Annotated in this window: 100 protein-coding genes, 1 tRNA gene, 5 pseudogenes and 1 riboswitch; of the genes and pseudogenes, 49 read left to right on the top strand and 57 right to left on the bottom strand. The window is 68.7% G+C overall.

Annotation, left to right across the window (positions count from 1 at the left end; translation table 11 throughout):
* The first annotated feature begins 153 nt into the window (after positions 1-153).
* From ABEA43_RS58855 to ABEA43_RS58875, 5 genes are all read left to right on the top strand, one after another.
* On the top strand, positions 154-693 hold the full coding sequence (locus ABEA43_RS58855; RefSeq protein ID WP_345576682.1) for a DUF1707 SHOCT-like domain-containing protein: 540 nt from the start codon (positions 154-156) through the stop codon (positions 691-693).
* 7 nt (positions 694-700) lie between these two features.
* Positions 701-1,636 (top strand): squalene cyclase, encoded by a 936-nt coding sequence (locus ABEA43_RS58860; protein ID WP_345576684.1) that lies wholly within the window; start codon positions 701-703, stop codon positions 1,634-1,636.
* 217 nt (positions 1,637-1,853) lie between these two features.
* On the top strand, positions 1,854-2,327 hold the full coding sequence (locus tag ABEA43_RS58865) for a hypothetical protein (RefSeq protein ID WP_345576686.1): 474 nt from the start codon (positions 1,854-1,856) through the stop codon (positions 2,325-2,327).
* Positions 2,328-2,445: 118 nt separating this feature from the next.
* Positions 2,446-4,596, top strand: a complete 2,151-nt coding sequence (locus ABEA43_RS58870) for an NACHT domain-containing protein (protein ID WP_345576688.1) — start codon at positions 2,446-2,448, stop codon at positions 4,594-4,596.
* A 302-nt stretch (positions 4,597-4,898) separates the two neighbouring features.
* Positions 4,899-5,672, top strand: a complete 774-nt coding sequence (locus tag ABEA43_RS58875) for a maleylpyruvate isomerase N-terminal domain-containing protein (RefSeq protein ID WP_345576690.1) — start codon at positions 4,899-4,901, stop codon at positions 5,670-5,672.
* Positions 5,673-6,598: 926 nt separating this feature from the next.
* Here ABEA43_RS58875 and ABEA43_RS58880 read toward each other — a convergent pair.
* The 6 genes from ABEA43_RS58880 to ABEA43_RS58905 all read right to left on the bottom strand — a co-directional run bounded on the left by ABEA43_RS58880 (position 6,599) and on the right by ABEA43_RS58905 (position 11,887).
* Positions 6,599-7,126 carry a GNAT family N-acetyltransferase gene (locus tag ABEA43_RS58880; RefSeq protein ID WP_345576692.1) on the bottom strand — a complete coding sequence of 176 codons (528 nt, stop codon included), beginning with the start codon at positions 7,124-7,126 and terminating at the stop codon, positions 6,599-6,601.
* Positions 7,127-7,406: 280 nt separating this feature from the next.
* Positions 7,407-8,186, bottom strand: coding sequence for a hypothetical protein (locus ABEA43_RS58885; protein WP_345576694.1), 780 nt, complete (start codon positions 8,184-8,186; stop codon positions 7,407-7,409).
* Positions 8,187-8,384: 198 nt separating this feature from the next.
* Positions 8,385-8,846: a S26 family signal peptidase gene (locus ABEA43_RS58890; protein WP_345576696.1), complete on the bottom strand. Its 462-nt coding sequence runs from the start codon at positions 8,844-8,846 to the stop codon at positions 8,385-8,387.
* Positions 8,843-10,714, bottom strand: a complete 1,872-nt coding sequence (locus tag ABEA43_RS58895) for an ABC transporter ATP-binding protein (RefSeq protein WP_345576866.1) — start codon at positions 10,712-10,714, stop codon at positions 8,843-8,845. Before ABEA43_RS58895 ends, ABEA43_RS58890 begins: the two co-directional genes overlap by 4 nt.
* Positions 10,714-11,292 (bottom strand): TlpA family protein disulfide reductase, encoded by a 579-nt coding sequence (locus ABEA43_RS58900; RefSeq protein ID WP_345576699.1) that lies wholly within the window; start codon positions 11,290-11,292, stop codon positions 10,714-10,716. The genes ABEA43_RS58895 and ABEA43_RS58900 overlap by 1 nt, the downstream gene beginning before the upstream one ends.
* Positions 11,293-11,353: 61 nt before the next feature.
* On the bottom strand, positions 11,354-11,887 hold the full coding sequence (locus ABEA43_RS58905; RefSeq protein WP_345576701.1) for a MauE/DoxX family redox-associated membrane protein: 534 nt from the start codon (positions 11,885-11,887) through the stop codon (positions 11,354-11,356).
* Between the two features lie 660 nt (positions 11,888-12,547).
* On the opposite strand from ABEA43_RS58905, the gene ABEA43_RS58910 reads away from it, so the two are divergent.
* Positions 12,548-13,390 carry a spermidine synthase gene (locus ABEA43_RS58910; RefSeq protein ID WP_345576703.1) on the top strand — a complete coding sequence of 281 codons (843 nt, stop codon included), beginning with the start codon at positions 12,548-12,550 and terminating at the stop codon, positions 13,388-13,390.
* Positions 13,391-13,569: 179 nt separating this feature from the next.
* Here ABEA43_RS58910 and ABEA43_RS58915 read toward each other — a convergent pair whose 3' ends face one another.
* Entirely contained in the window at positions 13,570-14,220 is a 651-nt protein-coding gene (locus tag ABEA43_RS58915; RefSeq protein WP_345576705.1) for a TetR/AcrR family transcriptional regulator, read from the bottom strand.
* Between the two features lie 94 nt (positions 14,221-14,314).
* Here ABEA43_RS58915 and ABEA43_RS58920 point away from each other — a divergent pair, with 94 nt between their 5' ends.
* Positions 14,315-14,710, top strand: a complete 396-nt coding sequence (locus ABEA43_RS58920) for a PPOX class F420-dependent oxidoreductase (RefSeq protein WP_345576707.1) — start codon at positions 14,315-14,317, stop codon at positions 14,708-14,710.
* A 34-nt stretch (positions 14,711-14,744) separates the two neighbouring features.
* Here ABEA43_RS58920 and ABEA43_RS58925 read toward each other — a convergent pair whose 3' ends face one another.
* Positions 14,745-14,978 (bottom strand): hypothetical protein, encoded by a 234-nt coding sequence (locus ABEA43_RS58925; RefSeq protein ID WP_345576709.1) that lies wholly within the window; start codon positions 14,976-14,978, stop codon positions 14,745-14,747.
* A gap of 281 nt (positions 14,979-15,259) precedes the next feature.
* Positions 15,260-16,426, bottom strand: coding sequence for a DUF6493 family protein (locus ABEA43_RS58930; protein WP_345576711.1), 1,167 nt, complete (start codon positions 16,424-16,426; stop codon positions 15,260-15,262).
* 103 nt (positions 16,427-16,529) lie between these two features.
* On the opposite strand from ABEA43_RS58930, the gene ABEA43_RS58935 reads away from it, so the two are divergent.
* The 6 genes from ABEA43_RS58935 to ABEA43_RS58960 all read left to right on the top strand — a co-directional run bounded on the left by ABEA43_RS58935 (position 16,530) and on the right by ABEA43_RS58960 (position 22,165).
* Positions 16,530-17,177, top strand: a complete 648-nt coding sequence (locus tag ABEA43_RS58935; protein WP_345576713.1) for an ABC transporter permease — start codon at positions 16,530-16,532, stop codon at positions 17,175-17,177.
* Positions 17,170-18,339, top strand: a complete 1,170-nt coding sequence (locus tag ABEA43_RS58940; protein WP_345576715.1) for an ABC transporter ATP-binding protein — start codon at positions 17,170-17,172, stop codon at positions 18,337-18,339. Before ABEA43_RS58935 ends, ABEA43_RS58940 begins: the two co-directional genes overlap by 8 nt.
* Positions 18,336-19,112 carry an ABC transporter permease gene (locus ABEA43_RS58945; protein WP_345576717.1) on the top strand — a complete coding sequence of 259 codons (777 nt, stop codon included), beginning with the start codon at positions 18,336-18,338 and terminating at the stop codon, positions 19,110-19,112. Before ABEA43_RS58940 ends, ABEA43_RS58945 begins: the two co-directional genes overlap by 4 nt.
* Positions 19,109-20,065, top strand: a complete 957-nt coding sequence (locus ABEA43_RS58950) for a glycine betaine ABC transporter substrate-binding protein (protein ID WP_345576719.1) — start codon at positions 19,109-19,111, stop codon at positions 20,063-20,065. Before ABEA43_RS58945 ends, ABEA43_RS58950 begins: the two co-directional genes overlap by 4 nt.
* A 67-nt stretch (positions 20,066-20,132) precedes the next feature.
* Positions 20,133-21,134 carry an NADP-dependent oxidoreductase gene (locus ABEA43_RS58955; RefSeq protein ID WP_345576721.1) on the top strand — a complete coding sequence of 334 codons (1,002 nt, stop codon included), beginning with the start codon at positions 20,133-20,135 and terminating at the stop codon, positions 21,132-21,134.
* Between the two features lie 179 nt (positions 21,135-21,313).
* The gene (locus ABEA43_RS58960; protein ID WP_345576723.1) at positions 21,314-22,165 is read left to right on the top strand and encodes an SDR family oxidoreductase; all 852 of its coding nucleotides are present in this window, start codon (positions 21,314-21,316) and stop codon (positions 22,163-22,165) included.
* Here the strand turns inward: ABEA43_RS58960 and thiC are convergent, their stop codons facing one another.
* Entirely contained in the window at positions 22,166-23,722 is a 1,557-nt protein-coding gene (thiC, locus tag ABEA43_RS58965) for a phosphomethylpyrimidine synthase ThiC (protein ID WP_345576725.1), read from the bottom strand.
* A riboswitch (TPP riboswitch) is annotated at positions 23,715-23,827 on the bottom strand. Its footprint overlaps the gene before it by 8 nt.
* 108 nt (positions 23,828-23,935) lie before the next feature.
* Here thiC and ABEA43_RS58970 point away from each other — a divergent pair.
* The 3 genes from ABEA43_RS58970 (at position 23,936) to ABEA43_RS58980 (ending at position 26,309) form a co-directional block, all read left to right on the top strand.
* Positions 23,936-24,289, top strand: coding sequence for a hypothetical protein (locus ABEA43_RS58970; protein ID WP_345576727.1), 354 nt, complete (start codon positions 23,936-23,938; stop codon positions 24,287-24,289).
* A 4-nt stretch (positions 24,290-24,293) separates the two neighbouring features.
* Positions 24,294-25,136 (top strand): universal stress protein, encoded by an 843-nt coding sequence (locus ABEA43_RS58975; RefSeq protein WP_345576729.1) that lies wholly within the window; start codon positions 24,294-24,296, stop codon positions 25,134-25,136.
* Between the two features lie 117 nt (positions 25,137-25,253).
* A complete protein-coding gene (locus ABEA43_RS58980; RefSeq protein ID WP_345576731.1) occupies positions 25,254-26,309 on the top strand; it encodes a cellulose binding domain-containing protein in 1,056 nt (351 codons plus the stop codon).
* Here ABEA43_RS58980 and ABEA43_RS58985 read toward each other — a convergent pair.
* The 5 genes from ABEA43_RS58985 to ABEA43_RS59005 form a co-directional block, all read right to left on the bottom strand.
* A complete protein-coding gene (locus ABEA43_RS58985) occupies positions 26,296-26,790 on the bottom strand; it encodes a YbaK/prolyl-tRNA synthetase associated domain-containing protein (protein WP_345576733.1) in 495 nt (164 codons plus the stop codon). The genes ABEA43_RS58980 and ABEA43_RS58985 overlap by 14 nt on opposite strands.
* On the bottom strand, positions 26,780-27,082 hold the full coding sequence (locus ABEA43_RS58990) for an ArsR/SmtB family transcription factor (protein WP_345576735.1): 303 nt from the start codon (positions 27,080-27,082) through the stop codon (positions 26,780-26,782). The genes ABEA43_RS58985 and ABEA43_RS58990 overlap by 11 nt, the downstream gene beginning before the upstream one ends.
* A gap of 129 nt (positions 27,083-27,211) precedes the next feature.
* Positions 27,212-27,883, bottom strand: coding sequence for an AIM24 family protein (locus ABEA43_RS58995; RefSeq protein WP_345576737.1), 672 nt, complete (start codon positions 27,881-27,883; stop codon positions 27,212-27,214).
* Positions 27,884-27,987: 104 nt separating this feature from the next.
* Entirely contained in the window at positions 27,988-29,214 is a 1,227-nt protein-coding gene (locus ABEA43_RS59000; RefSeq protein WP_345576739.1) for an MFS transporter, read from the bottom strand.
* Between the two features lie 647 nt (positions 29,215-29,861).
* On the bottom strand, positions 29,862-30,272 hold the full coding sequence (locus ABEA43_RS59005) for a response regulator transcription factor (protein ID WP_345576741.1): 411 nt from the start codon (positions 30,270-30,272) through the stop codon (positions 29,862-29,864).
* A gap of 115 nt (positions 30,273-30,387) precedes the next feature.
* On the opposite strand from ABEA43_RS59005, the gene ABEA43_RS59010 reads away from it, so the two are divergent.
* From ABEA43_RS59010 to ABEA43_RS68465, 3 genes are all read left to right on the top strand, one after another.
* Positions 30,388-30,459, top strand: a tRNA-Arg gene (locus ABEA43_RS59010).
* A 798-nt stretch (positions 30,460-31,257) separates the two neighbouring features.
* Positions 31,258-32,352 carry a hypothetical protein gene (locus tag ABEA43_RS59015; RefSeq protein ID WP_345576743.1) on the top strand — a complete coding sequence of 365 codons (1,095 nt, stop codon included), beginning with the start codon at positions 31,258-31,260 and terminating at the stop codon, positions 32,350-32,352.
* 848 nt (positions 32,353-33,200) lie between these two features.
* Positions 33,201-33,407 carry an endonuclease domain-containing protein gene (locus tag ABEA43_RS68465; RefSeq protein ID WP_425570645.1) on the top strand — a complete coding sequence of 69 codons (207 nt, stop codon included), beginning with the start codon at positions 33,201-33,203 and terminating at the stop codon, positions 33,405-33,407.
* A 236-nt stretch (positions 33,408-33,643) separates the two neighbouring features.
* Here ABEA43_RS68465 and ABEA43_RS59025 read toward each other — a convergent pair whose 3' ends face one another.
* From ABEA43_RS59025 to ABEA43_RS59055, 7 genes are all read right to left on the bottom strand, one after another.
* A complete protein-coding gene (locus ABEA43_RS59025) occupies positions 33,644-33,973 on the bottom strand; it encodes a hypothetical protein (protein ID WP_345576747.1) in 330 nt (109 codons plus the stop codon).
* 518 nt (positions 33,974-34,491) lie between these two features.
* Positions 34,492-35,856: a tyrosine-type recombinase/integrase gene (locus ABEA43_RS59030; RefSeq protein ID WP_345576749.1), complete on the bottom strand. Its 1,365-nt coding sequence runs from the start codon at positions 35,854-35,856 to the stop codon at positions 34,492-34,494.
* Positions 35,857-35,867: 11 nt separating this feature from the next.
* On the bottom strand, positions 35,868-36,062 hold the full coding sequence (locus tag ABEA43_RS59035; RefSeq protein ID WP_345576751.1) for a helix-turn-helix transcriptional regulator: 195 nt from the start codon (positions 36,060-36,062) through the stop codon (positions 35,868-35,870).
* Between the two features lie 175 nt (positions 36,063-36,237).
* The gene (locus ABEA43_RS59040; RefSeq protein WP_345576753.1) at positions 36,238-36,738 is read right to left on the bottom strand and encodes a DUF3631 domain-containing protein; all 501 of its coding nucleotides are present in this window, start codon (positions 36,736-36,738) and stop codon (positions 36,238-36,240) included.
* 41 nt (positions 36,739-36,779) lie between these two features.
* The gene (locus tag ABEA43_RS59045) at positions 36,780-37,841 is read right to left on the bottom strand and encodes an integrase core domain-containing protein (RefSeq protein ID WP_345576755.1); all 1,062 of its coding nucleotides are present in this window, start codon (positions 37,839-37,841) and stop codon (positions 36,780-36,782) included.
* Positions 37,842-37,883: 42 nt separating this feature from the next.
* A complete protein-coding gene (locus ABEA43_RS59050; RefSeq protein WP_345576868.1) occupies positions 37,884-38,399 on the bottom strand; it encodes an MFS transporter in 516 nt (171 codons plus the stop codon).
* 24 nt (positions 38,400-38,423) lie between these two features.
* Complete coding sequence (locus ABEA43_RS59055) at positions 38,424-39,401, bottom strand: saccharopine dehydrogenase family protein (RefSeq protein ID WP_345576757.1); 978 nt, start codon at positions 39,399-39,401, stop codon at positions 38,424-38,426.
* Positions 39,402-39,485: 84 nt separating this feature from the next.
* On the opposite strand from ABEA43_RS59055, the gene ABEA43_RS59060 reads away from it, so the two are divergent.
* Positions 39,486-40,175, top strand: a complete 690-nt coding sequence (locus tag ABEA43_RS59060) for a TetR/AcrR family transcriptional regulator (RefSeq protein ID WP_345576759.1) — start codon at positions 39,486-39,488, stop codon at positions 40,173-40,175.
* On the opposite strand, the gene ABEA43_RS59065 is transcribed toward ABEA43_RS59060, so the two are convergent.
* Positions 40,157-40,933 (bottom strand): methyltransferase domain-containing protein, encoded by a 777-nt coding sequence (locus ABEA43_RS59065; protein ID WP_345576761.1) that lies wholly within the window; start codon positions 40,931-40,933, stop codon positions 40,157-40,159. The two genes, ABEA43_RS59060 and ABEA43_RS59065, sit on opposite strands and share 19 nt — an antisense overlap.
* Positions 40,934-40,979: 46 nt before the next feature.
* Here ABEA43_RS59065 and ABEA43_RS59070 point away from each other — a divergent pair, with 46 nt between their 5' ends.
* The 4 genes from ABEA43_RS59070 (at position 40,980) to ABEA43_RS59085 (ending at position 44,654) form a co-directional block, all read left to right on the top strand.
* Positions 40,980-41,387, top strand: coding sequence for a MerR family transcriptional regulator (locus ABEA43_RS59070; protein WP_345576763.1), 408 nt, complete (start codon positions 40,980-40,982; stop codon positions 41,385-41,387).
* A gap of 884 nt (positions 41,388-42,271) precedes the next feature.
* Positions 42,272-42,979 carry a DUF998 domain-containing protein gene (locus ABEA43_RS59075; RefSeq protein WP_345576765.1) on the top strand — a complete coding sequence of 236 codons (708 nt, stop codon included), beginning with the start codon at positions 42,272-42,274 and terminating at the stop codon, positions 42,977-42,979.
* A 71-nt stretch (positions 42,980-43,050) separates the two neighbouring features.
* Positions 43,051-43,410, top strand: coding sequence for a YciI family protein (locus tag ABEA43_RS59080; protein WP_345576767.1), 360 nt, complete (start codon positions 43,051-43,053; stop codon positions 43,408-43,410).
* Entirely contained in the window at positions 43,407-44,654 is a 1,248-nt protein-coding gene (locus ABEA43_RS59085; protein ID WP_345576769.1) for an RNA polymerase sigma factor, read from the top strand. Before ABEA43_RS59080 ends, ABEA43_RS59085 begins: the two co-directional genes overlap by 4 nt.
* Positions 44,655-44,747: 93 nt before the next feature.
* On the opposite strand, the gene ABEA43_RS59090 is transcribed toward ABEA43_RS59085, so the two are convergent.
* The 3 genes from ABEA43_RS59090 to ABEA43_RS59100 form a co-directional block, all read right to left on the bottom strand.
* Positions 44,748-44,963 (bottom strand): acyl carrier protein, encoded by a 216-nt coding sequence (locus tag ABEA43_RS59090; RefSeq protein WP_345576870.1) that lies wholly within the window; start codon positions 44,961-44,963, stop codon positions 44,748-44,750.
* 3 nt (positions 44,964-44,966) lie between these two features.
* Positions 44,967-45,089: a hypothetical protein gene (locus ABEA43_RS59095; RefSeq protein WP_345576771.1), complete on the bottom strand. Its 123-nt coding sequence runs from the start codon at positions 45,087-45,089 to the stop codon at positions 44,967-44,969.
* A 733-nt stretch (positions 45,090-45,822) separates the two neighbouring features.
* Positions 45,823-46,773, bottom strand: a complete 951-nt coding sequence (locus ABEA43_RS59100; protein WP_345576773.1) for a helix-turn-helix transcriptional regulator — start codon at positions 46,771-46,773, stop codon at positions 45,823-45,825.
* 141 nt (positions 46,774-46,914) lie between these two features.
* Between ABEA43_RS59100 and ABEA43_RS59105 the strand changes: the two genes are divergently transcribed.
* Positions 46,915-47,397 carry a carboxymuconolactone decarboxylase family protein gene (locus tag ABEA43_RS59105; protein ID WP_345576775.1) on the top strand — a complete coding sequence of 161 codons (483 nt, stop codon included), beginning with the start codon at positions 46,915-46,917 and terminating at the stop codon, positions 47,395-47,397.
* A gap of 128 nt (positions 47,398-47,525) precedes the next feature.
* A complete protein-coding gene (locus ABEA43_RS59110; RefSeq protein WP_345576777.1) occupies positions 47,526-48,173 on the top strand; it encodes a YdeI/OmpD-associated family protein in 648 nt (215 codons plus the stop codon).
* A 102-nt stretch (positions 48,174-48,275) separates the two neighbouring features.
* On the opposite strand, the gene ABEA43_RS59115 is transcribed toward ABEA43_RS59110, so the two are convergent.
* The 3 genes from ABEA43_RS59115 to ABEA43_RS59125 are packed head-to-tail and all read right to left on the bottom strand — an operon-like array spanning position 48,276 to position 51,161.
* Complete coding sequence (locus ABEA43_RS59115) at positions 48,276-48,752, bottom strand: recombinase family protein (RefSeq protein ID WP_345576872.1); 477 nt, start codon at positions 48,750-48,752, stop codon at positions 48,276-48,278.
* 6 nt (positions 48,753-48,758) lie between these two features.
* Positions 48,759-49,925 carry a serine hydrolase domain-containing protein gene (locus tag ABEA43_RS59120; RefSeq protein ID WP_345576779.1) on the bottom strand — a complete coding sequence of 389 codons (1,167 nt, stop codon included), beginning with the start codon at positions 49,923-49,925 and terminating at the stop codon, positions 48,759-48,761.
* Positions 49,926-49,964: 39 nt separating this feature from the next.
* A complete protein-coding gene (locus ABEA43_RS59125; protein WP_345576781.1) occupies positions 49,965-51,161 on the bottom strand; it encodes a serine hydrolase domain-containing protein in 1,197 nt (398 codons plus the stop codon).
* Positions 51,162-51,362: 201 nt separating this feature from the next.
* Here ABEA43_RS59125 and ABEA43_RS59130 point away from each other — a divergent pair, with 201 nt between their 5' ends.
* Complete coding sequence (locus ABEA43_RS59130; RefSeq protein WP_345576783.1) at positions 51,363-52,094, top strand: GbsR/MarR family transcriptional regulator; 732 nt, start codon at positions 51,363-51,365, stop codon at positions 52,092-52,094.
* 281 nt (positions 52,095-52,375) lie between these two features.
* Here ABEA43_RS59130 and ABEA43_RS59135 read toward each other — a convergent pair whose 3' ends face one another.
* Positions 52,376-52,642: a MerR family transcriptional regulator gene (locus tag ABEA43_RS59135; protein WP_345576785.1), complete on the bottom strand. Its 267-nt coding sequence runs from the start codon at positions 52,640-52,642 to the stop codon at positions 52,376-52,378.
* A 206-nt stretch (positions 52,643-52,848) separates the two neighbouring features.
* Here ABEA43_RS59135 and ABEA43_RS59140 point away from each other — a divergent pair.
* Both ABEA43_RS59140 and ABEA43_RS59145 read left to right on the top strand, forming a co-directional pair.
* Positions 52,849-53,385, top strand: a pseudogene (locus tag ABEA43_RS59140) (hypothetical protein); the annotation flags it as partial.
* Positions 53,386-53,459: 74 nt separating this feature from the next.
* Positions 53,460-53,756: a hypothetical protein gene (locus ABEA43_RS59145; protein WP_345576787.1), complete on the top strand. Its 297-nt coding sequence runs from the start codon at positions 53,460-53,462 to the stop codon at positions 53,754-53,756.
* 18 nt (positions 53,757-53,774) lie between these two features.
* Here the strand turns inward: ABEA43_RS59145 and ABEA43_RS59150 are convergent, their stop codons facing one another.
* From ABEA43_RS59150 to ABEA43_RS59160, 3 genes and pseudogenes are all read right to left on the bottom strand, one after another.
* Positions 53,775-54,332 carry a DUF1707 SHOCT-like domain-containing protein gene (locus ABEA43_RS59150; RefSeq protein WP_345576789.1) on the bottom strand — a complete coding sequence of 186 codons (558 nt, stop codon included), beginning with the start codon at positions 54,330-54,332 and terminating at the stop codon, positions 53,775-53,777.
* A gap of 13 nt (positions 54,333-54,345) precedes the next feature.
* Positions 54,346-55,551: a serine hydrolase domain-containing protein gene (locus ABEA43_RS59155; protein WP_345576874.1), complete on the bottom strand. Its 1,206-nt coding sequence runs from the start codon at positions 55,549-55,551 to the stop codon at positions 54,346-54,348.
* A pseudogene (locus ABEA43_RS59160) lies at positions 55,543-55,716 on the bottom strand (PadR family transcriptional regulator); the annotation flags it as partial. The pseudogene ABEA43_RS59160 and the gene ABEA43_RS59155, both read right to left, overlap by 9 nt.
* 481 nt (positions 55,717-56,197) lie before the next feature.
* Here ABEA43_RS59160 and ABEA43_RS59165 point away from each other — a divergent pair.
* Positions 56,198-56,518: pseudogene (locus ABEA43_RS59165) on the top strand (STAS domain-containing protein); the annotation flags it as partial.
* Between the two features lie 320 nt (positions 56,519-56,838).
* Here the strand turns inward: ABEA43_RS59165 and ABEA43_RS59170 are convergent.
* Positions 56,839-57,282: a YdeI/OmpD-associated family protein gene (locus ABEA43_RS59170; RefSeq protein ID WP_345576791.1), complete on the bottom strand. Its 444-nt coding sequence runs from the start codon at positions 57,280-57,282 to the stop codon at positions 56,839-56,841.
* 123 nt (positions 57,283-57,405) lie between these two features.
* A complete protein-coding gene (locus ABEA43_RS59175) occupies positions 57,406-57,930 on the bottom strand; it encodes a PadR family transcriptional regulator (protein WP_345576794.1) in 525 nt (174 codons plus the stop codon).
* 90 nt (positions 57,931-58,020) lie between these two features.
* Between ABEA43_RS59175 and ABEA43_RS59180 the strand changes: the two genes are divergently transcribed.
* From ABEA43_RS59180 to ABEA43_RS59190, 3 genes are all read left to right on the top strand, one after another.
* The gene (locus ABEA43_RS59180) at positions 58,021-59,289 is read left to right on the top strand and encodes a serine hydrolase domain-containing protein (protein WP_345576796.1); all 1,269 of its coding nucleotides are present in this window, start codon (positions 58,021-58,023) and stop codon (positions 59,287-59,289) included.
* A gap of 295 nt (positions 59,290-59,584) precedes the next feature.
* Positions 59,585-60,070, top strand: coding sequence for a hypothetical protein (locus ABEA43_RS59185; protein WP_345576798.1), 486 nt, complete (start codon positions 59,585-59,587; stop codon positions 60,068-60,070).
* 94 nt (positions 60,071-60,164) lie between these two features.
* On the top strand, positions 60,165-60,392 hold the full coding sequence (locus ABEA43_RS59190) for a hypothetical protein (protein WP_345576800.1): 228 nt from the start codon (positions 60,165-60,167) through the stop codon (positions 60,390-60,392).
* Here ABEA43_RS59190 and ABEA43_RS59195 read toward each other — a convergent pair.
* The 8 genes from ABEA43_RS59195 to ABEA43_RS59230 form a co-directional block, all read right to left on the bottom strand.
* Positions 60,361-60,663: a hypothetical protein gene (locus tag ABEA43_RS59195; RefSeq protein ID WP_345576802.1), complete on the bottom strand. Its 303-nt coding sequence runs from the start codon at positions 60,661-60,663 to the stop codon at positions 60,361-60,363. The two genes, ABEA43_RS59190 and ABEA43_RS59195, sit on opposite strands and share 32 nt — an antisense overlap.
* A 268-nt stretch (positions 60,664-60,931) precedes the next feature.
* Positions 60,932-61,057 carry a hypothetical protein gene (locus tag ABEA43_RS59200; protein WP_345576804.1) on the bottom strand — a complete coding sequence of 42 codons (126 nt, stop codon included), beginning with the start codon at positions 61,055-61,057 and terminating at the stop codon, positions 60,932-60,934.
* Between the two features lie 84 nt (positions 61,058-61,141).
* A complete protein-coding gene (locus ABEA43_RS59205; protein WP_345576806.1) occupies positions 61,142-61,801 on the bottom strand; it encodes a nucleoside/nucleotide kinase family protein in 660 nt (219 codons plus the stop codon).
* A complete protein-coding gene (locus ABEA43_RS59210) occupies positions 61,798-62,679 on the bottom strand; it encodes a sugar phosphate isomerase/epimerase family protein (protein ID WP_345576808.1) in 882 nt (293 codons plus the stop codon). The genes ABEA43_RS59205 and ABEA43_RS59210 overlap by 4 nt, the downstream gene beginning before the upstream one ends.
* A gap of 31 nt (positions 62,680-62,710) precedes the next feature.
* A complete protein-coding gene (locus tag ABEA43_RS59215; protein WP_345576810.1) occupies positions 62,711-63,688 on the bottom strand; it encodes a nucleoside hydrolase in 978 nt (325 codons plus the stop codon).
* A complete protein-coding gene (locus tag ABEA43_RS59220) occupies positions 63,685-64,473 on the bottom strand; it encodes an ATP-binding cassette domain-containing protein (RefSeq protein WP_345576812.1) in 789 nt (262 codons plus the stop codon). Before ABEA43_RS59220 ends, ABEA43_RS59215 begins: the two co-directional genes overlap by 4 nt.
* Complete coding sequence (locus tag ABEA43_RS59225; RefSeq protein WP_345576814.1) at positions 64,470-65,507, bottom strand: ABC transporter permease; 1,038 nt, start codon at positions 65,505-65,507, stop codon at positions 64,470-64,472. Before ABEA43_RS59225 ends, ABEA43_RS59220 begins: the two co-directional genes overlap by 4 nt.
* Positions 65,508-65,538: 31 nt before the next feature.
* Positions 65,539-66,606, bottom strand: coding sequence for a substrate-binding domain-containing protein (locus tag ABEA43_RS59230; RefSeq protein ID WP_345576816.1), 1,068 nt, complete (start codon positions 66,604-66,606; stop codon positions 65,539-65,541).
* A gap of 187 nt (positions 66,607-66,793) precedes the next feature.
* Between ABEA43_RS59230 and ABEA43_RS59235 the strand changes: the two genes are divergently transcribed.
* Together ABEA43_RS59235 and ABEA43_RS68470 are read left to right on the top strand one after the other, a co-directional pair.
* Positions 66,794-67,972 (top strand): ROK family protein, encoded by a 1,179-nt coding sequence (locus tag ABEA43_RS59235; RefSeq protein ID WP_345576818.1) that lies wholly within the window; start codon positions 66,794-66,796, stop codon positions 67,970-67,972.
* 253 nt (positions 67,973-68,225) lie between these two features.
* Positions 68,226-68,567 (top strand): annotated as a pseudogene (locus ABEA43_RS68470) (transposase domain-containing protein); the annotation flags it as partial.
* 108 nt (positions 68,568-68,675) lie between these two features.
* On the opposite strand, the gene ABEA43_RS59240 reads toward ABEA43_RS68470, so the two are convergent.
* Positions 68,676-70,157 carry an NF041680 family putative transposase gene (locus tag ABEA43_RS59240; RefSeq protein ID WP_345576820.1) on the bottom strand — a complete coding sequence of 494 codons (1,482 nt, stop codon included), beginning with the start codon at positions 70,155-70,157 and terminating at the stop codon, positions 68,676-68,678.
* Between the two features lie 670 nt (positions 70,158-70,827).
* Between ABEA43_RS59240 and ABEA43_RS59245 the strand changes: the two genes are divergently transcribed.
* Positions 70,828-72,435: an outer membrane protein assembly factor BamB family protein gene (locus tag ABEA43_RS59245; RefSeq protein WP_345576822.1), complete on the top strand. Its 1,608-nt coding sequence runs from the start codon at positions 70,828-70,830 to the stop codon at positions 72,433-72,435.
* A 500-nt stretch (positions 72,436-72,935) separates the two neighbouring features.
* Here the strand turns inward: ABEA43_RS59245 and ABEA43_RS59250 are convergent, their stop codons facing one another.
* From ABEA43_RS59250 to ABEA43_RS59260, 3 genes are all read right to left on the bottom strand, one after another.
* Entirely contained in the window at positions 72,936-73,337 is a 402-nt protein-coding gene (locus ABEA43_RS59250) for a DUF6262 family protein (protein ID WP_345576876.1), read from the bottom strand.
* 176 nt (positions 73,338-73,513) lie between these two features.
* Positions 73,514-76,063, bottom strand: coding sequence for an ATP-binding protein (locus ABEA43_RS59255; RefSeq protein WP_345576824.1), 2,550 nt, complete (start codon positions 76,061-76,063; stop codon positions 73,514-73,516).
* 313 nt (positions 76,064-76,376) lie between these two features.
* Positions 76,377-76,622 (bottom strand): hypothetical protein, encoded by a 246-nt coding sequence (locus ABEA43_RS59260; protein WP_345576826.1) that lies wholly within the window; start codon positions 76,620-76,622, stop codon positions 76,377-76,379.
* 242 nt (positions 76,623-76,864) lie between these two features.
* Between ABEA43_RS59260 and ABEA43_RS59265 the strand changes: the two genes are divergently transcribed.
* From ABEA43_RS59265 to ABEA43_RS59285, 5 genes are read left to right on the top strand one after another with little or no spacing between them, the layout of a single operon-like run.
* Positions 76,865-78,430: an amino acid adenylation domain-containing protein gene (locus ABEA43_RS59265; protein WP_345576828.1), complete on the top strand. Its 1,566-nt coding sequence runs from the start codon at positions 76,865-76,867 to the stop codon at positions 78,428-78,430.
* Positions 78,427-79,695 (top strand): ferredoxin reductase domain-containing protein, encoded by a 1,269-nt coding sequence (locus ABEA43_RS59270; protein ID WP_345576830.1) that lies wholly within the window; start codon positions 78,427-78,429, stop codon positions 79,693-79,695. The genes ABEA43_RS59265 and ABEA43_RS59270 overlap by 4 nt, the downstream gene beginning before the upstream one ends.
* 32 nt (positions 79,696-79,727) lie before the next feature.
* Entirely contained in the window at positions 79,728-80,504 is a 777-nt protein-coding gene (locus ABEA43_RS59275) for an enoyl-CoA hydratase/isomerase family protein (RefSeq protein ID WP_345576832.1), read from the top strand.
* A gap of 24 nt (positions 80,505-80,528) precedes the next feature.
* Positions 80,529-81,038, top strand: coding sequence for a sigma-70 family RNA polymerase sigma factor (locus ABEA43_RS59280; RefSeq protein ID WP_345576834.1), 510 nt, complete (start codon positions 80,529-80,531; stop codon positions 81,036-81,038).
* A complete protein-coding gene (locus tag ABEA43_RS59285) occupies positions 81,038-81,709 on the top strand; it encodes a zf-HC2 domain-containing protein (protein ID WP_345576836.1) in 672 nt (223 codons plus the stop codon). Before ABEA43_RS59280 ends, ABEA43_RS59285 begins: the two co-directional genes overlap by 1 nt.
* 327 nt (positions 81,710-82,036) lie before the next feature.
* Here the strand turns inward: ABEA43_RS59285 and ABEA43_RS59290 are convergent, their stop codons facing one another.
* The 8 genes from ABEA43_RS59290 to ABEA43_RS59325 form a co-directional block, all read right to left on the bottom strand.
* The gene (locus ABEA43_RS59290; RefSeq protein WP_345576838.1) at positions 82,037-83,290 is read right to left on the bottom strand and encodes an alpha/beta fold hydrolase; all 1,254 of its coding nucleotides are present in this window, start codon (positions 83,288-83,290) and stop codon (positions 82,037-82,039) included.
* Complete coding sequence (locus tag ABEA43_RS59295) at positions 83,287-85,056, bottom strand: FAD-dependent monooxygenase (RefSeq protein WP_345576840.1); 1,770 nt, start codon at positions 85,054-85,056, stop codon at positions 83,287-83,289. Before ABEA43_RS59295 ends, ABEA43_RS59290 begins: the two co-directional genes overlap by 4 nt.
* Positions 85,049-85,960 (bottom strand): amidohydrolase family protein, encoded by a 912-nt coding sequence (locus ABEA43_RS59300; protein ID WP_345576842.1) that lies wholly within the window; start codon positions 85,958-85,960, stop codon positions 85,049-85,051. Before ABEA43_RS59300 ends, ABEA43_RS59295 begins: the two co-directional genes overlap by 8 nt.
* Entirely contained in the window at positions 85,957-86,370 is a 414-nt protein-coding gene (locus tag ABEA43_RS59305) for a TIGR03618 family F420-dependent PPOX class oxidoreductase (protein WP_345576844.1), read from the bottom strand. The genes ABEA43_RS59300 and ABEA43_RS59305 overlap by 4 nt, the downstream gene beginning before the upstream one ends.
* On the bottom strand, positions 86,367-88,262 hold the full coding sequence (locus tag ABEA43_RS59310; protein ID WP_345576846.1) for an acyl-CoA synthetase: 1,896 nt from the start codon (positions 88,260-88,262) through the stop codon (positions 86,367-86,369). The genes ABEA43_RS59305 and ABEA43_RS59310 overlap by 4 nt, the downstream gene beginning before the upstream one ends.
* Positions 88,259-89,170 (bottom strand): VOC family protein, encoded by a 912-nt coding sequence (locus ABEA43_RS59315; RefSeq protein WP_345576848.1) that lies wholly within the window; start codon positions 89,168-89,170, stop codon positions 88,259-88,261. Before ABEA43_RS59315 ends, ABEA43_RS59310 begins: the two co-directional genes overlap by 4 nt.
* A gap of 2 nt (positions 89,171-89,172) precedes the next feature.
* Complete coding sequence (locus tag ABEA43_RS59320) at positions 89,173-90,009, bottom strand: fumarylacetoacetate hydrolase family protein (RefSeq protein WP_345576850.1); 837 nt, start codon at positions 90,007-90,009, stop codon at positions 89,173-89,175.
* 117 nt (positions 90,010-90,126) lie between these two features.
* The gene (locus ABEA43_RS59325; protein ID WP_345576878.1) at positions 90,127-91,365 is read right to left on the bottom strand and encodes a PucR family transcriptional regulator; all 1,239 of its coding nucleotides are present in this window, start codon (positions 91,363-91,365) and stop codon (positions 90,127-90,129) included.
* 577 nt (positions 91,366-91,942) lie between these two features.
* Between ABEA43_RS59325 and ABEA43_RS59330 the strand changes: the two genes are divergently transcribed.
* Complete coding sequence (locus tag ABEA43_RS59330; RefSeq protein WP_345576852.1) at positions 91,943-93,547, top strand: UbiD family decarboxylase; 1,605 nt, start codon at positions 91,943-91,945, stop codon at positions 93,545-93,547.
* 95 nt (positions 93,548-93,642) lie between these two features.
* On the top strand, positions 93,643-94,014 hold the full coding sequence (locus tag ABEA43_RS59335) for a UbiX family flavin prenyltransferase (RefSeq protein ID WP_345576854.1): 372 nt from the start codon (positions 93,643-93,645) through the stop codon (positions 94,012-94,014).
* A 340-nt stretch (positions 94,015-94,354) separates the two neighbouring features.
* Here the strand turns inward: ABEA43_RS59335 and ABEA43_RS59340 are convergent, their stop codons facing one another.
* On the bottom strand, positions 94,355-95,128 hold the full coding sequence (locus ABEA43_RS59340; protein WP_345576856.1) for a TetR/AcrR family transcriptional regulator: 774 nt from the start codon (positions 95,126-95,128) through the stop codon (positions 94,355-94,357).
* 89 nt (positions 95,129-95,217) lie between these two features.
* Here ABEA43_RS59340 and ABEA43_RS59345 point away from each other — a divergent pair, with 89 nt between their 5' ends.
* From ABEA43_RS59345 to ABEA43_RS59370, 6 genes and pseudogenes are all read left to right on the top strand, one after another.
* Positions 95,218-95,865, top strand: coding sequence for a sulfotransferase family protein (locus ABEA43_RS59345; RefSeq protein WP_345576858.1), 648 nt, complete (start codon positions 95,218-95,220; stop codon positions 95,863-95,865).
* On the top strand, positions 95,862-96,233 hold the full coding sequence (locus ABEA43_RS59350) for a hypothetical protein (protein ID WP_345576860.1): 372 nt from the start codon (positions 95,862-95,864) through the stop codon (positions 96,231-96,233). Before ABEA43_RS59345 ends, ABEA43_RS59350 begins: the two co-directional genes overlap by 4 nt.
* A complete protein-coding gene (locus ABEA43_RS59355; RefSeq protein ID WP_345576862.1) occupies positions 96,230-97,468 on the top strand; it encodes an FAD-dependent oxidoreductase in 1,239 nt (412 codons plus the stop codon). Before ABEA43_RS59350 ends, ABEA43_RS59355 begins: the two co-directional genes overlap by 4 nt.
* A 273-nt stretch (positions 97,469-97,741) precedes the next feature.
* Positions 97,742-98,164 (top strand): annotated as a pseudogene (locus ABEA43_RS59360) (FAD-dependent monooxygenase); the annotation flags it as partial.
* Between the two features lie 283 nt (positions 98,165-98,447).
* Positions 98,448-98,924 (top strand): FAD-dependent monooxygenase, encoded by a 477-nt coding sequence (locus tag ABEA43_RS59365; RefSeq protein WP_345576879.1) that lies wholly within the window; start codon positions 98,448-98,450, stop codon positions 98,922-98,924.
* A 167-nt stretch (positions 98,925-99,091) separates the two neighbouring features.
* Entirely contained in the window at positions 99,092-100,048 is a 957-nt protein-coding gene (locus tag ABEA43_RS59370) for a CocE/NonD family hydrolase C-terminal non-catalytic domain-containing protein (RefSeq protein ID WP_345576881.1), read from the top strand.
* A 437-nt stretch (positions 100,049-100,485) separates the two neighbouring features.
* Here ABEA43_RS59370 and ABEA43_RS59375 read toward each other — a convergent pair.
* Positions 100,486-100,815: ABC transporter permease (locus ABEA43_RS59375; protein WP_345576864.1), on the bottom strand; the 330-nt coding region annotated here is incomplete at its 5' end.

Here is a 100,815-nt window from a genome sequence, read left to right on the forward strand (position 1 = left end):
AGCGGCAAGTACGAGAACCAGATCCTGCCTTCCGGCATGTCGGCGGGCACGCCCCAAGAAGCCCTCGACTGCGCCTGCGGTCTCTACCTCAGCCACTGACCCCGAAGGACTTACGGGCAGGACCACTAAGTCCCGCAGTCCCCTGAGTCGCGGATGTCCGACGCGGACCGCGAGCGCCTTGCCGCCCGTCTCCATGCGGCCGTCGGCGAAGGGCGGCTGACGCTGGAGGAGTTCGAGCAGCGGTTGAGCGGGGTTCTCGGTGCGCGGACGTTCGGCGAGGTGGAGCCGTACGTGGCCGATCTGCCCGGCGGGCCGGTGACGGCGCACGCGGCCGAACGTACCGAGTTGCGCACCGTAGCCTCTTCGCTGAAGCGGCACGGTCACTGGGTGGTGCCGCGGGTGCTGCGGGTGTCGGCCAAGGTCGGGTCGGTGAAGCTGGATTTCACCGATGCCGTCATCCCCCACCAGGTCGTGGAGATCGAGCTGGATGTCTACGCGGGCTCCACGACGATCGTGCTGCCGCCCGGCTCCTCGGTGAACATCGACGACGTCGAGCTGATCGCCAGCCCGGCCGGGGTGAAGGACGTCGCGACGTCGCCGGGGTATGGGCGACATTTCGTGGTACGAGGGAAGCAGCGGGCCGGGCGGTTGCTGGTACGGCAGCAGCGGCGGTTCTGGAAATGGCGGTGGTGAGCCCGCGATGAATGTGATCGGATGGCTGCTCGACTCCGACCCCGCCCTGCGCTGGCAGGTCCTGCGCGATCTGACGGACGCCGCGCCCGGCGAGGTGGCGGCTGAGCGAGCACGCGTGGAGCATGAGGGCTGGGGCGCTCGTCTGCTGGCGCTCCAGGGTGCCGACGGGTTGTGGGACGGCGGTGCCTGCTTCCCGGCGTCGTACACCGGCGACGAGCCTGGGCAGCCCTGGACGGCGACGATGCACACCCTGCAGACCTTGCAGATCTTCGGGCTCGACCCGGCGTCAGAGGCGGCGCGCCGCGCGGTCGCGCTCGTCGCCGAGCACGGGCGATGGGAGCACGAGGGGCAGCGGTACTTCGACGGCGAGGTCGAGCCGTGCATCAACGGCAGGACGATCGAGGCCGGCGCCTACTTCGGGATGGACGTCTCGGCGATCGTGCAGCGGGTCCTCGGCGAGCGGCTCACCGACGGCGGATGGAACTGCGAGGTCGAGAACGGGTCCGTGCGCTCCTCGTTCCACACGACGATCAATGTGCTGGACGGGCTGCTCGAATTCGAGCGCGCGACCGGCGGGTCCGACGCGGTGCGCCAGGCGCGACGCGGCGGGGAGGAGTACCTGCTCGAACGCGGTCTGTTCCGGCGCAAGAGCACGGGTGAGGTCGCCGATCCGGCGTATCTCGGCTTCGCCTTCCCGTACTACTGGCACCACGACGTGCTGCGCGCGCTCGACTACTTCAGGCGGTCGGGGGCCGAACCGGATCCCCGGGTGACGGAGGCCGTGGAGGTCGTCCGCTCGAAGCGGCAGCCGGACGGTCGCTGGTTGCTCGACCGCGTCCACCCGGGTCGCGTCCACTTCGCCGTTGAGGAGGCGGGCGTGGGGAGGCCGAGCCGCTGGAACACCCTGCGCGCGCTCCGAGTGCTCGACTGGTCGAAAGGCTGACCCCCTGCAGGGGTTACGGGCGGGGGGCGAGGGCGGCCGTGCGGTGCTTGAGCGCCAGTTGCGCGGCCCGCCCCTGGATGTCGTAGGACTCGTGGGCGAATGCCGTGGCCGGCGTGGGCGCCAGGTCGTCGGCCACCGCGAGCGAGTCGCGTACGAGCTGGTTGAGCCAAGTCAGCAGCGCACGCTGACCGTGACTTCGCCGCTGTAGGTCTCGCGGGTGTTGACAATCGGTGGCGGCAGTTGCCCGGCCGCTGCTCGCATCCCGTTCATGCCGTCAAGGAAGGCTTGCTGTGAGGTCCAGTGCTGGGTCACGACGACTGTCTCCTGGTCTGGGGCCATCACGTCGAACGAGACGAAGCCACTCTGTGGGCGCAGCATCGCTCCGGTTGCCGATACTCCCTTTGGGAAACCGATATGTACGCTCACCCAGCGCCACACCGACCTGAAGAACGAGTTCTACGAACTGGTCAAGGCACGCGGCGCGACCCCAAACGTCGAGGTCCGACTCCGCGCCGAGATCGCGAAGCTGAAGAAGACGATCGCGAACAAGAACAAGGAGCTCAAGCAGGTCAGGGAGGATGTTCCCGCGCTGGTCCGGGCCGTCCACCAGCTCACGCTGGAGAATCAGGAACTGCGAGCGCAGCTGGACCTGCCCGAACTCAACGTCACCCCGCTGCGCCGTCGGCGCTGAGAGGGGGCAGGGCGTCGGTCATGATCGCGGCCGGCACCGGCTGCCGATGGTCACGATTCGGCACCGGGATGGGCCCTGATGCATTCCGCGGATGCTGGACGGCGGCGATCATGTCGGTGTGAGCCGACGTCCCATCCACTGGTGGAATCCGGCCGCGCTGCTGGCCATCGTCGCGCTGGTCGCGACGGTGGTGTTGGTGGGGCGCGCTCTGGACCGGACCGACAAGGTCAATGTGGCTGATCTGGCCGCGGTCGCGATCGCCGCAGCGGTCGCCGCGGCCGCCGTCGTGACCTGGGCCAGGCGCCGCAACACCGCCGCCGGCCATCCCGCCGACGTGACACAAGCCCTCGATGTGCTGGCCGATCTGGTGCGCCGCCAATGGCAGGACGAGGCCCGCAACCGGCTGCTCGACGACCCCGAACCCATCCCGGTCCGCTGGAACCTCACCGCCAACGAGGCGGTGATGAGCACCCCTCGGCTGATCAGCGCCGCGACCGCATTCACCTTCACCGGCCGCAGCGACGACATCGCCACCCTCGCGCGCGACTTTCGCACCCTGACCCGGCGGCGGCTGATCATCACCGGCGGCGCGGGCATGGGCAAGACCACCTTGGCGATCCAGCTGCTGCTGCAGTTGCTGTCCACCCGCGCGACCGACCAGACCAGCGCCTCCGAAGGCGAGATCGTGCCGGTGCCGGTGCTGCTGCCGGTCTCCGGCTGGGACACCGACGCCCATCCCCGCCTGCAGGACTGGCTCGCCGTCCGCCTGACCACCGACTACCCGGCGCTGGCCGCCCCGCAGCTCGGCGCCGGCGCCGCCGCCGCGCTCGCCGAACGCGGCCACATCCTGCCCGTTCTGGACGGCCTGGACGAAATCCCCGCACCCACGCGCGCCCAGGTGATCGCCGCGCTCAACGCCTCGCTGACCGCCCGCGACCAGCTCATCCTCACCAGCCGCCGCGCCGAGTTCGCCACCGCCGTCCACGAGGCCGGCCGGCCGCTGACCGCAGCGGCGGTCATCGTCCCCAAGCCCCTCACCCCGCAGGCCGCTGCGGACTACCTGACCGCCTGCCTCCCCGCCTCCCCGACCGAGGCCTGGACCCACACTCTGGCCGCACTGCGCTCCCGCACCGCCCCCGGCCTGACCCAGCTCGCCGCCACCCCGCTGGGCCTGTGGCTGATCCGCACCGTCTACGTCACCCCCGGCACCGACCCCGCCCCCCTGACCGGCCCTCTCGGTGCCGACGCCGACGCGTTGCGCACTCACCTGCTGGACCACGTCATCCCCGCTGTGATCGCCGCCCGTCCGCCCAGCACCGACCCCGCCGACCACTTCCGGCCCCGCCACCGGCTCGACTCCGACGCCACCCGCCGCTACCTGACCTACCTGGCTCGTGCCTTCCCCCCGGCCACCACCCGCGACATCACCTGGTGGCACATCGCCCGCACCACCTCCCACATCCGGCCGGCAATCGGGGTGACGGTCGGGCTCACGTTCGGGCTCACGGCCGTGCTCACGCCCATGATCTGGGTCGGAGCAGTCATCAGCGGGACCTGGCCCGGGCTCCTGATCGGATTGGCGTTCGGGCTCGTACGCGCCACAGCTTGGGTTAACGAAACACCGGGCTTCGCCAACCTGCGCCTGCGCGGACGAACATTTCGTTCCTTCCGGTTCGACACAGCCGCCCTCGCGTTCAGACTCGTGGCCGGGCTCGTGGTCGGGTTCGCGTTCGTGCCCATGCTCGTGCTCATGACCGGGCTCAACCCCGCGGATAGGCTGACGCTCGAGCTCTGGCTCTACATCTGGCTCGGGATCATCCTGGCGCCCAGGCTCATCACCCGGGCGGAACAACCCACCCTCGAATCAACCAGCACACCCCGCTCCAGCCGGCGAGCCCACCGAACGCTCACCCTGCTGCGCACGATCGTGCCCGGGCTCGCGTTCGGGCTCGCGTTCGGGCTCGCGTTCGGGCTCGATACCTGGCTCGCGTTCGGGCTCATGACCGGGCTCGCGTTCGGGTTCGCGGTTGGCCCGATGGCCGGGCTCGTGATGGGCAACCACCATGCATGGCTGGTCTGCACTATCGCGGTGACCCAGCTGGCCCTTAAACGTCAGCTTCCCTGGCGGGTTATGGACTTCCTTGACGACGCCCACCGCCTGGGGCTGCTGCGTGCCGTCGGCCCGGTCTATCAGTTCCGCCATGCGGCCCTGCACGACCACCTCGCCGCCGCCAGCGCCTCTGATGAGCCTCGCGGTCTCGGACGCTGAAAGACAGCTTCTGCGCCCGTTTCCGGCGTCATGGTGCTCCGGCCTACATCGTCGGGCATCTGCAGGAAGTTCAACACGCTGACTTGGCAGGGAGCATCATCGAGACCGGAACCAGCTCCTACCGCATGGCCCACGGCCGAGCCAAGACACAGACCGGCGACACAGCCTGACCATTGGCTATCTATCCATGACCCATAACCTCGTCACGCCGTTCCGTCAGAGAGATCGCCAACAGCCTGGGCGTGGCGCATAACATCGCGGCCAGGTACGTGGCGGCCGGAGCGCCGTGATAGACAACCGAGGTGCAAAACATCTTGGAGTTCCCCGAGGTCCTGCGGCTGATCGAAGACCGCTCGGCGGCGTTCCGCGCCGCGATCGCGTCCGCCCCCGACCTTGACGTCCAGGTCCCGACCTGCCCGGACTGGACGCTGCGCGAACTGGCGCAGCACCTCGGCGACGGCCGCCGCCGCCAGGCCGCCATCGTCGCGGCGGGCCCGGGCGCTGAGCCCCCGGCGAAGACGGACCCGAAGGGCGCCCCGACCGCGCCCCGCGATCACGAAGCCCTGGACGCCTGGCTCGCCGAGTCGACCGAGCTCATGCTCGACGCGATGCGCGGGGCCGGCCCGGACCGCGGCTGCTGGACCTGGTGGGGTCGCTCGCAGGCCCCGCAGACCAGCGGAGCCGTGGCCCGGCACCAGATCCAGGAGATCGCCGTCCACACCTACGACGCCCAGCTCACCCAGGGGGCCGCACAGCCGCTGCCGGCGGACGTCGCGGTCGAGGGGGTCAACGAGTTCCTGACGACCGTCGCGGCGACGACCGTCTCCTGGCCGTTCAAGCCGGCGACCATCGACCTGCACACGACCGAGGGCCGCTCCTGGCGCCTGACCCTCAACGCCGACGGCGTCCGCTGCGACGACCTCGCCGCCGACGCGGAGCCGGGCGACATGGCGATGCGAGGCGCAGCGAGCGAACTGGTCCTCTACTTCTACGAGCGCGGCCCGCTCGACGGTCTGGAGACCAGCGGCGACACCGAGCCGATGGAGCAGCTCGCAGACTGGGACCCGAACGCGTAAAACGCGCACTTGTGACGCGTCATGGAACAGATTATGCGGACGGACGGACGACGTCGGGTGGCTCAATTCCGTGATCGTTGCCTGGCTCAATTAAACGAGCGCTGATAGCCAAGCGCCCCGACACGACCGCTGACGATCAGCCTGCTGATGAAGTCGCCTTCGAGCCGAGCGGCGCGCTGCAGGCGTCAAGCGACGAGCCTGGTCACCGTCGACTTCCCGGCCCCGGCATTCCTGTCACGACTTGGCAGTCTGACGTCTCACTAGTGATCATGTCGGAATCGTGTCAGCGTGCCTGGCGATCGGCAATCGCCTTTTCAAGGCGCACGCTCTGGCCCGACAGTGCGCCTGGCCAGGCGGTGTCGCTCGAACTAGCCGACGTTTCTGCGCCCGAGCCTCCCACGGCTTTCCTGAACTCGCCATCACGCGTTGCTGATCTCGTCGGCCCCACACTCCGCAACCACGACCTCTGGGCATACGGCTGGCCCGCCCACGCGATCAATACCCGGCACCTCCTCGGCGGCCTCGCCTTACCCATGAGCTACACACCAACTGGCGAGAGACTGGGCGCCCTTGAGAACTGATACCAGAATTCGTTCGGCGAACCGATCTCGAAGATCGCGAACTGGTACCAAAACTCATACGAATCGCGGAGTTCAGGGCTGGTCGCTGAGAAGAGACAGGCACCGGCTGGCATCGCACGCTGGGGCTCCACGACGCCGGCGAAACAACCGCAAGAAGCTCAACACGCAGACTTGACAGGGAACATCATCGAGACCGGCACCGACTCCTACCGTCTCGCCCAGGCCCGCGCCCGAGCCGAACATGCCGCCGGCTGACCCTCATCGGCCCATCCCATCCCATCGCCAATGCTGTGGGAGTACCAACCTTGCCGACAACTCATCCTTTGAGGCGGGAACAGTCGACAGTCAGAAGAGTCGCTGCATCCACAGCGAACTGATGTACCGGCCGTTCTTGGTGGCGTACTCGCGGAAGGTACCGACTTCTGTGAAGCCGAACTTGCGATGGAGAGCGACCGACGCATCGTTAGGCATGGCGATTCCCACGACGACGGCATGGATCGGCTCCTCGGCGAGGCTATCGAATAGGGCCCGATACAGCGACGTTCCCACGCCTCCGCTTCGGCAACCAGCGTCGAGAGAAACGCTGAGCTCAACAGTGTCCCGGAACGCCTCGTGATTTCGGTAGGGCTGACTACAGGCGTAACCGACTGTTCGACCGTGGCGCCGAGCGACCAGCAGCCGGTAGGGGCCGGTCGGGGAGAACTGCTCGAACCAGGCGTGCCGCTCGGCCACGCTGGTCGGCCGGGTATCGAAGGTTGCGATCGAGCTTGCCGCCACGTCGTTCAAGATGTCGACGATCCCGGGAAGGTCGGTCTCATCCGCAATGACGATTTCAACGGGTTCTTGATCCGCGATCATGTGCACACTGCTCATTCGTCACATCATGTCCGACTAGCCACCGCCCTGCTACCTCCCAAGCAGAAGCGCCAACCGCTCACCGCGCTCCCCACCTTGTCTGGCTGTACCCGGGCGGCCGCGACCTGGCGCGAGCACGGTTCCGCCAGGTCTCACCAGGACGATCACGGCCCGCAGACCCGCAGCCACCAAAGTGCGGTCAGTTCCCACGAACGAAATCAACCAGGTAAACGCGACTGGGTTTGGTGTCGGGGCTACGCGGAAGCGTGGAACGCGAAATCAGACCTTGAATGACAGGTCACCCCCAGTCGCAGAAGTAACCGTAGTGGCCGATGCCGACTGGGTGGCCCACGGGGAGTGGGTCGCCCGTGAGCGGTGGGATCTCGACGGCCTCCCAGTCCAGCGTCCCGTCGGCATGGAAATGCCCGCCGAGATGGACGACACTGCCGAACTGCCCATCCGAATAGGTGAACAGATCGAGGTCCACGCCAAAGGGAGGCGTTCCCACCTCCGCCACCATCGGGGCCACGAGCCAGGAGCAGGCCCAGCGCACCTCGTCCGGATCTGTGGCGACCACATGCTCGGAATGGCTGAACGAGCCCGATCCCGCTTCCATGATGAACTCGTAATACGAGAAGGGTGGTTCCTCCTCCAAGGCTCCGGTGTTGTCGGCCCGGGCGTTCAGGGTGGCGACTCCGGCGCGCGCGGCGGCATTGCCAGGATCGGTTTTCAGCACACTCGCGTACAGGGCGTGTGCTTCGTCATGTCTGCGGGCGAGCGTGTCGTCGTCCTCGCCATGCGCCATCGCGTGGTCGTCATCGATCTGCCAGAAAGCGATTTGCTGAACGAGCCGCCCAGCCAGGAGGACAGCAGCGAGCTGATCGTCAGGGCGGGCGCGCAGGGCGGCGCGGAGCAAGGGCTCCTCCGGCCAGGTGGCCAGGAAATCACCGTCCATGGCGGCTTCCAGAGAGTCGGTCCTGAGCATGCACAGCAGACGGCCCAACTCGCGAGCGGCATCCGGGTCCCCGGCGGCAGTGGCGATCCGCAGTCTTGTGATCGTCTCCTCGGTGATCGCCATGGCCGCATGCTAGCGCTAGCCTTGCGTTTTAAGGTGATCAGGCTGACTTCTTGAGTGCCGGGTGGCGTGGAGCTGGGGTGCTGGTGCACCCCAGGGGGCGTCGGGCTGGCGGTGGTGCCCAGGGCGATCAGCAGCCGGGGGAAATCCCTGCGAACCCGTCCGGGAGACAGTCTGCGGTTGACCCGGGCGGATCAGGCGTCAGGGCTCGCCCGCCAGTTTTCTGAGGGCGATGCCGAGAATTCGGTCGGCGGGGTACGGGCCGGTGAGGCGGGAGTCGTTGCTCACGGTGTTGTCGCCGAGGACGATCAGCGTGCCGTCGGGTACGGTCCGCAGGGTGCCTGCCGCCTCCTGCGCCGGTGCGGGGATCGGGTCGCCGGGGAGTGCCGCGACCCGTTTGACCTGCCATCTCGTTCGCCTCGGCAGCGGCGCGAGGATCCGCACCTCGCGGGAGACGGGGACGCGCGGCGGTTCCAGGACCACGATGTCGCCGACCTGCAACGCGGTGATGCCGCACCGGCGTACGAGGAGCCTCTCGCCGGGCTGAAGGGCGGGGGTCATGCTGGTCCCCGACACGGTGACGACCACGATGCGCCGGCGTACGAGGACGGCCGCCACCAGGGTCAGCGCGGTCACCGCCAGCGCGGAGGTCAGGGCGATCATGCGATCGGGTGCGGCTCGTGGCCGGTGTCGTAGCCGGAGGCCTGCATGCGGAAGAGCCGGGCGTAGGTGCCGTCGTACGCCATCAGCTCGTCGTGGGTGCCCTGCTCGGTGATGCGGCCGCCGTCGAGGACGGCGATGCGGTCGGCCATCCGCACCCCGTTGAGGCGGTGGGAGATGATCACGCTGGTGGTGCCGTGGCGGTGTTCGACCAGCCGCCGGTGGATGGTGTGTTCGGCCTCGGCGTCCAGGCCGGAGCTGGGTTCGTCCAGGACGAGCAGGTCGCGGCGGCCGCGCATCAGGCCGCGGGCCAGGGCGATGCGCTGCCACTGGCCGCCGGACAACGTCATTCCCGTGGTGGAGCCGTCGGAGTCGGAGCTCATGAAGAACATCCGGCTCAACAGGGTGTCGTAGCCGTGGGGCAGGGCGGCGATGGTGGCGTCCACCTCGGCGGAGGCCGCGGCGGCGCGGATCCTGTCCCGGTCATGCAGGGCCGGCAGGTCGCCGACGCCGATGTTGTCCGCGGCCGTGAAGTCGTAGTTCATGTGGTCCTGGAAGACGGTGCCGATGCGGTCGCGCAGGTCGGCGACGGGGATATGGCGGAGGTCGACGCCGTCCCAACTGATCGAACCACGGGTGGGCTCGTACAGCCGGCACAGGAGCTTGACCAGGGTGCTCTTGCCGGCGCCGTTCACGCCGACCAGGGCCAGCAGGGAGCCGGCCGGGATCCGCAGGTCGACCCCGCGCAGCACCCAGGGTTTGTCCGGGTCGTAACGGAACCACACGTCGCGCAGTTCGATCGCGCTGCGCAACGGCGGCGCGGGCACCGGGTGGGCCGGGGTGGTCAAGTCAGGCTCGGCGTTGAGGATGGCGAGGTAGTGGCCGAACTGCAGCTGCGCCTGATGCCCGTCGGCCAGTTGGGAGACCAGCCCCGACAACCCGGTCTGGACTCCGGCGACGGCCGCGATGAAGACGATCACGTCTCCGGGGGTCAGGAGACCGGCGCGTGCTTGCAGGATGCCCCAGACCAGGCTGGCGCCGGAGACGGCGGCGGTCAGCGCGGCCAGCGCGAACTGGGTGTGGAACACCCGCCGGTCCAGCCCTCGCTGTGCGGCGTTGACCTGGCGCAACTCCCCCAGCATCCGCGAGCGGATGAAGTCGGCCAGCCCGAACAGCCGGATCTCCTTGGCGGCGGTGCGGTCGATCATCAGCTGGGAGTAGAACACCTGCCGCCGATCGTGCGGGCTGATCGTCCACATCATCCGGCTCCGCCTGCTGCTCAAGCTCAGCTCGGCGGCGACGACAGGGACGGCCGAGACCAGCACCACCGCGGCCATGACGGGGCTGACCGCCAGCAGCGAGCCGGTGAACCCCAGCAGGGTGACCACGGTACGCACGCCTTCCAGTGAGGCGTTCAGGATCGTCTGGGGTGACATCTCACCGGCCTGCTGGGCCAGCCGGATCCGGTCATGGAAGACCGGGTCCTCGAACCTGGACAGCCCGGCCAGGCGGGACAACGCCGCGTACAGCCGGTCCCGGCTGCACAGCCGGACGGAGCGGCCCATCTCGGCATCGACGTAGTGGAAGAGGTGCGGCAGGGCCGCGGCGACCAGTCCGAGCCCGGCCAGCAGCGCGCTTTGCCCGACCAGCCAGCCGACGGACCGCTGCTGGCTAAGCAGCTCATCCAGTATCCGCTTGGTCAGCCACGCGACCGCGACCGGCGTGGCGCCCATGACCAGGGCCCCGGCCAGCTGCGCGGCGAGCAGTGCGGGGCTGGCCCGCCAGGCCAGCCGCAGCGCGGTCACACACCGTTCCCGCCGGCTCGATTCGCCCGCCGCGTCGTCACCCGCGGCCTGGCCGGCCGCGCGCATCACGCTGGGACGGCCTGCTGCGAGCGGGCCAGCGTGGCGATGCCGCCGGCCCCGGCCTGGATGGTGCCGTCCTGTCCGAGCAGGACGTACAGGGGCCAGCGCCGCACGTTGAACGCGGTCATCAGCGGGCCCTCCGGCGGTTCGATCACCACGCGGGCCAGCGGTGAGACGGCCTCGACGATGTCCGCGGCATCGTCGGCCGATCCGGAGATCACCACCAGGTTCCGTTCCCGCCCGCCCGGAGAGGTGGCGGCGTGATCGACGAGACGGGGAAGCTCTTCGTGACAGGCCAGGCAGTCGGGGGCGAAGAACGCGACCAGCAGAGGACCTTCCGCCCCGCTCACACCGGCCGGATCGCGCAGGGCGATCTCGGTGCCGTCCAGTGTGGTCGCGGTGAAATCGGCGATCCGCGTTCCCGGCTCGGGGAGCAGCCGGCGCTCCGCGCGGTTGTCCATGCCCGCGCCTGCCCATTTCTCGTCGTACTCCCGCAACCGCCGCAGGACAGCCAGCATCAACAACAGGTTGAGCCCGCCCAGCACGCCGACCACGACGACCGCCGCGATCAACACCACATCCATCGACCCCTCCTCCTTCGGAAGACCACGTGCTCAAAGGTTCGGCGGTCCGGCTTCGACGCCTTCAGCGAGGAAGGACCACCGCCACAAGATCGTCATAGGAGATGACCAAGGCGGCCAGGAGCACCGCCACGAACCCGGACAGCAGCAAGGCCGCCGGGTCCCACCCTGCGGCACCCAGGGCAGTGGCCGGCGAGGTCCCCGTGACGCCCAGCGCCGCGACCGACAACAAGATCGCGTTACGTGCGAGGTGCCGCCTGCCCAGCGGCTGCGTCGAGGCCCCGAAACACCGGCAGCTCGCCGACGTGCCCCGCCGCAGAACTGCGCCGATTGCCATCGTGAAGGCGATCAACAGCGCCGCCCCGGCCGCCAGGCCCGCGAGTGCCGTGACATCGGCCACCAGCAGCACCGCCGTGGCCAGCTCACCCGTGATCACCGCCGCGGCGACGGCGGGTCGCCGGCGCGGGCTCACGCCGAACGCCCCCAACGACGCCCGGAATTCAGCTCGGTCACGCCGTCCCCGCACTTTGCTCACCGCCGCGGCGAGAAAGACCACCGCGAGTAATATCCGGCAGGCGAAGCCAATGTAGGCAATCATATTCCGGATCCCTTCCGCTGGTTGCGGTGGTCGGAGTTGGATTTCATGGCGATCAGCCGGCCCCCATAAGGGATGGATCGCGCCTTGAATTCTGCTTGATCGCGCACGGCGGTGCGGGACCAAGCAGAATCTCAAGAATTAAAACACCTGGTCAGGTGCAACAGCCCGAGACCACTGAGTCGCAGTTGCTGTAGGTGATGATCAGCGTTCTGGGAAATACCTGCCCGGGTGGGCCGCATTTCTGGACCTTGCACCATCTCTCATACTCACACCCTCCCGCACTGGCGACCGCCTTGGGCGCGAGGAACGTGAGGAGCCTGTCGCCGATGGACGCGAAAGCAGTACTCATGCCGTGCCACCTCTCGTGTTCGTTCTCGTACGCTCTCCTTCGGAAGTATTGAGGTGAAGGTCGCGAATACAAAGGACACGAGGAGGACATCTACCGGGCATTTATGTCATGCTGCGCGGCCGGCGGTCGAGCAGTTCAGGGGCCGATCGCGTGGCCGGATGGCGATCTCGCGCGAGACTCTGAGCTGCGGCGACGGAGGTCCGGCGCGCGAAATGTCCGGTGAATGGCCTGCCGGTGGCCTGGATCCAGCATTCCTGCCGGCCCATGCTTGGCGTGGCATGGGTCCGGGCGCCGGGAAGGTGCGTTGCTTGATGAATGTTCATGAATCACCCAGGGATGCGGTGAGTGTGTCGACCGACTTCGGGGCGGTCGATCTGGCGCCGAAACCCGAGCGCCCTGGGTTCTGGGTGTTGTTGTTCGACTGTTTTCCGCAGTCCTATGTGGACCTCGCTGACCCGCGTCATCTGAAGTTCAAGTACATGCAGTGGCTCGCGTCGATCGCGGACCGGGTCGCGGACCCTGGCGCGCCGATCAGGGCGCTGCATTTGGGCGGCGGAGGTCTCACACTCCCGCGGTACGTGGACGCCACCCGGCCGGGGTCGGATCAACTGGTCGTCGATCGGGACGCCGCGCTGATGAAGGCGGTCAGGGAAGTGTTGCCCCTGCCCTCCGGCGCCGCGATAGAGATTCGTATCGCGGACGCGCGGGACGCCATTCGGTTCGCGCGCCCGCGGGCCTACGATCTCATCGTCACGGACGTGCTGATCCGGACCGGGGTACCCGCGCGGCTCACGAGTCTGGAATTCGCCACCGCGGTGGCGGACGCACTGAATCCGGGCGGGCAGTACGCGCTCAACATCCTGGATGCCGTGCCTTTCGCATTCACGCGCCGTCAGGTGGCGACATTGCGTGCGGCGTTCGACGAGGTGTGCCTGTTCTGCGAGCCGGCCGTGCTGCGTGGTGACCGGATCGGGAATCTCGTACTCGCGGCCGCGAACGGCGGTCTGCCGACGCGGGCGCTGGCCGAGTGGGCGGAGCGCGCGCCCGCTCCCGTACGACTCCTCAGTGGTGGCGAGCTGGATCGTTTCGTCGGTGACCCCCGGCCCGTGACCGACGCGGACGCCGTCGATTCGCCACCGGCGGTACCCATCTGAACGCGTATCCAGAAGTTCTGCACGTAACGGGACGTGAGGTTGTCAAGGCGTGGCCGGCGGCTGGTGCAGCGCATCGCCGGCCACAGCCACACCGTACTCGCCCCCTCCACCGCTGAAGCAGCGCTTTACCCCTGCCTCAGAGCAACGGGTGGCTGTGATCGGCGCTTTCGATACCCGCCCTAGGCTCCACGGGGGCGTCCACGGTGCTCCGCATCCGATCCCGTGCCGGTCAGCGTGTCGGCGAGTGTCTTCATGACCACGCGGCTCAGCTCAGCCGGGGCCTGACCGCCGGCTTGCTCGGCAAGGGGGCCGTCGCGCCAGAGCACCGCCAGGCCGTGCACGGTCGCCCAGCCGAGGGTGACCAGGTGCTGGAGATCGTGGTGGGTGGTCCAGCCCTCCTGCTGAGCCTGCACGATCAGCGCCGTCATGGTGTCCCGGGAGGCCTGCGCGGCGACCCGCAGCGCGGGGTCGTCGCGGTGGTGCAGCTCGGGCCGCCACATCACCTCGAACAGCCCTGGCCGCTGCCGCGCGAAGTCGATGTAGATCATCCCCAGTTCCTGGATCCGCGCGGCTGCGGGCGCGGCGTCCAAGTCGGCGAGGGCCGCGCTCATCCGCGCCGACAGCGCCTCGAAGCCGCTGGTGGCCATGGCGGTGAACAGCCCCTGCTTGTCGCCGAAGTGGTGGGCGGGCGCGGCGTGGCTGACCCCGGCGTGCTTGGCGATGGACCTGAGGCTGACCTGGGCGGAGCCGTGTGCGGCGACTTCGGCCTCGGCGATCGCGAGCAGGGTGGCCCGCAGGTCGCCGTCGAAGTAGGTGGGGTTGCGTGACACGTGGGTATCGTGCCTCCCGCAGATTGACGATGTCAATCTCATAGGTTTACGGTGACCGCAGCTTGTCACTGTCAATCTGCTAAAGGAGTCGACCATGCGGCACCCCTTAGACCAGCTGCGGGCACACCGCTATGCCCGCCTCACCACCTTCCGTGCCTCCGGTGAGGAGGTGCACACGCCGGTCTGGTTCGTCATGCGCGACAACGCCGTCTACGTGGAGACCGGCGACCAGACCGGCAAGGCCAAGCGCGTTCGCCGCGATCCGCGCGTCATCATCGCCCCCTGCACCCCCTGGGGCAGTCCCCGCGGTCCCGGCATCCCGGCCACCGCCAAGGACCTGGGCTCCGCACCCCCCGCGCGGATCCGTGCCGCCCTCCTGCGCCGGTACGGCCCGCTGCAGTGGTTCCGCGACGTCCTCCTGCGCCGCCGGCACGTCACACCGACCTTCCTGGAGATCACCGCTGAACCGCACGGCCTGGACCGCTCCTGACCGACTACCCGGGTCAGGGGGCGATCGTCGCATTTCACCAGGGCAGGGAAGCCAGGTAGGCCAGGGCGCAGATCGCGGCGACGACCAGGAAGGCCACCGGGCCCCAGGGGATCATCGGCCGGACCTCCTGCCTGCTCCACGGTCGGCGCGGGGCGATCTGGGCAGTCCGGTGGCGCCCGAGCGCGATGGAAACGGCGATGCCTCCGGCCAGGCCGACGATGACGCCGCCGTAGAAGGCCGGCCCGTACTCGACCGCGAAGAGCCTCATGGCCTTGGTGTAGCCGTGCGATAGCCACGTGAGGCCGGGGTCGTGGATGACGGTTTCCGGGCCGGTGAGGGAACGACCGGTGAGGAAGGAGCCGGCGGCGACGACGAGCAGCGCCCAGCCCGGGTTGCACCACCTGCCGTAGATCCTGGGGAGTCGATGGAGTCTTTGAGGGTCCCCTGCCTGGCCACGCGCATCCCCTGTCCGTTACGCAGACGGGCTCATCATGTACGTGCAGTGCGAGACGGGCATATGACTGTGGAGGCACATTGCCCTTGATAGCGCTACAGGCGGGCGGCGAGCGCCGATGGGAGGGCGGGGAGGGCGGCCGTGATGGGGGCGGAGCCGCGCGCCGTGAGGTGCTTGCGGTGTTTGAGCGCCAGTTGCGCGGCCCGCCCCTGGACGTCGTAGGACTCGTGGGCGAAGGCCGTGGCCAGCGCGGGCGCCAGGTCGTCGGCCAGCGCGGGCGACTCACGTACGAGCTGGTCGAGCCAGGTCAGCCCGGCCCGCACCAGCGTCACCTCCGCCCGGAACAGCAACCCGGACAGAGCGTCAGCTAAGGCGTCGGCGGAGTCAGGAACGGCGAGGCGGCGGAGGTGGTGGAGGGCGAGCTGGGCCACCGGGCCGGGAGCCGACGGGAGCAGGCTCAGATAGTCGCGGAGATACGGGGCGGCCTCCGCGTCCGACGGGGCGAGGACCTCGTGCAGGCGGACGAAGAAGCGGAGGTCCTGGGCCGTGCCGCCACGCAGGAACCGGCGCACGCAGCCGTCCAGGAGCACCTGACGGTCACCCCACTTGGCCAGCTTCCTGAGCCAGCCCGTGTGATGGGTGACGCGCTCGTGCTGGAGCACGCGCCCGACTCCCTCGGCCTCGAAGATGCGCGGCAGGAGGGCCGGCCAGAGCGGGTCCGAGTGCGTGGCGGCGCCGCTGGACACCCAGGCCGCGACCAGGGGATCGTGCTGGGGCGGCTCGACTCCGGTGTGCCGGAGCAGCGCGAGGGCGAGCGGTGTGCCCGGGTCGCGGGGGCGGCGGAGCCTGGTGGCCAGGCGTACGGCCAGATTGGCCTGCCAGGCGGCGGGACGGTGGCTGACGAGCCGGATCATCGGGTCCGGGTCGCCGAAGTCGGCGCCCGGCAGATATCGATGAGAGGTCATAAGGTCGCGGCGGTTGAGCCAGGACGCCACGGCGGTGATCGGGCCGAGGGTGCCCGCGCCGGCCAGGCGCATCAGCTCGCGCCACCGCTCCCAGGGCTGGGTCGGCAGCTCGACCCAGTCATCGTCCTCCCAGAGCGACTGCTTGCGCTCGGCGTGGTCGCGGAGGACGGGAATGTGGTCACGCAACTCGGCGGCGACGGCCTTGCGTTCACCGGTGTCCAGGGCGATCAGCCGGTCCACGAGCTTTTCAGCGTCGCCGAGGTCGATGAGGTCGCGGATCTCGTCCCAGGCGGTCATTCCAAAGCTCCTCGTGAGCAGCGGGTCGATGGGGCCAACTGTAGAGATCGCCGCCGACAGAAGCGTGGTGCGGAAGTGACGGATGAGGGTACGACCTCGAAGGATGAGCCTGTGGGAGTACGTCAGAGATCGATGGGATCTCATCGTCTTCGAGACGATGCAGCACGCCAGCATGGTCGCCCAGTGCGTCCTCGTGGCGGCGCTGCTCGGCGTGCTCGCCGGCGTCGCGACCTACCGCCATCCCCGCTCGGCGGCCCTGGCCACGGCCACCGCGGGCGTGCTGTTCACCATCCCGTCGCTGGCCATGCTCGGCCTGCTCATCCCGCCGCTCGGGCTGGGGGTGGCGCCGAGTGTGACCGCCCTGGTCCTGTACGCGCTGCTGCCGATCATCCGCAACACCGTCGTCGGCCTGCGGGGCGTCGATCCGACGCTGGTGGACGCCGCCAGGGGCATCGGGATGAGCCGGGTGCGGTCGCTGTCCAGGATCGAGCTGCCGCTGGCCTGGCCGGTGATCCTCACGGGGATCCGGGTGTCCACGCAGCTCGCCATGGGGGTCGGGGCGGTGGCGGCGTACGTCTCCGGGCCGGGGCTCGGTGAGCAGATCTTCTCCGGGCTGGCCAGGCTGGGCGGCGCGAACGCGGTCAATTCCACCCTGACGGGCACGATCGGGATCGCGCTCCTCGCCTTGCTCTTCGACGGGTGCTTCGTGCTGCTCGGGCGGTTCACGATCCCAGGGGGCGTACGTGAGTGAACAACCTCAGCACGGCGTGCCGATCGAGCTGCGTAAGGTGACCAAGGCGTTCCCGGGCGGCGGCGAGCCGGCCGTACGAGAGCTGGACCTGAACATCCCCGCCGGCGAGATCGTCGTCCTGCTCGGCCCTTCGGGCTGCGGCAAGACGACCACCATGCGCATGATCAACCGCCTGATCGAGCCCACCTCCGGCGACATCCTGATCGGCGGGCAGAGCTCCCGCGACATCGACCCCGACCGGCTGCGCCGCCGCATCGGGTACGTGATCCAGCAGGCCGGCCTGTTCCCCCACATGACCGTGGCCTCGAACATCGCCCAGGTCCCGAAGCTGCTCGGCTGGGACAAAGTGCGCATCACCGAGCGCGTGGACGAGCTGCTCACGATGGTCGGGATGGAGCCGGGCGCCTACCGCGACAGCTACCCGCGCCGGCTGTCCGGCGGGCAGCAGCAGCGCGTGGGCGTCGCCAGGGCGCTGGCCGCCGACCCGCCCGTCATGCTCATGGACGAGCCCTTCGGCGCCCTCGACCCCATCACCCGCGAACGCCTCCAGGACGAGCTGCTCCGCCTCCAGGACGACCTCGCCAAGACGATCGTGTTCGTGACGCACGACGTCGACGAGGCGCTGAAGATCGGCGACCACATCGCGGTGATGCAGAAGCCCGGCCACATCGTCCAGTACGCCTCTCCCGCCGAAATCCTCACGAACCCGGCGAACGACTACGTCGAGCAGTTCCTCGGCGGCGGCTCCTCCATGCGCCTGCTCCGGCTGACCAAGGTCGGCGACATCGACCTGGACCAGGTCCCGTACGCCTCCGAGGACGCCGACGCGGCCGGGCTGCTGACCGAGATCGAGCGGGACGGCCGCGGGTACGCGCTGATCCTGGACGGGATGAGACGTCCGCTGCGCTGGGTCTTCGCGGCGGAGCTCGAAGGGCGGCACGGGCCGGTCGGCGCGGCGGGCGACCAGGTCGGCGGCACGATCGGGCACCGGATGACGTTGCAGGACGCGATGGAGAAGCTGCTCAACGCCGACTACGAGACCGTGCCGGTGGTGGGCAGGCGCCAGGCGTACGCGGGCGCGTTGTCGCTGGCGACGGTCCAGAACGCGATCTCCGCCATCAAGGCTCGGGAGCAGGAGCGCCGGAGAGGGGCGGGCAGGTGACGGTCGAGGCGGCCGCCGCCAAGGAGGCCACGACGCCGGAGCCGGAGATCGGGCGCTCGTGGCACGTCCTGCTGCCGCCCCTGCGCTACCTGGCCATCGCCGTCGCGATGATCGTCTACACGCAGACGACGCCGCTCGACAGCATCGAGCGCGGCTCGCTCAACCTGCCCTTCATCCTGCGGCGCACCTGGGAGCACATCCAGCTCGTCTTCTACTCAACCGTGCTGGTGCTGGTGGTGGCGCTGCCGCTGGGCATCCTGCTCACCAGGCGCGTCTCACGCAAGGCGACGCCGTTCGTGCTGGCCCTGGTGAACGTGGGCCAGGCCACCCCCTCGGTCGGCCTGGTGGTGCTGCTGGCGGTGGTGTTCCAGATCGGCTTCTGGACGGCGGTGGCGGCGTTGTTCGCCTACAGCCTGCTGCCCACGCTGCGCAACACCATGGTCGGCCTCGAACAGGTCGATCCGCGGCTGATCGACGCGGGCCGCGGGATCGGCATGTCGACGATGGGGGTGCTGGCCAAGGTCGAGCTGCCGATCGCGATCCCGGTGATCCTTGCGGGGATCCGTACGACGCTGGTGCTGAACGTGGGCACGGCCGGCATCGCGGCGTTCATCGGAGCGGGCGGGCTCGGGGACCTGATCACCGCCGGGGTGAGCACGCAGCGCAGCCTGATCCTGGTCACGGGGTGCGTGCTGATCGCCGTGCTGGCGTTGCTCATCGACTGGCTGGGCGGGCTCGCGCAGCGCTTCCTCGCGCCCAAGGGGTTGTCGTGAGGGTCCTCGTCGCATCCCTGCTGCTGGCCGCGGTGGCCGGGTGCGGGCTGCGGCCGGCGTCGTCGTTCGTGCCGCCGGTCGAGCCGGGCAGCATCAAGCCGCTGCCCGCGCTGGTGGGCACGCAGGTGCGGGTGACGTCCAAGGAGTTCACCGAGCAGCTGGTGCTCGGCAAGATCGCGGTGGTCGCCCTCACCGCGGCCGGCGCCGACGTCATCGACCAGACGAACGTCCAGGGCAGCGTGAACGCCCGCGCCTCCCTCATCCGGGGCGACGCCGACCTCATGTGGGAGTACACCGGCACCGGCTGGATCACCTACCTCGGCCAGAGCACGCCGATCCCGGACCCGATCAAGCAGTACGAGGCCGTCCGCGACCTTGACCTGCGCCGCAACGGCATCGTCTGGCTCCCGCCCGCCCCGCTGAACAACAGCTACTCGATCGGCACCACCCGCGCCACGGCCGAGAAATGGGGCCTGAAGACGATCTCGGACATGACGAAGATCCCCGTGGCACAGCGTACGTACTGCGTCGACCAGGAGACCTTCGGCCGCGACGACGGATTCCTCGGCATGCTCAAGGGCTACGGCCTGACGTACGGCAAGGACGTGCTCGCGTCGAACATCCGGCGCATGTCCACCGGCGTCCTCTACAGCGCCATCGCCGGCGGGCAGTGCGCGATGGGCATGGTGACCACCACCGACGGCCGGCTGGCGGCGCTCGACCTGGTGCTGCTGGAGGACGACAGGAAGTTCTTCCCCCTCTACAACGCGGCCGTGACGATGCGCAGGCAGCTCGCCGACGCGCATCCGGAGATCGCGAAGATCTTCGCGCCCATCAGCGCCAAGCTGACCGACGACGTGATCCGCGGGCTCAACGCGAAGGTGGACGTGGACGGCGGCGTGCCGGTGCTGGTCGCCCGCGACTGGCTGAGATCGCAGGGTTTCGTCCGCTGAACAGTGCGTTAGGCACCTTGAAGTGCGTACTTCCCGCCAGAGAGCAACTCTCCGTACGGTCATGAAAATGACGGAGAGAGAGCTCATGCGCGCAGTCGTCGTCCACGCTTTCGGCGGCCCAGAGGTGCTGCGGATCACGGACGTGCCGACACCGGTCCCGGCGGAGGGCCAGGTCCTGATCCGGGTCGAGGCCGCGACGGTGAACCCGGTCGACCTGGCCACCCGATCCGGCGCACTCACCGAGGCGGGCCTGTTGCCGGCGCGGGAGGTGATCGGCATCGGATGGGACGTCGCCGGAACCGTCGAGCGAACGGGCCCAGGAGTCACCGGCCTCGTGCCAGGGGACCAGGTGATCGGCCTGTCCGACCGGCTGGACATTCCGCTCGGCACGCAGGCCGAACACGTCGTGCTCGACGCGGATGCGGTCGCGCCCGCGCCTGCAGGCGTCTCGTCCGCACAGGCCGCCACCCTGCCCCTGAACGGGCTCACCGCCGCGCAGGCACTCGACGGACTCGGCCTGACCGGCGGGCAGACGCTGCTGGTGACCGGGGCGGCCGGGGCCGTCGGCGGATTCGCGGTCCAGCTGGCCGTCGCGCGCGGGCTCCGGGTGGTCGCGGTCGCCGGAGCCGCTGACGAACCGCTCGTCCGCGGGCTCGGCGCCGAGCTGTTCGTGCCGCGCACGGCCCGGCTGGGTGAGGCGGTCCGCGCCCTCGTTCCCGGCGGTGTGCACGCGGCGCTGGACGCTGCCGTGACCGGGGCGGCCGCTCTCGACGCGGTCAGGTCGGGTGGCGCCTTCGCCGCGCTGGTGGCGGGCGGGGCCCCAAGTCCGCTGCGCGGCATCCGGGTCTTCAACCACTGGATCCGCGCCGACGGCGCCCACCTGTCCAGGCTCGCCGCCCTGGTCGAAGCGGGTGCCCTCACCCTGCGCGTGGCCGAATCCCTGCCCCTCGACGACGTCGCCGCCGCGCATCGGCGCCTCGCGGAAGGCGGCCTGCGCGGCCGCCTCGTCCTCATCCCGGGGCTTTACCGGCCCGTCTCCGTGGAGCAGAGCGTGCGGGTGCCGTCGTAGACCACCACGTTCCCGTCGTCCTGCACCTCCAGTCTTGGAGTGCCACAGCCTTGCAGACGACCAGGTTGCCGTCCTCCTGCATGGCGGTGAACGCGCCGCGTAGGCGACCGCCTCACTTCGAAGGATCTGAAACCGACGCGATGGCGTTAGCCATACCCGATCAAGGGCAGGCCGGTGGCATGTCGCAGACACCACCGCCGCAGCGCCAGCCCTACCCGGGCCGTACGGGCGAGATGAGCCCGCAGCCACGTGACGAGATGCGGGACTACGTCGGCCGCGACCTGCTGAGCGGCAGGAAGGCGTTGATCACCGGGGGTGACTCGGGCATCGGCCGGGCGGTCGCCGTGGCCTTCGCCAAGGAGGGCGCCGACGTCGCGATCGCCTACCTGAGCGAGCACGACGACGCCGGCCACACCCGCAAGCTGGTCGAGGCGGCCGGGCGGCGCTGCGTGCTGCTGCCCGGCGACCTCGCCGACCGCGACCACTGCGCCTCCGTCGTCGAGCAGGCGGTCTCGGAGCTCGGCGGCCTGGACGTGCTGGTGAACAACGTGGCCTACCAGCAGCCGGTCGACGGCCTGGAGGACCTGCCGGACGAGCAGTGGGAGCACACGTTCGAGGTGAACATCCACAGCTACTACCGCGTCACCAAGGCCGCGCTCCCCCACCTGAGGGAGGGCGGCGCGATCATCAACACCTCCTCCATCAACGGCCTGCGCGGCAACAAGACGCTCATCGACTACGCCACCACCAAGGGCGCGATCAACGCCTTCACCTACTCCATGGCCCAGAACCTGGTCGAACGCGGCATCAGGGTCAACGCCGTGGCCCCGGGACCGGTCTGGACGCCGCTGATCCCGGCGACGCTGCCGGCGGAGAAGGTCGGGAAGTTCGGCGAGCACGTGCCGATGCAGCGGCCCGCCGACCCGGACGAGATCGCCCCTTCGTACGTGTTCTTCGCCGCCGACCGGCTGTCCTCGTACTACACGGGCGAGGTCCTGGCTCCGATCGGCGGCGAGACACTTCCGGGCTAGCTAGTCGACGTACAGGTTCAGGCCGCGCCGCCTGAACTCGGCCGCCTTCTCCGCCAGCCCCGCCTCGATCGCGTCCTGCCTGATGTCGTGGCTGATCCGCATGGAGCAGAACTTGGGGCCGCACATCGAGCAGAAGTGCGCCGTCTTGGCGGGCGCGGCGGGCAGCGTCTCGTCGTGGAACGCCCGCGCCGTGTCAGGATCGAGCGCCAGGTCGAACTGGTCCTCCCAGCGGAACTCGAACCGGGCGTCCGACAGCGCGTCGTCCCACGCCTGCGCCTGCGGATGCCCCTTGGCCAGGTCCGCCGCGTGGGCCGCGATCTTGTACGTGATCACGCCCGTCTTGACGTCGTCCCTGTTCGGCAGGCCGAGGTGCTCCTTGGGGGTGACGTAGCAGAGCATGGCGGTGCCGTACCAGCCGATCATGGCGGCCCCGATGCCCGAGGTGATGTGGTCGTAGCCGGGCGCGATGTCGGTCACGAGCGGCCCGAGCGTGTAGAACGGCGCGTCGTCGCAGAGCTCGCGCTGCAGGTCGACGTTCTCCTTGATCTTGTGCATGGGCACGTGCCCCGGCCCCTCGATCATCACCTGGACGTCGTGCGCCCGCGCGATCCCGGTCAGCTCCCCGAGCGTGCGCAGCTCGGCGAACTGGGCCTCGTCGTTGGCGTCCGCGATCGACCCGGGACGCAGCCCGTCGCCGAGCGAGAACGACACGTCGTAGCGGGCCAGGAGCTCGCACATCTCGTCGAAGTTCTCGTACAGGAAGCTCTCGCGGTGGTGCGCCAGGCACCAGGCGGCCATGATCGAGCCGCCGCGCGAGACGATGCCGGTCTTGCGGCGCGCGGTGAGCGGCACGTACGCCAGCCGCACCCCCGCGTGCACGGTCACGTAGTCGACGCCCTGCTCGCACTGCTCGATCAGGGTGTCACGGTAGACCTCCCACGTCAGGGACTCGGGGCGGCCTTTCACCTTCTCCAGCGCCTGGTAGATGGGCACGGTGCCGACCGGGACCGGGGAGTTCCTGATGATCCATTCGCGGGTCTCGTGGATGTCGTCGCCGGTGGACAGGTCCATGATGGTGTCCGCGCCCCATCGGGTCGCCCAGGTCATCTTCTCCACCTCCTCCTCGATGGAGGAGGTCACGGCGGAGTTGCCGATGTTCGCGTTGATCTTCACGAGGAAGTTGCGGCCGATGATCATCGGCTCGGACTCGGGGTGGTTGACGTTCGCGGGGATGATGGCCCGGCCCGCGGCGACCTCCTGCCGTACGAACTCGGGGGTGACGCCCTCGCGCACCGCCACGAACTCCATCTCCCTGGTCACCAGCCCCCGCCTGGCGCAGGCGACCTGCGTCACCGGCTCGCCCGCCGCCCGGCGCGCCGCGATCCACCGCTCCCGCAGGCGCGGCAGCCCCCGCCGGACGTCGGTCTCGACGGCGGGGTCGGTGTACGGGCCCGAGGTGTCGTACAGGGTCACCGACGAGCCGTCCGACAGGTTCACCTGCCGCATCGGCACCCGCAGGTCACCGGTGTAAATCTTTGCGAAACGCGCGTCACTCATCGCGCAAACTCCCTTCGCCGGCATTATCCGGAGCAGGTTCTGGCGGTCGGCGGCTGTCAGCCGTCCTCTCAGCCCGGTCCGCACCGGGCTCCCGCGTTGGTCGGCGGTGATCGTACCCACGCCACATAGCGCGCGAAACCCCCCATTTTCCGGGCCTCCCATGGCCGGAGGTTTGGCGATCGCCCCTGGCGGTACGGTCCCATCAGGGGAAACATGAAAAAGATCGCCGCTTTCGCAGGACTCGTGGTGATGATGGCCACCCTCGGCGCGACCGCCGCCTCCGGGGACGGCATGGACCAGCACGAGGTGAGCAAGGAGCAGTACGCCACCCTGACCGCCCAGTGCCGCTACGCCGACACGGGGAAGGCGCGATGCCGCTCGGCGGTCAGGGAGCTCTATCGCATCGGCAGAACCGACCGCACACTCGACTGCCGCACCTACTCCGGCGTGACCGTCTGCGGCACGCTGCGGCTCAGCAAGTCCGAACGCAAATGCGCTCAGGACTCCACGGACAAGGGACTGCCGTTCCGCCGTGCCGAGGTGGAGTGCTACGCGCTGAGGAGTTGACGTCGTGATCATCGTGGGGGTGGACGGCTCCCGCGCCGGGCTGGAGGCCACCGGCTGGGCCGCCGTCGAGGCCGCGCTGCGCCAGGCTCCGCTGACGGTCGCCCATGCCGTCCCGAGGTGGGTGTGCGAGCCGGCCGCCGGCCGTTATGCCGAGGTGAACCGCTGGATGCGCGAAGGCGCGCAGACCGTGCTCGCCACGGCCCGCGACCGGGCGCTGCGCGAGCGGCCCGGGCTCGGCGTGGAGACCGTCCTGCTGCCCGGCGACCCCCGCTCCGCCCTGATCAAGGCCGCGGACGACGCCGAGCTGCTGGTCGTGGGCAGCCGCGGGATCGGCGGCGTCCGCGGGCTGCTGGTCGGGTCCGTCGCGCACGGGATCGCGGCGCATGCTCTGACGGACGTGGTTCTGGTCCGCGACCGCCCGTCCCCCGGGGGCGGCGCGCAGGGCCGGGAGGTGGTCGTCGGGGTGGACGGCTCGCCGGGCGCGCACCGGGCGCTCGACTTCGGCTTCGACTACGCCAGACGCCACGGTACGCGGCTGCGCGCCGTACAGGCCTGGGCCTGGCCGCAGGCGGACGGCTTCGCGCCCGCCGATCCCGTCAGCGAGCAGGACGCCAGGCAGACCCTGCAGGAGGTGCTGGCCGGGCACCTCGACCCGGAGGTGGAGGTGATCGCGGAGGTCGTGCACGGCCACCCCATCGAGGTGCTGCGCGAAGCGGCGGCGGGCGCGGACCTGCTCGTGGTGGGCTCGCGCGGGCACGGCCAGCTCGCCGGGATGCTGATGGGCTCGGTCAGCCAGGCCATGCTGCACCACGCCCCCTGCCCGCTCGCCGTGGCCAGGCACCGCTGAAAGTTACATGCCGCACCCGGCGTCTTCGCAGGTCGCCGGTCCACCTGACGAGGGCTCACTTCCCGCCGTACCCGCGCGCTCCTACGATCTGCGCAGGCTACGACGGGAGAGCAGACGATGCGCAGGACCAGCGCCGTGCTGGCGGCGATGCTGGCGGTGGCGGGGGCGGTCATCTTCGCGACCACCGCGCCGGCCAGTGCCGCCGCCACCAGGATCATGCCCTTGGGCGACTCGATCACCGGATCCCCCGGCTGCTGGCGGGCCCTGCTCTGGAACAGGCTTCAGAGCACCGGTTACACGAACGTCGACTTCGTCGGCACCCTGCCGCCGCAGGGCTGCGGGGTCACGCACGACGGGGACAACGAGGGCCACGGCGGCTTCCTGGCCACCAACGTGGCGAGCCAGAACCAGCTGACCGGCTGGCTCGCCGCGACCAAGCCCGACATCGTGATGATGCACTTCGGCACGAACGACGTGTGGAGCAACATCGCACCGGCGACGATCCTCAGCGCGTTCACGACGCTCGTGAGCCAGATGCGGGCCAGCAACCCCGGCATGAAGATCCTGGTCGCCAAGATCATCCCGATGAACCCGTCCAGCTGCGCCGACTGTGCCCAGCGCGCCGTGAACTTCAACAACGCCATCCCCGCCTGGGCCGCCTCCACCACCACCCAGCAGTCGCCGATCACGGTGGTGGACCAGTGGACGGGGTTCAGCACGGGCACGGACACCTACGACGGAGTGCACCCGAACGCCGCCGGCGACCAGAAGATGTCCGACAAGTGGTACCCGGCGCTGGTGAACGCCCTGTCCGGCACGTCCACCCCGACCCCGACCCCCACACCTACGCCCACCCCCACCGTGACTCCGCCTCCCGGCGGCTGCACGGCCACCTTCAAGAACGTCGGCCAGTGGCAGGGCGGCTTCCAGGGCGAGGTCACCGTCAAGAACACCGGCAGCGCGGCGATGAGCGCGTGGACGACGAAGTGGACGTTCGCCAACGGCCAGCAGATCACTCAGATCTGGGGCGGCACGCTCAGCGCGAGCGGATCGGCGGTGACGGTGTCCAACGTGGGCTGGAACGGCTCGCTGGCGCCCGGCGCCTCGGCCACGTTCGGCTTCCTCGCCTCCTGGACCAGCGCCAACACCGCCCCTGCTCCTAGCTGCTCGTGATCGACGCCAATCGAGGCTCGGCCAGCCGCACATAGTCGTCGGTCACCAGCGCCACGGACCGGTCGAGCCGGCCGGCGTTGAAGTACAGCTCGGGCTGGTCCAGCAGCGAAGGATCGGCGACCAGCTCGAGCCGGGGATCGTAGCTGAACGGCAGCACGGTCCCGCTCACGCTGCCCGCCAGCTCCTCGGCCTTCTCCTTCGCGGCGAAGGCCACGTACGTCCCCTCCAGCAACGCCTTGACCGCCTGCAGATCGAGCCGCGCGTCGCCCGGCACAACCGCCAGCACGTGACGAGTCTGCTTCTTGCCGACCTTCACCATGACGATCAGGCACTTGGCCGCCTGCGCGGGATCGTGCCCGCGCAGGGCACTGACCTCGTCCGTACGCCCTTCTGGCGCGTGCTCGATCAGCCGGTAGCGCGCCCCGGCGGCGTCCATGTCGGCGATCAGCCGCTCATAGGCGGCATGCTCGTCACCACTCACCGCTCAACAACTCCTTAGCCTCAGCGATCCGGTCCTCGTCGCGCTGGTAGAACACCCACTGCTTGATCTTCTTGCCCTTGATCAGCCGCGCCTTCACCAGCACCTTGAGATGCTCACCGCAGGTCGGCTGGCTCACGCCGAGCTTCTCGGCGATGAACAGCGAACAGACCCCGTCCTGTACGAGATCGCCGTCACGCTGGGGCCGGAAGTGCCGCTCGGGATCGCGCAACCACTCCAGGACGAGCAGCCGCTTGTCGTTGGCCAGCGCCTTGACCAGATCAACGTCCAACACCGCAGTATTATGGCAATAAGCTAATTACCTGTCTACTGCCCCTGGAGACCTGTCTGCTGCCCTTGGCGGGCTACGAGACCTGTCTGCTGCCCCTGGCGGGCTACGAGACCTGTCTGCTGTCCTGGCGGGCTACGAGCTGGGCACCACCGGAGCGCCTTCGCTGGCCTGCACCAGCACGAACCCCTGCCCCCTGAACGCCAGCTGCATGGCCTCCCCACTCCCCCGCCCGATCAACGCCCCCGCCTTCATCGTCCGGTTGACCCCGACCTGCAGCGTCGTGCTCCAGCACACCGCCGACTGCCCGTCCGCGAAGGTGGGCATCCGCGCGGCGTCGAGCAGCACCGGCGTGCCATGCGTGGTCACCGCCACCCACCCGGTGCCGGTGACGGTCGTGTTGAACAGCCCGCCGGCCGCGATCCCGGCCCCCTGCACCCGCTGGATGTCCCAGGAGAGCTGCGGCTGGAACGCGAGCAGGTTGCGCCCGTTGACCGTAAGTCCTTCGTTCTCCAGGTAGAACAGATGGATGTCATCGGCGTTGTCGGCCAGATAGAGCGGCCCCTGGCCGCGTACCCGCATGAGCGAGGCGCCCTCACCCGTCATGGCCTTCTTGAACAGCTTCCCGATGCCCCCGGAGCCTTCGTAGTCGAAGTCCATCTGCCCCTGGAAGGCGACCATGGAGCCCTGCTTGGCCAGCACCTCGCCGGGGGCCAACTGCACGCGGAGCATCTTGTGGTTCTCCAGCACGAACCCGTTCGGCTGCGGCTGGGAGGAATCGAGGTTTCCGAAAATGGAGCTACGCACCGTTTTGCCCTTTCGAAGAGGTGATGCGGCCAGCGTACGGAGAACCACGCCCCCGTACGCACTCCTTCACCTCTACGGCCTTCCGCCCCCCAGACAGGAGTGGCTCAGCCGCGTTCCGCAGCCGCAGGTATGGGCTGGACGGCCGCGTTCACCTGGGCAGAGCGGCGGCCCCCGCCCTCCAGCCGCAGACCTGGACTGAGCACCGCGGTGACAACAAGCGACGCCAGCCCCATCACGGCCATCGCCGCACCCGCGGGCAGATACTGCGCGACGAGCCCGGCCACCGTGGCGCCGACCGCCTGCGCCGCCTTCATGCCGGTGCCGTGCAGCCCCAGCGCCTGCCCCCGAACCTCATCACCGACCAGCGCGATCAAACGCTCCTGCAACAGCAACGTGGACGCGAACCCGATCGACGCCACCGCGACCACACCGGCCGCGATCGGCGTGCCGAGCGGCAGCACGAACAACAGGTACGGCAGCGCGAGCAAGAACCGCAACGGGGTGACGAACCGCCTCCGCGCCTCCGGCGACAGGAACCGCCCGGCGGCCAGATCGCCCAGCAGCATCCCCACCGCCGCCGCCACGAACAGCGCGGCCGCACCTTGTGGCGCGTACGGCACGAACAACGCTTCGCATCCCACCACCAGCCCGTTGGGCACCCACATCGCCAGATAGACCGCGCGGCGCTCCGGAGTGGACAACAGATGCCGGTTGACCCGCCAGGTAGCCGCGACGGACGGACGCCCGGCCACCCGAGCCGGACGCGCGCTGAGCCCGAACCGCAGCACCAGCGCCGCACCGAAGGACAACGCCGCACCGATGATCAGCGTCGCCCGCGGCGACACCACCGCCAGCAGAACGCCCCCGAGCGCGAAGCCGGCGATCTGCATCGCGCCGACCGAGATGTTGAGCACCGAGCGGCCGAGCACATACCCGTTCCGCGGCACGATCTCATTGAGCAGCCCGTACCGGACACCGCCACCCACCGAGCCGACCAGACCCATCGCCAAGATCACCACGAACATCGCCCACAACGGCATCCCCGGCATGGCCAGCACCAAGCTCGCGACGCCGCCGGCGAGCGCGATCAGCGTCAGCGCCGCACGCGGCCGCACCCGATCGACCACCGACAGCAGCGTGGTGGCGCCCACAAGCTCGGCGAACGACGGCCCGAACATGCTCAACGCGGCCAGCAGCGGCGAGTCCGTACGGGCGTACACCAGCGTGGCGAGCGCGAGCCCGGTCAACGTGGTCGAGGCGACGTTCCCGCACGAGGCCACGAACAGCGGCGTGAACTCCGGCGCCCGAAACAGTTCCCGATAAGTACGCATAGCAGCCGATCTCCTCCAGCCATGGCGAGACCCCTTTCCCAGGGATCCACCAGCGCTTGGTCTCACCGACGAGCCTGCACCTGAGAGCTCTTATGCGTCCAATGCCACTATCAGCGAAAACCCATAGACAGGCTTGATGAATGCTCAACATCGTCAGGCTCCGCGTCCTGGCACGCCCGCCGCGCGACGGAAATCATCGGCCGGGCCGCCGCGGCCGACACCGAACTCGGCCTGCAAACCGGCCAGGTCCGCCTCGCAGCCCTCAGCTCAGCCCGAGCGTCCTGTTTCCCGGGGGGTGGCCACAGCACTGCACAGGTCGTACCCGAACATCGAACTCCACCTGCCCAACACCCCGCTGTACCTGCTCTGCCAGCACCCCGGAGCCACACTCACCACCCACCTGGACATGGATCGCAGACTGCCCCAACTGACGCACCGATCCGATCGAGTTCTGCCAAGCCGGGCCTCGCCCCGCGCTCACACCATGCGGACGGAGTCATCGCCCGCGAACTACCCGCCGTCCGACGCCGCACCTACCTCGCGACGTTCGGCGACCCCCGACCCACCGACCACGACCGCCTTCATCACAGCCCTGCACACCACCGATCAACCACCAGCACCCACCACAAGAGCGCCTCAACGCCTTTTCACACCAGCCCGCGCCCCGGACCCTGCGCCTGCCCCGCAACCGCCAGATCCCGCACAACCTGAATCAACTCAGCAGGATCGAACGGCTTGGTCAGATAGGCATCAACCCCGATCCCCCGCCCCCGGCGCTTGTCATCATCCTGCGCCCGGGCCGTGATCAGCACCACCTTGATGTGGCTCGTCGCCTCCTCCGTCCGCAACTTCTGCGCCGTCGCCCACCCATCCAGGTACGGCATCATCACATCGAGCGTGATGACATCCGGCATGACGTCAAGGACTCTGTTGATACAGTCCTGCCCATCGGTGGCGGTAGCGACCTCGAACCCCTCAAGGTTCAGGTTGACCGCGATGAGCTGCCGGATGACCTCGTCATCGTCCACAACCAGTACTTTGCCAAGAACCTCGCCCACGGGCGCAAAGCTAACCTGTAGCAAGCCCGTCACGGGCGGTTTCCCGCGAAGTGTTCGAGGACCTTTATCCTGTGCCGAGTGGTCCCACGATGCTGATAGCCTTGTGACTCGTCGAGCCCCCTTAGCTCAGGGGATAGAGCACCGGCCTCCGGAGCCGGGTGCGTAGGTTCGAATCCTACAGGGGGCACTCGATCTTGAGCAGCGGTTCCGGCCGCTGACCAGGGCAAACATCACAGGTACGGGCGGGCCTCCAGTCTCACGGAGTCCCGCCCGTACTCGTTGTAGCTCACTGGCTGTGGACCAGTTGTGGACCATGATCGAGCTCCCTCTAAGTCACCAATCGACAAGAAGGCTGCGTGCCACCTGTGCTTCTCCGGGTGTGATCAGCAGACTCCATCTCGCCGAGTGTTGATCACTCGTCAGCGGCCACGAGCCATGCGAGATCGCTCGTTATGCGCTGGAGGCGATGAACTCGCGGCAGCCGACAAGACTCCCCACAGCCGTGGAAACTGCTCGACCAAGGCCCTTGAGCCGGTCGTGAACGGTCGCCTAGCGGGCGCGCAGGAAGGCATCCTGCTCTGCTGCGGCCTGCAACTAGTGCGGGACGGCCGCAGGCACCGACACGGCACCCGTAGCCGACGCTCCGACGGGGTGTTCGTATGCCTGGGTGGTGATGCGCTCCAGCCAGTAAAGATCCTCGCTGATCAACGACTTTCTCGCATTGCAGTATCAAGGGTCTACCGTTTGCAGCGTCATGGCTTCGAGTAGCTGTCCACTAGCCGCTCTGCGAAACTCTCTGGCCGGCACCGCTCACGCGCTCAACTACCTCGCGCGCCATATGTCCAGGCATGCCCAGCAATCCAGCTACCGCTCAGCGGTGGGTTCGACAGCAGGCGGCGTGATCGGCCATGTTGAGATCAGTGCGTTGCAGACCTACCATCTCCCCACCGAGACGTCTGCATACCACGTATATGGATGGGCCTTCATGGAGATACTTAGTTCCTTGCTTCCTGGCGTTCGCGCACTTCGCGCTCCTCTCTTTGCGGGCGTGCTCTGGCTCGGAGTCGCCGTGATTATATTAGCGCCATATAGAGATAAGTTACTAGCCACTTCAGAAGCTGGACTCGCAATCAAAGAGTTGACTTCTGGATGGCCTGATGGATTTACTATTCCGGCAATCCTTTTCCTTTCATACCTGCTGGGCAACGTGGCGACGGGGATATTAAGCCCTCTAGTCAAGCTGGTCGGAAATGCAATCAATAAGGTACTAGCTTGGGCCGCCTCCAAGGAGAATCGACCTGCCACAAGGCCAGATGGCACCTTCCAACTGAAAGCCAGGCGTCCATATCGCCTGTTCAGGGTGATCAGAGGAGTCGAATTCTCAGCTCGACCGATGAGCATTTTGGCCCGTTCGCTTACAATCGATGCCATTGCGAATTCACTTCACAAGGCTGGCGTACCCGGAATGGCGACATATATCTTTCCAATTGAAGCCGGAATCAGAGATTTGAGACACTCCGCCGCACAGTTGTCTCAATCTGCGTCTCCCCAATATCAGGAGTTTGATCGCATCCAAGCCGAATCGGAACTGAGACTAGCAATAGCCCCGCCGATCGTGACTCTCGGCATAATTTTCCCACTTAACGGGTCGATCTGGCTCGTATGTGCGACATTGCTCATTGCGACGGTGCTATTGATCCAGGCATTGATTCATCACAGGCGAACCGTGGAGATCCTCGCAACTTCCGCCTATCTCGGGTTCACTGTAATTCCATTAGTGCAGTCTGTGGCGGATCGCTTGTCGCAACTAAAGGAACCTCCTCAGTCTGAAGGAGGGTGGATGGGGGCGATCGTTGTAGCTCTACATCAAGGCAATCATCTTGAAGAAGAGGAGGAGTCTCTTCGTGAGCTTGCCGAGTTTAACGAAGACGATCGTGCTGATGCGCGAAGCTATCTTGAGCAGCATGATTTGGAGGCGGCAGGGTCCTTCGATCGCCTAATGGAAAAGCGCGTCCCGCCACCTTGGGAACGCGAAGAGGCGGAATCGCCGACAGAGGTTCCTCTTGGTGAGCAACGTTAGATCGGCCATAGCAAGCCTTGGAGTGATTTGTTCATGGAGCGCAAGAATTACATACCTGCTGGAGAAGATAAGAGCTGTTCGGCTTGTGGAAAGGCATACAAGCCTCTTCGTCGAGGAATGTGCCAGCCGTGCTATCGGAGGGACGCGCGCTATGGTACGCCTGAATATGAGCGGATTGACCTTGATGACTTAACCTACGACTTTGTGGTGCAGAACTGCACCCGAAGCGGTGAGTGCCTTATCTGGACTGGCGTTCTGGGAAAGGAAGGCTTCCCGCAGACCGCGGATCGGAAGTTGTGGCGGGAGGAGGGAAAGCAGCGCCAAATTCGTATACATCGTTGGATGTACGAGAGCCAAGTGGGGGAGCTGCGTAAGGGACAGCAGGTGAGGCAGACGTGCGGCAACAAGCTATGCGTTTTTCCGGGACATCTTGAGGTGTCAACACCTCGCCCAGGACGGTCGCCTCTCGGCGAGGCCGGCCAGTATAAAGGGCGCAAAAAGCGTGATGACGATGGTGAACGTTGTGCAAACGGCCACGAGTGGACAGAGGAAACCCTCTATGTCGATCGTAGAGATCGTCGTGTATGCAGGGCATGCCAGGCTGCTTCACATGTGCGCAGCAAAGGTGGTGACGCTAGTGCCCACGAATGGAAGCGTCGCAAATCCTGGGAGGACACTCCTCAATGCGCAAATGGTCATCTATTTGAAGAGCACGGCTGGTACTTCAATGGCGAAGCCCGAGTCTGCCGGAAATGCTTTGCGGAGAAGGAGCGCGTGAGATGGCTGCGCGTGAACTATGGGCTCACGCTTGAGGATTTCAAAAAATTGCTCGCGGACCAGGACTTCACATGCTCTTCTGCTCTGCGGTTTTCGATCCGAGCGAGAGCGACCTGGTGCCCTGCGTTGATCACGACCACACTAATGGTCGAGTCAGAGGCATTCTTTGCCGGTCATGCAATCTTGGCCTGGGACACTTCAAAGACAATATCGGGCGCCTGAATGCTGCGATCCGCTACCTAGAGGTTCATCAAGTTCTGTCAACTGATCCAGATTGATGCGCCCACCATTACCCGAGCAGGGCGGTCTTTATTTCACCCCTGTTTCATCTGCTCTAGGCGATTCATAAGATTAAAGCGGTGGCGTATACGTGCCCTCTATCATAGATTTTTACGGGCGAAGCCCAGCGGGGCGGGCTGGGCACAACTGCATCAATATATTATGGTCATGACTAGCTAAGGCTCAGCCGACTGGGTTCAAAATGTGCAGCCCAACGCCAACAGATTTAGGGGGATCACTTACAACTTGACGCCCATTGGTAGTGTGCTTCCATCTCAATGTAAGGAATTAGCTTGACTGCATGAGAGCGGATATAGAGTGAGAGTATAAGCCGGTTCGCCTTTGGCCAAATCGCCAGGACTTCTTCATAGCGTCCAGCCTTTCGCTCCGACGCCATCAGAAGCCGCAGTTGTTCTATTTCTTCAAGTTTTCGCTCTCTCCGCTCCCGCATCTTCCGACTACTGGACTTCGCCCGCTGCTCGATCCGCTTGATGCGTCGTTCTTCATGTTCCGATAATCCGCGGCGGCTGCCAATGTAACGAGAATGGTTGAGTTCATGGCTCATTGCGCCTCTCCTTAGCTCTGGCTCCGGTTTTCCTGCGGCCGCACTCAATAACAGGAACACCGCCGAACACATGCTACCTGTCTTCACCAACGGTGGCAGCAGTCGTCAGGCATCGAGCGGGACCGCTTGCCATCCCTGCAGATCAGGACATTGCGAGTTGTGGTTCGTTACTCAGGCAACAAGAATGGCAAGCGGTGCGCGCATCAACCAGAAGGGCTGAGGCCGTGACGCCTCATGGCTTCGCCGTCCTTCGACCTGGATTGAGGCGGTCGCCGCTGAAGTTTCCGTCGTCAGGTATCCGCACCCGGGCGACCGAAGCTGAGGTGAGAGCAAAGTCCCCACATCGACGCATCCGCGTCACCGTCCAAACGTGCCCCGACACGGTTTCAATCAGTCGAGTAGGTCGCTTGTTCGCTTGAAGGGTGGCGCGTCGGCAGTCCGACTCCACTGTGGTCACCAGCGATGGCCCGTGCGGACAAGGCGGGTTGGATACTCAGTTTCCTTTGATTTGAGCTTGATTATGTTTGCAGGGCAGCCTCGATTCGGCGGTTGATCTGGTCGTTACGCCCATCGAGGCACTTGGCGTACCGCTTGAGGAGGACCTCCACGCTGTTGCCGGCGCGCTCCGCTACCACGGTCGCGTCAACACCTGCGTTGAGCCACGTGGACAGGGCGGCGTGGCGCAAGTCGTAAGGCTTTCCGGCGAGTGGCGAGGCGACCTGCCGCGGGGTCAAGGCGAAGCGACGGGCCTCTTCCCAGGCTCGTGAGTAAGTCGAGGCGCCGAGAACGCCACCACGTTCATTGCGGAACAACCGTCCGTCCGGGGCTGTGCCGAACTCTCGGAGGTGCGCTCGCAGAATGCGAACCAGCTCCGGCGGGATCGGCACGGGCCGGACCTCGCGTTCCTCTCGCTGCTTGAGCCCGCGCTGGTCGTGCACGGTCCCGCTGTCGGTCCATTGCTTGCCGCTGCTTGGGCGGGTGACTTCGAGAGTGAGCAACCCCCATCCATCATCCGGCAGATGGCAGTCGCTTTCTCGGAGCCCGATCGCCTCGGCTGGACGGAGACCAGCAAAGTACAGCGTGGCGAAGAACGCCACGAGGCGGCGTCCTCGAGCACGATGCCAGCTACCAACGTAGGAGAGGCTCACGAGGAGTTCGCGGGCCTGGACGGGGTTGACCACGCATCGCCGGTCAACAGTGTTGTCCCTTGCCACCTTCTTCTGCTTGACGCGCTTGAGTGGGTTCTCAGCCAGCTCGCCGAGGTCGACCGCGTATTCAAGAGCGGTGTTGAGGCCGCGCCGCCGCCGGGCCGTCGTGTCGGCCGCCGCGCGTTTGCCGTCGCGTGTGAGGGTGAGTTCCTCGCAGATATTGCGCGCCATGATGGGGTCTGCGAGGTCACTCACGTTGACGGTGCCCTTTTGGAGGAGGCGAACGGCGTAGCCGAGATGAGGCGGAGCCGCGTCGTGCTCCTGGCGTGGTAGGAGGGCCCACTGCATCGCGGCTCTGATCTCCTTCTTGGAGAGGCCGACGGCCTCATCGGCTAGGAGGGCGAACGTGGCTACCGTGAGACTGTCCACGATGGCCTCGCGGGTTTTGGCAGCAGCACCCTTCCAGCGCATGCGCACGTACTTCCGGCAGAAGTCATACCAGCTCAGAGCAGCCTTCTCCGTCTTCGTCATGGAGGCAGGCAGGCCGGTGAGCGTGTCAAAGGGTTCACCTCTCTTCGCAGCCTTGAGCAGGTCGGCGCGGAAGCTATCCGCGAGCGCCTTGGTCAGGAACGCCTTGGACTTCGGCTCTGTGCCGACCTTCCATCGGAGCTGGTACGGCTTGGCGCGGCCCTTGCGATTACGGATGCTCCAGATCACGACGTCGTGAGTCTGCATGTCGCCCCTTCCTAGGCTGCGGTCTGCTCGAAGGTGGTGAGCCAGGCGTCCAGGTCGCAGCGGCGGACCTTGCGCTTGCCGTTGGGGAGTTTCAGGGACCTTGGCCCGCGGCCGGTGTTCAGCCAGCGGTAGAAGGTGGATTTCGGGACGTCGATCTCGTCGAGGACCTCGGCGATGGTGAGCAGGACTTTGGGACGCGTTGTCATGGTGGTGGTTGCCTTTCGGGCATCGTGATCGGTGCTGGGTGATGCCTCGGCGGTTGTGCTTGGCGGCTGGTCGCCGAGGGTGCTCGCGGGGGGTTGGGTGGGGGTGAGCCGTCCCAGCCGTCCCAGGGTCATTTCCGCAGGTCAAGCCTGGGACGGCTTGTTTTGGTGGGACGGGTCATGCCGTCCCGGCGATCGGAGCCGTCCCGCTCTGACCTGCGGTGACGAGGCTGGGACGGCTGGGACGGTTGTCCCTCTCGATCGGTACGACGTCGGCGTCTGGGACGGGGCCGAGGCTGGGGCAGTAGCGGGCCCAGGCGTCGGCGAAGTCGGCTCGCTGGTAGCCCTTGGCCTGCTGACCGTTGGGGAAGCGGATGTTGCCTGAGCGGATGTCGTACTCGCGCAGCATCGTGCCGAGCTTCATCGCGGTCAGTCCGGCCGGGCCGCACTCTCCCCACCCGCTCTCAGGGTCGCTCTTGAGCCGCTCCAACAACACGGCGGTAGGGAGTGCGGTCTCGGGGCCGAACGCAGTCCGGCAATTGGTCAGCAGCCGTACACGGGCCGAGGCCTGGTCGTTGTCGTCGGCCTCAGCGGTGAGGGTCAATGTGGCGGTGCGGGCGCGATCCGGCCAGTTCTCCCCCGCATGGTCGGCAACGATGACGAGGGTGTGCGGTGCCAAAACGGTGAATACTGTTGCTGAGCTGGGCGTTCGCAGGGCGGTTAGGCTGCTCTGCGGTACTCGCTGATCAGCCCGGTGACGGTGCTTCGACGGTGGATCTGGGCGGTCATGTCGATCACCTCGTTGGGATCGTGCAACGGCGGGCGGAGCGAACGGCCCTGATGCGGGCGGTGATCGTTGAAGTGGCGTTCATACTCGACCAGGACCCTGCGTAGGTGCCGTTCACCGTAGATCAGCAGGTGATCGAGGCACTCTCGGCGTAGCGTTCCGACAAATCGCTCCGCGAACGCGTTCGCCCGCGGTGAGCGGGCAGGTGTCTTGATGATCCGCACACCACTGGCAGCGAACACCTCATCGAACGATCGAGAGAACGTGCCGTCACGGTCCCGTATGAAGAACCTGAAGCTGCCGGCACGTTCGCCCAGGTCCATCAACAAGTTCCGGGCCTGCTGGGTGGTCCATGTACCGGTGGGGTTGGAGGTGACGCCCAAAATGTGCACGCGGCGCGTCTGGATCTCCATGACGAACAAGACGTACAGGTGCTTGAGGAAGACAGTGTCGACGTGCATGAAGTCGCAGGCCAAGATGCCGGAGGCTTGGGAGGTCAGGAACTGCCGCCAGGTCGGTGACGCCCGCCGGGGCGCTGGGCCCAGGCCAGCCGTGGCAAGGATCCGGCGGATGGTGCCTTCCCCGACCCGATGGCCGAGGCCGAGCAGTTCACCCCGGATCCGCCGGTGCCCCCATCGCGGATTCTCCCGGGCCAACCGGAGCACCAGATCTCGCAGTTCGTCCGGGACCGGCGGGCGCCCGACCGTGTTCGGGTAAGTCCAGCGCTTGGTGACCAGCCGGCGATGCCAGGTCAACAAGGTGCCTGGTGACACGATTCGATGGAGCCGAAGCCGCTTGGGCAGCAGCCGTGCCAGCGCGGCCAGCAGCGCCCGGTCGGCCCAGTCCGGTCTCGGCCGGGCGACCTGACGGCGCAGCACAGCGACCTCGTGTCGCAGCACCAGGATCTCCAACTCCTTGGATGCGTCGCTCCGCGTGAGGAGCGTCAGCCAGCCGAACAACCGGACCATCAGCAGATACAGGAGGCGTAGGAACACGAGCGCTGAGCATAGAAGACCAGGTCAGATGCCGTAGACGAGTTATGGCACCGCACACGGCTGGCCCGCGAGGCGACGCCTTCCGATCTTCCTCGGCCTGGCCGGCCACCATCCCTGTCCGTGCCCATACCCGACGAAGGCCGCCGCGGGCCGGCCCGGCGGGACCAGGCCGAGCGACACGACCGCCGCAACGCCGGCGACCACCGCGCACAATGTCAGCCCGGAGACGAACCCGCCGATGCTGACCGTGCTGCCGGACGCCAGGCTCGCCGCTGCCACGGTCGAGACCACCGCCATGCCGATCGAGCCTCCGAGCTCGTGAAGGGTGTTGATGATGCCGGAGGCGACGCCGTTCTCGCCGGGCGGGATGTTGGCCATGGTCGTCGTGGTGGCTGTCACGAACGCCGACCCGATGCCGAGCGCCGCCAGTACGAACCCGGGCAGCAGCGTGACGTACGGGTTGGCGTCCGGCGAGATGCGGGTCATCAGCGCCGCGCCCGCCGCCGTCAGTACGAACGAGGCCACCGTCACCGGCCGCCCGCCGAGCCTCCCGATCAGGTGCCTGCCCGCCTCCCGCGCGGTTCAGCCATCGACGTCGAGGACGAACCCGTCGACGGCCAGTTCGGTCAGGAAGGCGATCGGCTCCACCAGTTGCTCGATATGGCGTACGCCGGCCGGCAACCCCGGCAGGTGGCGGACGAGCAACGCGGCTGCGCGACCGGTCGCATGACTCTGTGACTGCCCGCTGAAGGACGCCTGAGCCTCGCCGGCGCTGACTGTCACAGCGAAACCGTCGCTTCCGAGGTGGACCTTCGCCAGCGTCTTGAGCAGCAGCTCTCGCATCCGGGGACGGCGCAGCAACCCTGCGATGGCGGGCCGCCGGGCTGCGGCCAGGAGCGTGGTGAAGAGGCGGGAGTCCAGGCACAGGCCGGTGCGAGCGGACGGCACAGCGATCGTCCCGGGCAGCGTGTACTGGTCGGAGAAGGGGAAGCGATGCACGCTACGGGCACCGTACGGCTCGGGGAAGGCCATCGTCCACGAGCCTTCGAGCACGCCCAGCCTGTCCAGCGTCCAGGCGATCGCCGCCGAGCCGTGCCGCTCCCCCGAGCCGAGCAGCACGCCGATGTGCAGGTCGCTGTCCGGTGACCGCTCGGCGACCACGCGTGCCAGCAGGTTGGTGACGCCGGGGACGAGGCCGACGCTCAGGGCGGCGGTCGTACCGTGCGCCGTGGCGAGGTCGTCCAGCTCCTCGATCGAGGTCAGCACGTCGTGGGAGGCCGACACGTCGACGTAGGCGATGCCGCGCTCCAGGCAGGCGCGGGCGACGAGGGCGTTGCCGATCTCGGCGCACATCAGCACCGTCGTGACTCCCTCCAGCGACCTGGCCAGGTCGGCGGGGTCGGCGGCGTCCACACGAACCGACGTCACACCGGGAATGGGCCGGGCCCGGCTTGGATTGCGCCCGGCGACGATCACCTCCGTGCCGGGACGTCCTGACAGGGCCAGGGCTGCCTCGCGGCCGACCGCGCCATATCCGCCGAGGATCAGGACGACGCTCATCGGCGAGCCCCTCTCTTGTCTACCCCTTACGATTTTCGTAGTCACACTACAAGAATGTTTTCGTAGTGACGCTATAGTCAAATCGTGAGCACAGCACCACGACGACATGACAGCGACCGTACTTCCGGGAAGGAGGACGGGAGGACGGCGCGGGCCAGGTCGACCCGCACCCGCATCATCGCGGCGGCCACCGAGCTGTTCACCACGACCGGTTACACGAGCACGAGCATCAATGCCATCGCGGCCGAGGCGGGCGTGGGCGAGCAGACCGTCTATTACGCCTTCGGCACCAAGCGGGCCGTCCTCACCGGGGCTCTCGATCTGGCCGTCGCGGGCGACGACGAGCCTGTGTCTACTCTCGAACGCCCCTGGGCGCGGGACGCGATCGCCGACCCCGCCCCGCTCGGGCAGCTCCGCCGCCAGGTGGCCGGCTCCGGAGAGATCTACTCGCGTGCCGCTCCTCTCCTGGACGTCGTGCGCAGCGCCGCAACCACCGATCCCGACCTCGCGGAGGTCTGGACCACCAACCTCCGGCAACGCCTCACCGTGCAACGCGTCTTCGCCGAAGCGCTGGCCCGCAAGACGCCTCTGCGCGACGGGCTCACCAGCGAGCTCGCGGCCGACATCGCGCTAACGATCCTGTCCCCCGAGACGTACAACCTGCTGGTTCACAGCCGCGGCTGGAGTCGGGCGCGCTGGCGGGGCTGGGCCTTCGACGCCCTGGCCGGCCTGCTCACCACCCTGCCCCGCCCCGATCAGACGCTTGAAGAATGACCCTCCGGCTGTTCCTGGCCTCGTGTGGCGGAGGCGAGGAACAACGGCAAGGCGAGGAACAACCGATCCCGTTCGGCTCGTCGCACTTGCTCGCCCGTCCAGGCGTCGTACTGCTCCCGGCTGATGATCCCGGCCGCGTGCACAGCCTGCGCGATGCCTGTCAGCATGCCGAGCATCGTCTTGCCGGTGAAGACCCCGACGTGCACCTCCACCTCCACCTCGCGAAACCCGGCGTCCAGTAGCAGGTTGCGGTAGCCGCGGGCGGCGCGCGGGCTGGCTGTCAGGTCGGCGCGGGCGTGCACGATGGTCCGGGTGAGGCCGGGCTGGTCGGAGTCGATGACGAAGGTGTCCCAATCCTGCCCGGTGAGCACGATCCGGCCGCCGGGGGCCAGCACGCGGGCAGCCTCGGTCAGGGCGCGGGCCGGGTCGCCGAGTTCGTGGAAGACCTTGTCCGCTCGGTATCCGCCCACCTCGTGGTCGCCCAGCGGGAGGCGGTAGGCGTCGCCGACGCGGAAGTCGGCATCGGGCCGACGCTGCCGGGCAACGCTGATCATCTCTTCGCTGACGTCCACGCCGACCGCCGTGACCTTCCTGTCGTTCAGCTCGGCCACCGCCCGGCCCGCGCCGCAGCCCACGTCCACGGCGGAGTCCCCGGGCCGTAGCCTGAGCAGGTCGTACGAGCGGGCGCGCAGCATGGCAGCGGCCGGGATGGCGTCGGCGAGGTCGAGCAGCTTGACGAGTTCCGTGTCGTTGGACATGCACGCCACCATGCGACTTAATGTCGACATGAAGTCAAATCCGGCGATGACCATCGGCGACGTCGCGGCCCGATTCGGGCTCGCGCCGCACGTCCTACGCCATTGGGAGGCGATGGGACTGCTTGCTCCGACCCGTGCCGAGGGCGATCGCCGCCGCTACAGCCGCGATGACCTCTACCGGATCGCGGTTATCCTGCGCGCCCGGGAAGCCGGCATCGGTCTGGAGGATCTCCGCCAGATGCTCACCACCACCGAACCGGCCGCCCGCCGAGTGATTCTCCATCGCCACCGCGAGAACCTGGTACGACGCATCGCCGCTGCCCAAGCCTCGCTCGATCTCCTCGATTGCGCGCTGACCTGCGATCACGAGGACTTCTCCAGTTGTCGGCACTTCCAGGCGATGCTCACCGAACGCGTCGAGCAGGCCGTCGCCCCTCCTGCGGTGCGGGGTTGAGCAGTTGCAGAAGGCGAATATCACCGCTCGCAGAGGTGGCGTGGACGCGGCATTCGAAGCCGTGTTGACGCGCTTTCACACGCACTCCTACGGCTAGGCGGTGCCTGGCTTTCAGCGCGTCCTGGCCCTCTCTCCGGGACATGTCACGGCGGCCAGGCACCTCAAAACCTCTCTGGCCAAGAGGGACGGCCGGGAAGATGCAGCGTGCGATTGCACGGAATCAGAAGAAACCATGTCCATATGGCTGATCATCGCAGCGGCTGTGCTCATCGCTGTCACACTGCGCGGTGCACGAGTCCTGTGGGCCCGCTGCTCGCCAAGCTCCGGGTCGACACCGACGGCGCCAGATGACATGGCTGATTCAACCGTCGTCGTCAGGCGCCCCTGGACGCCCTCTCCTCCGCCGAACGAGCAGGCTCAGGTCTCCGCAAGGTACTGCACCGCTTACGGCATGCAGATGGAGCATGGTCATAGGTTCTGTGCCTATTGCGGACGCCCGGCGAGTATCTGGTCTCATCCCCTCCGGCGTTGTAGAGCACAGCGTCTTTGCCGCTCAGGGTGGGCCCCCGGCCCCCCGCCGCGGGTTAGCACACTCATCAACGGACGCGGCGAGGCCCGACGCTTGCTGCGGCGAGGCTCGGCGACCAGCCCGCGGCCGAGTTGCGACGTGCCCGCCGCCGGTGGATCCAACACACCCAATCCGATCACGAGGCAGGCCGACACACCTCGTGGGCGCGGCCCACCAGCCGTGGCCGGTACCGGGTGCGCCGGGGCCGCGGATCGGGCGGACCGTGACATCGGCGGGTGGGCGTGTAGGGATTGCGGTGCCCGCTCCGACTCATCGGTGACGGCCGCCGCCGGGCGGCCACGAAAGGACACCTCCGATGCCCACAGCACTCCCACGGCCGACCACCGTCGAGCGCCGCCCACCGGCCACGACGCCACGCAGCCTGCGGGCGGCGCGAGTCTCGGTCGCCGCCGGTCTGGGCTTCCTGGCCCTACTGCTCATCGTCCACCTGGTACGCACCGACGTGTCGCTGTCCTGGCAGACGACAAGCGAGTACGCACGGGGCGGCGCGGGATGGGTCATGGTCGCCGCCTTCCTGGTATCGGCGGTGAGCCACGGGTCCCTCATGGCCGCGCTGGCCGGCCGACTCCGAGGCGTCGCCGGGCGGGCCGGCCTGGTGGTGCTGGCGGGCGTCGCGGTCGCCACGGCGGTGGGCGGCGTCTTCGTCACCGACCCGATCGACACCCCGCAAAACGCGTTGTCGACCAGCGGCACTCTGCACGGGCTCGGTGCCGGGCTGGCGCTCATGGCCACGCCGGTCGCCGCGCTGCTGATCAACCTGAGGCTGGCCGGCCAGGCACCGGCCGGCAGCCGGACGCGTCGGGTCCTGCGCTGGACCGCGCCGCTGCCGCTCGTCGCGCTGGTGCTGTTCATGACGGCCCAGACCGTTCTGCTAGGTGAGGGCGGCACGTTCGGGCCGGACGTACCGATCGGCGGCCCCGAACGCGTCCTCGTGCTCGCCTACGCGGCGTGGCAGCTCTTGACCGCCCGGATCGTCTCGCGGCCTGCCGCCGACACGATGTAGGCCGTCGCACATCCGCTCCGACTCATCACTGACAGGATCAATCCGGTACATGCGCGAAGGACGTGACGACGATGAAGTACATGATCATGATGTTCGGTGACGGGACCTCCCTCATGGCCACCAGGTCTGAGGAGTGGATTGGGGAGATGATCGGTTTCATGACTCGGCTCGACGAGGAGCTGCGCGATTCGGGTGAACTGGTCTTCCAGGCCGGTCTCGCTGACGGCAGCGCCGCGAAGACGTTCCGCGCCGAAGGTGGGACGGTCACCGCGACCGACGGCCCGTTCGCCGAGGCGAAGGAGTCTCTCATCGGCTACTGGATCGTCGACGTCGCCGACGAGGCCCGGGTCGCCGCCATCGCGTCCCGGATCGTCGAGTACGCCGGGGTCGTCGAGGTGCGTCCGGTGATGGACGCGCCTCCGGAGATGTGAACGGCCGACCGGTCCCCGAGGGTCTGCTGCGCGGCCTCGCGCCGCAGGTCCTCGGGGCGCTCCTGCGCCGGTACGGGCAGCTCGAAGCGTGCGAGGACGCCGCCCAGGAGGCCATGCTCGCGGCGGCGGTGTCCTGGCCGGTCGACGGTCTGCCACGCAGCCCGCTCGCCTGGCTCGTCACCGTCGCGACCCGCCGACTGATCGACGTGACCCGAGCCGACACCGCCCGGCGTCGCCGTGAGGCCGACGATGCCGTCCTGCGTCCTACCGACCCGCCGGTCGTATCGCACCACGACGACGACAACCTCGACCTGTTCTTCATGTGCTGCCACCCGGCGCTGTCCGAGACGTCGCAACTGGCGCTGACGCTCCGCGCCGTCGGCGGGTTGACGACCGCCGAGATCGCCCACGCGTTCATGGTTCCCGAGGCCACCATGACCCAGCGGCTCGTCCGGGCACGGCAGACGCTGCGGTCCTCGGCCGTCCGGTTCGGGGCCGTCCCGGCCGACGACCGCGTGTCCCGCCTCCGCGTGGTCCTGCACGTGCTCTATCTCATCTTCAACGAGGGGTACGTGGCCAGTACCGGCCCGGACGCGCACCGGCCCGAGCTGACCCGGGAGGCGATCCGCCTCACCCGGTTGCTGCGGGTCGCTGTGCCCGACGACGGGGAGGTGGCCGGCCTGCTCGCCCTCATGCTGCTCACCGACGCCCGGTCTGCCGCCCGGGTGGACGCCGCCGGGCTCGTCGCCCTGGCCGACCAGGACCGTACCCGCTGGGACCGCGACCGGATCGAGGAGGGCCTCGCGCTGCTCGACGCCACCCTCGGCCGGTTCTCCGTTGGCACGTACCAGGTCCAGGCCGCCATCGCCGCCCTGCACGACGAGGCGGCCACCGCGGCCGAGACCGACTGGAAGCAGATTCTCGCGTTGTACGACGTGCTGGAAAGAGTCGACCCCCGCCCGGCGGTGACCCTCAACCGGGCGGTCGCGGTCGGTGCCGTCCTCGGTCCCCGGGCCGCCCTCGCCCTCCTCGGTACTCTCGACCCGGACAGCGCGGTCGCCCGCGGCCACCGGCTGCACTCGGTCCGAGCGCACCTGCTCGAACAGATCGGCGACCGGGCCGCTGCCCGCGACGCCTACGCTCGCGCCGCCCGGGGCACCCGCAGCCTGCAGGAGCGGCAGTACCTGCTCAAGCAGGTCGCCCGCCTCGCACCACCCACGGGCTGTCGCCAAAGTGGTCGATGACCTCGACGAGTTGCCGGCGGTGATCCGCACCTGGAAGGACAACCTCAAGACCAACAGCAGCGCCTCGCGACTTGTCCGAGAGCGACAAAGAGATCAGCGCAATGAGGATCCGCGAAGCGCGGGAATCGGGGCCGCAACCAGTAAGGGTGTGGACGCCGTCGGAGACACCAGCCCGGCGATGTAGTCGGAGACCGCGGCGACGGTCGGTTGCCGCCACAACAGGGTCGTCGGCAGCGAGCAGCGGAACCGTTTCTCCAGCCGCCGCCGGATGACCACCGTCAGCACCGAGTCCAGCCCCTGCTCGCCCAGCGGTCAATGCGGCGACAGGTCGGCGGGCGCCAGCCGCATCTCCTTGGCGATCTGCGCACCGACCTCCTCGAGCAGGAACGCGCGCAGCTCCTCCGGCCCCAGGCCGGCGATCGATTCGGCAGCCAAGAAGACCTGGGAACTTCCGCCAGCAAAACCTGGGAAGCCCCGCAATCCCGCAGACGGGTTGGCTCGCAGCCGCCATCTATAGCTGGGGGTCGCAAGCAGCACCGCTGACCCAACCTACGTCCGCCATCTGTCGTTCACAGCCGCCACCAACAGATCACAGGCACAGCGAGTGGCAGGGGTGCAAACACTGCGATGATCACTCCCAGTCGAGAATGAGCTGGGTATGGCGCTTGCGGAAGGTCCGCCCGACCGCTGGCGGTGCTACCGCGGCATCGGCAGGGTAGAGGGCGAAGATTGGGAGGGTGCGAACCGTCCCTGTCGATGTGCGCCGTGGTGCGCAGGCACGCCATCCATGCCGGGACTTCACCGTCGCGCCCGCGAGTACGGAACAATGGCGCCGTAGCGCAGAGGACTACGGACAAGCCGGTGCTTCACAGCCCTCGGCACTGACCCCGAAAGCCCAGCACACCCGTGCACTCGACTTCGAAAAGTGACAACGGGCGTCAGTTTCCGAAGCCGAGTACATACCGTTTAGCCCTCCATCACCGGACAGCTTCACGGGCCACCTATCTGAGACGACATCGCCGCAGGTCGCGTCGCCACCGACCGGCGGCGCGGCGTGTCTCGTTGAGCGAACCTCGATTGAGACAGTCAAGATCGCAGTCGCACTTCATGGTGGCTGGCAACATCCGTCCCTGCAGGTAGCCGTGTCGGCGATCGGCGGGTGTTGGTGTTACTGGTTGTCCTTGAGGAGTTGTTGTATGCGGGTGAGGAATGCCTGGCGGACCTCTTCTGGGTGCAGTATCTGGAGTGGTCGGCCGAGGCTGAGCAGGTAGCGGGCCAGGCCGTCGGCGTCTGGCCCGCCGATGTCGATGATCGTGGCGTCATTGCCGTCCGGCTGGTGGACGCCGACCGTTGGGGGTACCAGCCTGCGGGCCTCATCGGCCGGTAGGGCCAGGCGGATGGTCACCCGCACCGGGTAGGGCCTCAGCGCGATGCCCGTGCTGCCCATCTGTGCTGGATCTGGCGGGTCGGGCAGGGCAGTGGCCTGCCCGGTGGCTGTGGCATCGATGATGCGATCGGTACGGAAGGTGCGCCAGTCCTGCCGTGTCAGGTCGTAGGCGAGGAGATACCAGCGGCGGCCGGTGTAGATGAGCCGGTAGGGGTCCACTCGGCGGGTGGACGTCGTTGCGGCCCGGTCGCGGTAGGTCAGCTGGGTGCGTTCGCCTCGCCGGCACGCGGTGGCCAGGTCGAGCAGCAGCGCGGGGGAGATCTGGCTGTCGTCGGGTTGCGCGGTGTGGGTGAATGCGGCGTCCAGTTCGCCGAGCCGGTCGGCGATCCTGGCCGGCAGCACCTGGCGTAGTTTCAGCAGCGCCGACAGGGCTGCCTGGTCGCTGCCGGAGACTCCGCTGAAGGCGGCGGTGCGCAGCCCGACAGCGACCGCGAGGGCCTCCTCCTCATCAAGGATCAGTGGCGGGATGCTGGTTCCGGGCCCGAGGTGGTAGCCGCCCCATGGGCCCATCTCCGATTCGATGCCGTAGCCGAGCTCACGGAGCCGGGCGATGTCGCGGCGAACCGTCCGTTCGGTGATCTCCAGCCGGGCGGCCAGATCAGCGCACGTCCAGGACTGCCGCGTTGACAGCAAAGACAGCAGCCGCAGCAGCCGCGCCGAGGTGTTGAGCACGGACAACAGTCTGCTCGATGACCAGGACCGTTTCTGACCGGGTCATACCGTAACGTCGCCGGCGACCGAGAACTCCTCGGCCGAAAAGTCCATGACGACGACGATGACCTCCCGCCAATGCGGGTGAGATGACGGGCCCGGATGGGCGCACGTAACCGACGAGGGGCAAAACCCATGGAAGCACGCATGAAGAGCGTGGCGAATCCCGACGTGATCACAGGGATCCAGCATCTCCACAAGGCGATTCACGCCGGTGGCGTCGACCCGCTCGTGCTCGAGCTGGTCCATCTGCGGGCCAGCCAGATCAACGGCTGCAGCCCGTGTGTGTTCGCCGGTGTCCAGTCGGCGAAGAAGCATGGAGAGACCGAGGAGCGGCTGCACAACGTGGTCGCGTGGCGTGAGACCCCGTTCTTCACCGAGCAGGAGCGGGCAGCGCTCGCGCTGACCGAGGCCGCCACCCGGATCCAGGACGGCGCGCCGGGCGTGAGCGACGAGATCTGGGACGCTGCTGCCACCCACTTCGATGAGAACCAGATGTCCGCGATCATCCTGAACATCGCCATCACCAACTTCTTCAACCGGATCAACCACACGATCCGGGAGCAGGCCGGCAAGACCTGGTGAAGGCGGGCGGGCGTCATCCGTTCAGAGGCCGCGGTGGCGACGTGGCGAAGGACGTGATCGGCCGGTTCCACCGCTGACCGATCCAGCGCCACTTCCGGCCGGCCCCCGTCCTGGGCTCCCACCTTCGGGTGACCGCCGGCAACCATCCCTTTGGTGATCATCAGGGGCACATGACGATGAGCGACGAACTATTGGAACTGGCCGTTACCGATGCCCGAGCCTGGCGGGAGTGGCTCAGCAGGCACCACGACAGCTCGGCAGGGGTGTGGCTGGTCCTCGCCAAGCAGAACACGACCCGGCCCACCAGCCTGATCTATGACCAGGCGCTCGACGAAGCCCTGTGCCACGGCTGGATCGATGGTCGGCTACGACGGCGGGATGAGATCACTTTTTGCCGGCGCTTCACCCCTCGCGGGAGGATGAGTCCCTGGTCAGCGCGGAACGTTTCCATCGTCACCCGTCTGATCAGCGAGGGCCGGATGCATCCGGCCGGACTGACGGAGGTCGAACGCGCCAAGGCCGACGGCCACTGGGAGGCGGCCTACGCGGGACAAGCCGGCATCGAGGTACCAGCCGACCTGGCCGCCGCATTGGCCGCGAAACCCCAGGCACAAGCGATGTTCGACATCCTCACCTCCCAAAACCGCTACGCCGTTCTCTATCGGATCGCGAACGCCAAACGCGCCGAGACCCGAGCCCGCCGGATCACCCAGTTCGTTGACATGCTCGCCCGCGGCGAGGCGATCCACCCGCAAAGGCGCGCCCTCGGCAGTTGAATGCGGGCCCACGCCTCTCCCCGCCGCGCTCCTCCAAGCCCACGCTCATGGCGGCTCGGCGTTCGGCCAGACCCGGAACCTTACCCAGCCCCCAAGAACCCGTCATGGCCTGTCACTGCCCTGGGGTGATCTCTTGGTTCGGCTGAGGGCGAGGTATCGCTGTAGCGAGGTCTTGGGGATGCCGGTGTTGGTGGCGATCATCTCGAGAGAGTCCCCTGGGGCTTTGAGGAGCCGGGTGTATTCGATCTTCTCTGCGGGGTGCGCGACGGGGCGTCCGACGTGCCGGTCGTTCGCTTCCGCCACGGCGCGGGCGTGGGCGGCGCGTTCGGCGGTGAAGGTGCGTTCCATCTCGGCGAACAACGCCAAGAGGAGGAAGGCGATCCGTGCCATGCCCTCGTCGGCGGTGTTGATCGGTAGCGGGTCGGCCAGCGACCGCACCCCCACACCGCGTTCGGACAGGTCGTGGACGAGGTTGAGGACTTCGCGGAGGTTGCGGCCGATCCGGTCGAGGGTGTGACCCCGATACGAGGCGGGCCCCGGCCGATGTCGTTCGGCCGGGGCTTGCGGTTCGGGTGTTATGTGGTGTCAGCGGGTTGCGGTCGGACAGAACTCGGTCTCGACCGCCTTGGTGAGGGCGGCGATCGGGTTGTTCCAGTCGCCGTTCATGTTGGTGACGATGGTGTGTTTGCCGTCGCGGCTTCCCATGGCGTAGGTGTAGGAGCCGTTGATGGCGCCGCCCATGCCCCAGACGGTCTGTCCGCAGGACAGCTGCTGCTGCCAGGTGCCCATGCCGTAGCGTGTGCCGGGGATCCAGGCCGACCCTTCGGTCGAGATGGTGGTGTTCCAGATCTCCTTCTGCTGGGCAGGTGGCAGCAGCGTGCCGTCGTGCAGCGCGGTCAGGAAGCGGCTCAGGTCCCCGGTGGTGGAGACGACGCCGCCGGCGGCCCAGGCGTAGGAGGCGTTCTGCTCGGTGACGTCGTAGGTCTTGGCGTCGGGGTCGGCTGACCACAGCGTGGAGTAGTGCCGCGGGTGCGGTCCGCGGATCCTGGTCTCCTTGCCCGGCAGGTACGTCCCGGACAGGCCGAGCGGGCGGGCGATCCGCCCGGCGAGCTGCTCGGCGTAGGTGGTGCCGGTCGCCTTCTCGATGATCATTCCCGCGAGGTCGTAGTTGGCGTTGGAGTAGCGGAAGGCGGTGCCGGGCGCGAAGTAGGGCGGATAGGCCATCGCGACGGCGATCAACTCTTCCGGATTGACATGGTCGAAGCGGTGTTCGAGGAAGCCGGGCCCGGAGTACTTGTCGAGCATCTTCTCGTCCAGGTACATGTTGTAGAGCCCGCTGGTCTGGTTGAGGAGCTGCCGGATGGTGATCTTGCTGCCGTCGTTGCCGTTGCCCGTGACCAGGCCGGGCAGCCACGTCTGCACCGTGTCATCCAGGCTCAGCTTGCGCTCGGCCGCCAGTTGCAGCACCAACGTGGCGGTGAAGGCCTTGGTGATGCTGCCGACGCGGAAGCGTTCCTGCGGCATACGCCGGCGGCCGCTCTGGGTGTCGGCCACTCCCGCCGCGGCGAACGTACGCCTGCCGCTGTCACGCACCTCGGCGACCATGCCCGGAATTCCGGCGGCCACCGTCTCATCCAGCACGGTCTGGACCACCGGGCGGGTCTCGGCGCTCGCCGGGGCGACCGTCAGAGGGGTGGCTGCCACCAGCGTCACCGCGGTGGCGAGCGTTCGCAAGGTCATCAAAGAGGGCATCAGAAACTCCTGCTGATCGAGAAAGAGGTGTCAAGGGGGTCAGACGGCGGGGCGGAAGGCCGCGTCGAGGACGTCGATGAACAGGCCCATGGGCGGCATGCCCCAGTCGCCGTTGACGTTCTGGGTGACGACGCGCTTGCCGTCACGCGTGCCGTACAGGTAGGACCAGGTGCCGGTGATCATGCCGCCGTGGCCGTAGACGGTGGTGCCGCCGGGCAGGGTGAGCGAGGAGATGCCCAGGCCGTAGCTGTAGCCGTCCAGCCATTTGCCGTCGGGGACAGGGGTCATGGTGAACATCTCGCTCTGCTGGGCGGGCGGCAGGAGCCGGCCGCTGAGCAGGGCGTTGAGGAAGGTGCCGAGGTCGGCGGCGGTGGAGATGATCTCGCCGACGCCGAAGGCGTAGGACGGGCTCAGCTCGGTGACGTCGTGGGCCGGCGCGTCGGCGTCGGGCAGCATGAGCTTGGAGTAGCTGTGGGTGTGGGGGCCGCGGAAGCCGGTCTCGTGGCCGGGGGCGTAGGTGCCGGTCAGCTTGAGCGGCCGGGCGATGCGGTAGGCGAGGGCGTCGGCGTAGGACATGCCCGCCGCCTTTTCCACGATCATGGCGGCGAGAACGAAGTTGGTGTTGGAGTAGCCCCAGTCCTGGCCTGGCTGGAAGTCGACCGGGTGGGAGACGGCGATCTTCACCAGGTCCTCGGGGGTGAGCTTGTCGAAGCGGTGCTCCAGCAGCTTGGGCGTCCAGTAGCGCTCGAGCATGCCCTCGTCGAGGGTGTAGGCGTAGATGCCGCTGGTGTGGTTGAGCAGGTGCCGGATGGTGATCTTGGTGCCGTCGTGGCCGTTGCCCTGAACGAGGCCGGGCAGCCACTGCTCCACGGTGTCGTCCAGGCTCAGCTGGTATTCGGCGGCCAGTTGCAGGACCAGGGTGGCGGTGAAGGTCTTGGTGATGCTGCCGACGCGGAACTGCTCCTGCGCCGTACGGGGACTGCCGGTGGCGGTGTCGGCCACGCCGGCGGAGGCGAACCAGTGCTGGCTGCCGTTGCGGATCTCGGCGATCATGCCGGGGTAGTTCTGCTCGGTCACGGCGGCGTCCAGCAGGCGCTGAACCTCGGCCTGGCCGGGGACGATCAGGTTCGCCGGGGTGGTGGCCTGGGTGGTCATGTGGGTCTCCTTCGGGGGCTGGCCGGGCTGATCGCCCGCCCTGTCGTCGATCTTCGCGATGACGGAAAAGCTACGTTGCATACAACGGATCGTCAATCACGATTCCGCGAAGCAGCAGAGTAATTGCAGGTCATAAGCCAATATTCGTTGCATGATGACTGCCCGTTAATGCAATTTGGATCAACGGTAGTTGCATGTCGTTGCCGTCGGATGCACACTGTCCGTCAAAACGAGATCCACTCAGCCGCACGCGCGCGGTCGAGCGAGCAGGAGGCGGACGCCGTGCCCGGAGACAGGCTCACCCAGCAGGACCGCCGTCAGATCGCCGACGGGCTGGCCGACGGTCTCACCTACGCCGAGATCGCCCGCCGCCTGAAGCGGCCCACCTCGACCGTCACGCGCGAGGTGATGCGCAATGGCGGCCCCGGCGCCTATCGCGCCGACCAAGCCCTGCGCGCCGCCGCCCGGCGCGTCCCCCGTCGCAGGACCACCACCCTCCCGGCGAGCGCGCGCGGCGATGCCGACGCCCACGGGCGCGACCTGAAAACCGTGCGCGAGGTGGCTGACCAGCTCACCGACCTACTGATGCAGGCAGGGATCCCGCAGATGATGGCCAAAGTGCTGGCCACCTTGTACACCACCGACAGCGGCAGCCTCACCTCCGCCGAGCTCGTCCAGCGCCTGCAGGTCAGCCCCGCCTCGGTCTCCAAAGCCGTCGGCTACCTCGAAGCCCAAGAGCTCATCCGGCGCGAACGCGACCCCCGGCGCCGGGCCGAGCGGTACGTCATCGACGACGACGTCTGGTACCAGGCCATGGTCGCCAGTGCCCGCGCCAACGCTCTGCTCGCCGACACCGCCCGGCAAAGCGCACGCACCCTCGGCCCCACCACCCCGGCCGGCGTCCGGCTGGCGAGCATGAGCCAGTTCCTCAACCGCGTCGGTGAGGACCTGGTCCGCTCGGCCGAGCACTGGCGCCAGGCCTATGCCACCCCGCAGACGAGCGAGCGTGGGTAAGGCAGCGCGTGAGGCACAGGTCCGTCCCGCTTGAAAACCCCGTGTAGGGCCTGGCCCAAGCTGAAACAGTCGGGCTAGGAGGTCAAACGCGTCGGCGTGCAGCCCTCGGGGCACGGTTTTGTTGTCCACGAGGCCAAGGGGCTCCACGGGCGTGCCGGCCACTTCGCCCCGGTCAGCGGCATTGCCGCAGCCGGTCGGCGAAGCCGACTCCCCCGTAGGCTCGCGAGCCCGGGGTGCGCGGTGTGGCCTGGTCAGCGCGGTGGAAGACCAGGCCGCCGGTGTCAGGCCCTGGCCGCGCGCTCGCGTTCGTAGGCGGCGTTGATGCGCAGCGCCTCGGCGAGCTGGTCTTCCAGGATGATGATGCGGCAGGCGGCTTCCACGCCGGTGCCCTGGTCGACCAGTTCCCGGGCGCGCGCGGCCAGGCGCAGCTGGTAGCGGGAGTAGCGGCGGTGACCGCCGCCTGAGCGTTTCGGCTCGATCAGATGGGCGGCGCCCAGAGCCCGCAGGAACGTGGCGGTGACGCCGAGCATCTCGGCGGCCGCGCCCATGCTGTAGGCGGGGTAGTCCTCATCGTCGAACCGATCTTCGGCCGTGCGTTCGGCCTCATCCGTGATCCTGCCGCGGGCGAGCGTGTCACCCTCGGCAGCCGAGCGACGTTGATCCAGGACGACGAACTGCCCGGCGCAGGCTGAAGTCGAAGGTTGAAAGTCAAGGGTTGACGGCAGAAGGTCGGACGTGACGGGGTGGGCGCACCCCGACCACGTCCGACCTGTGCGAGAGCCTGCCCGATGTGCCCAAGACCACCCTGTACCGGCACGTCGGCATGCTCGCCAACGCCGGACTGCTGGAAGTCGCCGGCGAGCAGCGGGTGCGCGGGATGATCGAGCGCCACTATCGCCTCCGGCACGACGCCCTTCACGTCGACCTCGACACGGCCCAGGCCATGTCGAACGAAGACCACCGTCACGGGTTCGCGGTGGCCATGGCGGCGCTGCTCGCCGAGTTCAACGCCTATCTCGATCGGCCGGGAGCCGACCCTGCCGCGGATCGGCTGGGGTATCGGCAGGGGACGTTGTGGCTCAGCCCCGAGGAGATGGAGGAGGTCGCGGGTGAGTTGCTGGAGGTGCTCACAGCCCGGGCGGGGAACGGGCCCGCACCGAGGCGGCGACCGCATGTGATCAGCGCGATCTTCTTTTCCGACGGAACAGCGGAACAAGGACGACGGGGGCTCGTGACTGCAGACGATCCAGCCTCGCCAGCCGATTCCCCCCTGGAGGCCAACCCCCGGTGAGCGGCCGCTGTTGCGTTTCCCCTCATCGCCGGCCGGGAGGGCGAGCGAGGTGTTCGCCTTCAGCCTGCCGGTGCTTGAGCACGTGCACGAGCGGTGGCAGCTCATACGGGCGCTGCTGGGGCGGCGGCGGCCTGGTGTACGCGCGCGGCGAGCGGCTGCTGTCCGCTGTGGTCAGGAAGGAGCTGCTGGATGCAGGCGGGCGCGCTTCGGCCTCGCTCGACCTGCTGGTGGTCGGCGTGGTGGGGGCATTCGTGGCGCTGCTGCGCTCCTGGGCGGACGGCGAGACCACCACCACGCCCGCGCAGCTCGACGCCGCCTTCCGCGCTTGCGTCGAACCCGGCGTACGCGCCGCGCTGAGCGCTCAGGAGTAGGCCCGCGGCCGCCCTGGATCAGCGGGTCGCCGGTGGGGCCTGCCGTCGGATGACGATGCTGCCGTGCCGCATCCGGCCCGCCAGGTGGATGCGCAGCGTCTCGGGCGTGTCATCGCCAGCGTCGCTGCGGATGTCCAGGGCGCCGTGCCGTACTGACAGGTCGTTGGCGTCTACCACCACGCCGGGCACGAGGATCAACTCCACGATGCCGCCGCTCACCCGCATCTCGATGACCAGCTCGGGCCCGCTGCGCACGGCGCGGGTCAGGTCCAGCATCACCTCACACCACGCGGTGCGCAGCGCAAGCCGGTGCGGCAGCCTCCACGGGCCGTCACGGCGCACCGAACCGTGCCGCTCCTTGATGGTGAGCAGCTCGGTGGGCGCGCCGATCAGGTCGGTGACGAGCGAGCTCAGCGCATCAACGGTGCGAGAGGTCAGCGCCGCGCCGACCCGCTCGTCGAACTCGGCCGGGTCGAGCCGGCCGTCGGCGACGGCGTCGTGCAGCACTGCGATGGTCTGATCGCGTTCCGCGTCGGACGCGCGCAGCGCGGGTGAACTGGACGGATCGGTCGGCATCAGGCCTCCTGCCTCAGCCAAGGCAGGATCGGACAGCCTTGCCCAGGTTCGAGGCCCGCGGGTCGTCGGGCCGGAAGTTCCAGAGGTTGGTGACATAGCAGAAGCCGACACCGGTATCGGGGTCGCCGAGGGCGATCGATCCGCCGGAGCCCGGGTGGCCGAACGATCCCGGCCCGACCATCGGCGTCATGGGGCCTGGTCGCCAGAATCCCAGGGACATGTTGAAGGAGCGGTCGGCGGGGATGTCCAGGCCCGGCGGCAGGCCGTACATCCGCGTCTTGTCGGTCTGGACGGCCGTCATCCGCTCGACCGTTGGCGGATCGAGCAGCCGGATCCCGTCGACGTCGCTGACCGTGGCGGCGTACATCCGCGCCAGCGAGTGCGCGTCCGCGATCATGTTCGCGGCCGGGAACTCCGACGCGCGCCAGGCACGCGACAACATGTACTCCCCGGACGTGTTGTCCAACGCGCCGCCGAGCTCAGCGGCGCGCATCTGGAGCGAGCCTGGGCTCCACATGGATTCGACCCAGGCGGTGACGGTGTCCGCATCGAGCCCGGTGGCCGCGATCATCCCGGCGAGCAGCTCCTCCACGCTGAACGGAGCGGCGAAGTGGAGCTTGGACACCCGCTTCTCGTGTTCCTCGGGCAGCCCGATCCAGGCGCTGAGCCCGAGCGGGGCGGCCACCTCTTCGGCGAAGAAGGTGCCGAGTGACTTGCCGGTGATCCGGCGCACGACCTCGCCGACCAGAAAGCCGTAGGTGACGGCGTGGTAGACGTGCTGGGTGCCCGGCTGCCACAGCGGCTTCTGCGCCTCGATCGCGCGGATGACCGGGTGCCACGCGCACGCCTGCTCGAACGTCAGCGGTCCGTCGACGAGCGGGAGACCGGCCTGGTGTGACAGCAGCCAGCGCACTGTGATCTGGTCCTTGCCGTGGGCGGCGAACTCAGGCCAGTACCTGGCCACCGGGGCGTCCAGATCCAGCTCACCGCGCTGTGCCAGCATGTGGGCGCAGATCGCGGTGGCGCCTTTGGTGGTGGAGGCGACATGGACGATCGTGTCTTCGCTCCACGGCCGGTTCGCCTCGCGATCGGCCAGGCCGCCCCACAGATTGGCGACGGGGCGGCCGCCCACGTAGACGCAGCACGCCGCGCCCACCTCGCCGGAGTCCTCGAAGTTCACGCGAAACGCGTCGGCGAGTTCTCCCCAGCCTTTCGTCACCTGGACGAGCCCGTTCTTCTCCAGCCGCAGCAGGATGGTGTAGACCGTGCCTTCGACGACGTCGGCGAAGCCGAGTTCGTTCAGCCGGCGCGTGATGGCGTATCCGTAGGTCTCCTCGCTGCCGATGATTTCCAGCACGCAGCTCTCAAGCGTGCCCTTCAGCATCTCCGTCAGGTCAGCACGGCGACGGTCCGGTGCCAGGGCGGTCGGCGATGGTGGACGCCATGAGGTGCTCGGAGATCGAAGCTGGCAGCTATTCGGTGATGCTAGATACCAGTAGTCAGCAACACCGAGTAGCAATAGGGGGAAGGCGTCCCATAGGCAGATCACGAGATGCTCAAGGGCACGCTGGAGGGCATCGTCCTGGCGATCTTGTCCGGCCGGCCCGCATACGGCTACGAGATCACGGCCTGGCTGCTGGATCAGGGCTTCTCCGACATCACCGAAAGCACGATCTACGCGCTGCTGGTCAGGATCGAGCCCTTGTTCAACTCCCGCGACTGGGTGGGTCCACCCCGCCCCGACGGTGCCGAGGATGATGGCGGGCATGGACGAGCCGGGCGACTTCGCCAAACGCTTCACCGTCACGATCGGCCTGCACGAGGACTTCATCGTCGCCCGCGTCGTCGGCTAGCTCGATTACGCCTCTGCCGGGTTTCTGCACCAGCTGGTCAAAGACGCCTGGGCGACGACGCAGCCGGCCGGGCTGGTGGTGGACCTGAGCGGGCTGACGTTCTGCGACTCGATGGGCGTCGGCGTGCTGGTGCTGCTGCGCCAGAGCCGGGAACAGCACAGCACTCTGGTCCTGTCGGCCCTGCCGCCCCGGTTGGAGCGCATCTTGACCATCACCGGCCTGCGTACCGCCTTCCAGATCGAGGCCTCGGTCGAAGAGGCCACCACCCAGGTCACCCAACCAACGCCGAGGCCGGCGGCCGAGCAACCTCCCAGTGAGCCAGAGCCCGCCTGAGCCCCGAGCCCGCTCAACCGCCGGCCGTCCCGGTCAACCCCCCGGTTTGGGCCTGGTGTCCGTTCTCATTGAAGGTGGCCTGTTCCGAGCCCTTGACCAGAGCGGGCCCGATTGATCGAGATACATCGTCTTCTCACTCAGCCTGGCCGGAGGCGCTATGCGGGCAATGTTCGATGAGACGAGCCGAGACCCTGACCTTGGTGGACGCCTCCCGCCGAGCCACCTTCCCCCGTTCGGGCGGGATTGATTGAGAACGGGCCGAGATCGGCGAGACAGGACACCTGGCCTGCCCTGAAGTTGCTCGAGCGACCGTCCCGAAATCACCGTTTGATGGACGCTGGCACAGGCCCGCGCTCGCGACCCGGGCCCACAGCGCCTTGCTTGTGATCGGAGATGCTCCGGCGTTGCCGGTGCTCTCCGGTACGGCGGCCACGCCCGGGTCCTCTACCAACCACCCGGCCGACCAGCGGCCGCGGTGTCCGGGTCGGGCCGAGGGCGCGCTTTTGTGGGTGGATCGCCTCGCCGCGGGCGAGCATGTCAACGAACTGGGTGATCCGGCGGGCTCGGGTCTCGGCGCGTTTGGCGTTCGCGATCCGATAGAGAACGGCGTAGCGGTTTTGGGAGGTGAGGATGTCGAACATCGCTTGTGCCTGGGGTTTCGCGGCCAATGCGGCGGCCAGGTCGGCTGGTACCTCGATGCCGGCTTGTCCCGCGTAGGCCGCCTCCCAGCGGCCGTCGGCCTTGGCGCGTTCGACCTCGGTCATTCCGGCCGGATGCATCCGGCCCTCGCTGATCAGACGGGTGACGATGGAAACGTTCTGCGCTGACCAGGGACTTCGCCTCCCGCGAGGGGTGAAGCGCCGGCACACGATTAACGGGTGTTTGTGTCACCGGTCCAGCAGGCGCTGAATGTCCTCAAGGAGTTTCGTGTCAGCGGCCAGATGCGCCTCGGCGTTGTCGAACAGCGCATCGGCCAGTGGCGACAGCCCCGCCTTCGCCTCTCGCCCCGCGGTGATCCCCGCGCGCAGACCCTCCAGCGCCCGGGCGGACGCCGTCACCAGCTCCCGCGCCTCGCCCGAATCCAGCAACGCATGCCAGCGCAGCGCCAGCGCGAAGTCGGACCTGGTGGAGTGCGGAGGTGCGGACAGCGCCTTGCGCAGCAGGGCGCGTAGTGTGCGCCGGCCCTCGGGCGTGATCGCGTACACACGGCGCAGCCGATCGCCGGTCCGCTCCTCCGCATGCGTCTCGGCCAGCCCCTCGGCCTCCAGCTTGGCCAGGGCGTGATAGACCGACCCCGGTTTCACATCGGTCCACTGCTCCAGCGCCCCGGTCGTGACGAGCTGGTTGATCTCGTATCCGTGGCGCGGCCCCTCATCGAGCAGCCCCAGGACGAGCATCCGGGTCGACGACACTCGAACCCCTCTCCGCGATAGTCAAGCTTGACCATATCAGTCACCCATGCTCTGATAGTCAAACTAAATTATTCAAAGTGGAGGATAAGCATGTTCTTCCTCTCACGGCGTATGGACGCGCTCGTTCGCGCGTACACACGGCTGGGCAGATTCAGCGGCGCGGTGCTCGTCGCCCGCGGGAACCGGCAGGTCTTCGCCAAGGGCTACGGCAACGCCGACCACGAGCGTGCCGTGCCCAACACGCCGCGCACGGCGTTCAGGATCGGCTCCCAGACCAAGACCTTCACCGCGATCGCGATCCTGCTCCTGCAGGAGCAGGGCAAGCTCCGTATCGCCGACCCGATCGGCCACCATCTGCCCGGTTACCCGCACGGCGACGCGATCACGCTGCACCACCTGCTGACCAACACCTCCGGCATCCCCGACTACGTCACCACCGAGGACTTCACCCGCATCATGGGAACGCCACGCACCAGAGCGGCGCTCATCGCCGGCTTCAAGGACCAGCCCCTGCTGTTCGAACCGGGCGCGCGGATGAGCTACAGCAACTCGGGATGGATCCTGCTCGGCGAGGTGATCGAGCGGGCGTCCAGCCTCACCTACGGCGAGTACATCCGCAAGCACATCTTCGCCCCGCTCGCCATGGAGCACACCGGCCTGACCGACGACCCTCCTGCCGAAGGACACGCCATCGGCTACAAGGCCGGCGACGGCCGGCTCACCCGCACCCCGTACCTGCACAACTCCAACCAAGACGCCGCTGGGGCCCTGCACTCGACAGCCGAAGACCTGCACCGCTGGAACCGCGGCCTGCCCCGCCTGCTACGCCCCGATTCGCTGGCGGACCTCACCAAGCCGCACGCCATGGCCGACGGGATCGGCTACGGCTACGGCTGTGCGGTACGCGGCGACCGCGTCGAGAGCTCCGGCGGCACCATCGGCTTCGTCAGCATCTCGGCACACCACCGTCGCGACGACCTTTTCGTTACCGTGCTGGCCAATATCGAGAACGCCGCGTTCACCGAGATCGAGACCGCCCTCACGGCGATCGCCCGCGGCGAGGCGTACGAGCTGCCCAGCCGCCGGGCCTTCGTCACCCTCGACCCGGCCGTCCTCGACCGGTACACCGGCCGTTACACGATGCGGCACATGGGGCGCACCTCCACGATGGACGTCACGCGCGAGGACCACCGGCTGATGGTAGAGGTGCACGGGCTGACCAAGACCGAACTGCGACCCATGTCCGAAACTCGTTTCTTCGCCAGGATGAAGGGCGAGGTCGAGCTGGACTTCCTCGCGTCCGGCGAGGTCGCACTGAACTGGGCGGGCCACGACGTCACCGCCCACCCCACCGCCTGATCCTCGCCACCTGCCAGGGGCCATGCCGTCCTCCAGCAAGGCTGGACAACGGTAACAACGCTCGCCGCCAACTGAACGGCCAGGAAGGCGACCCTCCTCGCCGTTTGTGCCTCTCTCCAGGAACGCGATGCTTCCCATAGACGTGAGCCGGCCCGTAACCCATCGCCCGCGGGCGACGCATGTCCGGCGGCTCCGCAGGAGGCGGCCAGGCGGTGATGCGACGTAAGCCCAGGCGATCTCTACCTCCCAGCGGCACATGCCACCTTCCCGCCTGCAATTCGAGGAGCTCACGGGGATGCTCGACCTGGATGCCGCCCGCGCCGAACGCACCGCTGCCGGCGACCCCTTCCCGCTGCGGTTTCGCGGCCAGATCAGCTGCACGCTGCCGCCGGAGCTGCCGCTGGACGCGCTGGAGCCGCTGACGGAGATTGACGTGGACATCGCGCTCATCTTCCGCACCGCGATCGACGCGTTCAAAGGCCAGGACGCCGATGCCGCCACCGTGTCCGTCCTGGACACCGTCATCGACCTGCTGGTGATGAGCAAGAAACTTCCCGACGAGGTCCTGGAAGCCGTCAAGAAGATCGGCCGCCGCCTCATGGGCGACCAGGGCTACGAAGCGTTCATCGCGGCGCACCCGTCGGTGCCGGACGTGATCGCCTCGGCAAGAGCCTGCTCGGCATCTACGGGATCCGCCTGGGGGAATCCCCGAAGCCCTCCGCCACCTCCAGCGATGGGACGACATCGACGCAGACTTCGCCCAGCGCTACCCCCATGTTGACCTCCGTGGACTCTGGCGAGCCCCTGGCCAGCCCGGCTTCCTCGGAGTCCGCCGTTTCCTAGCGCTCGTCAACCGGCTCCCCCACGACGCGCTCGTGCATCAGACGCCCGACCAGCGGGCCGACTCGCGGGACCGCAAGGACGAGCTTCTCGCCCAGCTCGGTGAGGAGATCGGCGTCCTGGCCGCCGATCACCGCAGGAAGAAGCCGCGCACGTTCCACCGGCCGGACTGGGTGAAGAAGGCGTCGCGGACCGGGGCGGGCCAGAGCGGCATGGACCGGGCGTTCGCCGTCATGGCGGCGACCGCTCAGACGATCGTATGAAGGCGCTTCGGCCGGGTTCCTTCAGCCTCAGGTACACGTGGAGCACGACGGTCAGGTGCCGTTCATTGAGGATCAGGATCCGGTCCAGGAGTTCGCGGCGCAGGGTGCCGATGACGCGCTCGCAGATGGCGTTCATCCTCGGTCTCTGGGGCAGCGTTGTGATGATCCGCAGCCCTTCGGCTTCGAAGATCTCCCTGAAGGCGGAGGTGAAGAGCGGATCCCGATCGTGGATCACGAACCGCAGCCCGGCGGTGCGCTCCCCCAGGTCCATCGCCAGGCTACGGGCCTGCTACACCGTCCACGCCCCGGTCGGGTGCGCGGTCACTCAGGCCAGGTGCAGTCGGCCCGGCCCGGCGGGGCGCCGGAGCGATACCCGCCGCGTGCATGATCTCCCACACCTGGAGGCCGCGATCGCATGGCCCAGACGCGCCAACTCGCCCTGGATTCTTCTGTGCCCCCAGGTCGGGTTCTTCTGCGCCATTCGAATGATCAGCGCCTTGACCGGCCGGCGGGTGCATGGCCGTCCCGGGCGCCTTCTGTCAGCGCCCCCACCGCGGCCGGCCACCGAGCTGACGGCGGAGCACCTGGTTCTCTTGACGCAGCACCAGCAGCTCAACGTCCTTCGACAGATCAGCGCGGACCAGCACCGTCAGCAGGCCGAACAAGCACCTCACCGACCGGCAGACAAGCGACAACAACACGCCGCGATGGTCGCAGCAGCCGCCCTGATCATGCAGCAAAACCCCAGCTCACACATGAAACCGAGTTTCCGAGCGGGACACCATTGTGTCGGGGTCGACCACCAGGTCGGCGTACCGGCAGGTGGCTCGGATGGCGACGGCGTTGGGCTCGTCCACCTCCGCCACCCACCGGACGGCCTCGTCGGGCGCCTTGCCGAAACGCACGTGCCGCTTGACGAGGCGGTCCAGGCGGACGCGGTCGTCGAGGTCGGCGTACCAGACCTCGGTCATGGCCGCCCGCACCCGCCGCCACGGATCGTCCTCCATGAGCAGGTAGTTGCCCTCGCTGACGACGACCCGCGCCTCCGGCGGGACCGGGATGGCGCCGGCGATCGGCTGCTCGATCTCGCGGTCGAAGGACGGGGCGTAGACGACGTTCGTGGTCTCGGCACGGATGCGGCGCAGCAGCGCGAGGTACCCGTGAGCGTCGAAGGTGTCGGCGGCGCCCTTGCGGCCCCGCCGCCCGAGCCGTTCGAGCTCGACATCGGCCAGGTGGAAGCCGTCCATCGGCACCCACACCGCCGGCAGCCCGGCCGCGGTGAGGCGGGCGACCAGCCGATCGGCCAGGGTCGACTTGCCCGCACCGGGGCAGCCCGCGATGCCCAGCACGACGCGGTCGCCGCCCGAGGCGAGCCCGCTTACCCGCTCGACCAGGCCCTCGCCGGTCACCGTGCGCCGCTGACGGCGAGCGCGGTCTCCAGGTATCGGCGGGCATGGCCGGCCAGGGCGGCCCCGTCCGTCCACAGGTCGCGCCAGATGGCGAGGTCGTTGGAGAGCCCGGGGGCGACCACCGCCGAGGAGAACGACTCGAACGTCACCGGCCCCTGGTAGCCGATGTCGGCGAGGGCGTGGAAGAAGCCGGTGAGGTTCAGGTGCCCGGAGCCGAGGAAGCCGCGATGGTTCTCGCCGACGTGCACGTATCCGAGCCGCTCCCCCACCTCCAGCACCGGCCTGATCAGATCGTCCTCCTCGATGTTCATGTGGTAGGTGTCGAGGTGGACGAGGACGTTGTCCTCGCCGATGTCGTCGGCCAGCCGCAGCGCTTCACGCGCGGTGTTCACCACGTTCGTCTCATAGCGGTTGCACACCTCCAGGCCCAGGTTGACACCCTGTGCGGCGGCCTGTCTCGCCAGCCCGCGGATCACCGTCACCGCGTTCGCCCGGCCCCGGGCTGTGACCGGGCGCCCGTACTTGCCGAGGGCGCTGTAGAGCGCGCCGGTGAAGATGCCGCCGCCCAGCGCCACCGTCGCGTCGAGGGAGGCCGCGAGCAACCGCTCGCCCCTGGCGACGACCTCGGCGTCGTCGCTGGAGACGTCGGCGTCGAACGCCAGCCCGCGCGAGCAGGCCACCTGAATCCCGGCGGCGGCCAGGGCGTCCCGGGCATGGCCGAGGTCGAGGTTGTCCAGGTCGTGCAGGGAGAGCTCCAGCAGGTCGAAGCCCGCCTCCGCGGTGCCGCGCACCGCGAGGTCGACGGACTCCCTGGAGGTGTCACCGGCCCACACCAGGGCGTGGATGCCGAGCGGGTTGGGCAGGGCGGAGGACGTCACGATTCTCCTCGGGTCGGGCGGCGGGGCCGCGTCACAGCGTAAGGATGGAGCGCAGGATGCCGTCGACGACCTGGGGGCCGTCGACGCCGACGCATACGCGCATGTTGGGGTGGTCGTCGCGCAGCGGGACCGTCTGCCCGGCGGTGAGCGTGCCGCGCGTCTCCACGCCGACGCTCATCTCGGTGAACGTCGCGACGTCAGGGTCCGCCGCGACCGCCACGGCGAGCGGGTCGTAGAGCACGCAGCCGTCGGCCCAGTCGAACATCGGCGCGTCCAGGTAGGTGGCGCAGACGTCGGCGAGCATGGCGGCGGCCCTGGACCTGCCGCGGTCGATGCCGCGGATGGCGGCGTCGCCGAGGACGAGGCCGGTGGCCGGGTTCGTCACGTCGAGGCCGACCATGGTGAGGTCGACGCCGGAGCGGAAGACGATGTCGGCGGCCTGCGGGTCGAACCAGATGTTGCACTCGGCCACGGGGGTGATGTTGCCCCGCCCGTAGCGGGGCTCCATGCCGAGCGCGCCGCCCATGAAGACCACGGAGCGCAGGTCCGCCGCCAATGACGGCTCTTTGAGCAGCGCCATCGCCAGGTTCGTCTGGGGGCCGATGGCGACGACCGTCACCTGCCCGGGATGGGCGCGTACGGTGTCGATGATGAGGTCGACCGCGTGCTGCGGCACTGCCGCGTCGGCGAGGTCGGGCAGGTCGATGGAGCCGGGCTCGCCGCGGGCTCCCCGGTACGCCTCGACCAGGGCGTCCGGCAGCCCGCCGCCCAGCCGCGTGCCCATGCCGACGGCCACCGGCACGTCGGTCCGGTCGGCCGCGGCCAGCACGGCGGCGGCGCCGCGCGCGCCGAGCTCGGGCGGGCAGTTGCCGAACACGGTGGTCACGGCCAGCAGCTCCAGGCGCGGATCGGCGAGGGCGAGCAGCAGCGCCAGCGGGTCGTCGGCGTCCGTGCCGGGGATGCCGACGCCTGGATCGGTGTCCAGGATGATCTTGTGTGGACCGGTCATGCCTGTCCCTCCTTCGTGCCGTCCACGGTCGCCGCGCCCGTCATGATCGCCACGGCCTCGGACATGGTGTGGTCGCGCGGCGTGATGACCGCGGCCCGGCGGCCCAGGCGCTGGACGTGGATGCGGTCCGCGACCTCGAACACGTGCGGCATGTTGTGGCTGATGAGGATGACGCCCATGCCGCGCTCCCGCAGCTCCCTGATGACCCCGAGCACCTGCTCGGACTCCCGGACGCCGAGTGCCGCCGTGGGCTCGTCGAGGACGACCACCTTGCTGCCGAAGGCGACCGCGCGAGCCACCGCGACGGCCTGCCGCTGCCCGCCGGAGAGCGTTTCGACGACCTGGGTGATGTCCTGGATCGTACGGATGCCGAGGTCGTCGACCTTGGCCGTGGCCTCCTCACGCATGCCGCTCTTGTCCAGCATGCGGAAGACGCTGCCGAGCACGCCGGGGCGCCGGCGCTCGCGGCCGAGGAAGAGGTTGGCGGAGATGTCCAGCGCCGGGGCGAGCGAGAGGGTCTGATAGACGGTCTCGATGCCGGCGTCGCGGGCGTCCTGCGGCTTACGGAAACGCACCTGCGTGCCGTCTACGGTGAGCGTGCCCAGGTCGGGGATCTCCGCGCCGGTCAGGCACTTGATCAGGGTGGACTTGCCGGCGCCGTTGTCGCCGATCACCGCCAGCACCTCGCCGGCGTAGAGGTCGAGGTCCACGCCGTCGAGGGCGACGACCGCGCCGTAGGTCTTGATCAGCCCGCGCGCCGAGAGCACAGGGGTCCGGTCCGTCATCGCTGCGCTCCCGTCCGCCTGATCCACTGGTCGAGCGTCACGGCCGCGATGATCAGCAGGCCGATCGCGAGGGTCTGGTAGAGCACGTCCACCCGGGCCAGCGCCAGGCCGTTGCGGAACACGCCGACGATCAGGGCTCCGATGAACGTGCCCAGCAGCCGGCCGCGCCCGCCGAACAGGCTGGTGCCGCCGATGACCACGGCGGTGATCGAGTCGAGGTTGGCGTCCACGGCCGAGTTCGTCGTCGCCGCGCCGACCCGGCCGATGAGCACCCACGCGCTCAGGGCGAAGATGACGCCGGCCACGGCGTACACGCTGAGCAGCACGCGTCTGGTCCGGATGCCGGCCAGCCGGGCGGCGGCCGCGTCGTCGCCGACGGCGTACACGTGCCGGCCCCAGGCCGTCTGGGAGAGCGCGTAGCCCATCCCGAGGTACATGAGCACGACCAGCACCACGCCGGCGGTCAGGTTGAACGGGCCGACGGCGAACGAGGTGGACGTCCACGTCAGCAGCGGCCCGAGCTGGTCGCCCGGGATGGACCTGCCGCCGCTCATGAGCAGCCCGAGCGCGGTGAAGAGGTTGAGGGTGCCGAGCGTGACGATGAACGGCGGCAGTTTCACCGTCGCGACCAGCCAGCCGTTGAGCAGGCCGGTCAGGGCGCCGCAGAGCATGCCGACGAGGAAGGCCAGAATGCCCGGCAGCCCGGCCTGTCCCGCCAGGCTGCCCATGACCATCGCGACGAGCAGCATCGCGGCGCCGACGGACAGGTCGATGCCGGCGGTCAGGATGATCAGGGTCTGCCCGATGCCGAGCGCACCGATGATCGCCACCTGCTGAAGGATCAGCGAGATGTTCGACGGCTCCAGGAACCGCCCGTTGAGCAGGCCGAACACGATCACGGCGGCGAGCAGCACCACCAGGGGGCTGATCTGCGGATGCCGGTGCAGGATCCGCTGGAGCCGCTGCAGCGGGGTGAGCGGCCGCTGTCTGAACGCCTCGGCGGCGGTCATTCCTGAGCTGTCGGTGGTGGTCACGCCGTCCTCCTCGTGGCCGTGCTCTCCGGGCCTACCAGCACGTCTTTGCGCCTTCGGCCGAGCTGATGCCGGCGATGCCGGCGACCTGCCGGTCGGTGACGAGCCGCACTCCGGTGTTGACGAAGTCCTGGCCCTGTGACGGCGTCGGGTTCGCCCCGTCGGCCAGGTGCTTGACGACGGCCTCCACGCCGAACCGGCCCATCTCGCTGGGGTACTGCTGCGCGACCGCGCCGAACTCGCCGTCGGTGACGGCCTTGACGCCGCGGCAGCTGCCGTCGATCGAGACGACCAGGGCCTCGGTGTTGCCGGCGGCCTTCAGCGCCTGCGCCGCGCCCACTCCGGAGGTCTCGTTGGCGGCGAACACGACGTTGATGTTCTTGTCGAGCGACAGGCAGTTCTCCATGGCCGAGCGGCCGCCGTCCTCGGCGCCGTTCGTGGCCTGGTTGCAGACGATCTGGTAGTCGCCGCCGGAGTACTTGCCGGTCTTGGCCTCGTCGCCGTTCTTCTTGGTGTCCTTGACGTCCACCCCGAGGCCGGACAGGAAGCCCTGGTCCCGCTGGTAGTCGACGCTCACGACCTTGTCGGCGAAGAGGTCGAGCAAGGCGACAGTGGCCTTCTTGCCCTCCAGCGCGCCGGCGGCCCACTTGCCGATCAGCTCGCCGGCCTCGAAGTTGTCCGAGGCGAAGGTGCCGTCGACCAGGTTGACCGGGTCGGTCGGCGTGTCCAGCGCGAGCACGTAGAGGCCGGCGTCGCGGGCGCGCTTGATGGCGTCGTTGACGGCCGGCCCGTTGTTCGCGATCAGGATCGCGTCGTCGCCGCGCGAGATCGCGTCCTCGATCGCGCGGATCTGGCCGTCGGCGTCGCTCTGGTCGCGTCCCGCCGCCACGGTGATCTCCGCGTTCGCGCTCTTGGCGGCCGCTTTTGCGCCCTCTGCCATCGAGGTCCAGAAGTGGTTGTCCGGATCCTTGGTGATGAGCGTGATGTACGTGGGATCGCCGCCGCCCGTACCGGAGCCGGAATCGCTCCCGCATCCTCCGAGCGCCAGCACGGCCGTGACGAGGCCTGCCGTGGCCGTCGCGGCCAGACGGCGGCGACCCATTCGTGATGTCCGACCCATCCGAACTCCTCTGGTCGAGCTGCGGCCCCGATGTTGGCTGCGGCGCCGAATTCGGCCAGGGTAACACCCTTACGCCCGAATGTGTCATAACTTATTAACTTTTCGGACATAACGCTAGTATCGCTGGGTAGATCTACAATCCGTACCGACGGACAGGGGAGGCGGGCGGGTGTCGAAGGACAGTCCAGGCGGGGTGTTCGCGCTGTTCAGGGCTCACCCGGCCGGGCTCACCAAGACCGAGGTGGCCCGGCTGGCCGGGCTGTCGCGCACCGCCGTCAACCAACGGATCGAGGCGCTGCTCGCCCACTCGCTGCTCGTCCCGTCCTCGCAGGACGCGCGCACGGGCGGCCGGCCCGCCGACCGCTTCGACGTGAACCGGGAACGCGGCGTCGTGCTGATCGCCGACACCGGCGCGACCGGCATGCGGGTCGCGCTCGCCGACGCCGTGGCCGGCATCCTGGCCGAGCGACATGTCGCCATCGACATCACCGACGGCCCCGTGACGGTGCTCAAGCGAGTCACCGGCCAGTTCGGCGAGTTGCTCGCGGCCACCGGCCACACCCGCGACGAGGTGCTCGGCATCGGCCTCAGCGTGCCCGGCCCGGTGGACGCGGGCAGCCGGCGCGTGGTCAACCCGCCGATCATGACCGGCTGGCACGACTTCGACATCGTGTCCGTCTTCGGCGCGGCCTACGACTGCCCCGTCGTGGTCGACAAGGACGTCAACGCGATGGCCTTCGGCGAGCACCGGCTCACCCATCCCGGCACGCCCAACATCGTCTTTGTCAAGATCGGCACCGGCATCGGCACCGGCCTCATCGTGGACGGGCGCATCTACCGGGGCTCCGACGGCGCCGCCGGGGACGTCGGGCACATCCCGCTGGGGGCGGCCGTCGGGACCGATCCGCCCGTGTGCCGGTGCGGCAACACCGGCTGCGTAGAGGCGTACGCGGGCGGCTGGGCCATGGTCCGTGACCTGCGCGAGCTCGGGCACCGCCTGGAGTCGGTGCACGACGTCGTACGCGAGGCCCACGCCGGCAACCCCGACACCATCCGCATCGTGAAGCGGGCCGCCGGCATCGTCGGCACCGCGATCGGCGACATCGTCAACATCCTCAACCCGCGCAAGGTCGTCATCGGCGGGCAGCTCGCCGCGATCGACGACGTGCTGTTCGCCGGCGTCCGCGAGTCCGTCTACGGCCGCTCGCTGCCGCTGGCCACCCGCAACTTGAGCATCGTGCCGAGCGAGCTGGGCGACCGGGCCGGCGTGCACGGCCTGACCCGGCTGGTCATCGACACCGTCTTCGCACCGGACCGGATCGACGATTTGATCCGGTCCAAGGCGTGACACGCCGGGCGCCTCAGGCCGGGTTCCATCCCGTCGTAGCCGACCAGCAGGTGCCGTGGCCCGCGCCCCGGAGCGCGGGCCGGTCCTGTGCCGGGCAGGCGAGAGTGGTGACGGATCGCCTATAGGGCCACGAACAGCTCCACATCAGCGAAACCTGATGTGTTCGGTTATCGTCAGTTCGCGTTGGCCGTGACCATAGAGGCTTCGCTGCCCATCCGTGCTGCGCCCCGCCAATGCCGTTTAGATAGCGATCTTGCTGGTAGCCTCGCCCGATGATCTTGCCCGGTGGCACAGGCGGTTCGGGACGGTTGACGGATCTGATCGCGGTTGGCGCGCTGACATCGCTGATCCCTCGCCAGGCCTGGACGCGGCCATCGCCACGCACGGATGCCGGAAGCGTCGCGTTCGCAAACTCCCCGCGCATGTGGTCATCTATCTGCTCATCGCGTTGTGCCTCTACCCGGACGACGACTACGAGGAAGTCGCCGAGAAACTGACAGGCATGCTGGCGCTGGTGCCAGGAGCGCGCTGGCAGGCGCCGACCCGCGGGGCGATCACCCAAGCCCGCCAGCGCCTGGGACCTGGGCCGGTCAAGGACGTGTTCCAGCAGGTCGCCCGGCCTGCGGCGACCGAGTCGACGCCAGGCGCGTGGCTGCACGGCCAGCGAGTGATGGCGATCGACGGGTTCGTCTTAGCTTGTCGTTTAACCCTTGCGACTGCGGTGTTCAGTGAGGGTTTCGGCACGTTTGGTGGTCTTGCCGACGTCGTGATGGCGGGCGCGAGCCCGGTTCTTGGAGCCGAAAGGCCGTCCTGGGCCGGGCCGGATGGGTTTCGGCGCGCCAGCCGGTAAAGGCAGTCGCGGGCGCAGGTGCCGAAACCCTCTGCGGACGCGGGCGGGGGTCAGCCGCTCGGGCGGGGTTGGTCGTTCCCAAGGGCGGCGCAGGTCGGGAGCCAGGACGCGGGCCAGGCCAAGTTGGATGTAGGCAACAATGATCAGCCAGGTCCAGCGGTCGGCGGCGTATGGGTCACGGAGCTTGGGCGCGGTCCAGCCTAGGGTCTGCTTCCACATCCGGAACGTATGCTCAAGATCGAATCTGCGGAGGAACGCCTGCCACAGCCGGTCCAGGTGGGCCGCCGTGATGGCGGTGGCCGAGCTCCACAGCCACACCGGCTTGGGGTCGCGCTCGCCGGGCAGGTACTCGACCTGAAGGCGGATCAAGGTTCCGGCGATGACGGGCAGGTCGTCCTCGTGGTCGAGCCAGGCGGCGCGCCGGGTCAGCCGATGGTGCAGCCAGTCCCAGCAGGAAGCAACCGCCGTGCCGTACCTGCTGGTGACGGTAGTCGTGACATGGGATGGTTCGCCCCAGGTAGCGGCATCCTTCATCCGGAACACGCCGCCGTGCTTGGGCGGGCGGCCACCGCCGGGATGAGCCAGCGCGTGCTCATGGCGTGAGGGTGCCCTCCGGCTCAGCACCCGATCGCAGCGCAGCCGGCCCAGCACCTCCACCGGCAGATCATCCAGCAGGAAGGCCAGGCGGGCGGTGTCGAGCACGAGCAGAATGTCGGGGTCGCCCTGCCGCCACTGGTCCGCCTCGATCAGGCGGGCGACCAGGTCGCGAACCTGTGCGGCGGTGACGGCTGCCTCATCGTCGTCGGGGCGCAGCCGGATCGCGTCCAGCACCGTGGTCCAGGAGGTGCGGCCGGTTTCCAGCGCGGCGATGATCGAGTACGGCCAGCCGTGGATCATCTGGTGGTCGCCCTTACGGCGGCCATAGGTATGGCAGAACAGCCGTTCCGGGCTGGTCGGCGCATCCGGGCGCAGCCAGGGGGTGACATCGGCGGCCAGCACGATCCGCTCGCCCGCCGCACGAGGCAGCGGCACTGTGGCCAGCGCCCGCCGCAGCCGGGCGATCTCGATGCGGCCGTGATTGATCGCGCCGTACAGGGCGCCGTGGCCACGGCGGTGCTCGGGCGTCAGCGCCAGCCCGACCAGTGTGCGGACCGGGCCGTCGGCGCACAAAACCGCCTCGACCATCTCAAACAGCTCATCCCGCCGGGAGGTTAGGCAGGCGTGGAATTCCTGGCGAAACTTCGACAGCTCAGCCAGTGCCTCGATACGCGAGCCTTCCCGCGACGGGGCTGGGACGCCTGCGGTCATATGCGTCAGGATGGGTTCCACGGCCATCGCCTCTTCCTCGATGTCGGTTCAACTCGACGATGAGACGGTGGCCGCCCGTCGTACAGCGCCGAATCGCACCCGAGCGGACACAGTCCGCTACAGGGAACCGAGTCACCGACATGCCTGTTCACGGCATATGCGAAGGTCAAGGGTTAAACGACAAGCTTAGACTAAGTGATCAGGACGCGGGTGCGGTCCGCGGGAGGGGCGCGGGGGCCTGAGAGCGGCATGGAGATCCTGGGCCGTCGACTCTGGCGCTGGTCACGTCGTTCTCGGCGGCTTGCCACACGTCACCGGCCCGATAGGTGTGTCAAAGGGCTGGCAGGGCAGTACCGGGGCCGGGCTTGTCCCTTATGGTCTGCTTGGCTTTCGCGGAAGGTGGCGATCGGCGTGGGCTCGGGTTTCCGGCTCGAATAGCTGATCACTGAGGAGCTCGCCTCACTGCGCGCGTCTGCCAGAGTGAGCGGTGCAGACCCGGCAGCTCTCACCCGGGTGCCCCTGCCGGTAGAACCCCGCAGGGTGGCGCCACAACGGCGCTCTTCAGGGTGATCGGCGGGGACACCTGCCCGCCGTGCGCGCGTCCGTTCGCCGCCTGTGGCCGAGTGGATGGCGGTGATTGACGCCTTCCTGGCCCGATATACCCGAGATATACCCCAGATGGATATCGTCCGCCGCCATGAAGCGGATCTTTGCCCTCGTAGTGGCCGTGATGCTGATGGCCGGGGCGTGCGCGCAGGAGGATCCACCGAAGAAGGTGGAAACGGATCATGTGGTCGGCAAGGTGACGCGTACCGCCGTCAGCGGTCACGGGCCTGCCCCTGGGCTGCTCAACGCGGACTGGCAGGTGACGGTCGAGGGGGAGCGTGCGAACTTCGAGGTGGAGGGTGGCAGCCTCGTGCTGTTCACCGGAGACGGGGTGCAGGGGTTCGACGCCACCACCGGGCAGAGCGTGTGGCACTACCGGGAACCTGGGCGGAAGGTCCATTGGTCGAGGCTGACAGCGGGTGTGGCGCTGCTCAGTACGGAAGGCGAGGAGGAGAGGCTCGTCGCGCTGGATTCGGCAACGGGACGCCTGCTCTGGGAGAAGAAGGTCGAGCCCTTCACCGACTTCTTCGTTCATGGAAGTGTCCTGGTCCGCGAGAGTCATTCCCCCGCCACCCCCGTACTTGCCGGGATCGACTTGCGCACCGGCGAGGAGTTGTGGGATGGGGATCCGGACGTCGGCAAGGACTGCGACTCGATCGCGCCCTTCCCGGACGCGACCGACGGCAGCGTCATCGTGCTGGAGGAAAGGTGTGGGGGGAGCTTCGTCACGAGTGGCTTTCTCGGCCTCGACCCCGCCAGCGGCGATGTGCTCTGGAGCCATGACAACGGTTTGATCGGTCATCCCGATGTCATCTCGGTGGCGCGAGGCGCCGCGGTGATCTCTGCGTCGAATTCCGGGAGGACGACAATCTTCAGCCGCGACAAGGCACAACAGACGCTCGAATGCCGCAACTGCGAACCGGTCATCGCAGGAGAACACATTGCCTGGCTCACCGGGAGTGGGACGGAGCAGACGCGAATGGCCGTCGTCAACGTTCACACCGGCACCGCGAATGTCGTGGCATTGCCGATACCGCAGTCGAACCTCATCTCTGACGGGCGCCGGCTGTACGGCACCGGGCCGACTCCGGCGGGCAGCCAAGGCGGCGAACCGGCGCACTGGGTGACGGTCGTCGATCCGGCGGCGGGATCAGCCAGGGCGCTGCCCATTCACGCCAATCCAGGTTACGGACACATCCGCTGGGAAGGTGCCGCGGACGGACGATTGATCGTGGCCATCCGCCCATCACAAAAGGCGTCTGAAGAGACATCCGGGTACAGGCTGATCGCCTACAGCTCGACCCCAGGGGCCGAGCCACTGGAGTTCAGCGGTGTGGACCCCCGGAGCTGGCCCGACTGCGCGAAACTGGTGGCTGCCGTGCCGGGCAAGCGCCTACGGCGGCCCGACAGCCGGCGCGATTGGGGCGAAGTGGTGATCGGCTCCACCAGGGTCGCCAGGTCCTCCTGCTACGCGGACAACATCGAGGGCATCGGCGAGGTCTCCGTCGTCATCAGGTGGGTCACCAAGCGCCCGGAGGACGCTGACGCCGTGCTCGACGGAACCCCAGGCCAGGCGCCGGACGCCGATGAGCGTGACGGGTCACTGGTCAGGGTCGGCGGCGTCATCGCGCAGGTGGACGGCCCTCCCGAAGCTGTCCAGGCGGTGGTCAAGCAACTTCGGTCAACGGTCCCGTCCTAGGCGGTGACCACGCGACCTCGCTGGCGGGCGCTCCCCTCCCTCGAACCCAAATGGTTTCCATTGCGGGTCCTCCGCCGCTTCCTGACGCCCGCCTCCGCGTGCGAGGTCCGGTCACAGGCTGTCGTGCTCGGTCAATTCCCCGCGGCAGGGCGAGCCGGCGGGGCGGCGCAGAAGGTCATCGGGCAGGTGTGGGCCTCCACACTGAGGTGATCATCGTCGCGCACCCCGGAAGTGTTTCACCCGGCTATCTTCTTGCACCGACCTATGAAACTGCGTTCCCCTGGATGCCTCCTGCGGATAGCGACGTTTCATAGGTCCCTCGTTATCTTGAGCCGCTGATCGTTGCGGGGCCTCTGACCTGGGCGGCCTCGTTGGAGACGGTGTCCGCAACGAGGCCTCAGGCGGTCTGAGAAGCGCCGGTCAGCAGGGGCCGATCGTTGCCGAAGAGCGGCTCGCGGGAGCCGGTGCGGGAGCGGACTTGTCCGGCTCGCGTGCATCGGTCAGTCGCAGGCGGCCGAGCGCTTCGGCGAGTTGTCGGCGGAGCCCGGAGTTCTCCCCGGCGAGCTGATGGTTGCGGCTGTTGGCAGCTTCGAGGCGGCGTTGCAGGACGCCTCGCTGCTGCGTTGACGCGCCGGCACGGATGGCTCTGTGGCGAGCCGGGCTGTGGTGCCGAGCCGGTCGATCTCGGCGCGGATGTCGGGCTGGGTGTAGAGCCAGGAGCGGGAGACCGAAGCCTGCTGGGCGACGGTCTGGAAGGTGACCGGGGCGCCGGTGCGGTCGAGCTCGCGCAGCGCCTGGCTGGCCTTGGAGCGGGTGAGTTCGTGCCGCTGTCTGGCCGAAAGCGAGGTCGAAATGAGCCGGTTGCGGGGTGCCGACGCCTGAGACCGGACCTTCGGTCGAATTCACGCGCGGTCGACACGGCAACGTCCATCTCGTATGGCTCGTATGGGCGGTGATGCTGGTTGCGGTGCGTGCGGCGACGGCCCGAAGTCCAGCGCGCGCCGGGACCGGCCCCAAGCCCGCCGCCGTCGACTTCCTGCATGCGGGGCACGGTCGACCATCCAAGATCAGATGGCGCTCACAGCTGGTTCTTTATGGGCTCCGGCGTGTCCGGGATGGGCTGAGCGAGGTAGGCCGTCACTTCGGCAGGGGTCAGAAGGCGGGCCTCGCGAAGCAGGTCGAGTGACTCCCGCCAGCAAGACCATGCCTCCTCAGGCTGTCCCAGGTCGTGCAGGGTATGGCCGAGCCACCAGTTGGACACGGCGATGTAGAGCGTGAAGCCCGCCGCACGCTGGAGCTCAATGGCGTGGCAGTATTCGCCTGCGGCCTCGACGAGCATGCCGTTGGCCCGGTAGGCGTCGCCCAGGGTGTCGTGGGCGACGCCGAGGCTCCCGATGTCGTCCAGTTTCTCCGTCATAGCCACGACGTGCAGTGCTTCCTCCACGGCTTCCTCGCATCTGCCCTGACGGTAGTAGACGTGCACCCGGTTGTTGCGGACGTAGGCCTCGTGGTCCGCGCGGCCGGTACGCGCGGTGATGGCGAGGGCACGCTCCAGCGCGGTCAGGGCGTCGTCGTGGCGGCCCATCATGGCGTAGACGATTCCGAGGTCATTGCACATCCCCGCCTTCCGGTCCGGCAGCCCGGCCCGATCCCAGCAGGTCAACCCTTCCTCCAAGTTGTCCAGAGACTCCTGAAAGCGTCCGAGTTGATGCTGGACAGAGGCGAGCCCCTGGTGCAGGAGCGCCTTGCCGCCCCAGTCCTCCAGCTCGGCGGCGCTTCGCAGAGCCTTCTCGCTGACCTCGATGAGCTCGGAGAACCAGCCTCGCCGGTCGAACAGCCACTGGGTCACGTTCGCAAGCAAGGCCGCTTTCTGGTCGGTGGCGTCACCGATCGCCTGGCGGACCGCAGCCAGCAGATTGTCCCTTTCGCGCTCGACCCACGCGTTCGCGGCCTCCACGGTGGTGAGCTCCTCCCCGGGCTGCTCGGTGAAGAAGTGGCCGAAGTCCACGGCGCCGGCATCCATCAGGCTGTCGGCCTGCTTCGCCGTGACCAGGTAGTGGTGCAGCGCGCGGCGGACCGCGCTCGCCCACTCCTGCTCGCCCGCTCCCTGTTCCCGGGCGTAGAGCCGGACCAGGTCATGGAACTGGTAGCGGTCCGGGCCCGCGGGTTCGAGGAGCCGGGCGTCCAGGAGGCGTTCCAGGGCGGCCTCGGCGCGGTGTTCCGGCCAGTCGGCCAGGGCGGCGGAGGCGGCGGGGGTGTGCGTGGGCAGCTCCAGCGCACCGAGCAGGGCCAGCAGGTGGGCGGCGTCGCGGCCGCCCAACTCCTCGCGTAGGTGCTCGTGGCTGACCGCGATGCCGGCGCGTACGGCCAGGTCGGCGTACTCCAGCAGATCCAGCCGCCGGGTGGCGTCGGCGAGCCGTACCGCCAGGTCGGAGATCGTCAGGCCGGGGCGGGCCGCCAGCCGGGCGCCCGCGATCCGCAGGGCGAGCGGGATGCCGCCGCAGAGCCGGACGATCTCCGCTGCCGCCTCCGGTTCGGCGCGCACCTGATCGGCGCCGACGACGCGGCTGAGCAGCTCACCTGCGTCGGCGTCGCCGAGCGCGCCCAGGTGCAGGTGGTGGGCGTTGTCCAGGACCGCGAGCGGAGTGCGGCTGGTGATGAGGACGCGGCAGCCCGTCCCGCCGGGGATGAGCGGGCGGACCTGACGGACGTCGCGGGCGTTGTCGAGGATCACCAGCAGGTTGCCCGTCGCGGTGAGCGAGCGGTAGCGGGCGGCGGCCTCGTCGGGGTCGGCGGGTACGGCGGTGCCGTCCAGGCCCAGCGAGCGCAGCAGGTGGCGGAGCGCTTCGATAGAGGTCAGCGGGGCGAGCCCGGGGGTGGCGCCGTGCAGGTTGACGTAGACGACGCCGTCGGTGAAGTGGCCGGTGAGGGTGTGCGCGACGTGTACGGCGAGTGCTGACTTGCCGACCCCGCCCGGACCGTCGATCACCGTGATCGTGACAGCGCCGTCCGCGAGGAGGGCAGCGCGCAACCGCGTGACCTCGGCGGCCCGGGCGGTGAACGCCTGCGTGCCGGCGGGCAGCTCGGCGGGCACGACCGACGTGACCTTCTGCGCCGGTACGCCGAGGTCGAGCACCGGGTCGTGGACGAGGATGGCCTGGTGCAGGCGGCGCAGCTGGTTGCTGGGTTCGATGCCCAGCTCGTCCACCAGGACCCGGCGGGTGCTCTGGTAGACGGCCAGCGCCTCAGACGATCGCGCGGCGCGGTACAGGGCGAGCATGAGCTGGGCGGCGGGCCGCTCGCGCAGCGGGTGCACCTTGACGTGCGCGGCGAGGTCGGCGGCCACGGCGTGGCGGTCGCCGGCGGCCAGCCGGGTGAACAGGTGCGCGTCGACTCGATCGCGCTCAAGGGTGAGCCGGTAGGCGCCGGGCACGGTCTCGATGACGTCCTCACCGCCGAGCGTCTCCCGGAGCTTGGAGATCACGATGTGGAGCTGTTTGGCCGCGGTCGCCGCCGAACTGTCGGCCCACACCTCGTCGATGATGCGCGCGGCGCCTACGGCCTGCCCCGCGTCCAGGGCGAGCCTGGCCAGGACCCCGATCCGGCGCCGCCCGGCCAGCTTGACCACGCGGTCACCCGCCGTGATCTCCTACGGACCGAGGAATTTGATCTCCAGACCCATGCGGAGCGCTCCCCATCCTCACCGGATCTAGCGGCGTAGCGATGCTCTCGCGCGTCAGCGCCGGCAGGACCGCCCGGTCGGCCACGACCAGGCGCGCGCGGAGCGGGCCGCCGGCCTCCAGGTCCTCGCGGACCTCCAGCGCGGCAATGCCGTGCGCGGGCAGGGCCGCGCACCCATCGATCAGGTCGCGCCGCAGGGCGGCGTGTTCGGCGGTGGCGACCCCGGGCGACGCGCGCGGCGTACTCGCCGGAGATGCTGGTCATGGGCGCGGCCAGCGCATCGACCGGGATGCCGTCGATGCGGCCAGGCCGCCGTGGACGTCGCGCAGGCGGCGGCAGGCCAGTCCAGCGCGGTGGCCATCGCTTCCACGACGGCGCTGACCGTCGGCCTCGGCCGACATCGACGTCCCGACCATGGTCTTCACCATGGATAGCAACAGATCCGGGTCGCCGGTCTCGATCTGCTTCGCCAGCCACGCGGGCGTCACACCCTCGTCTGCGGCCATCGTCTGGTTCCCTTCGAACTTGATCTTGCTACTCGAAGGATCACTCGATGGCCGTCCTCATTTCACGACGCCACGCCTGTGACCAGGCCAACCTCGTGCACCACGTCTGTGGACGCAACCCACGGGGCGAATCAGTCACGAAGAAGTTCACCAAAGCATTGAACCCGGTCGGCGGCTACCTCGTTTCGAAGATCAGCCCAACGCAGACAGCAAGCACGCGTCGACTCAGCGGGAGACTTCTAGTGACACTGCGTCTGAACCACTCTGCTCTCGTTGATCTTCCGGCTGCGGATCGGATCCGGTTCCAGCGTTTCGGCATCGGTCCTGCAGCCACCCCGCCCTACGACCGCATCCACCACGCCTTCGAGGCTCACGCCGGGGCCAGGCCGGACGCGACCGCCGTCACCCATCTCGGCGACAGCATGAGATACGGGGACCTCGATCTCCAGGCGGACCGCCTGGCGGCCTCGCTCGTGGCGCGCGGCGTACGTCCCGGCGACCGCGTCGGCCTGTTCATGACGCGGTCGGCGCCGATGGTGGTGGGCATCCTCGCGATCTTGAAGGCCGGCGCCGCCTACGTGCCGCAGGACGTCCGGATCACCCCGGCCGCCCACCTGCGCCACATCATGGACACGGCCTCTATCAGGGTGATCCTGACCTCCTCCGAGCTGGCGGGCAGGATCCCCGCCCGCGACCGTCACGAGATCATCGCCGTGGACGTGTTCCTCCGCCGGAGCGGGCACCCCGTGCGGACCTCCGGCGGCTCGGGCGAACGGCTCGCGCCCGCCCCCGGCGGCCCGGGCGACACGGCGGTGGTCATCTTCACCTCCGGGACGACCGGCCGGCCGAACGGTGTCAACGTCACCCACGCCAACCTGTGCAACATCCTGCTCAACGAGCCGGGCTCCCTGGGGATCACCCCGGGAACCAGGGTGGCCCAGATTCTCAACATCGCCTTCGACATGGCGGTATGGGAGATCCTGGGAGCCCTGTCGCACGGCGCCACGCTCGTCATTCGCGGCGACGACATCGAGCAGACCGTACGCGAGGCCGACGTTGTCATCGCCACCCCGGGCATCCTGGGCTCCCTCGACGCCTCCCGATGCCGCAACGTCAAGGTGGTCGCGGTCGCGGGCGAGCGCTGCCCCCAGCCGCTGGCGGACACGTGGTCCCGCTTCAGCGCCTTCCACAACGGGTGCGGGCCGACCGAGGTCACCATCGTCAACACGATCCAGCGCTACGACCCGCGCCGCCCGGCCCTGACCATCGGCAGGCCGCTGCCCAACACCACCGTCTACATCCTCGACCAGGACGGCAGGCCGTGCCCGATCGGCGAGATCGGCGAGATGTGGGCGGGCGGCGCCTGTGTCACCGCGGGCTACCTCGGCAACGACGTGCTGACCGCGCAGCGGTTCCGTCCTGACCCCTTTCGCGGTGGCTCCCACCTGATGTTCCGTACCCGCGACCTGGGCCGCTGGACACCGGACGGCGAGCTGGAGCACCACGGCCGGACCGATGACCAGGTGAAGGTCAGGGGCTTCCGGGTCGAGCTGGACGCGGTCACCGGCGCGCTGGAGCGCGCCCCGGGCTGCGCGCGGGCCACCACGCTCCTGCGCGAGGGCGAGCTGGTCGGCTTCGTCAGTCCGGCGAGCGTGGACGTCGAGGTGGCGAGGAAAACCGTCGAGCAGCGGCTGCCGTACTATTGCGTGCCCTCGCGGGTCGTGGCCGTGGACGAGCTGCCCATGACCGAGCGCGGCAAGGTCGACAAAACAGCCCTGATCAGCCCACTGATCGATGTGGTCGCATGACGGTCGTGCGCTCGCCGGCGACCGCCCTTGAGCTGCCCCCGCCACGCCCGGCGATCAGGAGACTCGGCAGCACCCGGCGGTTCATGCACCACAATCGCCTCGTCGTCCTCGTGCTGGGGGTCAACGCCGGATTCCTCGCACACGCGATCACCGCCGGCTGGTGGGCCGACCCGCACTCCCTGTCGGCCATGGTGGTCGCCAACGTCACCCTCGCCGCGCTGGTCCGCCAGCAGTACGTCATCAACCTGTTCTTCCGCCTGGCCACGAGTGTCTCCGCCCGCCGCCCGCTGGCGGTCCGCCGCGTCCTGGGCAAGGTCTACCACTTCGGCGGCCTGCACGTTGGCGGGGCGGTCGCCGCCACCACCTGGTTCGCCCTGCTCGCCGGGGTGATGACCGTGCGGCCCGCCGGGCTGCTCGCGCTCACATACGCGATCCTGGTTCTGCTGGTCGCGATGGTGATCTTCGCGCTGCCTCCGCTGCGGACGCGGTTCCACAACGTGTTCGAGGTCGTGCACCGGCTCGGCGGCTGGACGGTGCTCGTCCTGTTCTGGGCGCATTCGCTGCTGTCTGCCGCCCCGCAGGCGGCGATCTGGGCGCTCGCGGCCGTCACGCTCAGCATCGCGCTGCCGTGGCTGCGCCTGCGGCGCGTACCGGTCCGGATCTCCAGGCCATCGTCGCACGTGGCGCTGCTGGAATTCGACTACGGCGTCACTCCGTTCGCGGGCTCGTCGACCGCCGTGAGCCGCAACCCGCTCGTCGAGTGGCACTCCTTCGCCAACGTGCCCACCCCCGGCAGGAACGGCTTCCGGCTCACCGTCTCGCGGGCCGGCGACTGGACGGGGTCGCTGATCGACGACGCCCCCTCGCACCTGTGGGTGAAGGGCATCCCGACGGCGGGCGTCGGCAACATCGACAAGCTGTTCACGCGCGTCGTCTGGGTGGCCACCGGCAGCGGCATCGGCCCGTGCCTGCCGCATCTGCTCGCGCGCGACACCCCGTCGCGGCTGGTGTGGTCGACCCGGCACCCGCGGAAGACGTACGGCGGCGAACTGGTGGCGGAGATCCTCGCCGCCCAGCCGGACGCGATCGTCTGGGACACCGACGCCGACGGCAAACCCGACCTGCTGGCTCTGGCTTACCGGGCGTATGCGGAGTTCGGCGCTGAGGCGGTCATCTGCATCTCCAACAAGAAGACCACCTGGCACATCGTCGAGCAGCTCGAGATGAGAGGCATCCCCGCGTACGGGGCGATCTGGGATTCCTGACCTGACAGCACGCGATCTCTGGAGGACGATCCATGGCCTTCTCAACGCTCACCGTCGATGACGACGACGGCTTCGTGACCGTCGGCATCGACCGGCCCGGCGTGCTCAACGCCCTGTCCCGGCAGACCCTGAGCGAGCTGAGACAGCTCCTCACCAGCGTCGTCGGCGTGCGCGGGATGATCCTTACCGGTTCGGGCGAACGCGCCTTCGTCGCCGGCGCCGACATCCGGGAGATGTCGGCGATGACGCCGGACGAAGGAGAAGAATTCGGCAGGCTGGGACAGGAGGTCACCCAGTTGATCGAGGCGGCGCCCTTCCCGGTGATCGCCTGCGTGCACGGGTACGCACTCGGCGGCGGCTGCGAGCTGGCCATGGCCTGCGACTACATCTACGCCACGGCGGAGGCCGTGTTCGGCCAGCCAGAGGTACGGCTCGGGCTGATCCCCGCCTTCGGAGGCTGCGTACGGCTGCAGCGTTATGTCGGGCCCGGCCGGGCCCGAGAGATGATCTACACTGGCCGCACCATCGACGCCGCACACGCCCTGCGCATCGGCCTGGTCAACCAGGCATTCGCGACCAGGACGGAGATGCTGGCGGCGGCGGCGGAGTCGTTACGGCTGGTCGCGGCGAACTCGCCGGTCGCCGTCGCGCTCAGCAAGGCGGCCGTCAACGATGCGCGCGGCCGGGCGATCGACGCCGCGCTCGACATCGAGGCACACGCCTTCCGCCGTACGTTCACCGGACAGGACATGCGCGAGGGCACGCAAGCCTTCCTGAACAAGCGAAAGCCCGCATTCCCGGGAAAGTGACCCCCTTCTCACATGGGTGTGGACATGACCGATGCGCATGCGGCACTCCTGCGAGCGCTGTACGACGAGCACGCGCCCGCCTTGTGGCGATTCGTTGTACGCTTGACCGGCGACAATCAGTTCGCCCACGATGTCGTCCAGGAGACGCTGCTCCGGGCGTGGAAGAGCCCTGAGGTCTTCCACAAGGGTGAGACGGCCTCCCGCGCCTGGCTCTACACCGTGGCCAGAAACGTGGTGATCGACCACAGCCGCAGCGCTCAGGTCCGCAGGGAGGTCGGCACCGACCAGCTCCCCGAACCGTCCAGCGCCGACCGGGTCGACGCCACACTCGACGCCTGGCTGGTCACCGACGCCCTCGCGCAACTGTCGGAGAACCACAGGACCGTCGTCGTGCGCGCCTACTACGGCGGCGAATCCGTCGCCGAACTCGCCGAAGAGCTCGACCTGCCGCCTGGCACGGTGAAGTCGAGACTGCACTACGCGCTCAGGGCCCTGCGACTCGCGCTGCAGGAAAAGGGGGTTACCACGTCTTGATGTCCTCCATGGATCCGTACGCGGACTGGGACGCCGCCTACGTCTTCGGGGCCCTGTCACCCCGCGAACGACACACGTACGAGGAACATCTGGGTGGTTGCGGCGCCTGCGCGCAGGCGGTCGCCGCCCTGGCCGGCATGCCCGGGATCCTCTCGGCCGTCCCGGCCGAGCGCGCCCTGGGCCTGCTGCGCGCCGATCCGCCGCCCGCCGAGGTACCGGCGAGTCTCTTGTCCGAGCTGGTCGACGCCAGCCGGCGGGCGCGGCGGCGGGGACGGATCCGTATCGCCGCGCTCGCCGTCGCGGCGGCGGTGGCCGGAATGATGGTGTCGCCGTTCCTGCCCGACAGGCAGGAGGCGGCCCTGCCGATGGTGCAGACGACGCCCAGCCCGGTCACCGCCGAGGTGCGCGTCATCCAGGAACCGTGGGGCACGCGGGTGGAGCTGACCTGCCGCTACGCCATGGCCGGCGCCAAGGCTCCGTCCAAGACGTTCGAGTACGCCCTGTACGTCACCGACGCGCTGGGCAACAGCACCAGGCTGGCCACCTGGATGGCGTCGCCCGACAGTACAACCATGCCCGTGGGCACGACGGGGCTGACCACGAAGCAGATCAGGAGCATCGATGTCCGGCTGGCCCAGAACGGGCGCATCTTGCTCGACAGGCGCCTGTAGTGCTCAAGCCCGAGGCGGACGCGGCCTGGCCGGTACGCGACCCCGCGGCAGGAGCGGTCGTCGCCAGTTCGCCTGCGAGCATTGATCCCCACGTCGCGAGCGACCGCGACCACGCGCGGCCAGATCAAGCGTCCGGACTCCACGTCGTAAAAGTGGGCGACGATCACACGGCCTTCGGGCAGGGCGTCCCGAGACGAGCGGAGCCGCAGCAGCGACAGGGTGGGGCCTGCTGATCGTCGGTGGAGGTACGGCCGAGCCAGGCCACCAAGAGAGGAATCCCGGTGGCCTGGACGGCTGCGACGCCATCGGCGTCATCTCACGGAAGGTTCACGGCTTCTGCCGCTCGGCCAGGCAACGCAGGACCTCCCAGATGACGGCGAGCTGGCGCTCCTCGATCTCGTCACCCTCAGCCCCGCCAATGGTGACGATCTCGACACGCACACCCAGCCGACGATTCCCCGGTCGGTCAGACCCTGAAGGGTACGCCGCCGAAGGCGATTCGGGAGGCTCTGAGCAGGCCCTTTGTAGCCTTTCAGCCACCCTCTGACCTCCTTCGGCCTCGTCTCGACGCGGTGTCGGCGACGATGCGTGCGCGCGCGAGGTCGCAGAAGGGCTCGCTGATCTCGATTCCGATGAACGGTCTGCCCAACTGCTGCGCGGCAAGAGCGGTAGTTGCCGCTCCGGCGAACGGATCACAGACGGTGCCGCCCGGGCGACAGCCGGCGGCGATGGCCCGCAGTGGAATGTCGATGGGGAATGCCGCGAAGTGCGCCGCCCTGAGCGGGCGAGTGGAGATCGACCACACATCTCCCGGGTTCTGCCACGGGCATGTGCGGCGGTGTGCCGTTGTCCCGTGGGCAGCATGGAAGTGCCGTAGCGCTTGCCGCAGAAGGCGTCGCGGTACTTGCTGTCCGGTGCGCCGGCGGATTGGTCAGCCTCTCGGGGTGCCGGAGGGGGATCCCCGGCGTTCGGCACCCGGACAGCGTCCAGGTCGAACCAGTACCGGCGTTGCTTCACCAGTATGAAGACCATCTCGTAGCGGGTTGAGACGCGATCCAGGACGGACTGTGGCATCGCGTTCGGCTTGTGCCAGACGATGGCATTCCGCAGGATCCAGTCGTCCTCCTGAAGGGCGAAGGCGACTCGCCACGGCATGCCGAGCAGGTTCTTGGGCGGCACCACCAGTCGTGAGCGGGGACGAATGGACAGCCAGGCGGCCAGGACGGCCCCGGAGGACAGGCCGCTGACGATGACCGGGCGCTGGATGGCCTCGGTGATGAAGCGGACCAGGTCGTTGCCGAAGTTGTCGAGCGTGTAGCGGCCGGGGGTGCGGCTGGAGCGGCCCTGGCCGCGCAGGTCGACGGCGTGGCACTGGAAGTGATCCTGCAGCAGGTACATGGCCTGTTCGTAGCCCCACCAGGATTCCGACTGGCCTGGGACCAGCAGCAGGGCGGGTTTGTCGTCCGCGCCGGCGACAGCGTGGTTGAGGTGGATCTCGCCGGTGTCGAAGGTCTGCTCGGGAAAGCCGTGCGGGACGTAGGTGCGTGCGGGGTGATCGGGGCCGTACTGGTGGCGGGTCATGTGGCCTCTTCGAGGATGGACTGCAGGCTGTGCGAGAGCCGGGCCGGCGCGTCGGTGGCGTCCAGGGCGCGCCAGGCGACGAAACGGTCAGGGCGGATCAGGACCGCGCCGGCCGGGCCGTGGCCGCGATGGCGGGTCCAGGTGGAGCGGGGGTCGAGCAGGTCGCCGTCCAGGTGGCCGACGCGTACGACGTCCAGCGGCCGGCAGCCGGCCAGTTTGGCGGCGGCGTCACACCACTCCTGGCCTTCCTCGCCCGCGATGAGCAGGAACCTGCCCGGCCGGACGAGGTCATGCGTGGACAGGCGTCGTCCGTGGTCATCTTCCAGCCAGGCGTGCGGGAGCGGGTGGCCGGGGCGGGCGCAAGGCTGGTAGAGGCGGATGGGGTCAGGGTTGTCGGGTTCGGGGGTGCCGTCGGCAAGGACAGCGGCGGAGAAGGCGGAGGAGGCGGAGGAGTAGGTGTAGCCGTACTCGATGTTGTGCTCGTTGAACTCCATGGACTGGCTGGCGATGGCACGACGGACGGCGCGGGCATGCTCGGCGTCCTCGGGCAGGCCGCTCCACAGGCGGCGCAACTGCCGCCAGTTCGTCGCTGGATCGGCGTTGGGTGCGATCCCAACAGCTTGGGTGGCGACGATGTGGTTGAGGGCGTTCTCGACCGAGCGTTGCACGTTGCGGGCGGTGACGGGCTTGCGTTCGGGCTCGTAGCTGTCCAGGAGTCGCTCGTGGGCATGGCCGTGCAGGACGGCGGCGAGTTTCCAGCACAGGTTGGCGGCGTCCTGGATGGCGGAGTTGAGGCCGAGGCCGCCGGTGGGCGGGTGGCGGTGGGCGGCGTCGCCGAGCAGGAAAACGCGGCCGTCGCGGAAGCGGTCGGCTACGACGCCCTCGATGGACCAGCGGGTGATCAGGTGCACCGTGAGCGGGTGGTCGGGCAGGCCGAGGGCGATGCGCAGATCGGCGATGACCTTCTCGTCGTCGAGGCTGCGTGGGTCGTCGGCGGCGTAGTTGAGGTGGACGACCCATTCTTCGCTGTCGGGGCCCCAGTGGTCGGGGCCCATGGGGACCATGGTGGCGCCGCCGCCGGTGTGCGGGAGGGTGAGCCAGCGGATGAGCACCTCGGGGTCGCGGGCGTAGGCCGACAGGTCGGCCGACAGGTGGACGGTGGCGATGCGGGCCAGGTCGCGAGCGCCTTCCATGACGATGCCGAGTCGCCGGCCGATGGTGCGGCCGCCGTCGCAGGCCAGCAGGTAGCGGGCGCGCACCTCATAGGTCTGGCCGCTGTCGCGGTCCAGGACGGTGGCGGTGACGCCGTCGGCGTCGGCGGTGAAGGCGGTCAGCTCATGGCCGAAGCGGATGCGGCCGGGGGCCAGTTGTTCGGCGCGGGCTTTGAGAAGGGGTTCCAGCCGGATCTGCGGCAGATTCGTCTGGCGCTGCGGGCTGGCGGCGGCCCAGTCGTCCGACAGGCCGCCGCAGCCCCAGGATTCGACCAGGCCGAAGCGGCGACCGTAGTCGCCGGTGGGGCCGGTCAGGCCGGCGTACCAGCCGGAGTAGCGCATCTGCTCGGGCGGGGTGCCGCGCTCATAGATGGTCTCGGCGAGGCCGAGGCCGGCGAGGATCTCCATGGTGCGCTGGTTGAGCACGTGCGCCTTGGGCAGCACGGACGTGGTCGGCAGAGCGCTGATGAGCAGGTGGTCGACGCCGAGCTGGGACAGCAGCATGGAGGCCGTCAGGCCGGCGCCGCCGCCCCCCACGATGAGCACGTCATGCACGGAATCTCTCCTTGAACAGTTCGCGAGCGTTGCCGTGGTTGACGGCGTCGTCGTCTGCCCAGGTGTTGAAGTAGGCGACGGCGAGTTCGGGGGCGAAGGGCCAGTCGCTGCCGTACAGGACGTGGCCGGGCCTGGCGAAGGCCAGCAGCGAGGGCAGCGCGGCGGGGCTGGAGGACAGGGCGGTGTCGAAGTAGAAGCCGGACAGGTCGTCCAGGATCTGGTTCAGGTCGCGGCCGGTGTCGTTGAAGACGCTGATGGCCAGGCGGTGGGCGGCGTACGGGACGAAGCCGCCGGCGTGGGCGAGGATGAACCGGAGGTTCGGGAAGCGGCGCGGCACGTCGTGCTTGACCAGGGTGTAGGCAGCGCGGGTGGTGTCGAGCAGGAAGTCGGCGGCGAACGGCGGGATGCCCTCGATCACCGGTCCGGGAAGCTGGGCGGGGTGGACGAAGATGACTGCGGCTCGCTCGTCGAGGGCGGCCATGAGCGGGTCGAAGGCCGGGTCGCCCAGATAGGTCCCGTCGCTGTTGGCCAGCAGCGTAACCCCGTCGGCTGACAGCTCGTCCAGCGCGTGGGCCGCCTCGGCGATCGCCGCCGTGACGTCGGGCAGGGTGAGGGTGGCGAAGAAGCCGAAGCGGCCGGGGTGGTCGGCGGCGAGCTGGGCGGCGTACTCGTTGGCCTGCCGGGCCACGTCCGCGGCGTCGCTTCCGTCGCCCAGGTAGGCGCCGGGCGTGGTCAGCGACAGGATCGCGGTGGCGATGCCCTGGCGGTCCATCAGCTCCAGCGCCTGGGCCGGGCTCCACGACGGCAGTGGTCGGCCGCCGGGCGCGTCGACGCCGCGCGAGCGCAGCCAGCGGGCATAGGGCTCGGGGACCAGGTGCTGGTGGACATCGATGCGGCCGGTCATGTCGCTTCTCCCAGGTAGCTGGCGCCGTAGACGCGATCAACGGTGATCTCGAGAATGACGCGGTTCATGGCGGCAAGGTCGGCTTCGGCGAGCGGCTCGACCTGTCGGCCACCGATGCGGGACCAGACGGCGGCGGTGTGGGGGCCGATGCCGGTCGTGCGGATGCGGGCGGGGCCTTCGAGGGTGACCGATGGGTACGGCGGCGCGCCGCCCATCACGCACAGCGAGGCCCGGCCGGTGCGGAGCACGTCCCTGGTCTTGGCCCGGCCCGGCTCAGTGGAGATGAGCAGGCGAGCGCCATCCAGGACGAAATAGACCACCGAATGGCGCGGCGTGCCGTCGGGCCTGGTGGTGGCCAGCACGCCGGCGGGCTGACGGTCGAGAAGATCGCGGACGGGTTGGTCGATCATGAGGTCACCGTCCGATGGGCGATGTTGTGCCGGTCGAGGGTGGCGGCCAGGTCCGGGTCCGTGCCGATCAGGACGACCGGACGGCCGTCCTCCAGCACGACCTCGGCAGGCTGGTCAGGTGCGAGCCCGGCCAGAAGGCGGCGAACGGAGTCGGCGACCAGTTCGGGCTTGAAGACCTTGCCGACCGAGGTCGTCGGCAGCGACTCCACGACGTGGACGGCTTTGGGGGCGGCGGCCGGCTCGGTGGCGTGCTCTCGCGCCCAGTCCAGAAGTTCGGCTTCGATGATCGTGCCCTTGACTGGGCCAATGTCTGGGCCAATGTCTGGGCCGGTGTCTGGGCCGGTGTCTGGGCCGGTGACGGTGACGTAGGCGACCGGCACCTCGCCGGAGTGCGCGTCCGGACGGCCCACCACGGCTGCGCCCGACACGTGCGGGTGGGCCAGCAAGGATTCCTCGATGGGGCGCGGGTCGAGGTTGTGGCCACCGCGGATGATGAGGTCCTTGGCGCGGCCGGTGAGGAAGACGTAGCCGTCTTCGTCCACGTGACCGAGGTCGCCGGTGAGCAGCCAGCCGTCGAAGATCTTGCCTCTCGGGTCGGGGCCCCCGGGGCCGAGGTAGCCGGGGAAGACAGCCGGGCCGCTGATGGCCAGCACCCCGCTCTGTCCGGGCGGGCAGTCACCGGTCGGCCGGTCATCGCCGTCCACGCTGACGGCCTTGATGGCCTGGTACGGCAGCCGCAGCCCGACCGATCCCGCCCGGGGCGCGAAGGCCGGAGTGGCGGCGCTGGCGCAGGTCGCCTCGCTCAGCCCGTACCCCTCCAGCATCGGCACCTTCACCCGCTGCTCGAAGTCGGCGCGGACCCGGCCGGGCAGCGGCGCGGCGCCGACCGCGCCGGCGCGCAGGCTGGAGATGTCCACCCCGTCCGGCAGCGGCGGCAGGCTCGCGTACACGGTCGGCACAGCCGAGAACGCGGTGACCCGGTAGCGCTCGATGATCTGCCAGAAGTCGGCCATGAGAGCCTTATCGCGGTAGCCGAACGGGCCTAGGCTGACCACGCTAGCGCCGTGCATGAACGGTGCCAGTCCGGTCACGTGCACCGCGTTGACGTGGAACAGCGGCAGCCCGGCCAGCGCCACCCCGTCGCCGCCGGCGTAGGCGCCGGAGCAGCCGAGCGCCCAAGCCATGTAGACCTCCATCGCGTGGGTGTGCGGGGCGATCTTGGGGGTGCCGGTGGTGCCGCCGGTGTGGAAGTAGGCGACCAGATCCCCTGGCTCCGGCCGGTGGGAGGTGATCAGGTGGTCGCCGGGCTGTTCGGCGGCCAGTCGCTCGAAGTCGCCGCTACGCACTCTCCTCGGAGCATGGGCGGCGTTGAGGGAGGAGTTGCCGCCTACGACCAGCAGCGCCCGCAGTCCCGGCAGTCCTTCGGCGACGCGTAGCGCCTTCTCCCACAGCCCGGGCAGCATCGCCGGCCCGGCCACCACCAGGATCTCGGCCCGGGTGAGGGTGAAGATGTCGATGATGTGGTGGTCGGCCAGCATCGGGTTGACGGGGTTGGCCACGCCGACGGCCTGGGCGCCGAGCAGGGCGGCGTAGGTGTGCCCGGTGTTGGGCAACAGCAGGCCCACCGTCCCGCCGGGCGTCAGCCCCAGGGAGAGGTAGAGATTCGCGGCTTGGTGCACGCGTCGCAGCAGCTCGCCGTAGCTCCACGTGATCTCCGCGCCCTCGCCCAGCAGGTGCAGCGCGGCTGCGTCCGGGCCGGCGGCGGCGGTATGGGCCAGCAGGTGGTAGGTGGAGGCGGGCAGGTTCCGCTCAGCCAGCGGCACTGCCTCCACCAGAGGCAGGTCCTCGGGAACCAGCACCAGCGGCCGGTCGCCGTCGGTGTGGTGGCTCATGAGCTGTGCGCTCCCGCCATCAGCGCGGCCAGGTCTTCGGGCTCGATGAACGATGGCGGCACCGGTGGTCCCCAGCTGTAGAGGATGCGCATGTCCTGGAACACCTCGGGCTTCCAGATCGCCTCATCCACGACGCAGTCCAGGTCGGAGTAATACTCGGAGAAGTTGCCTGCCGGGTCCTTGAGGTACCAGAAGAAGTTCGAGCCGATGTGATGCCGGCCCAGGCCCCACACGTGCCGTTCGGGGTGACCTTCCAGCATGTGGTGGGCGCCGCGGCCGATCTCGTCGACGTCCTCGACCTCCCACGAGGTGTGGTGCAGGTACGGCACCGGAGCGGGCTGCACCAGCACGTTGTGGTGGTCGGCCGAGCAGCGCAAGAAGGCGGCGATGCCGGGTACCTCGTCGCTGACCTTGAAGCCGATATTGTCGACGAAGAACCGCTGGCTGGCCTCCTGATCGGTGGAGCCGAGCACCACGTGACCGAGCTTGCGCGGGCGTACCGGCTGCTCGCGCAGCACGCCCGGCGCCCGGGCGTCGATCCGCTCGGCCCGGCCGGGCCCGTTGTAGACGGGGGCGGGCTCGGCGGGCCGGCTGATGCGGTCAGCGATCGACACCTGGACGCGCACCCGGGTGCCGGGATCGGTGACCCGGCCCTCGGCGTCCAGGGCCAGCTCCAGCCGGGCCAGGCTCGCGCCGATGCGGGCCACGTCGTCGGGGTCGTCCACACCGATACCAAGCTCGACCAGGCGGCGAGTGGGCGTGTGCACGAGCCGCAGTTGCTCGCCGCCGTCGGCGGTGGCGAAGCTGTTCTCGCCGGTTTTCGTAAGACCGAAGTCGGCGTAATAGGCGGCGGTCTCGGCGACGTCGGGCACGCCGATGGTGATGCGGGTCAGGCGGTGCAGTGCCATGATCAGGCTCCCGTGAAGGTGGTGCGGAGGGTGCCGATGCCCTCGATCGTGGTGTGCAGGTGCTCGCCCGGGACCAGGAAGCGGGGCGGGGTGCGGGTGCCACCGATGCCGCCCGGGGTGCCGGTGAAGATGACATCGCCGGGCAGGAGCGGGGTCACGGCCGACAGCTTCTCGATCAGCTCGGGCACACCGAAGATCATCTGGCTGGTGCGGGCGTGCTGCATGCGCTCGCCGTCCAGGTGGCAGGAGATCTCCAGGTCGTCGGGGCTGGTGAACTCGTCCGGAGTGACCAGCCACGGCCCCATCGCCCCGAAGCCCGGGAAGGACTTGCCGAGCGAGAACTGGTGTGGCTGTGGTGGTGACAGTTGCGTGATGCGCTCGGACAGGTCCTGCCCGACCGTCAGGCCGGCCACGTACTGCCAGGCGTCGGCGGCGGGCACGCGGTGGGCGCGACGGCCGATCGCCACGACCAGCTCCGCCTCCCAGTCGGTCAGCCCGCCCTGTGGCAGCGTGACTACGGCGTCCTGACCGGTCAGGCAGGAGACGAACTTCGTGAACACCGGCGGTCGGGTGCCTGGCTCGATCTGCGATTCCTCGGCGTGGTCGCGGTAGTTCACTCCGATCGCGAACACCTGACGCGGTGCCGGGGCGGGTGCCTGCAGCTCCGCCTCCTCGAACGGCATCGGCTCGGCGTCCGTGCGCCAGGACCGCAGCTCGTCCCAGCGCTCGAACAGCGCCTGTGGATCGGCGGGAAGGCGGCCATGACTGGCCTTCCCGATATCGATCGCGCCGTCGTCGATCAACAGCACGGCTCGGCCGGCGAGGTTGGCGACACGCATGGGCTTCCTTCGTCAGCGGGTTGTTACGCCGATTTAACGAAAGCCCTGCCGCCTCCCGCTTGTGCCGCACGCCCACATTTTCACCGGAATTTGGGCTAAGAGCGGCTTCGATCGGGCTCAGCGCGGAATACGAGCGATCTCCAGAGCCAGCCGCAGCTCCAGCAGGTCCTCCGGCAGCGGCCGGCCGAGCAGTTCCTCGGCCCGCTTGACCCGGTAGCCCACCGTGTTGCGCGAGACGTGCAGCAACTCACCGGCCCGCTGCGGGCTGCGGCCTGAAGCCAGATACACGCGCAACGTCTCGCGCAGCTCCGCCCGCCGCGCGTCGCCGCCGGCCAGCCCGCCCAGCGTCTCCTCGGCGAACCAGCGCGCCCGCTCCCCACCCGCCGCCAGCAGCGACCGCACCCGGACGTCGGCGTGCCGGCACAACCGCGTCTCCGCCAAGAAGGCCTGGGCCTCCCTGGCGCCCAGGTGGCTACGCCGGAACCCGGCCACCCCATACATGACGGGGCCGGTCGCCAACCGCAATCCCGTCGGCACTTCGACGTCCGCGCTGGGAGCAGCACCCGAGAGCCGTCCTGTCCACGCCCACACATCTGAAGGACCCGCCTGCACCGTCAGCACGCCGTGGCCGTCCATCGCCCGCGCCGCTTCCGCCGCGAAGCGCCGCAGCACCTCGGCCGGGGTGTCGAGCTCGTCGGCGACGACCACGAACGCCAGGTGATGGCGGCCCAGCTCGTAGCCCAGCGTGCGCTCGGCCGCCTCCTGGTCGATGCGTCGCCCCGCCACGATGTCGTCCACGATGCGGTGCCGGGCCGCCTCGGTGCTGGCCTGCCAGCGGTTCCGCTCGGCGATGTATTCCTCGGCCATCCGGCTGGCGTGCGTGTCGGCGTAGGAGAACAACAACTCGCTGACCCGATGGCTTTCCGCCAGCCGCACCGGCTCGGGCTCGGCATCGATGGCGTCCATCAGCCGCTGGTGCAGGCACGCGTGCCCGATCCGCACCCCGCGCAGCACGAGGTCCAGCGGCACCCCCCGGTGTACCAGGTCCGTGTTGCCCTCCACCGCCTCCACCGGCACCATCTCCGGCGAGGGACGGGCGTCCAGGTACAGCCCGGCCAGGGCCGCCAGCACGCTCGACTCCACCGAACGCCGCAGCGTTTCGAACGGCGTGCGCCCGCCGCCGTAGGCCGGCACCTGCCGGATGACCTCCTGCGTCATCCACACGGCCGTCTGCACCGCCCACTCCGCCGGCCCGTGTCCCAGCGTCTGACGGGCGAAGGCCAAGGTGGCGGCGGAAGCCGCGGGCGGATGCCCGCCGTCCTGCGCCCGCAGGCCCAAGAGCCACTGGCATGGCATGTCACTCACGCGGCCAGTCCTAGCACAGGATCAACCCGGTGCTTAGCACAACAGGTTGGAGGATGGAAAGCGAGCTTACAGCTGGATGACGTGGATCAAGCACACCGCCTAGCCGCAGTTCCCGTCTTCTCACGCCGTCGCCCGAGGAGGTGACCTACGCCGAAGAGGCGTACCGGCAGTACCGGCGGCCTGGAGCGTGGCCGGTCTCGGTGTACGCCGATCACTTGGACCGGCTGCGGCTGAACAGTATCTCGCTCTGGTGGTAAGGGACGATGGGTCCTTCGTGCCGTGGCTGATCCAGGCGGGCGGGCTGTTCTCGGTCACGTAGCGTGCCGGGTCGGCCTTTTGGACCGCTGCGGGGTTGGTCGTGACGGCCACGCCTCTACTCGGTGTCGACGAGGAGCCGTTAAAACTCCGCTGAGAATTGCCGGTCACCTCTGCTGTCCAAGAGCGCCCCGCCTTCAGTGCGCCTCGTTCACCATTGATCTTCGGCGATGCCGGCTTCGGCCCATGTCTTGACGTAGCCGTGCCCTTCACGCGTCCGGCACAGGGGAGGAACCAGCACAAGGGGGATGGCATGACGACGCAACCGGACGACACCCAGCAGGCCGAGGCCGGCACCGAGCAGGTACACGATCTGCGGTCGGCGCTGGAGCGGCTGCGCCGCCATCCCGGCCAGCTCATCGAGACCGACCACCCGGTGGATCCGATCGCGGAGTTGGCCGGGGTGTACAAGCGGATCGGTGCGGGCGGCACGGTGGCGCGCCCCACCCAGATCGGCCCGGCCATGATCTTCAACGGCGTGACGGGCTTTCCCGGGTGGCGGGTACTGGTCGGGCTGATGGCCAGCCGCAAGCGCGTTGGACTGCTGCTCGACGCCCCGCCCGAGCGGCTGACCCACCGGATGACCGACGCCTACCGCAACGCGATCGCCCCAGTAGACGTGGGCCCCGACAAGACGCAGTGTCAGCAGGTCGTGCACCGCGCCGACGAGGACGGATTCGACCTGCGTAAGCTGCTGCCCGCGCCGACCAACACTCCAGACGACGCCGGACCGTACTTCTGCCTGGGATTGGTGCTGTCCAGCGACCCGACCGGTGAGAAGGGCACCGACGTCACCATCCACCGCCTGTGCGTGCAGTCCAAGGACACCCTGTCGATCTTCTTCGCCCCCGGCCGGCACATCGACGCCTTCCGCAAGAAGGCCGAGGCGCAGGGCAAGCCGCTCGCCGTCTCCGTCAACATGGGCCTGGACCCGGCGGTCTACATCGGCGCCGAGTTCGAAGCCCCCACCACCCCGTACGGCTACGATGAGCTGGCCGTGGCCGGCGGCCTGCGCGGCCGGCCGGTCGAGCTGACCCGGTGCCTGACCGTGGACCAGCGCTGCATCGCCAACGCCGAGGTCGTGATCGAGGGCGAGATCTTGCCCGACGTACGCGTTGCGGAGGATCAGAACACCCACACCGGCCATGCCATGCCGGAGTTCCCCGGCTACAACGGCCCCGCCAACCCGGCGCTACCGGTGCTCAAGGTCACCGCGATCACCACCCGGCGCGACCCGATCCTGCAGACCCTGGTCGGCCCTGGCGAGGAACACGTGAGCCTGGCCGGGCTACCCACCGAGGCGAGCATCTACAACGCCTGCGACAAAGCGTTCCCCGGCTTCGTCAGCGAGGTCTACGCTCACAGCTCCGGCGGGGGCAAGTTCCTGGCCGTGATGAAGGTCAACAAGAGCAGCGACTTCGACGATGGCCGCGCTCGGCTGGCCGCCATGGTCGCCTTCGGCACCTACACCGAACTGAAGAACGTGATCCTGGTCGACGACGACGTCGACATCTTCGACACCAACGACGTGCTCTGGGCGATGCAGACGCGCATGCAGGGCAACCTGGACATCATCGCCGTCCCGGGGCTGGCCGGCCACGTTCTGGACCCCTCCCAGACTCCCGAATACGACCCGCGCCTGCCGGCCAAGGGCGTCACGTCCAAGACCATCTTCGACGCGACCGCGCCGTACGCGTTGCGGGAGAAGATGTTCATCCGCGCTCCGTTCCGCGACGTCGATCCGCGCCCCTGGGCGCCGCAGTTGTTCGGTCAGGACGGGCAGGTTGCGGACGGGGAAGCGCCGGCTCCCGGTGGTGACGCCCCGGTGTCCCGGCCGAAAGCCAACCATCAAGGTTGACGTCTCATCCATGTCCCTTCGCGAGCACGACGGGAGCAACACCAACACCATGTCCGAACAACGTCGCATGCTGCTGGCTGTGACCGGCGCGGGGCATGATCGTGCTACCTTGCGCGCTGGGCGCGGCGGGTCGGATCGCCCAGGGGGCGGCCAACACGCTCATTGAGCGGGCCGCCGACGTTTGTCTCAAGGAACGCCGCCCGCTGGTGCTGTGCATCCGCGAGACCCCGTTCAACCTCATCCACCTGCGGAACATGACGCAGGTCACCGAGGCGGGCGCGGTCGTCTACCCGATGATCCCCACCTACTACAACGTTCCGCAGAGCATCGAGCAGATGGACGAGGAGTTCGTCTCACGCCTGCTCGGCTTCGTCGGCCTGCATCAGAGCGACTACTACGAGTGGGCTGGTCCGAGCGGGACCGCCGCCCACCACGACCGGATCGCGGCCAACGGGGCAACATCGTGAGCGCGGACCGCACGAGTTAGGAGGCCGAATCAGGAGACCAGGCGGCGCCGATCTCGTCCGGCTCCTTCCTCACCGACGGCATGATCGTCGTCCCCTGCAGCATGAAGACCCTAGCCGGACCCAGCCGACCTGCCTGCAAGACGTCGTGGACCACCTGGTGGGACGCATCATGGACCAGTTCGGGCTGCCCGTCCCGCACGTCAAGCGCTGGACCGGTCTGACCTCCCCCGACGCGACGTCTCTCGAAGGCGCCTGACCAGCCGCCGAACTGCACCGCCATGCCACAACCGGTCAACCGGCCAGCTCGAACGGCTTCGGAGCGGCGCTTCAAGGTGCGAGCTCATGGGGCGGTGGCGCGGATGAACGCCTCGGCGAATGCCCGCGCGACCTCGTCGACCGGGGGCAGGATGTCGCCCAGCCCGTCCTGTAGTACGGGGCGCAACAGCATGTGCCCTGCCATGGGACCGATCATCAGCTGGATGAGCAACGGCAGCGGAAGCGGCCGCAGCCGGCCGGCTTGGATCTGCGTGCTCAGCAGGATGCCCAGACTGGCGAACATTCTCGGCAGGTTGGCTTTCAGCATCCGGGCGGCGGTGCCGTCGGGGCGGGTGAGCAGGTCGCCGAAGATGGCCGGCAGCACCCGTGGCTCCCGCGCGAACGCCTCGGCCAGCGCGACGTAGACGGCGTGGACCGTCTCCTCGATCCGCTCGGGGGGATCGGCGGCCAGCGCTTCCAGGTCGGGCACGGGGACGTACCGGTCGAACATGGTGGCGAGCAGGCCGTCGCGGTTGCCGAAGACGGAGTGCAGGCTGGTCGGCGAGCAGCGCGCAGCAGCTGCGACGGCCTCCATCGTGACGGCGCCGAGCCCGTCGCGGGCGATCAGCGTGGCCGCGGCCTCGATCGCCCGTTCCCGGACCGGCGGTCGCCCGCCGGGGTCGATTCCGGCCTGCCGGACCGCCTCCTCCAGCGTGGCCCGTGATCCGCCGAGCCGTCTGATCAGGGTGCTGCGGGAGATGCCCGCGGCGGCCGCGATCGCGCTCAGCGGCACGTCGGCCACATCTTTGCCGTACTGCTCGGCGGCCAGCAGCGCGGCGTCCACCAGGTCCCGGTCCACAAGGTCTCATGATACTGCTTCCTATGTGAACCTCATATGTGTATCGTCTCAACCATGAGCTCACTAAGTGATGAATTAAGGAGACGCAGATGATCAGCGTGATCGGCGCGGGACTGCCGCGTACCGGGACCACGTCGCTGAAGGCGGCGCTGGAGCGGCTCGGCTTCGGCCCCTGCCACCACATGCAGGAGATCGGCACCCACCCCGAGCAGGCGCAACGCTGGCGGCAGAGCCTGGAGGGGCCCGTCGACTGGAGCAGCGTGCTGGCGGGCTACCGGGCGGCGGTGGACTGGCCGAGCGCCTACTTCTGGCGTCCCCTCGCGCAGTGCTACCCCGACGCCAAGGTCATCCTCACCATCCGTGACCCGCACGCCTGGTACGCCAGCCTCCGCGACACCGTCTTCGCGCTGCTGACCAACCCCAGCGCGCTGCCCGGCGACCTGCAACCCGTGATCACCGGCATGCGGCCGCTGCTGGGACGCATCTGGAGCGAGACGTTCGGCACGACGCTGGACGAGCCGATGCCCGAGGAGCGCCACGCCGTGCAGGTGTTCCAGCGCCACACGGCTGAGGTCACCGGCGCGCTGCCCGCCGGCCGAATCCTGATCTACGAGAGCGGGCAGGGCTGGGAGCCGTTGTGCGACTTCCTCGGCGTGCCCGTACCGGCCGAGCCCTACCCGCGCCTCAACGACCGGCAGTCCGCCCAGACCCGCCTGCGCGGGGCGGCGGAGCGGTGAACCTCCGCATCCTGCTCACCCTCCACGGCGTGGTCACCTCGGCGGCCGGAGTGGTGCTCATCGTCGCGCCCGGTCTGGTCCCCAGCGCCGTCGGCATCCGCATCCCCGCGGACGCCTACCTGGTGTGCTACCTGCTGGGCGCCGCTGAGCTGGCGGTGTCGTTCCTGTCGTTCGCGGCTCTGCGGCAACCGGGCGGGGTACGCCTGGCCGCCTGGACCCTGATCGTGTTCCACGGCTGCACCGCCGCCGTCGAGGCCTACGCCTTCACCCGCGGCGTCCATGCCTCGATCTGGGCGAACGTGGCACTGCGGCTGGCGGTCATCGCCCTGTTCACCCACTACGGACTACGTCAGAAAGGACTGTCATGACCATCGAGAGCGCCGGCGTCCTGGTGTGCGGCGGCGGCCCGGCCGGCATGATGCTCGGCCTGCTGCTGGCCCGCGCGGGGATCGAGGTCACCGTGCTGGAGAAGCACGGCGACTTCCTGCGCGACTTCCGGGGCGACACCGTGCATCCCGCCACCGTCCGGCTCATCGACGAGCTCGGCCTCGGCGACGGCTTCCGCGCGCTGCCGCAGAGCCGCCTGGGCAACCTGTCGCTGCCCGCTTCCGACGGCACCATGGTGACGCTGGGCGATTTCGAAGCGCTGCCCGCGCCCTACAACTACATCGCGATGGTGCCCCAATGGGACCTGCTCTCCTTCCTGGCCGAGGCGGCCGGCCAGGAGCCCGGCTTCACCCTGCGGATGAACACCGAAGCGACCGCGCTGGTCAGGGACGGCGAGAAGATCACCGGGGTCAGATATCGCACCTCGGACGGCCGTGAAGGGGAGATCCGCGCCGAACTGACGGTGGGCTGCGACGGCAGGCACTCCACCCTGCGCCGGGCAGCGGGGCTGGTGCCCAAGGAGTTCCGGGTGCCGTTCGACGTGTGGTGGCTGCGCCTGCCCCGATCGGCCCACCACAGGGACACGCCCGCGAGCGTGACACCGGTCGCGCGGGGCCCCGAGGCCATGATCTCCCTGGCCCGCGACGACTACTACCAGGTGGCCTACTTCACCGCCAAAGGCTCCGACGCGCGGCTGCGGGCCGAGGGGATCGAACGCTTCCGCGAGCGCATCGCCCGCCTGCGCCCGGACTTCGCCGACGAGGTGAGGCACCTGGCCAGCATGGACGAGGTGTACGTGCTCGACGTGAAACTGAACCGGCTCAAGCGCTGGTACCTCGACGGGCTGCTGCTCATCGGCGACGCCGCGCACGCCATGTCCCCCGCCGGCGGAGTGGGCATCAACCTCGCCATCCAGGACGCCGTGGCCGCCGCCACCATCCTGGCCGAGCCCCTACGGCGGCACGCCGTCACCACCGCCGACCTGGCGGCCGTGCAACGGCGCAGGTACCGCCCCACGGTGATCGTCCAGACCGGCCAGCGGCTGCTCCAGCGCGTCATGTTCGAGAAGCAGTTCGCCGGCAAGCGTTCCGGGCCACCCCCGGCCCTGCTCTTCCTCACCCGCGTCTTCCCCCGGCTCCGCATGATCCCCGCCCGCTTCGTGGGCTTCGGCCCCCGCCCGGAACACGCTCCCGGCTTCGCCCGCAGGACCACCTGAGGCGTTCGTCCCGGCGGCCCGCCCGCTCCGGCGAAGACGCACCGCGACGCAAGCGCCACCTGGAAGGCAGCCATCGGAATCGCCAGGCGTAGGACCTCTGGCCGGCGCGGCCCCGCCTCTTCCGGCCTGCCATCAGCAGACACTCCATGCCGACCGGCGACGCCACCTGCTGATGACTCCAGGCAAGTCACCTCTCTATCGAATATCACCGAACGAATGGAGCCCTTCATGACGACGGATGTGGTGGTGGCAGGCGGCGGGCCCGCGGGCATGATGCTCGGCTTGCTGCTGGCCCGGGCGGGAATCGAGGTCACCGTGCTGGAGAAGCACGCCGACTTCCTGCGCGACTTCCGTGGCGACACCGTGCACGCCTCAACCGTCAGGCTCATGGACGAGCTCGGCCTGGGGGAGAAATTCCGTCGGCTGCCGCAGAGCCGGTTGGGCGATCTGGAGGCGCCGCTCCCGGACGGCAGCAGGATCAGGCTGAGCGACTTCGCGTCCCTGCCCGCGCCGTACAATTACGTCGCGATGATCCCGCAGTGGGACCTGCTTGAGTTTCTGGCCGTCGAGGCGGCCACCGAGCCGACCTTCACCTTGCGGAAGAACACCTCCGTCACCGGGCTGATCAAGGACGGCGGCGCGGTCGCAGGCGTCCGCTACCGCACCCGAGAGGGGGCGGTAGGAGAGATTCGCGCGCAGCTCACCGTGGCCGCCGACGGCCGCGATTCGACCGTCCGCAAGGAACTCGGCCTCATGCCCAAGGAATATCCGGTTCCCTTCGACACGTGGTGGTTCCGCCTGCCCAGGTACGCCGGGGAGCAGGACGAGGTGGCCAGGCTCGCCGGCGAGTTCAAAGGCGACCAGATCGCGCTCAGCTTCACCCGCGAGGACTACTACCAGATCGCCTATTTCACCGTCAAAGGCGCCGACGCCCGGCTGCGCGCAGGGTGTCGAACGTTTCCGCGAGCGCATCGCCGATGTGCTCCCCCAGTACGCCGACCGGGTGGACCACATCGCCGGCATGGACGACCTGCACCTGCTGGATGTGAAGCTGAACCGGCTCAAGCGCTGGTACGCCGACGGCGTGCTGCTCATCGGCGACGCCGCGCACGCCATGTCCCCGGCCGGTGGGATGGGCATCAACCTCGCCATCCAGGACGCCGTGGCCGCCGCGACGATCCTCGCCGAGCCGCTGCGACGCCACCACGTCACCACCGCCGACCTGGCCAAGATCCAGAAGCGCAGATGGCGGCCCACCGTCATCGTCCAAACCGTCCAGCGGATGCTGCACCGCACCATGTTCGTCCCCGCCTTCGCCGGCAAAGGCGCCCGCCCTCCCAGACCGCTGGTCTTCCTGGCACGACACCTGCCCGCCTTCAAGAAGTTCCCCTCCAAACTGATCGCCTACGGCCCGCGTCCCGAGCACGCCCCCGACTTCGCCCGCAGGACCGCATAGGAGGAAGGCCACGCGCGGGCTCGTATCCACCATCGACATCGACCACAGGCCGCAGGAGGCTCAGTGGCCCGGCTGCCGCCGGAGTGACACGGAGAGACCTATCGGCGGGAACAGCGTCTTCAAGATCCCCGACACAAACCAAGATCTACCGCTTCGGACAGTCGGGCTTGGACATCCCGGTCTACGTGGTCTCCAGCTGGACCAACCCCATCCACACCCGCAGCACCCAAAAGGCGTTCCAGCAGCTGGCCGGCGAACGCAAGTGGCTGCGGATCCACAACACCATGGAGTGGGTCGACATCGCCGCCCCGGCCAGCATCGACGACCTGCGCCGCTTCTTCGACCACTACCTCAAAGACGATGACAACGGCTGGGAGACCACTCCGCGGGTCCGCTACGCCGTGCTGGACCCCGGAGGGGAGGACCAGGTCGATCGCACCGCTGACAGCTGGCCCCCCACCCCCATCACGCCTACGACGCTCTACCTCGACGCGGCGACCGGACGGCTGACCGGGGACAAACCAGCCGCCGAGTCCTCCGTCTCCTACGACTCGACCGACCCGGCGGCCGCCGCGACGTTCCGCTACACCGCCGAGCAGGAGAGCGAACTCCTCGGCCCGGTCAACCTCCGACTCTGGGTCGAGACCAGCGAAGGCAACGACCTCGACCTGTTCGCCGCCCTCTACAAGCTCGACGCCGACGGCGGCCTGCTCTACCACGTCACGTGCCCCGGCCTGGTGGAACTCGCCGCGACGCTGGAGAAGGAGGGCCGGCTCTCGGCCGCGATCGGCTACACCGGCCCGATCGGCCGGCTCCGCGCCTCGCATCGTGCCCTGGACACGGATATGTCGACGACTCTTGAGCCGTACGTCTCCCATGAACGAGAGGAACCCGTCGAACCGGGCACACCCATCCAAATCGAGCTGGGCCTGTGGCCGACCGGAATGCTCATCCACCCTGGACAGACGCTCGTCCTCGAGATCGCGGGCCACTTCGCAGGACCGCTAACACCGCCACAGCTGGGTCCCGGCCACGCTGCCCTGCCCACCCGGAACGCCGGCATCCACACCATCCGCACCGGCGGACAGCTCGACTCTTGCGCATTTCTGCCCATCGTGACCTGACCACGCCAATGCCGCCGCCGAGGCCCTCCTTTTGGTCCGTGACAGTGCGGGGCTTCGCCGACGGCCACGCATTCCCGTTCGGCACCGTCATGCGCCGAGCTTCAGGCCTTCACGGAGGCGATCGGCAAAGAGCTGCCCACGAGCCCCAGTACGCCCCTGTGACACAACCGACCTGACTACCGGCGTGCAGGCTCTGATCGTCCCCGCCCTGTCCTGGCTCGCCGCCACCTGACGCACTATGGTCGGCCCGCCCACCGCTGCGCCGCCAGGCAATCCCGGCTTCCGCCGCACCACCATGAAGTACTCCTCCGGGAAAGCCGCAATTTTGATGTGAGGCTCCAAGTTCTAGCCGGAGAGGCTGTTTCCTCAGCGCTTCAAGGGGTCCGGGATACGCCAGGCCCCGGCGCGACGGACTCTGACTCGTCGTGCCGGGCATGTCAGACGGTTCGCAGTGCCTCGGTGGGTTGCATGCGGGCCGCGCGGATGGCGGGCAGCAACCCGGCCACGGCGCCGATGGCGACGGCCGCGCCCAGCCCGCCGGCCCAGGCCAGCGGGGGTAGCACGGTGGCCCAGTTGTTGAGGTGGGTGTAGACGGTCGTGGCCAGGGCGCCGAGGGCCACGCCGGTGAGGCCGCCGAGCGCGGCCAGCAGGATCGCCTCCGACAGGAACTGCAGGCGGATGTCTGCTCTGGTCGCTCCGAGGGAGCGGCGCAGGCCGATCTCGGAGCGGCGTTCCAGGACCGAGATGACCATGGTGTTGGCGACGCC

This window comes from Nonomuraea rosea, from assembly GCF_039539705.1.
Lineage (GTDB): Bacteria > Actinomycetota > Actinomycetes > Streptosporangiales > Streptosporangiaceae > Nonomuraea > Nonomuraea rosea.

What these genes read in the sequence shown, in the direction of transcription:
- ABEA43_RS59300 (WP_345576842.1), bottom strand. Translation starts at nt 85,960, where the DNA reads ATGACCGGCCGCATCGATGTCCACCAGCACCTGGTCCCCGAGCCCTAT.
- ABEA43_RS58910 (WP_345576703.1), top strand. Translation starts at nt 12,548, where the DNA reads ATGAATGTTCATGAATCACCCAGGGATGCGGTGAGTGTGTCGACCGAC.
- ABEA43_RS58900 (WP_345576699.1), bottom strand. Translation starts at nt 11,292, where the DNA reads ATGGATGTGGTGTTGATCGCGGCGGTCGTCGTGGTCGGCGTGCTGGGC.
- ABEA43_RS58960 (WP_345576723.1), top strand. Translation starts at nt 21,314, where the DNA reads ATGTCGCAGACACCACCGCCGCAGCGCCAGCCCTACCCGGGCCGTACG.
- ABEA43_RS58920 (WP_345576707.1), top strand. Translation starts at nt 14,315, where the DNA reads ATGCGGCACCCCTTAGACCAGCTGCGGGCACACCGCTATGCCCGCCTC.
- ABEA43_RS59290 (WP_345576838.1), bottom strand. Translation starts at nt 83,290, where the DNA reads ATGACCCGCCACCAGTACGGCCCCGATCACCCCGCACGCACCTACGTC.
- ABEA43_RS59245 (WP_345576822.1), top strand. Translation starts at nt 70,828, where the DNA reads ATGAAGCGGATCTTTGCCCTCGTAGTGGCCGTGATGCTGATGGCCGGG.
- ABEA43_RS59315 (WP_345576848.1), bottom strand. Translation starts at nt 89,170, where the DNA reads ATGGCACTGCACCGCCTGACCCGCATCACCATCGGCGTGCCCGACGTC.
- ABEA43_RS59000 (WP_345576739.1), bottom strand. Translation starts at nt 29,214, where the DNA reads ATGCGTACTTATCGGGAACTGTTTCGGGCGCCGGAGTTCACGCCGCTG.
- ABEA43_RS59240 (WP_345576820.1), bottom strand. Translation starts at nt 70,157, where the DNA reads ATGGCCGTGGAACCCATCCTGACGCATATGACCGCAGGCGTCCCAGCC.
- ABEA43_RS59345 (WP_345576858.1), top strand. Translation starts at nt 95,218, where the DNA reads ATGATCAGCGTGATCGGCGCGGGACTGCCGCGTACCGGGACCACGTCG.
- ABEA43_RS59105 (WP_345576775.1), top strand. Translation starts at nt 46,915, where the DNA reads ATGGGCGCACGTAACCGACGAGGGGCAAAACCCATGGAAGCACGCATG.
- ABEA43_RS59310 (WP_345576846.1), bottom strand. Translation starts at nt 88,262, where the DNA reads ATGAGCCACCACACCGACGGCGACCGGCCGCTGGTGCTGGTTCCCGAG.
- ABEA43_RS59150 (WP_345576789.1), bottom strand. Translation starts at nt 54,332, where the DNA reads ATGCCGACCGATCCGTCCAGTTCACCCGCGCTGCGCGCGTCCGACGCG.
- ABEA43_RS59355 (WP_345576862.1), top strand. Translation starts at nt 96,230, where the DNA reads ATGACCATCGAGAGCGCCGGCGTCCTGGTGTGCGGCGGCGGCCCGGCC.
- ABEA43_RS59230 (WP_345576816.1), bottom strand. Translation starts at nt 66,606, where the DNA reads ATGGGTCGCCGCCGTCTGGCCGCGACGGCCACGGCAGGCCTCGTCACG.
- ABEA43_RS59125 (WP_345576781.1), bottom strand. Translation starts at nt 51,161, where the DNA reads ATGCAACGTAGCTTTTCCGTCATCGCGAAGATCGACGACAGGGCGGGC.
- ABEA43_RS59280 (WP_345576834.1), top strand. Translation starts at nt 80,529, where the DNA reads ATGACCGATGCGCATGCGGCACTCCTGCGAGCGCTGTACGACGAGCAC.
- ABEA43_RS59195 (WP_345576802.1), bottom strand. Translation starts at nt 60,663, where the DNA reads ATGGACCTGGGGGAGCGCACCGCCGGGCTGCGGTTCGTGATCCACGAT.
- ABEA43_RS59285 (WP_345576836.1), top strand. Translation starts at nt 81,038, where the DNA reads ATGTCCTCCATGGATCCGTACGCGGACTGGGACGCCGCCTACGTCTTC.
- ABEA43_RS58855 (WP_345576682.1), top strand. Translation starts at nt 154, where the DNA reads ATGTCCGACGCGGACCGCGAGCGCCTTGCCGCCCGTCTCCATGCGGCC.
- ABEA43_RS59320 (WP_345576850.1), bottom strand. Translation starts at nt 90,009, where the DNA reads ATGCGTGTCGCCAACCTCGCCGGCCGAGCCGTGCTGTTGATCGACGAC.
- ABEA43_RS58970 (WP_345576727.1), top strand. Translation starts at nt 23,936, where the DNA reads ATGAAAAAGATCGCCGCTTTCGCAGGACTCGTGGTGATGATGGCCACC.
- ABEA43_RS58860 (WP_345576684.1), top strand. Translation starts at nt 701, where the DNA reads ATGAATGTGATCGGATGGCTGCTCGACTCCGACCCCGCCCTGCGCTGG.
- ABEA43_RS59335 (WP_345576854.1), top strand. Translation starts at nt 93,643, where the DNA reads ATGATCGTGCTACCTTGCGCGCTGGGCGCGGCGGGTCGGATCGCCCAG.
- ABEA43_RS58895 (WP_345576866.1), bottom strand. Translation starts at nt 10,714, where the DNA reads ATGCGCGCGGCCGGCCAGGCCGCGGGTGACGACGCGGCGGGCGAATCG.
- ABEA43_RS59330 (WP_345576852.1), top strand. Translation starts at nt 91,943, where the DNA reads ATGACGACGCAACCGGACGACACCCAGCAGGCCGAGGCCGGCACCGAG.
- thiC (WP_345576725.1), bottom strand. Translation starts at nt 23,722, where the DNA reads ATGAGTGACGCGCGTTTCGCAAAGATTTACACCGGTGACCTGCGGGTG.
- ABEA43_RS59030 (WP_345576749.1), bottom strand. Translation starts at nt 35,856, where the DNA reads ATGCAGACTCACGACGTCGTGATCTGGAGCATCCGTAATCGCAAGGGC.
- ABEA43_RS58925 (WP_345576709.1), bottom strand. Translation starts at nt 14,978, where the DNA reads ATGAGGCTCTTCGCGGTCGAGTACGGGCCGGCCTTCTACGGCGGCGTC.
- ABEA43_RS59025 (WP_345576747.1), bottom strand. Translation starts at nt 33,973, where the DNA reads ATGAGCCATGAACTCAACCATTCTCGTTACATTGGCAGCCGCCGCGGA.
- ABEA43_RS59080 (WP_345576767.1), top strand. Translation starts at nt 43,051, where the DNA reads ATGAAGTACATGATCATGATGTTCGGTGACGGGACCTCCCTCATGGCC.
- ABEA43_RS59220 (WP_345576812.1), bottom strand. Translation starts at nt 64,473, where the DNA reads ATGACGGACCGGACCCCTGTGCTCTCGGCGCGCGGGCTGATCAAGACC.
- ABEA43_RS58890 (WP_345576696.1), bottom strand. Translation starts at nt 8,846, where the DNA reads ATGATCGCCCTGACCTCCGCGCTGGCGGTGACCGCGCTGACCCTGGTG.
- ABEA43_RS59270 (WP_345576830.1), top strand. Translation starts at nt 78,427, where the DNA reads ATGACGGTCGTGCGCTCGCCGGCGACCGCCCTTGAGCTGCCCCCGCCA.
- ABEA43_RS58930 (WP_345576711.1), bottom strand. Translation starts at nt 16,426, where the DNA reads ATGACCGCCTGGGACGAGATCCGCGACCTCATCGACCTCGGCGACGCT.
- ABEA43_RS58905 (WP_345576701.1), bottom strand. Translation starts at nt 11,887, where the DNA reads ATGATTGCCTACATTGGCTTCGCCTGCCGGATATTACTCGCGGTGGTC.
- ABEA43_RS68465 (WP_425570645.1), top strand. Translation starts at nt 33,201, where the DNA reads ATGCTCTTCTGCTCTGCGGTTTTCGATCCGAGCGAGAGCGACCTGGTG.
- ABEA43_RS59180 (WP_345576796.1), top strand. Translation starts at nt 58,021, where the DNA reads ATGTTCTTCCTCTCACGGCGTATGGACGCGCTCGTTCGCGCGTACACA.
- ABEA43_RS59035 (WP_345576751.1), bottom strand. Translation starts at nt 36,062, where the DNA reads ATGACAACGCGTCCCAAAGTCCTGCTCACCATCGCCGAGGTCCTCGAC.
- ABEA43_RS58935 (WP_345576713.1), top strand. Translation starts at nt 16,530, where the DNA reads ATGAGCCTGTGGGAGTACGTCAGAGATCGATGGGATCTCATCGTCTTC.
- ABEA43_RS59275 (WP_345576832.1), top strand. Translation starts at nt 79,728, where the DNA reads ATGGCCTTCTCAACGCTCACCGTCGATGACGACGACGGCTTCGTGACC.
- ABEA43_RS59185 (WP_345576798.1), top strand. Translation starts at nt 59,585, where the DNA reads ATGCTCGACCTGGATGCCGCCCGCGCCGAACGCACCGCTGCCGGCGAC.
- ABEA43_RS59055 (WP_345576757.1), bottom strand. Translation starts at nt 39,401, where the DNA reads ATGAGCGTCGTCCTGATCCTCGGCGGATATGGCGCGGTCGGCCGCGAG.
- ABEA43_RS59305 (WP_345576844.1), bottom strand. Translation starts at nt 86,370, where the DNA reads ATGATCGACCAACCCGTCCGCGATCTTCTCGACCGTCAGCCCGCCGGC.
- ABEA43_RS59070 (WP_345576763.1), top strand. Translation starts at nt 40,980, where the DNA reads ATGACCATCGGCGACGTCGCGGCCCGATTCGGGCTCGCGCCGCACGTC.
- ABEA43_RS59075 (WP_345576765.1), top strand. Translation starts at nt 42,272, where the DNA reads ATGCCCACAGCACTCCCACGGCCGACCACCGTCGAGCGCCGCCCACCG.
- ABEA43_RS59065 (WP_345576761.1), bottom strand. Translation starts at nt 40,933, where the DNA reads ATGTCCAACGACACGGAACTCGTCAAGCTGCTCGACCTCGCCGACGCC.
- ABEA43_RS59215 (WP_345576810.1), bottom strand. Translation starts at nt 63,688, where the DNA reads ATGACCGGTCCACACAAGATCATCCTGGACACCGATCCAGGCGTCGGC.
- ABEA43_RS59325 (WP_345576878.1), bottom strand. Translation starts at nt 91,365, where the DNA reads ATGCCATGCCAGTGGCTCTTGGGCCTGCGGGCGCAGGACGGCGGGCAT.
- ABEA43_RS58980 (WP_345576731.1), top strand. Translation starts at nt 25,254, where the DNA reads ATGCGCAGGACCAGCGCCGTGCTGGCGGCGATGCTGGCGGTGGCGGGG.
- ABEA43_RS59260 (WP_345576826.1), bottom strand. Translation starts at nt 76,622, where the DNA reads ATGGCCGCAGACGAGGGTGTGACGCCCGCGTGGCTGGCGAAGCAGATC.
- ABEA43_RS58880 (WP_345576692.1), bottom strand. Translation starts at nt 7,126, where the DNA reads ATGAGCAGTGTGCACATGATCGCGGATCAAGAACCCGTTGAAATCGTC.
- ABEA43_RS59135 (WP_345576785.1), bottom strand. Translation starts at nt 52,642, where the DNA reads ATGGGCGCGGCCGCCGAGATGCTCGGCGTCACCGCCACGTTCCTGCGG.
- ABEA43_RS59015 (WP_345576743.1), top strand. Translation starts at nt 31,258, where the DNA reads ATGGAGATACTTAGTTCCTTGCTTCCTGGCGTTCGCGCACTTCGCGCT.
- ABEA43_RS58955 (WP_345576721.1), top strand. Translation starts at nt 20,133, where the DNA reads ATGACGGAGAGAGAGCTCATGCGCGCAGTCGTCGTCCACGCTTTCGGC.
- ABEA43_RS59120 (WP_345576779.1), bottom strand. Translation starts at nt 49,925, where the DNA reads ATGCCCTCTTTGATGACCTTGCGAACGCTCGCCACCGCGGTGACGCTG.
- ABEA43_RS58885 (WP_345576694.1), bottom strand. Translation starts at nt 8,186, where the DNA reads ATGGCGATCACCGAGGAGACGATCACAAGACTGCGGATCGCCACTGCC.
- ABEA43_RS59170 (WP_345576791.1), bottom strand. Translation starts at nt 57,282, where the DNA reads ATGACCGAGGTCGAACGCGCCAAGGCCGACGGCCGCTGGGAGGCGGCC.